Genomic DNA, 114,557 nt, shown 5'->3' on the forward strand with positions numbered 1-114,557 from the left:
ACAGAATTTGCCTGGCGGCTGTAGCGCGGTGGTCCCACCTGACCCCATGCCGAACTCAGAAGTGAAACGCCGTAGCGCCGATGGTAGTGTGGGGTCTCCCCATGCGAGAGTAGGGAACTGCCAGGCACCAAATAAAAGCGAAAGGCTCAGTCGAAAGACTGGGCCTTTTGTTTTATCTGTTGTCTGTCGGTGAGCGCTCTCCTGCCCAGGACAAATCCGCCGGGAGCGGATTTGAACGTTGCGCAGCAACGGCCCGGAGGGTGGCGGGCAGGACGCCCGCCATAAACTGCCAGGCATCAAATAAAGTGAAGAAGCCCATCCTGACGGATGGGCTTTTTTGCGTCTGTGCGGGATGAAAACCGCCGGATGCGACGTGCCGCCTTATCCGGCCTACAGGGGCCGGGCTGAATGTATTTTGTAGGCCTGATAAGCGCAGCGCATCAGGCACATCACAACACCGCACCATCGGGTGCAAAGCAATATCCTGAGCCTCCATAACACAAGCCTTCCTGCGGTATATGCGGTAAACCCCCAATCTGAATTTTCTGTATTACCTCCCGAAAATATCAGGATCGCCTGCGACAGTTACGTGTACCTTTATCTATAAGTAAGGGTCTATCCGGGGAATAAAGTGTTCGGAAAAATGGTATTAAACTACATGCCGGGGCTAAAAAATTTATTAGCGTACGATAAAAGCTGGCTAAAACATGATGTTAAAGCCGGGTTATCCGTTGCTGCTGTAGCACTACCGGTTGCGATTGCTTACGCTGAGTTGGCGGGAGTCGGGGCTATCGTCGGGTTATATTCCTGCGTTTTGCCAATGCTAGCTTATGCGCTGTTTGGTTCTTCCCGCCAATTGATTGTTGGCCCTGATGCCACGACCTGCGCGGTAATTGCAGCCGTTGTAGTTCCTCTTTCTGCCGGAAACCCAGAACTTCACTGGCAGTTGACAATTGTCATGACTGTGATGATGGGGGGATGGTGCCTGCTTGCCAGTAAATTTCGCCTGGGCGCGCTTGCTGACTTGCTTTCGCATCCCATTCTAACGGGTCTGCTTAACGGGGTTGCCGTGACGATTATTGTCGGGCAACTCGGTAAGGTATTGGGGATTACGCTTGATGAAGAGCAAGTGATTGAGAAGATCATTGCCCTGCCTGGCCGACTCTCAGAAATTCATTTATTAACCTTAGGGATCTCCATCCTAACGTTAGCGATTTTAATAGCTATCAAGACGTTTCGTAGCCAATGGCCAGCACCGTTGATTGCTATTGTGATAACAACGGCGCTGGTATGGATTACATCTGCGCAGCAGTATGGGATTGCCACTATTGGGGGATCGGGCTTTCAGTCTGGTTTGCCCGTCGTTCACTGGGGATCGTTTCAGCCTGGTCTGGCGCGTGATTTATTGATCCCTGCGCTGAACCTGGCGTTAGTCAGTTTTGTTAGCCTGATGCTCACCGCTCGCAGTTTTGCCGCAAAAAACGGATACGAAATAAATGCTGATGCTGAGTTCAGGGCTTTGGGTGTCGCGAATCTAATGTCTGGTTTATCTCAGGGGTTTGCGATTAGCGGAGCCGATTCCCGGACTGCGGTAAATGATTCCTCTGGAGGGAAAAGCCAGCTTGTTTCCGTTGTTGCTGCCTTAATCATCGGAATCGTCGTGGTATTTTTCACGCAGCCATTACAATTTATTCCGGTATCTGCATTAGGCATTGTTCTAATTTATGCATCGTGGTCATTAATTGATTTACGCGGGCTCTGGAACCTGAGGCGAAGAAATAAACCCGCATTTCGCCTGGCGTTCTTCACCTTTGGCTGTGTTCTGATTATTGGTGTTATTCAGGGGATTGGCCTTGCGGTATTGTTGGGTCTGTTGCAGTTCCTGCGCACAGTTTTCCGTCCTACTGAACACTTATTGGGAATTGACGAAAATGGGATGATTCACTCATTAGGTAATTCAACTGATGTGAAAATGATCCCTGGCGTGTTGATGTACCGATTTAACTCACCGCTGACCTATTTTAATGTGGCCTATTTTAAGCGCCGCGTTTTGAATTTAGTCGATGGTGCAGTACTACAACCTAAATGGGTGGTCATTGACGCCGTTTCTTGCTTTACCTATTCAGATATCAGCGTTCTGGCAACCATTAATGAGTTAAAACGGGACCTGAAGGGGCGGCAGATTAAGTTAATTCTTGCGGGCCGGAAAACGGAGTTAACACGCTGGTTTAAGGAGAGTCGACCGACAATGAAAGATGACGACATGATTCTGGCACCAGACCTTTATTTGGCGCTCCGGTTCATTCAAAGCAAAGAAAGCATGAGTGAGGGTGAATCTGGCGTTGTTGAATAAAGCAGATTTAGGTAAATGATCAGGCTGGATGGAAGGTCTGGGGGCGGATTTTTCGTCCAGCAGGACCTGACATTGACCGGAATCCACAAAGTAAGGAAATCAGCCCGTAAACTGATTTTGCCGAATCAACATAACGCCGGGCCCGAGGTGCCTGTGGCGATGAACATGCCCTGGCACCCATTTTGCTAAAGGGGGATCAGCATCCGCGCGGGGATGGTGAGATCCCCGGCAGAGCATTGATAACGACATGCTACCTGAAATATAAGCAGTGTGACTGTTGTTAACCTTACGCTATGAATGCGACAGATCGCTTAAATGCTTTCCTTCCCATTGCTGGCTTCGAGCTCCCGAATCAGGCGCTTGTTGATCTTACCGACGCTGGTTTTGGGAATATCCGGGACTATCCTTATCTGTCGTGGGATCGCCCATTTAGTGATGTGGCCGCGGTCGACGAATCCTTGCAGATGTGCCGCTATGGCCTGCGGCTCCAGGTCTTCTCCTTCCTTGCAAACCACCAGAGCCAGGGGGCGTTCGCCCCACTGTTCATCAGGTATCCCGACGACGGCTACCGACCTGACTGCCGCGTGTGAGCTGATGAGGCTCTCCAGCTCCAGCGTGCTTATCCACTCACCGCCCGTCTTGATTACGTCTTTGATGCGATCCTTTATTTCCACTATCCCATGGGGATCGATAGAGGCAATGTCGCCGGTATGCAGCCAACTGCCATTCCATAGCTCAGCTCCTTTCTCGGGTTCCTTCAGGTAGCCCTGAGTCAGCCAAGGGGCTCGCACCACTATTTCACCCAGGGCTTCGCCGTCGTGCACTACCTCCCGACCTTCGCCATCGACGATACGCAGATCCACCAACGGAACAGGCAGGCCGGTCCGAATCCGCAGGGGTAACTGCTCATCCATGGGAAGGGCCAGCTCGGCATCGCTTAAGTGGGTCATACAGAGCAGGGGACAGGTTTCAGACATACCATAGCCAGCGTGAATGCGTATGCCCTTATGGTGGGCCTGTGTCGCCAGTCCAAGGGACAGTGAACTGCCACCCAGCAACATCTTCCATCCCGACAGATCGGTCCGTGTGGCTTCGTCGCACTCGAGGATCATTTGCAAGATGGTTGGCACACAGTGCGAGAAGGATACACCCTCATCGTGATAGAACCGCACCAGCTTGTTGGGTTCGTAACGACCGGGGTAGACCTGCTTCACACCCAGCATTGTTGCGACATAGGGAGCGCCCCAGGCGTGCACGTGAAACATAGGAGTGATCGGCATGTAGACATCGTTCGATCGTAGCAGCGACTGTCCCTCGTGGGCTGCCAGGAGGCCCAGCTCATTGAGCGTGTGCAGGACCAGCTGACGATGGCTGAAGTAGACCCCCTTGGGATTGCCCGTGGTTCCAGTGGTGTAGAACAAGGTCGCTACCGAGTTTTCATCGAAGTCGGGGAAGTCAAAGCGATCTCTCGCTGCGGCCAGAAGGGTCTCATATTCCCCCAGCACCGGCAGGCTGGTTGCCTTCGATTCTTCGTCGCTAAGCTGGATGTATCCCCGGACAGTGGTCAGTGTCTCTGCCAGTGACTCGACAACCGGCAAGAAGTCGTCGTGCACCAGTACCAGGTTGTCCTCGGCATGATTCATGGTGTAAGCGATTTGGTCCGCCGAGAAGCGGACGTTCACCGTGTGTAGCACGGCACCAATCATAGGCACCGCGAAGAAGCACTCGAGGGCGCGATGGCTGTCCCAATCTAGCAGGGCTACGGTGTCTCCAGGCATGACACCGGCCGCTGTCAGCATGTTTGCCAGGCGATGGATGCGCTGTTTGAGGGTGCGATAGTCGTAACGCAGCTTGTCGGCGTAGACGATTTCTCGCTCGGGATGAGAACGCCCACCCGACAGCAGCAAGCTCTTGATCAGCAGCGGATAGGCATGGGCTCCCTGCGCTGACTGTATGACTCTTGTTTTCACCATCCAGATTCCTCGTTGACTCATTATTTGCTCGGTATGATGGCAATTGTAGATGAAGGTTGGTATTTACTCCCTGGCGTTTGCTTCAGATGTCGAGGCGGCGCACCAGCTCCAGTCCCTGGGGATGAATGTGCGTACCCTACAACGCCATCTGGAAGAGGGGGGCGACCTTCAGCGAGCTTATCAATGAAATGCGGCGCGACCTGGCGCTCCCGCAACAGTATTGTGCCCAAGGTTGTTCAGATAAATTACTCAAATTTAGCCTACGGTTAAGCACGCCAGACAAAGAGGTGTGCCTGATACCGCTATATTTTTTGCAGTACCATCGTGGTTCCAGTGAAAGGTTTAAGTGTCGTGATGAGGTGGGGTGGGAGTCGCTGTGGGCAGAACGATAAGAAATCTTGCGGAGCCCTGAAAGCAAAAAACCCGCCATAGGCGGGTTCTTCTAAATAGTGGTGCCCGGACTCGGAATCGAACCAAGGACACGGGGATTTTCAATCCCCTGCTCTACCGACTGAGCTATCCGGGCAACGGGGCGCATTAAACCGTATTCACGTCTGTCAGTCAATCAAATTTCTGGAAACATTGTTCAACCGCTTAATATTGCGGCAATCTGCATGGTTATGCCTGAAGTTTGCACAAATCTATCCGGCAGAGACGACGAAAACAGATAATGCTCGCTTAGGTCAGCGCACCGCCCATTCGGCACTGGGCAAAGCGCAGGATATCTTCAGCCAGGCGGTGTGCCGTTTCGACATCAGCATGGCTACGATTAACCAGCATGCGGCTCAGGCAGCCTTCCAGCACCAGTTCCATCTGTTTGGCGACCATTGCCGGGTCGTCAACTTCCAGCGTCGTCAGCAGCTCATGGGTGAAGTCATGTGCCGCCTTTTTTTGCTGATCGGCTAACTGATGGATCGGATGCCCGGGATCGGGGTAAAACGTACAGGCGGCGATGAACAAACAGCCGGGATAGCGATTATTGCTCACGCATTCGGACAGCGCAGTGTAGCGCGCCAGTAATTTCTGCTCAGCGCTCAGCGTGTCATCCAGTAAAAGCTGACGCCGCCAGATATCCACCCGCTGGCTGAGGTAACGCAGCGCATCGTACAGAATGGCCTCTTTATCGGGCCAAAAGCGCTGCAGTTCATCCAGAGGATAATCGATGCGTTCGGCCACCATTTCCAGCGTGGTATTGGCTATCCCTTGCACCTCAAGTAATTTCAGGGCTTCTCCCAGGACATCTTCACGTTGCACGGTATTCTCCTCCGTATTTCCTGTTGCAAGTGTCGCTCACGGTTGGCGATCGCGCAAATGTGCGCTGAAGGTCGCGGCATCCATAAAGCCCGTAACCCGAGCTTCCGGGTGCTCTTTCCCCTCGGCATCAAAGAACAAGATAGTCGGCAAACCTAAAACCTGTAGATGTTTCAGGAGTGCGACATCCTGTGCATTGTTTGCTGTCACATCCGCCTGCAATAGCACTGTGTTGCCTAGCGCTTGCTGAACCTGCGGATTACTGAACGTGTATTTTTCAAATTCCTTACAGGCTACACACCAGTCGGCATACAGATCCAGCATGACTGGCCTGCCTTTAGCTTGCGCCAGTGCTTGATTTAACGCATCTATCGATGCCACCGGCGTGAAGTTAAGATGTGCCTGGGTTTGAGCATATGGCGCGCCGAACGCCCAGTCTTGCAATGGACGCACGCTTACCAGTGCTGCGGCTAACAGGACAATCTGCACGATACGCATCCAGGCGTGCTTTGCCTGTAGGCTGGTGATGAACGCCCAGCCAAAGAACGCGACGCCTAGCAGTGACCATAAGCGAACGCTCCACTCGTCGCCAACGATACGTTCGAGCAAGAAGACGGGAAGCGCCAGAATGACAAAGCCAAAAGCGGTTTTGACATGTTCCATCCATGGGCCACTTTTAGGCAGCAAGCGGTTGCCAAATACGGTAATCAGCATCAGGGGTAATCCCATCCCCAACGCATACAGATACAGTGTGCCACCTCCCAGCCACATGTTCCCGCTCTGAGCGATATACAGCAAAATCGCGCTTAGCGGGGCCGTTGTGCAAGGAGAACAGATGAGGCCAGCAATCGCCCCCATCGCAAAGACGCTGCCGGGAGATCCGCCTTGCTGGCGGTTACTCATTAGCGTGAGACGCGTTTGCAGTGATGAAGGCAATTGCAGCGTGAACAAGCCAAACATCGACAGAGCCAGCAGCGTAAAGATGACGGCAAGGCCAATCAGGACGTAGGGATGCTGAAGCGCAGCCTGGAACTGCAAACCTGCGGCTGCAACAACCAAACCCAGCGCGGTATAGGTGAGCGCCATCCCTTGAACGTAGATAAACGTCAGCAACAGTGCCCGTCCGGTTGATAAGCGCTGCTTGCCACCCAGTACGATACCGGAAATCAACGGATACATCGGCAGTACGCAAGGCGTAAACGCGATACCAATTCCGATCAGCAATGCCCACAACGCGGAGAAGGGGAGTTGGGCCGCGGGCTGCGGTTTCTCTTGCGGATCTGCAGTGGTTGGGGCTGGCGCAGAGGCGGCCGCGGAACCAGCAGACACTTCACTTAATGGCACCGTTTTTGTTTCTGGTGGATAGCAAAATCCAGCGTCGGCGCAGCCCTGGTATGTGATCGTTAATGTTGCGCCAGACTTAGCCTGATTGACCGTGATCGGGACAGTCAGCTGTTTACGGTAAATCTCACTTTTGCCGTAAAACTCATCTTCATGCCAGACGCCTGGCGGCAGTTTTACCTCAGCAATATTGGCCTGAGATGGCGTAATGCTTATCTGTTTGCGATACAGATAGTAGCCATCTTTAACCTGCCATGTGAGGTTCAGATCGTGTTGGTTTTGCTGAAAATCAAAAACAAACGCCCGATCGGCAGGAACAAACTGCGAGCGGCCAGGCGCGTCAAATAATCCGGCAAAGGTAGATGTGCTGCACAGCAGCAGGATCAGCGTAAGGATGCGTTGAGCCATGAGCGGTAATCAAAGTCTCCGTGAGTGACGGGTAAAACCAGAAGTTCAGGTGTTTGATATGGATGATGTGACTTCAGGCAATCGAGAAGGGCTTGCTGGTGTGTGACGGTGGTTTTTAAAATCATCTGGACTTCATATTCCTGTTCCAGTTTGCCTTCCCAATAGTAGAGGGAGGTCGCACCGGGTAGCAGGGTCACGCAAGCAGCCAGCTTTTCCGCCAGCACTTTGGCGGCGAGATCCTGGGCGGTTGCTTCATCCGGGGCGGTACAGAGCACCACAACGGTATCGGGGATGGAAATATCCTGACTCTTTACATCAAGCATAAACACCTCGAAAGAACAGAGTAACCAGCAAAAGAATGGTCACTATACAACGGACGAGGGAAGGATGTTAGTTAAAGCGGGGTGGGGAGGAGGAACTGCAGGGCGCCCAGGCACCCTGCAGGAAAAACTTACAGCATGAAACTGCCCAGCAAGAAGCCGAAGCAGACAGCCAGAACCACACCCAGAGTACCCGGGATGAAGAACGGATGGTTAAAGACGAATTTACCAATGCGAGTTGTACCGGTGTCATCCATCTGAACTGCCGCAACCAGAGTTGGGTAGGTTGGCAGAATGAATAGGCCAGAAACCGCGGCGAAAGACGCAACAGCAGTCAGTGGGGAAACGTTCAGAGCCAGAGCCATCGGCATCAGTGCTTTAGCGGTTGCAGCCTGAGAGTACAGCAGTGCAGAAGCAAAGAAGAAGATGACAGCCAGCAGCCACGGATGACCCTGAATTACGCTACCTGCAGTATCTTTGATCCAGTCAATGTTGTGAGATACGAAGGTATCACCCAGCCATGCAACACCCAGGATACAAATACAGGCGCTCATACCGGCTTTGAAAGTGCTGGAGTTCAGGATGGAGTCAGTTTCAACGCGGCAGATGATCGTGGTCAGCGTCGCGATGCTCAGCATGATGATCAGGATTGCGTTGGTGGTGTTCATCAGCGGCTTAGCGACCAGACCGAGGCTTGGGCTGTTGACGATCGCATATACGACGACACAAACCACGCCCAGCAGGAACAACCAAACAGAAGTTTTTGCGCCCGCTTTGATTTCAACTTGTCTTTCACCACGCAGTTCAACCAGGCCTTCTTCCAGACGCTTACGATAAATCGGATCGTCAGACAGTTTGGAGTTGAACAGCGCAGTTACCAGGAAGGACATGACCAGTACAGCCAGCAGGGTGGACGGAATGACCACGGACAGCAGGTGAATGTAGCTGATGCCATGACCTTCCATTACGGAAGACATGTAAACCACGGCTGCGGAGATTGGAGAAGCCGTAATCGCAATCTGTGCAGAAACCACTGCAGTAGAGAGCGGACGGCAAGGTTTGATCCCTTGTTCTTTCGCAACTTCAGCGATAACTGGCAGCGTTGCCAGAGAGATGTTGCCGGTACCTGCGAAGATAGTCAGGAAATAGGTCACGATAGGTGCAAGGATCGTGATGTATTTCGGGTTTTTACGCAGCAGTTTTTCAGTTTGATGAACCAGATAGTCCAGACCACCTGCAATCTGCATAGCTGAAATGGCAGCGATAACCGCCATGATGATGGAAATAACATCGAACGGGATATTACCGGGTTTTACGCCGATAGCGGCGAGAACCAGAACACCCAGCCCACCTGCAAATCCAATACCGATACCCCCAAGTCTGGCACCTAAAAAGATTGCCAGCAAAACGATGATAAGTTCTAAAACTATCATATTAGCCTTCCTTGTTGTTTAACAAGTTGATATTAAATTGTTGTTTTTAAGTAACTTCGAGTAAGAAAAAAGGCACGTCATCATGACGTGCCTTCTCCGGTACTACCCTACACGATTACTGTTCGCTTTCATCAGTATAACGTTTTGCTTTATAAGCAGGGTGCATCAGGTTCTGTGCAGAGAAGATATCGTCCAGTTCAGACTCGGTCAACAGACCGCGCTCCAGGACAACTTCACGTACGCTCTTACCAGTTTCGGCACAAATTTTACCGACGATGTCGCCGTTGTGGTGACCAATGAACGGGTTGAGGTAAGTAACGATGCCGATGGAGTTGAATACAAACGCTTCACAGACTTCTTTGTTAGCAGTGATACCACTAACGCATTTTTCCAGCAGGTTGTAGCAAGCATTGCTCAGAATGTGAATGGATTCAAACATTGCCTGACCAATGACCGGCTCCATTACGTTCAGCTGCAGCTGACCAGCTTCAGATGCCATGGTTACAGTGATGTCGTTACCGATGACTTTGAAGCACACCTGGTTTACGACTTCCGGAACAACCGGGTTCACTTTAGCTGGCATGATAGAAGAACCAGCCTGCAGTTCCGGCAGGTTGATCTCGTTCAGACCCGCACGCGGACCAGAGGAGAGCAAACGCAGGTCGTTACAGATTTTGGACATCTTCACAGCCAGACGTTTCAGTGCGCCGTGCACCATAACGTATGCGCCACAGTCAGAAGTTGCTTCAATCAGATCTTCTGCCGGAACACAGGCGAAGCCGGTGACTTCAGCCAGTTTCTGTACTGCCAGCGGAGAGTACTCTTTCGGTGTGTTCAGACCAGTACCGATTGCTGTCGCGCCGAGGTTAACTTCCAGCAGCAGCTCAGCGGTACGGCTAATGTTTTTCACTTCTTCTTTCAACAGTACGCTAAAAGCATGGAATTCCTGACCGAGGGTCATCGGTACAGCATCCTGCAGCTGGGTACGACCCATTTTCAGGATGTCCTGGAATTCAACAGCTTTTTTCTCGAAGCCTTCGCGCAGCTGGTTCAGTGCATCAACCAGTTTGATGATGGATGCGTATACAGCGATACGGAAGCCAGTTGGGTATGCGTCGTTGGTAGACTGACATTTGTTAACGTGGTCGTTCGGGTTCAGGTACTGATATTCACCTTTCTGGTGACCCATCAGTTCCAGACCGATATTGGCCAGAACTTCGTTGGTGTTCATGTTGACGGAGGTACCCGCACCACCCTGGTAAACGTCTACCGGGAACTGATCCATGCATTTTCCGTTATTCAGGACTTCATCACACGCCGCGATGATGGCATTTGCCACACTCTTAGGAATGGTTTGCAGCTCTTTGTTGGCCATAGCCGCTGCCTTTTTAACCATTACCATACCGCGAACAAATTCAGGAATATCGCTGATTTTGTTGTTGCTAATGTAGAAGTTTTCAATCGCTCTCAGAGTGTGGACACCGTAGTAGGCGTCCGCTGGAACTTCCCTGGTACCCAACAAGTCTTCTTCGATACGAATGTTGTTTAACATGTGAACCTTCTTTTTCAAGCTGCCAATGATTTGACTAAACACACAGGATATATGTGATTTCGATTGTTTCTCGACCGACGATTATCCCCTGCATCGGTCTGATACCCGAGATCATATGCTGGTTCAGGATTTCTACCGTAATCTGGATCACTTAAAGCGTGGAATTTACCCCTTATTTATTATTCTGTGAAATGGATCACCCCTTTGTGATTAACCCCAAATATTAGTGTACAAGCCACTTGAAATTTTGCTAACCACCACAATATCAAATCGATGCGATTAACATAATTTTTCGAACAGAAGTTGAACAAAACGGCTGTTATTAACAGGAGATCCCTTTGCGCTGGATACCATTACTTGCCATTTTTCTCTATGTTTACATAGAGATATCTATCTTTATTCAGGTTGCCCATGTGATGGGCGTCCTGATGACGCTGATTTTGGTTATTTTTACATCGGTTATCGGTATGTCTCTGGTTCGTAACCAGGGATTTAAGAACTTTTTACTGATGCAACAGAAAATGGCGGCAGGTGAAAGTCCGGCTGCAGAAATGATCAAAAGCGTATCGCTGATTATTGCCGGTCTGCTGTTGGTGCTGCCCGGATTTTTTACCGATTTCCTCGGTCTTCTTCTTTTATTACCCCCGGTGCAAAAACATCTGACGATGAAACTGCTGCCACATTTGCGTTTTTCGCGTATGCCTGGCGGTGGTTTTAGCGCCGGAACGGGTGGCGGTGAGACTTTTGATGGTGAATTTCAGCGCAAGGATGACAAGCGCGACAGCATCGAACATAAAGACGATCGTCGGGATTAAGCATCAGTATGTAGGCCGGATAAGCGTTAGCGCCATCCGGCAAAAGTGTTTATAGGCCGGATGACGGCGTCAACGTTGCCTTATCCGGCCTGCGGGGTAAAAACAGCCAAAGTCCTGCCAGCATAATCAACGCGTATAGACTCTTCCAGCCGACCATCGCCAGTAGCAGTAGGCACAGCAGACCGCCAATGACCGCCAGTACGCGATAATGCCCTTTCAGTAATCGACAACCTGCCAGCATGCACAGCAGATAAATCATAATAAAGATGCCGTTGGCGTAGACGATTAACGCATCGAGATTGATTTGCAGCATATAGATGCACAGAGTACTGATTACGCAACAGCCCAATACGGCGTTTAGCGCATTGCGCGGAAGGTGTCGGGGGGACAGACGAGCCAGATAACTCTCCGGCTTATACTGCGCTTGCGACCAGACCAGCCGGGCGAAGCTTTGTATATAAATGTTGAGGCTGGCAAAACAGGCCAGATAACCAATGATGCAGGCGACCCACAGAGCTTGTACGCCAAACAGTTGCACGACGATCTCTGGCAGCGACGCTGCGGCCGCCATTTGCTCGCCGTAGGCACCAAAATGGAGAACGACAACGGTGCATGCCCAATAAACAGACCCTGCCAGCAGCAGGCCGATCATCAGTGCGCGTGGGAAGTCTCGCTCCGGATTTTTGAATTCAGACGCCAGGTGAGCAAACGCTTCAAGGCCGACAAAGCACCAGAACATGACCGACAACGCGGCGAACAGGCCGGGAAGCTCAATATCGGTAATCGCAGGGAAGGGGATTTCGCCAGGTGTCAGATCGCCCGCCCACCAGATAGCAACAATCAGGGCAACAATCAGTCCTGCAATGACCGTTTGTAGATTCGCGCTGGAGCTTGCGCCGCGAGAGCCGATGTACCAAACCAATGCCAGCGTACCGAGCTCAGCCAGCAAAAGCTGCTCGTCATGCCAGCCAAACATCGCCTGACCGAATCCGGCGGCGATATGCAATGCCGCAGGCAAACCGACAGGAATGACCGACAAAAATAGCCATCCGGTGACGCGCTCCAGGCGTGAACCAAAGGCCATGCCGACAAAATGCGCCACACCGCCTGCGCTGGGAAAATGACGACCCAGTACGGCGAAGACAATCGCCACAGGAAAGACCAAAACAATCAGCACCGGCCATGCCCACAGGCTGTTGTTGCCCGCAACCAGTGCGGCCAGCGCGGGGACGGCAAAAACGCCTGTACCTAACAATGATGTCGACAACAGGCCAACGCCCTGAGCCAGTCCCAGCTCTTGTTTCAGTCCGCTCATAAGTTGTTATCCGGTTATGCCCATTGACCGGGCTACAGCGCAGATTTTTGATGGTATCACAATCAGATTTGCTTATGACGACGTGACTGAAATCGTTATGAAATGTGAGGTGCGTCGGCGTTTTGACGGGATTTTCTGCTGATAAAAAATTTTTTTCGCTTGCCCCCTTGAAGGCACAAAACCCCATCCCCATCTCTCTGGTCACTAGCCGGGAAACCGTTTACGGGCCGGCGTCACCCATAACTGATAAAGACTTTCTCAAAGGAGAGCTATCAATGAGTATTCGTCCGTTACATGATCGTGTGATCGTCAAACGTAAAGAAGTTGAATCCAAATCTGCTGGCGGCATCGTACTGACCGGTTCTGCAGCAGGTAAATCAACTCGTGGCGAAATCATCGCTGTCGGTAAGGGTCGCATCCTGGACAACGGTACCGTACAGCCGCTGGACGTGAAAGTCGGCGATATCGTTATTTTCAACGATGGCTACGGAGTTAAATCTGAGAAGATCGACAATGAAGAAGTGTTGATCATGTCTGAAAGCGACATCCTGGCGATTGTTGAAGCCTAATCCGCGAACGACACTGAACATACGAATTTAAGGGAAAGAGAAAATGGCAGCTAAAGACGTAAAATTCGGTAACGACGCTCGTGTGAAAATGCTGCGCGGCGTAAACGTACTGGCAGATGCAGTGAAAGTTACCCTCGGTCCAAAAGGCCGTAACGTAGTTCTGGATAAATCTTTCGGTGCACCGACCATCACTAAAGATGGTGTTTCCGTAGCACGTGAAATCGAACTGGAAGACAAGTTCGAAAACATGGGTGCGCAGATGGTGAAAGAAGTTGCCTCTAAAGCGAACGACGCTGCAGGTGACGGTACCACCACCGCAACCGTACTGGCTCAGTCCATCATCACTGAAGGTCTGAAAGCCGTTGCTGCGGGCATGAACCCGATGGATCTGAAACGTGGTATCGACAAAGCTGTCGCTGCTGCTGTTGAAGAACTGAAAGCTCTGTCCGTACCGTGCTCCGACTCTAAAGCTATTGCTCAGGTTGGTACCATTTCCGCTAACTCCGACGAAACCGTAGGTAAACTGATCGCTGAAGCGATGGACAAAGTCGGTAAAGAAGGCGTGATCACCGTTGAAGACGGTACCGGTCTGCAGGACGAACTGGACGTGGTTGAAGGTATGCAGTTCGACCGTGGCTACCTGTCTCCTTACTTCATCAACAAGCCGGAAACTGGCGCAGTAGAACTGGAAAGCCCGTTCATCCTGCTGGCTGACAAGAAAATCTCCAACATCCGCGAAATGCTGCCGGTTCTGGAAGCTGTAGCGAAAGCAGGCAAACCGCTGCTGATCATCGCTGAAGATGTTGAAGGCGAAGCGCTGGCAACTCTGGTTGTTAACACCATGCGCGGTATCGTGAAAGTCGCTGCAGTTAAAGCACCTGGCTTCGGCGATCGTCGTAAAGCAATGCTGCAAGATATCGCTACCCTGACCGGTGGTACCGTTATCTCTGAAGAGATCGGTATGGAGCTGGAAAAAGCAACTCTGGAAGATCTGGGTCAGGCGAAACGCGTTGTTATCAACAAAGACACCACCACCATCATCGATGGCGTGGGCGACGAAGCTGCAATCCAGGGTCGCGTGACTCAGATTCGTCAGCAGATCGAAGAAGCAACTTCCGACTATGACCGTGAAAAACTGCAGGAGCGCGTAGCGAAACTGGCAGGCGGCGTTGCGGTTATCAAAGTTGGTGCTGCGACTGAAGTTGAAATGAAAGAGAAGAAAGCCCGCGTTGAAGATGCCCTGCACGCTACCCGTGCTGCTGTAGAAGAAGGCGTGGTTGCTGGTGGTGGTGTTGCGCTGATTCGCGTAGCGTCTAAAATTGCCGGCCTGAAAGGTCAGAACGAAGACCAGAACGTAGGTATCAAAGTTGCGCTGCGCGCAATGGAATCCCCACTGCGTCAAATCGTACTGAACTGCGGCGAAGAGCCGTCTGTAGTGGCTAACACCGTGAAAGCGGGTGACGGTAACTACGGTTACAACGCTGCAACTGAAGAATACGGCAACATGATCGACATGGGTATCCTGGATCCAACCAAAGTAACTCGTTCTGCTCTGCAGTACGCGGCTTCTGTTGCGGGTCTGATGATCACCACCGAGTGCATGGTTACCGACCTGCCGAAAGGCGATGCGCCTGACTTAGGTGCTGCCGGTATGGGTGGCATGGGTGGAATGGGCGGCATGATGTAATTGCCTACACCCTGCATCCTTCAGGCTGCAGATGCGTTGGCTGCGTTTGCTAACCCCAGTCACTTACTTGAGTAAGCTCCTGGGGATTAACAAACTGGCCGCCTTCCTGCAACCAGAATGATTTGGGTGTTCATCTCCCAGAATTGAGAAACCCTCGGGCAGAAATGTCTGGGGGTTTTTCTTTTGGTCATCTTTTTAGTATATGATTCAGCTACGGACATAAGGTCCAACTAATTGAATATGGGGAATGACATGCACGTGAAATATTTAGCAGGGATCGTTGGTGCCGCGCTACTGATGGCGGGTTGTAGCTCCAGCAATGAACTGAGTTCAGCCGGGCAAAGCGTACGTTTTGTTGAAGACAAGCCTGGCGCAGAGTGCCAACTGATAGGCACCGCAACCGGTAAGCAAAGCAACTGGCTTTCAGGCCAGCACGGCGAAGAGGGCGGCTCAATGCGTGGCGCAGCAAACGATCTGCGTAACCAGGCTGCGGCAATGGGCGGTAACGTGATTTATGGCGTCAGCAGCCCATCGCAGGGAATGCTGTCCAGCTTTGTTCCTACCGCCAGTGAGATGATTGGACAGGTTTATAAGTGCCCTAATTGAGAACTGCTGCTGATGCCGGATGGCGACGCTAAAGCGTCTTATCCGGCCTACGGTACGAATGATCGTAGGCCTGATAAGCGCAGCGCCATCAGGCATTCTGAGTCTTATGCGCAGACTGAACGCGTAAATGATGCAATGCGCGCAGGCACTGATCCTGATTGAGCTTTTGCGTCTTATCACCCGTCAACGTTCTGACAAACACCTGGCACGGTACACCGGTAAGTTTTTTCAGCCGCGGGCTGAAGTCGAGAAGGCGGCGAGTAATGGCTTCGGCTTCTTTGCTACCGGAAAGGGCGCGAGTTTTCACGACCGAACCACAGAACTGGGCTTTTCCTTTATCATCTGTATAGCGGTAAATAATCGCCAGATAATGATTAAACAGGTTATGTTTCCATTCGGGTTGTGTATAAGAGTCGTATTCCAGATTGTCGTTTTGCTGACAATCAACATCGTACAGCGGCAGGAAATCCAGCAGCGATGTTATTCGTAGCGCGAGTTCTCTCATGCCAGCATTATTTATTGCGTGAATAATTGCATGCGCCAACACCTGAATCTGTAATTCATTAACCAGTAATTCGCATGTTTGTCCGTCATGTAACGTCAGAGAAAATGTTAAATTCTCGCCTTTGTCATCCACTAACATCAGCGAATTTATGCGACGGTTAATATCCGCATTTTTTAGTTCATCTTCCTGAATTGACGGAATATTCTCGTGCATTTTTTTGCTGGCTTTATCACATGCCTTTTCATATTGCATACGCTCGTCTTTGTTTAGCTGAGAAATAGCGTACAGCCGACTCTCCAGCGCGATAAGCAGGTCTCTAAGTCCAAGTGGAGAGAGAAAAAAGAGTGATTCCTTGTTTCTTGGTTCTTTTATTTTTAATGCCATGGCAACAAATTCATTCTTTTGGCGAATAATGCCAGTATTAATGCCCTTAATACTTATAGCCATAAAAGGTTCTCCCTAACCATATATTTGTTAATATTCTGCATTTGAAATTATTGATAAAATTTACGAATGAATTATTTAACTGCGCTAATTAAAATAGCACAGATTAAAAGCGAGGCTCCACTTGTGGGGATTTAAATAATAAGTAATCGTGGTGAGTGTCCGGAATCGGACACTCAGTAATGGCTATTGTTGACGTAACTGCAGATCCAGCGGTGTTTTACTTGGCTCACCACCAATTTCACGCGCCAGTTTGGGGACCATATAGCCGGAAACTAGCGTCAGAAGCTCACGCATAATGCGACGCGCTTCATCGTCGCTGACCATAAAGTGTGCGGCACCCTGCACTTTATCCAGCACGTGCAGGTAATAGGGCATCACACCGGCATCAAACAGTGCGTTGCTAAGGTTAGCCAGGGTTTGTGCGTTATCGTTCACGCCACGCAGCAATACGCTTTGGTTGAGTAACGTAACGCCCACGGCACGCAGACTGCTCATCGCCTGGCGAAACGTCTGATCAATTTCATTGGCATGGTTAATGTGATTGACCAGCAGAATCTGCAAGGAGGAGTGCGCAAAACGCTCGACCAGTCCTTCTGTAATGCGCGCCGGGATCACTATTGGTAAACGGCTGTGAATACGCAGACGCTTAATGTGCGGGATAGCTTCCAGTTGCGTGAGCAACCAGTCCAGTTCGTGGTCCTTGGCCATTAACGGATCGCCACCAGAGAAGATGATTTCATCCAGCTCAGGGTGCGCGTTAATGTAGTCGAGGGCGACCTGCCAGTTGCGCTTATTGCCCTGATTTTCGGCGTATGGGAAGTGCCGGCGGAAGCAATAGCGACAATTTACCGCGCAACCGCCTTTAACCAGCAGCAGTGCCCGATTGCGATATTTATGCAGCAGACCGGGAACCACGCTGTGCTGTTCTTCCAGTGGATCGGTTGAGTAGCCTGGCGCGGCCACAAACTCTTCCTGGGCAGTCAGTACCTGACGTAAAAGCGGATCGTCCGGGTTGCCTTTCTCCATGCGGGCAATAAACGCACGCGGCACGCGCAGGGCGAAAAGCCGTCTCGCGTCGCGTCCGGCCAACAGTTTTTCATCTGCATCTATGTTCAAAATATGCAGAAGTTCATCGGGATCGGTCACAACATCGGCAAGTTGCGATAACCAATCTTCTCTGGATGGGGTATTTAGGGTTACAATATGCGCCATTTTGTGGCTTAGCTACCAGTTAACAATTTTCAGAGGGCCTTATGGCAACGTACTATAGCAACGATTTTCGTGCTGGTCTTAAAATCATGTTGGACGGCGAACCTTATGCGGTTGAAGCCAGCGAATTCGTTAAACCAGGTAAAGGCCAGGCATTTGCGCGCGTTAAGCTGCGTCGCCTGCTGACCGGTACTCGCGTAGAGAAAACCTTCAAGTCTACTGACTCCGCTGAAGGCGCAGACGTAGCCGACATGAACCTGACCTTCCTGTATAGCGACGGTGAGTTCTGGCACTTTATGAATAACACCACTTTCGAACAGCTGGCTGCAGACGAGAAAGCGGTAGGCGATAACGCCAAATGGCTGCTGGACCAGGCTGAATGCATCGTGACCCTGTGGAACGGTCAGCCGATCTCCGTAACTCCGCCGAACTTCGTTGAGCTGGAAGTTGTTGAAACCGACCCAGGTCTGAAAGGCGATACCGCTGGTACTGGCGGCAAACCGGCTACCCTGTCTACCGGCGCAGTTGTTAAAGTTCCGCTGTTCGTACAGATCGGCGAAGTGATCAAAGTGGATACCCGCTCCGGCGAATACGTTTCTCGCGTAAAATAAGTTTTCCATTTGATCTTATGGCGCAGGTTGCTGCGCCATACTTTTTCCAGGGCAGGAATGATGAAACGTCTTCTCGGTCTTGTAATGCTACTCCTTTTCACCAGCACCCTCATGACGGGATGCAATACCGCGCGCGGCTTCGGTGAAGACATCAAACATCTTGGCAATTCAATTTCTCACGCCGCCAGCTAATCCTTTCATATAGTCTTAAAAACGGGTGTTTATCCATCACACTCCCGGATCTTGTCTATTATTAAGTAGCTATACACAAACAATATTGGCTAGAAAAGGAAGACGTTATGGTTAAGAAGACAATTGCTGCGATCTTTTCTGTGTTGGTACTTTCTTCCGTTCTAACCGCGTGTAATACCACACGAGGCGTAGGACAGGATATCTCTGAAGGCGGTAGCGCAATCTCTGGTGCAGCGACAAAAGCTCAGCAATAATGAAGAACGGTACGACGTAAGTGTCGTACCGTTAATCTCCCTTCCCTGGGAGTGAAAGGAACGGCGAGAAGCGGTTCCCCAGGTGCAGTTTCATACGGATATTCCGCTTATAGGTGTAGACCGTTTTGCCATGAATGCTGAGCGCGGCGGCAATGGCATTGTTACTCACACCATCCATCCACATTGATAATACTTTCTCCTCCTGCGGCGTAAGCAAAGGCGTGGCGTTTTTGGCTATTTCTAATGCGGGGCGAACCTGAAGCGCTTCCTGAATTGTGTTGGAGAGTGTGTTCAGCGTGGTGTGCTTGGTCAAGACCGAATGGGCTACGGATTGAGAGGGCACGATGGGGGCATGCTGTCTGTCTGCTGATTGCAGTAAAATCAGTGGGATGACGCCACAACTCATAAAAAAAGGTTTAATTGGCGGACTGGAGTGCGTCTCGCTAATAAAACTGTATAAATCCGCGATCACCAGATGCGGTTTCCATTGCAAAATATGCTCTTTTGCTAACAGGAGATTATTGATTCCTGATACCAGAAATGAGGAGCTGAACCTGCCAGAATGATTAAGCAAGGCCTCTATCCCTGTGCGGGTAAAGTGGCACCGGTCAATCACTAAAATTTTAAGCATAAACGTTTCGCATTCAGAAGAGGGGCAATCGACTTTCTGGTTTCAGAAAGCCCTTCATCATAGAGAACTCCGATGAGTGCAAATGCGGGAACTACGCCGCTAATTATGCTTAATTCTTGCTTTTAGCAGGCGGTGAATAAAAAGGTTGAAATTCATTTTCTTCCGGGCAAAAATGCCATTTCACACATCAGCTTTGCAGGACGACCTGCAAACGCTTCATTCACCGGGGACGGCCCCATAGTTCTGGAGCCTGATATGTCCTGGATCGTTTTATTAATTGCAGGTTTGCTCGAAGTCGTATGGGCGATTGGCCTGAAATACACCCACGGTTTTACGCGTCTTACGCCAAGCATTATCACTATTGCGGCGATGATCGTCAGCATCGCCATGCTCTCCTGGGCAATGCGCACGTTGCCTGTTGGAACAGCTTATGCGGTCTGGACCGGTATTGGCGCTGTTGGGGCGGCCATTACAGGGATTTTGCTGCTGGGTGAGTCTGCCAGCCCGGCACGTTTGCTGAGCCTTGGGCTGATCGTTGCTGGTATTATTGGTCTGAAGCTGAGCACTCACTAAGCGCCAGGCTGTTTCACCCAAATCAGTTTATTCACTTCAAACCCTTCCCGGGTCGCGATGGCTAACATTTGCTGTTTCATTTCATCTGAAATAGTAGGGGTCCGTGAAAGGATCCACAGGTAGTCGCGATCCGGACCACAAACCAGCGCGTGACGATATTCCCGGTCGAGTGCAATTACGTTATACCCGCCATAGAAGGGGCCGAAAAAAGAAACTTTAAGCGCGGCTCTGCTTGGGTCGCCGGTGAAATAGGCTTTCCCTTCCGTTTTCTGCCACATCTCCCTGTCAGGGTTATAGCCCTTGTTAATAACGTTGATCCCGCCGTCGTCGCGCAAGCTGTATGTTGCGGTCACTTTATCCAACCCGCGCTCGAAACGATGGTCGAAGCGTGCAATTTCATACCAGGTTCCCAGATAGCGTTTGGCATCAAAGTTATTTACCACGGTAACGCCTTTCGGCGGTGTCGGGGAGCTACACGCGACAACCAGGAATGCAGCCGTAACTGCAGCAACGACGGGCAAAATGCGCATGGGATTTTCCTTGCTGTATTTTTGTTAAGTGTAGATGACAACAGGAAAAAAAGAGAAAGAAAGGAGGCCCAATATCCTGGGCCTCATCGTTAGTTATTGCAGCTTTTCAAGAATGCGCCAGGCCGCCTCGACACGGACAGGGTTAGGATAGCTTTTGTTTGCCAGCATCACGATGCCAAGGTTTTTTTCTGGAATGAAGGCTACGTAGCTGCCAAATCCTCCAGTGGATCCCGTTTTATGCACCCATGAGGCTTTCACTGCCGGGGCGGGCGGGTTTACCTCAACGGTGTGAAGCGCTGCCAATGCCACTTTGCTGTCACTACCGTTGATGATCGAATCAGCTTTCAGCGGCCAGTTCAGCATCTCCCAGCCTAATCCCTGGTACATATCGCCAATACGCCAGTAGCGAGACTGCGCAAGCGCAATGCCCTGCTGGAGCGTTTTCTCCTGAACGCGGCTGGCGTCCATGTTGACCTGAATCCAACGGGCCATATCGGTAACGTTGGATTTCACGCCATAGGCTTCGGCGTCAAGTTGTCCAGGAGTAACGTGTACGGGCTTCCCTTCGCGATAGCCCCAGGCATAATCTTTTTGTTCGTTCTGCGGAACTGTAATCCAGGTATGCGCCAGTTTTAATGGTTGCAGGACGCGTCTGGTCATTGCCTCTTCGTAACTCATTCCTGAGGGTTTCACCGCCAGCGCGCCAAACAGACCAATGCTGGAGTTAGCGTAAAGACGCTTAGCGCCCGGAGTCCATTGCGGCTGCCAGTTTTGATAAAAACGCAGTAATGCGGCTTTATCTGTAACGTCATCGGGGATCTGCAGCGGTAGGCCGCCTGCCGTATAGGTGGCTAAGTGCAGCAGGCTGATACCCTGCCACTGTTTGCCTGTCAGTTCTGGCCAGTATTTCGTGACCGGATCGCTGAGCTTAATTTCGCCGCGGGCGATAGCATCGCCGCCCAACACGCCGTTAAACGTCTTACTGACCGACCCTAGCTCAAACAGCGTTTGCTGCGTGACTGGGTGGTTATTGGCGATATCGGCTTTACCCCAGGTGAAATAATAGGGTTTTCCCTGGTAGATAATGGCAACGGCCATACCCGGAATAGCCTGCTCCTGCATCAACGGGGTGATGGTGCGATTAACGATATCGGCAATCTGTTGTTCTGTTTTGGCGGCGGCAAACGTGGAGAATGAGGCTGTCAGCAGCAGAGCGCAGCATAACGATTTTTTCATCATGAAATCAGTTCCGTAATTAAAAGCAAAAGGGTGTCTGGGCCCGTCAGACGCAATCAGTGTGTTTGATTTGCACCGTGTTGACAAACGGTTAAATTTAGCAGCAGATATAAGTTTTTCTAACAGGCCGGATGATGACGCGTAGCTATATCCCTCTTAACTCGCTGCGGGCTTTTGAAGCCGCGGCCAGACATCTCAGTTTTACCCGCGCCGCGATTGAGCTTAACGTGACGCATTCTGCCATCAGTCAGCATGTAAAAGCGCTGGAGCAGCAGCTAAATTGTCAGCTTTTTGTGCGCGGTTCTCGTGGATTAATGTTGACGACTGAAGGGGAAAGTCTGTTACCTGTACTTAATGACTCTTTCGATCGTATGGCGGGGATGCTGGATCGTTTTGCCACCAAACAGACCCAGGAAAAACTTAAAATTGGCGTGGTGGGGACCTTTGCGGTTGGGTGTCTGTTTCCTCTACTGGGCGATTTTAAGCGCAGTTACCCGCATATTGATTTGCATATTTCTACCCATAATAACCGCGTGGATCCCGCTGCCGAAGGGCTGGATTATACCATTCGCTACGGAGGGGGAGCCTGGCACGATACCGACGCGCAATATTTATGTAGCGCGTTGATGTCTCCACTGTGTTCGCCAACATTGGCTTCGCAGATACAAACGCCTGCGGACATCCTGAAATTTCCGTTATTACGATCGTATCGGCGGGATGAATGGACGCTTTGGATGCAGGCCGCCGGAGAGGCGCCCCCGTCACCGACGCACAACGTGGTGGTGTTTGATTCGTCCGTCACCATGCTGGAAGCCGCGCAGGCGGGGATCGGTGTGGCAATTGCACCAGTCAGAATGTTCACGCATTTACTCAGTAGGGAACGAATCGTTCAACCGTTTTTAACGCAGATTGATTTGGGAAGTTACTGGATAACGCGTTTGCAATCGCGTCCGGAGACACCCGCGATGCGTGAATTTTCCCGTTGGTTGACAGGAATGCTGCACAAATAAAAAGGCCCGCCAATGGCGGGCCTGATAATTAACGCATGTACTTAGATGGTCAGAATACCAATAGCCGTTACAACGGTCAGGATTGCTGCCAGTCCGTAGAAGACCCATTTGCCAGCAGGCACGTGGATTTTCAGGTCATGCATCGCGTGGTGCATACGGTGTAAACCACACCACAGCGGCAGAACGATCATCAGGAACAGAAACGCACGTCCGATGAAGCTCTGAGCGAATGCCAGTACGCGTTCATAGCTGAAAGCATCAGGAACAAAGCCCAGCGGCAGCATAATGCCTACCAGCAGGATCATTACTGGCGCAATGATTGCGCTCCACATACCGCCTGCACCAAACAGGCCCCAGAATACGGGTTCGTCAGAGCGTTTTGGATTTGGATTAATCATTCCGGACTCCTTACCAGAACAGGGCAACAAACAGTATGACTACTGTCGCAACCACAGTAACTGCCCAGAGACCTTTGATGATCGGCTCTGGCCCCATTTTTTCGTCTTTAACGATGATGTTGGCTGCTTTTGGCGCCAGCTCAAACCAGGTTTTGGTATGCAGCAGCGCTGCTGCCAGGGCGATAATGTTAAGGATTACCACCACCGGGTTTTGCAAAAAGGCGACAAAGCCCATCCAGGACTCTGCACCATGCTTGAGTGCAAACAGGCCGATAATCAGTTCAATGCTGAACCAGACTGCCGGAACTGCCGTGCCTTCACGCAGCATGTAAAAACGATAAAATGGCAGCTTTTTCCACCAGGTGGACGTCATTGGCCGCACATAGGCTTTACGTTTAGTCGTCATCGTGCACTCCTTAGCGTGGTTTCAGGGTAGCGATAAGAAAGTCTTTTGAACTTTCAACTTTACCCTGCTGAATGGCCGCAGCCGGATCGACGTGTTTCGGGCAGACTTCGGAGCAGTAGCCCACGAAAGTACAGGTCCAGACGCCGTTCGGGCTGTTCAACTGAGCCATACGCTCCTTCTTACCGTGGTCGCGGCTATCTTCGTTGTAACGATGCGCCAGCGTAATCGCAGCCGGTCCAATGAACTCAGGGTTCAGGCCGAACTGCGGACACGCGGCATAGCACAGACCACAGTTGATGCAACCGGAGAACTGATGATACTTCGCCATCTGCGCCGGAGTCTGGGTGTTTGGACCCTGATCCGGTGTACGCGGGTTACCGATAATGTACGGTTTGATCGCTTCCAGGCTTTCGATAAAGTGCGTCATGTCGACGACCAGATCGCGCTCAATCGGGAAGTTGCCCAGCGCTTCAACCTTCATGCCGTTGGTGTAATCACGCAGGAAGGTTTTGCATGCCAGTTTCGGTACATTGTTGACCATCATGCCGCAGGAGCCGCAGATCGCCATACGGCAGGACCAGCGGTAGCTCAGGTCCGGTGCCAGGTTATCCTTGATGTAACCCAGCGCATCCAGCAGTGACGTGGTTTCATCATAAGGAACTTCGTAGAAAGCACTGTGCGGCGCGGTATCGGTTTCCGGGTTATAGCGCACCACCTCAACTTTCAGGTTTTTCATCTCAGCCATTCGCCTTCTCCTTCTTATCGGCTGCTTCCGCTTCGCCACCGTAAACACGTTTAGCCGGTGGCAGAGTGGTGATTTTCACGTCGCTATATTCCAGGCGAGTCGTGCCGTCAGCATCGCGGAAGGCGAGGGTGTGTTTGAGGAAGTTCACATCGTCACGCTCGGTGCAGCCTTCATCCAGACGCTGGTGCGCGCCGCGGGATTCTTTACGCGCCAGAGCAGAGTGCGCCATACATTCAGCAACGTTCAGACCGTGACCCAGTTCGATGGTATACAGCAGGTCGGTGTTGAAGACGCTGGAGGTATCAGTGATACGTACGCGCTTGAAGCGTTCCTGCAGTTCCGCCAGCTTATCAACGGTTTTCTGCATGAGTTCCGGCGTACGGTAGATACCGCAACCTTCTTCCATGGACAGGCCCATTTCGTCACGGATCTTAGACCAGTTTTCGTTACCTTCCTGGTTAACCAGATCTTTCAGACGTTTTTCAACGCCAGCAACCTGTGCATCAAGAGCGGCACTGTTTGCAGCGCCAGCCGTTGCAGCGCGTTCTGCTGCCTGCTCACCGGCCATACGACCGAAGACCACCAGTTCTGCCAGGGAGTTAGAGCCCAGACGGTTAGCGCCATGCAGACCAACAGAGGAACATTCGCCGACAGCGAACAGACCTTTAATGCGGGTTTCACAGTGCTGATCGGTTTCGATACCGCCCATGGTGTAGTGCGCGGTCGGACGTACCGGGATCGGTTCTTTAACCGGATCGACACCCACGTAAGCTTTCGCCAGTTCGCAGATGAACGGTAAACGTTCGAGCAGTTTTTTCTCGCCGAGGTGACGCAGGTCGAGGTGAACCACATCGCCACGCGGAGTGGAAATGGTGTTGCCTTTGCGCCATTCGTGCCAGAACGCCTGAGAAACTTTGTCGCGCGGACCGAGTTCCATGTATTTGTTTTTTGGCTCGCCCAGCGGGGTTTCCGGACCCATGCCGTAGTCTTGCAGATAACGGTAGCCGTTTTTGTTGACCAGAATACCGCCTTCACCACGGCAGCCTTCAGTCATCAGGATACCGGAGCCTGGCAGACCTGTTGGGTGATACTGAACGAATTCCATATCACGCAGCGGAACGCCGTGGCTCAGCGCCATGCCCATACCGTCGCCGGTTACGATGCCGCCGTTGGTGTTGTAACGGTAAACACGACCTGCGCCGCCCGTTGCCATAACAACAGCGTTAGCACGGATTTGCACCAGCGTGCCTTCCATCATGTTCATGGCAACCAGGCCGCGAGCATGACCGTCGTCAACCAGGATATCCAGAACGAAGTGTTCGTCAAAGCGCTGAATCTGCGGGAACTGCAAAGATGTTTGGAACAGCGTATGCAGCATGTGGAAGCCGGTCTTATCCGCGGCAAACCAGGTACGCTCGATTTTCATGCCGCCGAAGCGACGTACGTTGACGCTACCGTCTTCACGACGGCTCCATGGGCAGCCCCATTGTTCCAGTTGCGTCATTTCAGTTGGGCAGTGGTGGACAAAGTAATCCACGACATCCTGCTCACACAGCCAGTCTCCGCCTGCTACCGTATCGTGAAAATGGTAGTCAAAGCTGTCATGATCCTGCGCGACAGCAGCAGAGCCGCCTTCGGCAGCAACGGTATGGCTGCGCATTGGGTACACTTTTGAGATCAGTGCGATTTTAGCGTTGGGATTTGCTTGTGCGGCAGCAATTGCAGCACGTAATCCCGCGCCACCGGCGCCTATAATGGCAAGATCGGCTTGAAAGGTTTGCACGACATTCCTCCAGATTGTTGTTATTTCATCCCTGCCTGAAATCAGATGCTTCATCGGCTTCAAACAGGTTATGAACGCGTTTCCACTGCTCCTTTATAGGTACAATAGTATAGTCTTAGGGATGTGCGGGAAATTTGACGTGTTCGATTTTTTTAGCGTGTCATAGGGGGGAATTATCATTGAATTTGATTAATTTAATTACTAAACCACCCTAAGTCGCTTTTTTTATCCAATTGCCAGTGATGATTAGTGCTGCCTGAAATTTGTCTCGTTAGCGCGATACGAGTAGACTTCGTGCCCTTGTCATAAATCGGAGAAACAACCATGAGCGAAACGGCAACCTGGCAGCCGAGCGCGTCCATCCCCAATCTGTTGAAACGTGCAGCAATTATAGCGGAGATTCGCCGCTTTTTTGCCGATCGTGGCGTGCTTGAGGTTGAGACCCCTTGTATGAGTCAGGCAACGGTAACGGACATCCACCTGTTCCCGTTCGAAACGCGTTTCGTTGGCCCTGGACACTCCCAGGGAATGAATCTCTATTTAATGACCAGCCCTGAATACCATATGAAGCGCCTGCTGGTGGCAGGATGCGGCCCGGTGTATCAACTGTGCCGCAGCTTCCGTAATGAAGAGATGGGGCGCCATCATAACCCTGAATTCACCATGCTTGAGTGGTATCGTCCGCACTACGATATGTATCGCCTGATGAATGAAGTGGATGATTTGCTCCAGCAGGTGCTGGACTGCTCACCTGCGGAAAGCCTTTCTTACCAGCAGGCCTTCCAGCGCCATCTGGAGATTGACCCGCTGTCTGCGGATAAAACCCAACTGCGGGAAGTGGCGGCGAAATTGGATCTCAGCAATATCGCTGATACCGAAGAAGACCGGGATACCTTACTGCAACTGCTGTTTACGATGGGTGTTGAACCGCATATTGGTAAAGACAAGCCGACGTTTGTGTATCATTTCCCGGCCAGCCAGGCATCACTGGCGCAAATCAGTACCGAAGATCACCGCGTGGCTGAACGTTTCGAGGTTTATTACAAAGGTATTGAGCTGGCGAATGGTTTCCATGAATTGACCGACGCGCGCGAACAGCAGCAGCGGTTTGAACAGGATAACCGCAAACGTGCCGCACGAGGCTTACCACAGCAACCTATCGATACCAACCTGCTGGAAGCGCTGAAAGTCGGCATGCCGGATTGCTCAGGCGTGGCGCTGGGCGTTGACCGTCTGGTGATGCTGGCGCTGGGCGCAGAGAGCCTGGCCGAGGTAATCGCATTTACAGTCGATCGCGCATAACTTACTCTTCTGCAATACAAAGTGGTGGCTTAATCGCCACTTTGTAGCATATTTTTTCATTTCCCCTCTAATAGCCACAATTTACACCTGGATATTTGATATCGTTTAGGTATCAATTCTGTGTTGTTTTTTTTATCGCTGAACTCTGCAAAGAGAGCAGTGCCAACCGGTGAGCGGCGTTTGTTAAACGCTTGCCAGAGTAAGGGATGGTTTAATGACCCAAACAATAAAAAAGATGAGCCTGATAGGTCTCATTCTCATGATATTTACGTCAGTTTTCGGTTTTGCTAATAGCCCCTCCGCGTTCTATTTAATGGGGTATAGTGCAATACCGTGGTATATATTTTCTGCATTATTATTCTTTATTCCATTTGCTTTAATGATGGCGGAAATGGGTTCTGCCTATCGGAAAGAAGAGGGGGGAATCTATTCGTGGATGAATAATAGCGTTGGACCACGCTATGCGTTTATCGGCACGTTTATGTGGTTTTCTTCTTATGTGATATGGATGGTTAGTACTGCGGCGAAAGTCTGGGTACCTTTTTCAACCTTCTTGTTTGGCGCAGACATGACGCAGCACTGGCGTATTGCAGGGCTTGAGCCTACGCAGGTTGTCGGACTGCTCGCAGTCGGTTGGATGATCCTGGTGACCTGCGTGGCATCCCGGGGTATTAATAAGATTGCGCGTATTACGGCTGTAGGTGGAATTGCCGTAATGTGTCTTAATTTAGTTCTGTTGTTAGTGAGTGTCGCTATTTTGTTATTAACTGGTGGCCACTTTGCACAGGATATTAATTTCATCTCTTCGCCTAATCCCGGATATCAGTCTGGACTGGCAATGTTGTCATTTGTTGTGTTTGCCATTTTTGCTTACGGCGGAATTGAAGCTGTGGGGGGACTGGTTGATAAAACAGAAAAACCAGAAAAGAACTTTGCAAAAGGCATTGTCTTTGCCGCTATTGTCATTTCTGTTGGTTATTCACTGGCCATCTTTTTATGGGGCGTTAGCACTAACTGGCAGCAGGTATTAAGTAATAGCTCAGTTAACCTCGGGAATATTACCTATATCCTGATGAAAAGCCTCGGAATGACGTTGGGTAATGCGCTACATCTTTCCCCTGATGCCGCAATGGTGATGGGCGTATGGTTTGCACGTATTACCGGGCTTTCCATGTTCCTTGCCTATACCGGCGCTTTTTTCACCCTCAGCTACTCACCGCTGAAAGCGATTATTCAGGGCACGCCGAAGGCGTTGTGGCCCGCGCCGATGACCAAACTTAATGCCGTAGGGATGCCGACGACGGCAATGTGGTTACAGTGCCTGCTGGTGAGCCTGTTTATCCTGTTGGTTTCATTTGGTGGCGATACGGCTTCGGCGTTCTATAACAAACTGACGCTAATGGCGAATGTCTCGATGACGCTGCCGTATCTGTTCCTGGCGCTGGCGTTCCCGTTCTTTAAATCCCGTCCGGGTCTGGAAAGGCCGTTTGTTGTCTTTAAAACCCGAGCGGCGACGCTGCTGGCAACGGGAGTGGTCGTGCTGGTGGTGACGTTTGCTAACGTGTTCACCATCATCCAGCCGGTAATTGAAGCCGGAGACTGGAACAGCGCACTGTGGATGACCGGCGGTCCGATCTTCTTCTCACTGCTGGCGATGGCGATTTATCAGAACTACAGCCGTCGCACGACCAACGAGCCTGAGTGGGCGGTGGAATAAAGGCCATCTGGCGTTTATTGCCTGTTGCCGATCCGGACGCATATTAAGCCCGAAAATGTCTGTGGTCGGCGATGAAATGCCCGATGGCGCAAGCTTATCGGGCCTACAGGTTAATTGCAGACCCGTAGGCCGGATTAGACCCAACGGGTCGCCATCCGGCATTTCTTGCCTGCATTGTGCGTTACAAACTCCCTGCCGGGCGACTGCCTCTTCCTGCAGAACTTAATGTTCTCCCTGTTTGCTTACCGCCGAGGCTCTCCAGACGCATCTGGAACGGAGGGAACGGCATATCAATACCGTGCTCGCGGAAGCCTGCCAGAATCAGTTGATGGATTTCATGGCGCAGCGGCATGCGATGTCCCATCTCTGCGGCATAAATACGCAGTTCGAAGATTTGAATCCCCTGCTGCAGGTCAACCAGGAAGACTTCAGGTGCCGGATTATCGATAACCAGCGAACAGCGCTGCGCGGCAGTCAGCAGGATCTGCGTAACCTCCTCGCTATTCGCCTCAGACGGTGCCGGGATGGTTAACACCACACGGGTAACGGAATCGGATAACGACCAGTTGATAAACTGTTCAGTGATAAAGGCTTTGTTGGGCACGATGATCTCTTTGCGGTCCCAGTCGCTGATAGTGGTGGCGCGGGTATTAATTTTCGTCACGCTACCGGTAAGATCGCGAATCGTCACCGTGTCGCCAATGCGGATTGGTTTTTCAAACAGGATAATCAGGCCGGAAATAAAGTTGGCGAAGATCTCCTGCAAACCAAAGCCCAGACCGACACCGAGAGCCGCCACCAGCCATTGCAGTTTGGACCATTCAATACCGATCATCGAGAAACCAACCAGACCGCCAATCAGCATCAGCAAATACTTGGTAATGGTGGTGATGGCATAACCGGTGCCGGGGGTTAAATCCAGATGTTGCAGTAGTGCCAGCTCCAGCAGTGCGGGTAGGTTGCGCACTAACTGGGTGGTGATGATGAATACCAGAATCGCGATAAGCACCGCGCCCAGCGTTATCGGTTCTAAGCTTTCCACGCCCTGAACCGTGGAGGTGACATCCCACAACGAGATGTTTTCCAGGAAGCCGAAAGCGGAATGAATTTCTGACCACAGTACAATGACCGAGAGCAGGGCGATAAGCATCAGGATAGAACGTACCAGGCGCAGCGATTGCGCGCTGATAGCATCCAGATCCACTTCGCTTTCATCAACGTCAATCGCGCCTTCAAGGCTGGTGGAATGCGGTGGTTCTTCTTCGCCCCGCGCGCGCTGCGCCAGCATTTCAGCGCGTCGATGCTTGGCGCGGTCAAACGCCAGGCGGCGACGCTGAATCAGCATCCAACGGCGGATAACGTGATACACCACCAGTAATAAGAACCAAATCGCTACAGACGTTTCCAGACGTGCCAGCAGGGCTTGTGACGTGGCGAGGTAGCCTACTGCCGCGGCGAGAATGGCAATCAGCGGCGCACCCATCAGCATATTCCACAGCATGCTGTTGACCATGTTATCGCTGTTGCCCTCTTTATCGAGGTACAGCGGTATCCCGGCGCGTTTCAGGCTCAGGGTTACGACCGCCAGCGCACCGCAAATCAGAATAAAGCACAGACGTCCCAGTGAGGCGGAGAATTCCCGGTCATTGAGGTTATCAAACATAATCACCGCCATGATCAGCGGGACAATCAGCCCAATGCTCATCAGGTAATAGTGCATAGCTTTCGCGACGCGGTTCCGCGGCCAGCCAAAGTGGGCAATGAACAGACCGTTGGGGCGTGCAAAGGTGGCGCAGATCATTACCGCCCACAGCATGGGCACCGTGGCGGTAACGCCATCGCCGATCGCGACAGCCAACGGATAAGGCCAGGCTTCCTGCAATCCGTAACCGAGCGTTGCCCACAACACTGGCAATGGTGAAGCGACGAGTATTGACCAGAATACCGTGCGTATTGTCAGCCAGAAGTGGTCCTGGGTGACTTTCCCGACCCGCGCGGACGAGCGTTCAAGGAAACGGGTGAAGTGCTTGCGCGAAGAGAGGCTAAAGCCAACTAACACCAACGCCGCGAACAGCGGTAGCAGCGTTTCTTTGCTGGTCAGCATCATGATGCTGGCTTTGCCCAACTGATTAAACGTATCTAATGAGATCAGACGCCGCAGATCCTGAACGATGTCGACAGGCCAGGAGAGCGAGATAGGGCTAACGTCTGACGTCCAGAACAGGTAGCGGTGTGTCGCTTCATTGACCTCTTTTAGCGCATCTTCCAGTTGGCTGTTGGAAACTTTGAGCTTGGTCAGCTCAAGGATCAGCGTATCGCCGCCCTGTAACAATGAGTTCAGCAACTCACGCTGGGTGCGTAGCTGGGCGTTGAGGATGCTGCTCTGTTCAGCGGTCAGCGGTTGTCCATCGGCCTGATGAATTTGACGCAGCTGCGGCTGTTTGTTGAGGAGATCCTCATAGCGCATGCGGTGTACGCGAAGCTGCGCCATTTCGGTATCCAACTGCTGAGGTTTAGGCATTTCCGGCAGACGGGATACCTGCGCTCGCAGCGCTTCTCCCAGCATATTTGAAACCCCAAGCCACTGAGACTGCTCTCGCAGCGTATTCAATGCCTGACGCACCTGCAGCGTTTGGCTGGCGGCCTGACGCTGCTGCGAAGCGACCAGATCCATACGCTGTGCTTGCTGGTTTAAGGCCTGAGACAGCTCGCGGTTTACCTTGAACTGGTCGACAATACCCTCCGGCAGTCCCGCGCTGTTTTCCGCCAGCAGTTCGGTGCTTTCCAGCGCTCGCTCAGCTTCACGCTGACGTTGACTGTTAAGCTGGTTGCGCAAAGCCTGCAGGTAAGCGTCGAGTTGTTGACTCTGTTTTTCCGCCAGTTCGGAGCGCATACGCGCCAGTTCCTGACGGTTATTGGCGGAAAGCTGCGCCAGCTCCAGTTCATCGACCTGGGCTTTAAGTTTGGCGGATTCAGCCTGCATCGCCTGATTCTGTGCGGAATTACCGTTGGCGGTACCAATGCGTCGCTCAAGCTCATTGAGCTGGCGGCGGGCATCGGTTTGCTGTTGAGGAAGCTGGCTTAACGAGTCGGCGATTTCCCGGGCGCGATCCTGCTCCTGTTGGGCCTGACGACTCTTTTCCAGCAGTTGGCTGCTAACCTGGAGGATCTCCTGGTTTAACGCATCGGTAGTGAGTCCGGTTGGCACATTGCGCGGTTCATCACGCAGGTTACTAAGCTGCGCGCGTAACGTTGCGGACAGCTTGGGGAAGTTATCAATAACCTGCTGATATTGCTGGGCACGCTCGAGAGAGCCTTTACGCTCCTCAAGGGCATTCAGCGCGGACTGGAGCGCCTCAACGGTTTCTGGCTGAGCGGGTTTTGCCGCTTTTGCCTGCTCCAGTTCCTGGGTGAGTTGTTTGGCATCGGGGGCCGTCGCAGCGTACGCCCCCAGGCTGAGGCACCAGGCCATCAGAAAAGTGATAATCAGGCGCACAGCAGCGATTCCTATGTTTAACTTTCGTCTTTTTTGTCGTCAACCAGCGGGCTGGCATCGTGTTCTGCTTCGATCTCTTCTTTCGCCAGCGGGGCCGGTTCTGCCTCTGGCATCACGAAAGTCTCGGTCGAGATGGCCATTGGCTGGCCGATTTTAGTCACGGAAAGATCCTGCAACTGCTCAACCAGGTTAACTTTGCCAGGTGCGAACAGGTTGATGACGGTGGAACCGAGCTTAAAGCGGCCCATTTCCTGACCTTTCAGCAGCGCCACCGACCCTTCGCTTTCGCCTTCCGGCCAGGTCCAGCGCTTGATGACGCCTTCACGCGGTGGAGTAATGGTGCCAGCCCATGCGGTTTCAATACTGCCGACGATGGTCGCGCCGACCAGAATCTGCACCATCGGGCCAAATTCGGTATCAAACAGACAGATTACACGTTCGTTGCGGGCAAACAGGTTCGGTACGTTTTGCGCAGTCAGGATGTTTACAGAGAAGAGATCGCCCGGCACATACATCATTTCACGCAGGATACCGTTACACGGCATGTGTACACGGTGGTAATCGCGTGGAGACAAGTAAGTGGTCACAAACGTACCGTTGCGGAATTTGTCCGCCATCTGATAGTTGCCAGCCAGCAGCGCTTCAAGGGTATAGCTGTGCCCTTTAGCCTGCAGCAGTTTGTCTTCCTCGATGTTGCCTAACTGGTTAATCACACCGTCAGCGGGCATGACCAGTACGTTTGGATCGGTATTAATCGGGCGAGCATCATCGCGCAGCGGGCGAACAAAGAAGTCGTTGAAGGTGCGATAGCTGGCGGTGTCCGGCTTTTGCGCCTCTTTCATATCGACCTTGTAATATTTCACGAACAGATCGATAACCAGTTTGGTCAGCCATCCCGCTCGTTTGCTCGCACCCCAACCCGCCAGGCGAGTGAGCCATAGTTTCGGCAGAATGTATTGTAGCGAAAGCTTAAATGAGTTTAACAAGGTAGCCTCCAGGCCATAATTTGTTCCCGATCCGGCATACGGGCCGGATCCTGAAAAAAGGGGGACGATTCTAGCGATGCTTAGCTTAGTTGTCAGTTGTCTGTATCAGAAAAGTTTTTACGCGTTTTTACCTGCGCCATGCTTTCCAGGATGCGGTGATAATTTTCAAACCGGGTTTCGGCTATGGCCCCTTTTTCTACAGCCTCACGGATAGCGCAGCCTGGATCGGTATCATGCTTGCAGTCGCGGTATTTGCAATGGCCCAGGTAGTCATGAAATTCGACAAAGCCATGCGTGATTTGTTCCGGCTCCAGATGCCACAGTCCAAACTCACGTACGCCAGGGGAGTCGATAACGTCGCCGCCGTGCGGGAAGTGATACAGGCGAGAGGCCGTGGTGGTGTGCTGTCCAAGGCCGGAGTTGTCAGAGACATCATTGGTCAGGATCTCTTCCTGCAGGCCGAGGAGATTATTGAGCAGGCTGGATTTACCTACGCCCGATTGACCGGCAAAAATGCTGATGCGATCGGTTAATGCTTCTTCAAGCGGTTTCAGGCCGTCTTTTGTGCGGCTTGATACCATCAACACCCGATAGCCAATGTTGCGATAGATATCCATCTGTTCGTTAACGAAGGCCATGCCTTCATCATCCAGCAGATCGATCTTATTCAGCACGATAATCGGTTCAACGTGTAGCGTTTCGCAGGCTACCAGATACCGGTCGATAATATTGAGTGACAGCTCGGGTAAGATGGCTGAGACAATAACGATCTGGTCGATGTTGGCGGCAATAGGCTTTACCCCGTCGTAAAAGTCGGGGCGTGTCAGTACTGAAGTACGATCGTGTACCGCTTCAACGATACCTTTGACATTCACGCCTTCAGCTGCCGCTTTACCCGGGCGCCAGACTACGCGATCGCCAGTAACCAGCGAGCGAATTGTACGGCGGATGTTGCAACGGTGAATTTCACCGTCAGCAGACTCTACGTCGGCATGCATGCCAAAACGGCTGATAACGATGCCTTCAGCGGTTTCGCCAAACAGGTTGTCGTCGTAGTCGGGCTTCTCCGTGGACGTTTTAAGACGACGCTGGTGATTGGCGTTCACACGGCGCTGTTGGCCTTTGGAGAGTTTATTCTTACTCAATCGGACTGGCTCCTGGTCGCCCATGATGGGCAAAACATTTATGATACACACAATTTTAGATCAATGTAGTCACACTGAATGTGACGCTGAAGGGTGGAAAATAGCATGAGTGCCAATGAAAACAACCTGATTTGGATCGATCTGGAGATGACAGGTCTGGATCCCGAGCGCGATCGCATTATTGAGATCGCCACGCTGGTGACGGATGCCAACCTGAATATTCTGGCTGAAGGACCGACAATTGCAGTGCACCAGTCCGACGAACAGCTGGCATTAATGGATGACTGGAACGTACGTACGCATACCGGTAGCGGGCTGGTGGAGCGCGTGAAGGCGAGCACCATGGGCGATCGTGAAGCTGAACTGGCCACGCTGGCTTTTTTGAAAGAGTGGGTTCCGGAAGGGAAATCACCTATCTGCGGCAACAGCATCGGGCAGGATCGTCGTTTCCTGTTTAAATATATGCCGGAGCTGGAGGCGTATTTCCATTATCGCTATCTGGACGTCAGTACGCTCAAAGAACTGGCGCGTCGTTGGAAGCCGGAAATCCTTGCGGGCTTCACCAAGCAGGGAACACATCAGGCGATGGACGACATTCGTGAATCTGTTGCTGAGCTTGCTTACTATCGCGAACATTTTATTAATCTTTGATTTTGTTCTCCGGTGGCTTGCGCCACCGGTTTTTTGACGCTAAATTGTTCAGCTTGATTGCAAATTAATCACTTGAACGAATTTTCAAAAAAAACGCTTTCAGGGGGGTTGCAGCTAAACGGATTTCTCGTATAATGCGCCTCCCGTAACGACGCAGAAATGCGAATTACGACAGCAACAAAAGCAGTACAGATTTGCGGGAATAGCTCAGTTGGTAGAGCACGACCTTGCCAAGGTCGGGGTCGCGAGTTCGAGTCTCGTTTCCCGCTCCAAAATTTGAAAATGCTTGTAAAGCACAGACCACCAATCGCAGGATTTCGAATTGCGACAAGGCGACAACTGAATGAGTCCTTAGGAGCTTACTAAAGTAAGTGACTCAGGCGAATGAAGGCAGCCAACGCAGTAACGGTTCGAAAGACGAAGATTATGCGGGAATAGCTCAGTTGGTAGAGCACGACCTTGCCAAGGTCGGGGTCGCGAGTTCGAGTCTCGTTTCCCGCTCCAAAATTTGAAAGTGCTTGTTAAGCACAGACCACCAAATCGCAGGATTTCGAATTGCGACAAGGCGGCAACTGAATGAGTCCTTAGGAGCTTACTGAAGTAAGTGACTCAGGCGAATGAAGGCAGCCAACGCAGTAGTGGTTCGAAAGACGAAGATTAAGCGGGAATAGCTCAGTTGGTAGAGCACGACCTTGCCAAGGTCGGGGTCGCGAGTTCGAGTCTCGTTTCCCGCTCCAAATTCTTACCCCAATAAAAATATCCACAACGAATAATCGCGTTGGGGACGTTTTGTTTCGTCATTGACATACTCTTGTAAACAGACTTATCCACAGGTTCGGGTATTATTCCTGGAATGCAAAAAACTTCGCCGGGTGAATAGTATCATTTTAACTATCTGAAATTATTAATTTAATTATCATTTCAAATTGTTAATACGATCACTTGACGATTTTTTCCCTCTTGAATATCAATGTGTTTTTATTTTTATACACAAGCTGTGGATGACTTAAGCGTCGCGCGGCAGACCCTTCTCAATGACCCTGACCAAACGTTGTTTCTGCGGTAGCTGCACCTCAACTACGCAGGCATTTCTCTTCTCGATTTGCTGAGCAACCGCCCACTCTATGTGTTCGTCGAGAAGTGGGTGCTCACCTCTGCGACTTTCCAGTGCGTGAAGAACGGCTTCATTCCAGGGAGCATTACCCAACGCAACGGCGATATTTCGCAGCCAGCGCAGGTGGCCAATACGACGAATGGCAGACCCTTCCGTGACTTTTAAAAACCACGCTTCGCTCCAGCTAAACAGCTCTATTAACTCCGGAGCATGAAGCTGCTTGCGCGGGTTGAAGTCATCCTCTGCCGTCAACTGTGAATAGCGGTTCCACGGGCAAATAAGCTGGCAATCATCGCAGCCATAAATTCGATTCCCCATCAAGGGACGAAATTCTTCCGGGATCGCGCCTTCCAGTTCGATAGTGAGATAAGAGATACAGCGGCGCGCATCCACCGTATAGGGTTCAACAATGGCCCCGGTGGGACAGATGGTCATGCAGGCGACGCATTTCCCGCATCCTTCTTCTACTGGTTGGTCGATCGGCAAGGGTAAATCGATCAGTAATTCCCCGAGGAAGAAAAATGAACCTGCTTCGCGATTGAGGATAAGTGAGTGCTTACCTGTCCAGCCAAGCCCAGCTTTTTCCGCTAACGGACGCTCAAGAATGGGCGCAGAATCGACAAAAGGTCTAAAATTCAGCGAAACGCAGTGCTGTTGAATCATCTCTCCCAGCTTTTTTAAGCGGTTACGTAGCAGCTTATGATAGTCGCGCCCCAGCGCGTAACGGCTGACGTAACCCAGAGAAGGATTCTTCAATGTGCTGGCGAAGGCCGCATTGGCTGGAAGATAGTTCATACGTACGCTGATGACACGTAGCGTACCGGGCAATAATTCGTGAGGTCGGGCGCGCATCATGCCGTGACGGGCCATCCAGTCCATCTCGCCGTGGTATTGTTTATCCAGCCAGGCCTGCAGTTTGGGTTCCGCTTCGCTGAGGTCGGTATCGGCAATCCCGACCTGCTGAAAGCCAAGCTCCAGCCCCCACTGCTTAATATTTTGCGCTAACTGATTGAGATCGAGGGGCTCTGACATGACGGACCATACAATGAAGAAAAACCCCGCAAGTATACCACACTCCATCTGGCACGCCGATGACATCAGGCGGATGGAGCGAGAGGCGGCAGACAGTTCAGGGCTGACGCTTTACGAACTCATGCAACGGGCGGGAGAGGCGGCGTTTCAGGTCACTCGTGAGGCTTATCCGAACGCCCGGCACTGGCTGGTGCTATGTGGTCATGGCAACAACGGCGGCGATGGTTACGTAGTGGCAAGACTTGCCAAAGCGCTGGGTCTTGAAGTTACGTTGCTGGCGCAGGAAAGTGACAAACCGCTCCCCGAGGAGGCGAAGCAGGCACGTGATGCCTGGCTTAACGCTGGTGGCGTCATTCACGCGGCGGATATCAATTGGCCAAATAACGTGGACGTCATTATTGATGCGCTGTCAGGCACTGGCTTAAAACATGCGCCGCGTGAGTCTCTCTCGGTATTGATTGAACGTGCCAATTCTCACCCAGCCCCCACCGTGGCGATAGATATTCCCTCTGGCCTGCTGGCGCAGACGGGAGCGACGCCGGGCGCGGTCATCAACGCAGCGCATACCATTACCTTTATTGCACTCAAGCCGGGCCTGCTCACCGGTAAAGCGCGCGATGTCACCGGGCGTCTGCATGTTAACGCACTTGGGCTGGGCGACTGGCTGGCGGGGCAGAATGCGCCAATACAACGTTTTGATGCTCAACAGCTTGCGCACTGGCTAACGCCGCGTCGACCCACCTCGCACAAAGGCTCCCACGGGCGGCTGGTGATTATCGGCGGTGACCACGGTACGGCTGGCGCAATACGCATGGCCGGGGAAGCCGCGCTGCGAGCAGGTGCCGGGCTGGTCAAAGTGCTGACGCGCAGTGAAAACATTGCGCCTATTTTGACAGCCAGACCGGAACTGATGGTCGATGCGCTGACGCCGCAGACGCTGGAAGAGAGCCTGGCGTGGGCGGATGTAGTGGTGATAGGCCCCGGGCTTGGTCAGCAGGAGTGGGGCAAAAAAGCGCTGCAAAAAGTGGAGAATTTTCGCAAACCGATGCTCTGGGATGCGGATGCGCTGAACCTGCTGGCAATCAACCCCGATAAACGTCACAATCGCGTGATCACGCCGCATCCAGGTGAAGCCGCGCGACTGCTGGGTTGTTCCATTGCAGAAATTGAAGACGATCGCTTACTTTGTGCACAACGTCTGGTAAAACGGTACGGAGGCGTGGTGGTGCTGAAAGGCGCGGGTACGGTTGTTGCTGCTGAACAGGCGGAGTTGGGTATTATTGATACCGGCAATGCCGGGATGGCCAGCGGCGGAATGGGGGATGTGCTTTCCGGTATTATTGGCGCATTGCTCGGACAGAAGCTTACCCCGTATGATGCAGCATGTGCGGGATGTGTTGCGCACGGAGCGACGGCGGATGTGCTAGCGGCGCGTTTTGGTACGCGTGGCATGCTGGCGACGGATCTCTTTACCACGCTACAGCGTATTGTTAACCCTGATGTGATTGACGTTTATCATGATGAATCGAGTAATTCCACTACCTGATGAGCAGGCGACTTTAGACCTGGGACTGCGGGTAGCCAAAGCCTGTGACGGCGCGACGGTTATATATTTGTACGGCGACCTGGGGGCGGGTAAAACCACCTTCAGCCGGGGATTTCTGCAGGCGTTAGGTCATAAAGGTAATGTAAAAAGCCCCACCTACACGCTGGTTGAACCCTATTCACTCGATAACTTGATGGTATATCACTTCGATTTATACCGACTTGCGGACCCAGAGGAGCTGGAATTTATGGGGATCCGCGATTATTTTGCCAATGATGCCATCTGCCTGGTGGAATGGCCGCAACAAGGTAAAGGTGTACTGCCAGACCCGGACGTCGAAATACACATTGAATACCAGGCGCAAGGTCGAGAGGCGCGTGTAAGCGCAGTCTCCTCATCAGGTGATTTATTGCTGGCGCGTTTAGCCGATTAACCTTAAGGGTGGCGGGATGATTTATCGCATCAGAAACTGGCTGATGGCAACCCTGGTCCTGCTGTGCGCGCAGGCAGGGGCCGCCAGCCTCTCCGATCTTCAGGTGTCCAATGGCGATCAACAGGCGCGGATTACGCTGAGCTTTATTGGCGATCCTGAATATGCCGTTTCGCAGGACGGGAAACGAACCGTCACGCTGGATATTAAACAAACCGGTGTGATTCAGGGATTACCGCTGCTGTTTAGCGGCAATAATCTGGTGAAATCTATCCGTTCCGGCACGCCAAAAGATGCGCAGTCTCTGCGCCTGGTGGTGGATTTAACCGAGAACGGTAAAGCCGAAGCAGTAAAACGCCAGAACGGCGGCAATTATACCGTCGTGTTTACCATCAACGCTGATACGCCACCGCCGCCGCCTCCCGTGGTTGCAAAGCGTGTTGAAGCGCCGATTGTTGCCCCACGTCCTGTCGAGCCAGCGCGAAATCCGTTTAAAGCAGAAAACGATCGCACTACGGCTGTGACTAACAGCAATACCTCCACGCGCCCTGCGGCGCGCGCCAGTTCCAGCAACGGCGATAAAGTGGTGATTGCCATTGATGCCGGACACGGTGGACAGGATCCTGGCGCTATTGGTCCTGGCGGCACGCGTGAGAAAAACGTCACGATTGCTGTTGCGCGCAAGCTGCGCAGTTTGCTCAATGATGATCCGATGTTTAAAGGCGTACTCACCCGTGATGGTGATTACTTTATCTCGGTGATGGGGCGTTCAGACGTCGCGCGTAAACAAAACGCCAATTTCCTGGTTTCTATTCACGCGGATGCCGCGCCAAATCGTGATGCCACAGGTGCTTCCGTTTGGGTGCTGTCAAACCGTCGGGCGAACAGTGAGATGGCCGGCTGGCTGGAACAGCACGAGAAGCAATCGGAGCTGTTGGGCGGCGCGGGCGATGTGCTGGCAAACAGCCAGTCCGATCCTTACCTCAGCCAGGCCGTACTGGATCTGCAGTTCGGTCATTCGCAGCGCGTCGGGTATGATGTGGCGACCAGCATGATCGGCCAGTTAGAACGTATTGGTTCGATGCATAAGCGTCGTCCAGAACACGCCAGTCTTGGCGTACTGCGTTCGCCTGATATCCCGTCAGTGTTGGTTGAAACTGGCTTTATCAGTAACAACAGCGAAGAACGTCTGTTGGCGAGCGATGATTACCAGCAGCAACTGGCTGAGGCGATTTACAAAGGATTGCGTAACTATTTCCAGGCGCACCCGATGCAAACCGGGCCGCAGGGCGCACCGGCGCAAACCGCCAGCGCCATATCGCCGGGTAACACGTTAACAAATTAAGGATTAGCCATGCCGATTCAGGTTCTACCGCCACAGCTGGCGAACCAGATTGCCGCAGGCGAGGTGGTAGAACGGCCTGCGTCAGTGGTGAAAGAGCTGGTGGAAAACAGCATTGATGCCGGTGCGACGCGCATTGATATCGATATTGAACGCGGCGGCGCGAAGCTTATCCGTATTCGTGACAACGGCTGCGGGATTAAAAAAGACGAGCTGGCGTTGGCGCTGGCGCGTCATGCCACCAGTAAAATAGCCTCGCTTGACGATCTTGAAGCCATCGTGAGCCTCGGATTTCGCGGCGAAGCGCTGGCCAGTATCAGCTCCGTGTCTCGCTTAACCCTTACATCGCGTACGCAAGAACAACCCGAAGCCTGGCAGGCGTATGCCGAAGGGCGTGACATGGATGTCACAGTTAAACCCGCTGCGCATCCGGTGGGAACCACGCTGGAGGTGCTAGATCTGTTCTACAACACCCCGGCGCGGCGCAAATTTATGCGCACCGAGAAAACCGAATTTAATCATATCGACGAGATTATTCGCCGCATTGCGCTGGCGCGTTTTGATGTGACGATAAATTTGTCGCACAACGGCAAAGTGGTGCGTCAGTACCGGGCAGTGGCCGCGGATGGGCAGAAAGAGCGCCGACTGGGCGCGATTTGCGGCACGCCGTTTCTGGAGCATGCGCTGGCGATCGAATGGCAGCATGGCGATTTAACATTGCGCGGCTGGGTGGCCGATCCTAACCACACAACGGCAGCACTGGCAGAAATCCAGTACTGCTATGTGAATGGTCGGATGATGCGCGACCGGCTGATCAACCATGCTATCCGCCAGGCCTGTGAAGATAAGCTGGGAGCCGATCAACAGCCCGCTTTTGTGTTGTATCTGGAAATCGATCCGCATCAAGTGGATGTCAACGTACACCCAGCTAAACATGAGGTCCGTTTCCATCAATCCCGCCTGGTGCACGATTTTATTTACCAGGGCGTGTTGAGCGTCCTGCAACAGCAGCTTGAAACGCCGCTGCCGTTGGCTGATGACGACGAACCCGCTCCAAGGCACATCCCGGAAAACCGCGTTGCTGCTGGACGCAACCATTTTGCCGAGCCGGCTCCCGCGCGTGAACATGCGACACCGCGGTACTCAGCATCCGCTGGCACTGGAAGTGGCAATAGTGGTGGCGGTGGCCGTCAGGCGGGAGTCAGTTGGCCTCATGCTCAACCCGGATACCAAAAGCAGCAGGGCGAAATTTATCAGCAACTGATGCAGAAGCCGGCTCCAACGCGTAAAACGCCGGTCTCTGAAACGCCATCGACGCCTCTGACTGGCAGCAGTCAGGGCTTTGGCCGGGTGCTAACGATAGTTGGTGCAGACTGCGCGTTACTCGAGTGCGATGGCCATATTCGGTTGTTGGCATTACCGGTGGCTGAGCGTTGGTTGCGTCAGGCGCAGTTAACGCCGGGTCAGGGAGCGGTTTGTGCTCAACCGTTACTGATCCCTTTACGTCTAAAAGTGACCGCTGATGAAAAAGCGGCACTGCAAAAAGGACAGAGCCAACTGGCTGAGTTGGGCATTGAATTTCAGCTGGATGCGCAGCATGTGACCATCCGGGCGGTGCCTTTACCCTTACGCCAACAAAATTTACAAATCTTGATTCCTGAACTGATAGGCTACCTGGCGCAGCAATCCGTATTCGAGCCGGGCAATATTGCACAGTGGATCGCACGTAACCTGATGAGCGAGCATCCACAGTGGAGCATGGCACAGGCGATTACGCTGTTAGCGGATGTTGAGCGGCTCTGCCCACAACTCGTGAAGGCACCGCCGGGTGGTCTGTTACAACCTGTTGATTTACATTCGGTAATGAATGCCCTGAAACATGAGTGATACCCGTAAGGCGAGCCTGCCAAAGGCGATTTTTTTGATGGGGCCAACGGCCTCCGGTAAAACGGCATTAGCAATTGAATTGCGTAAAGTTTTGCCCATAGAGTTGATAAGCGTTGATTCCGCCCTTATTTACAAGGGGATGGATATCGGTACAGCTAAGCCTGATGCAGCTGAATTACAGGCCGCACCGCACCGATTGCTGGATATCCGCGATCCATCGCAGGCGTACTCCGCTGCGGATTTTCGTCGCGATGCGTTAGCCGAGATGGCCGACATCACCGCCGCGGGCCGTATCCCGTTGCTGGTGGGCGGCACAATGTTATATTTCAAAGCCTTGCTTGAAGGACTGTCGCCGTTACCGTCGGCGGACCCGGAAGTCAGGGCCAGAATTGAGCAGCAGGCGGCAGAGCAGGGTTGGGACGCGTTACACCGACAGCTTCAGGATATCGATCCCGTGGCAGCGGCGCGTATTCATCCAAATGATCCGCAAAGACTTTCCCGGGCACTGGAAGTTTTTTTCATTTCGGGTAAAACTTTAACGGAGCTGACGCAAACGTCAGGAGATGCTTTGCCGTATCAGGTGCATCAGTTTGCAATCGCCCCGGCGAGCCGTGAACTGCTCCATCAGCGAATTGAGCAGCGTTTTCATCAGATGTTAGCTTCAGGTTTTGAAGCAGAAGTCCGGGCGCTTTTTGCCCGTGGAGATTTGCATACGGATTTGCCTTCCATTCGTTGTGTAGGGTATCGCCAGATGTGGTCATACATTGAAGGTGAAATTTCATACGATGAAATGGTTTATAGAGGTGTTTGCGCCACGAGGCAGTTGGCGAAGCGACAGGTAACCTGGTTGCGTGGTTGGGAAGGGGTGCACTGGCTTGACAGTGAAAAGCCTGACCAGGCGCGAAACGAAGTATTACAGGTTGTTGGTGCTATCGCGAACTGAATGTGTACAATTGAAACGTATCGTGCGTAATTTTTCAGAATCGAAAGGTTCAAAGTACAAATAAGCATATAAGGAAAAGAGAGAATGGCTAAGGGGCAATCTTTACAAGATCCGTTCCTGAACGCACTGCGTCGGGAACGTGTTCCAGTTTCTATTTATTTGGTGAATGGTATTAAGCTGCAAGGTCAAATCGAGTCTTTTGATCAGTTCGTGATCCTGTTGAAAAACACGGTCAGCCAGATGGTTTATAAGCACGCGATTTCTACTGTTGTCCCGTCTCGTCCGGTTTCTCATCACAGCAATAATGCCACCGGCGGCACAGGCAGCAACTACCATCACGGTAGCAACGCGCAAGGTTCATCTGCGCAACAGGACAGCGAAGAAACCGAATAAGGTTATTAGCTGTTTTACATACGGGGAGCCAGCGATCCTGTGTTCCCCGTTGATTTATATTAAGGGGTTGACGCTTGTTTGACCGTTATGATGCCGGTGAGCAGGCGGTACTGGTACACATCTATTTTTCGCAAGACAAAGATATGGAAGACCTCCAGGAGTTTGAATCTCTGGTTTCTTCCGCCGGTGTCGAAGCAATGCAGGTGATTACCGGGAGCCGTAAAGCACCGCACCCGAAGTATTTTGTTGGTGAAGGTAAGGCAATCGAAATTGCCGAAGCCGTAAAAGCGACTGGCGCTGCGGTGGTGATTTTTGATCATGCTCTAAGCCCTGCCCAGGAACGTAACCTGGAACAGTTGTGCCAGTGTCTTGTTATCGACAGGACTGGTCTCATTTTAGATATTTTTGCCCAGCGTGCGCGAACCCATGAGGGTAAGTTGCAGGTTGAGCTGGCGCAGTTGCGCCATATGGCTACGCGTCTGGTCCGTGGCTGGACTCACCTTGAACGGCAAAAGGGCGGGATTGGTTTGCGCGGTCCGGGTGAAACCCAGCTCGAAACCGACCGTCGTTTGCTGCGTAATCGCATTTTGCAGATACAGTCGCGCCTGGAAAAAGTTGAAAAGCAACGTGAGCAGGGGCGACAGTCGCGCAAGAAAGCGGATGTCCCAACCGTATCACTGGTGGGATATACCAACGCCGGAAAATCCACCCTGTTCAACCAGATCACCGAAGCCCAGGTCTACGCAGCGGATCAGCTGTTTGCGACCCTGGACCCGACGCTACGCAGAATAGACGTGGCGGACGTGGGTGAGACCGTGCTGGCGGATACCGTTGGGTTTATCCGTCATTTGCCGCACGACCTGGTGGCGGCGTTTAAGGCCACCTTGCAGGAAACACGTCAGGCGACATTGCTGCTGCACGTTATTGATGCAGCAGATTTTCGTGTGCAGGAAAACATTGAGGCCGTCGATACGGTGCTCGAAGAGATCGATGCGCATGAGATCCCGACCCTGCTGGTGATGAATAAAATCGATATGTTGGATGACTTTGAGCCGCGTATCGACAGAGATGAAGAGAATAAACCCATTCGCGTTTGGGTATCAGCGCAAACGGGGATTGGTATACCACAACTTTTTCAGGCTTTGACTGAGCGACTTTCCGGTGAGGTGGCGCAGCATACGTTGCGTTTGCCGCCGCAGGAAGGGCGTTTGAGAAGCCGGTTTTATCAACTTCAGGCAATAGAAAAAGAGTGGATGGAGGAGGACGGCAGCGTAGGTCTGCAGGTTCGTATGCCGATCGTAGACTGGCGTCGCCTCTGTAAACAAGAACCGGCACTGGAAGACTATGTTGTCTGATCTGACGGATATGGCCTGAAGATTTTTTCGCCTCTATACCTTGTGGATTTTGTGCGGCAGGAAGGCGGCAAGTCCTGAAATCTCCAGGAGCATAGTCAACTATGTGACTGGCGTTGAGGGACGCAGCCAACGCAACGGCAGCGCAAAAGACGCAGGTATAGCATCGCATAACAAATATGGAGCACAAAAATGGCGTGGAATCAGCCCGGTAATAACGGACAAGACCGCGACCCCTGGGGAAGCAGCAAACCTGGCGGCAACCCTGAGGGAAATGGAAACAAAGGTGGTCGCGAGCAGGGACCTCCCGATCTGGACGATATCTTCCGCAAACTGAGTAAAAAGCTTGGTGGTCTGGGTGGCGGTAAAGGTACTGGCTCTGGCGGCGGTAGTTCATCGCAAGGCCCGCGTCCGCAACTGGGCGGTCGAGTCTTTACTATCGCAGCGGCCGCTATCGTCATTATCTGGGCGGCCAGCGGTTTCTATACCATTAAAGAAGCGGAACGCGGCGTGGTGACACGCTTCGGTAAATTCAGCCATTTGGTTGAACCGGGTCTGAACTGGAAACCGACCTTTGTCGACGAAGTGACACCGGTCAACGTTGAAGCCGTGCGTGAACTTGCCGCATCCGGCGTCATGCTGACCTCTGACGAAAACGTCGTGCGCGTCGAAATGAACGTACAGTACCGCGTGACCGATCCGCAGCGTTACCTGTTTAGCGTAACCAGCGCGGATGACAGTCTGCGTCAGGCTACCGACAGTGCTCTGCGTGGGGTTATCGGTAAATACACCATGGACCGTATCCTGACCGAAGGGCGTACCGTTATTCGTAGCGATACCCAACGTGAACTGGAAGAAACGATCCGTCCGTACAACATGGGTATCACCCTGCTGGACGTCAACTTCCAGGCTGCACGTCCGCCGGAAGAAGTAAAAGCCGCGTTTGACGATGCTATCGCAGCACGTGAAAACGAACAGCAGTACATCCGTGAAGCGGAAGCGTACACCAACGAAGTTCAGCCGCGTGCAAACGGCCAGGCGCAGCGTATTCTGGAAGAAGCGCGTGCGTATAAGACTCAGACAATCCTGGAAGCACAGGGTGAAGTGGCTCGCTTCGCAAAAATTCTGCCGGAATATAAAGCCGCACCGCAAATTACCCGCGAGCGTCTGTATATCGAAACCATGGAAAAAGTGCTGAGCAATACCCGCAAAGTCCTGGTTAACGATAAAGGCAGCAATTTGATGGTTCTGCCGCTGGATCAAATGCTGAAAGGTGGTAGTGCGCCAGCAGCAAAGACTGACAGCAGTTCAAACCTGCTGCGTCTGCCGCCAGCAACGACTTCCAGCACTGGAGCAAGCAACACATCGTCCACCAGTCAGGGCGATATTATGGACCAACGCCGCGCGAATGCGCAGCGTAACGACTACCAGCGTCAGGGGGAATAACGATGCGTAAGTCAGTTATTGCGATTATCATCATCGTTCTGGTAGTTCTGTTCATGTCTGTCTTTGTGGTCAAAGAAGGCGAGCGCGGTATTACTCTGCGCTTTGGTAAAGTTCTGCGTGACGATGAAAACAAGCCGCTGGTCGTAGCACCTGGCCTGCACTTCAAGATTCCGTTTATTGAATCTGTGAAGATGCTGGATGCGCGTATTCAGACCATGGACAACCAGGCCGATCGCTTTGTTACCAAAGAGAAGAAAGACCTGATCGTTGACTCCTACATCAAGTGGCGCATCAGTGACTTTAGCCGTTACTACCTGGCAACGGGCGGTGGCGATGTTTCTCAGGCGGAAGTCCTGCTGAAACGTAAGTTCTCTGACCGTCTGCGTTCTGAAATTGGTCGTCTGGACGTGAAGGACATCGTTACCGATTCCCGCGGTCGTCTGACCCTGGAAGTTCGTGACGCGCTGAACTCCGGTTCTGCTGGCACGGAAGACGAAGTGGCGACTCCGGCAGCAGATAGCGCGATTGCCGAAGCGGCTGAACGTGTTCAGGCTGAAACGAACGGTAAAGTACCGGTCATCAACCCGAACAGTATGGCGGCATTGGGCATCGAAGTTGTTGACGTGCGTATTAAGCAAATCAACCTGCCTGCTGAAGTGTCCGAGGCTATCTACAACCGTATGCGCGCTGAGCGTGAAGCGGTAGCGCGTCGCCATCGTTCACAAGGCCAGGAAGAGGCGGAAAAACTGCGTGCAACGGCTGACTATGAAGTCACTAAAACGCTGGCAGAATCTGAGCGTCAGGGCCGTATTATGCGCGGTGAAGGCGATGCAGAAGCCGCTAAGCTGTTTGCCGATGCGTTCAGTCAGGATCCGGACTTCTACGCCTTCATCCGTAGCCTGCGTGCTTACGAGAAGAGCTTTGAAGGGAATCAGGACGTAATGGTCATGAGCCCAGACAGCGATTTCTTCCGCTACATGAAGACACCAAATACCGCGACACGCTAATCGCGTTCCAGCGGTTTTAAAGCAGCAAAACCACCGGCATCTCCAGGGATGCGGTGGTTTTCTTTTTATATAAGGGCGATGGATGAATTCAACAATTTTGCTGGCGCTCGCGCTGGTTTTGGTGCTGGAAGGGCTGGGTCCGATGCTTTATCCCAGCGCATGGAAGAAAATGATCTCTGCAATGGCGCAACTTCCCGAAAATATTTTGCGTCGTTTTGGTGGAGGTCTTGTGGTTGCGGGCGTTGTGGTCTACTACATGTTGAGGAAAACGATTGGCTGATCAATAAGTAGACTAATTTGCGGATTTTCGCATGCAAAAAGTGCTGTATATCTGAAAAAGCGGTGGTAGAATCCATTTTTAAGCAAACGGTGATTTTGAAAAATGGGTAACAACGTCGTCGTACTGGGCACCCAATGGGGTGACGAAGGTAAAGGGAAGATCGTCGATCTTCTGACTGAACGGGCTAAATATGTTGTGCGCTACCAGGGTGGTCACAACGCAGGCCATACTCTCGTAATCAACGGTGAAAAAACCGTCCTCCATCTTATTCCATCAGGCATTCTTCGCGAAAACGTAATCAGCATCATCGGTAACGGTGTTGTTCTGTCTCCGTCCGCGCTGATGAAAGAAATGAAAGGACTGGAAGATCGTGGTATCCCGGTTCGCGAGCGCCTGCTGCTGTCTGAAGCTTGTCCGCTGATCCTTGATTATCACGTTGCGTTGGATAACGCTCGTGAGAAAGCGCGTGGCGAGAAAGCGATCGGTACTACCGGTCGTGGTATCGGTCCGGCTTATGAAGACAAAGTAGCTCGTCGCGGTCTGCGTGTTGGCGATCTGTTTGATAAAGCAACTTTCGCTGAAAAACTGAAAGAAGTGATGGAATATCACAACTTCCAGCTGGTGAATTTCTATAAAGTTGAAGCAGTTGACTACCAGAAAGTGCTGGATGATGTGATGGCTATCGCCGACATCCTGACCTCAATGGTTGTTGATGTTTCCGATCTGCTGGACCAGGCGCGTAAGCGTGGCGATTTCGTCATGTTTGAAGGTGCGCAGGGTACGCTGCTGGATATCGACCACGGTACCTATCCGTACGTAACGTCCTCCAACACCACCGCAGGTGGCGTGGCAACCGGCTCCGGCCTGGGCCCACGTTATGTGGACTACGTTCTGGGTATCATCAAAGCTTACTCTACTCGTGTAGGTGCGGGTCCGTTCCCGACTGAGCTGTTTGATGACGTTGGCGAGTTCCTGTGCAAACAAGGTAACGAGTATGGCGCGACCACCGGTCGTCGTCGTCGTACCGGTTGGCTGGATTCCGTTGCTGTACGCCGTGCAGTACAGATTAACTCCCTGTCTGGCTTCTGCCTGACCAAACTGGACGTACTGGACGGTTTGAAAGAGGTGAAAATCTGTGTTGCTTACCGTATGCCGGATGGCCGCGAAGTAACGACTACTCCGCTGGCAGCTGACGACTGGAAAGGTATCGAGCCGATTTACGAAACCATGCCGGGTTGGTCTGAATCCACCTTCGGCGTGAAGGAACGTAGCGGTCTGCCGCAGGCAGCGCTGAACTACATCAAGCGTATTGAAGAACTGACCGGTGTGCCGATTGATATTATCTCAACTGGCCCAGACCGTACTGAAACCATGATCCTGCGCGACCCGTTCGACGCATAATTCTGGTTATAGCGTAGCGTCAAACGGCGCTGCGCTTGCACTAATTTAGGCCGGATAAGGTGCTTTGCATCAGAATCCGGCTTAAAATCACGTAAGTTCCTCGCTTTTTTCCTTCCCGAACTGAAATAAATTAGCGACCTGGCTGGTGGCTGGTTTATCATCAATGTAATTAATACTACCAGGTTTATCCGTTTTATCCCTTTTCCTGAGGTTGATGTGCAGTTAACAAGTTTCACCGATTACGGATTACGTGCGCTAATCTACATGGCGTCACTTCCCGAAGGACGTATGACCAGTATTTCTGAGGTGACAGAAGTCTACGGCGTGTCCCGTAATCATATGGTCAAAATAATCAATCAACTTAGCCGGGCGGGCTTTGTTACTGCTATTCGAGGAAAAAATGGCGGTATCCGCCTGGGTAAACCCGCTAAGGATATTGGTATTGGTGATGTAGTTCGCGAGCTGGAACCCTTATCGTTGGTCAACTGTAGCAGCGAGTTTTGCCACATTACCCCGGCCTGTCGACTCAAACAGGCGCTTTCTAAAGCAGTGCAAAGTTTTCTCACGGAACTGGACAACTACACACTTGCTGATTTGGTTGAAAAGAATCAACCGCTTTATAAATTATTGCTGGTGGAGTAACGACTCCCGCCAGCAGCGATGATGACGGAGGAACCGACATGTCACAAGATCCTTTCCAGGAACGCGAAGCAGAAAAATACGCGAATCCTATCCCGAGCCGGGAATTTATCCTCGAACATTTAACTAAACGTGAAAAGCCGGCCAACCGCGATGAGCTGGCCGCTGAACTCAATATTGAAGGTGAAGAGCAGCAAGAAGCGCTGCGTCGTCGCCTGCGCGCGATGGAGCGTGACGGACAACTGGTCTTCACCCGTCGTCAATGCTATGCGCTGCCGGAGCGTCTCGACCTGCTGAAAGGTACCGTTATTGGCCACCGTGATGGCTACGGCTTTCTGCGCGTTGAAGGCCGCAAAGATGACCTGTATCTGTCCAGCGAGCAAATGAAAACCTGCATTCATGGCGATCAGGTGCTGGCGCAGCCGTTGGGCGCGGACCGTAAAGGTCGCCGCGAAGCGCGTATTGTGCGCGTACTGGTGCCGAAAACCAGCCAGATTGTCGGCCGCTACTTCACCGACGCTGGTGTTGGATTTGTCGTCCCAGACGACAGCCGCCTGAGCTTCGATATTCTGATCCCGCCGGAAGAGGTAATGGGCGCTCGTATGGGCTTTGTGGTTGTCGTTGAACTGACCCAGCGTCCAACTCGCCGCACTAAAGCGGTGGGTAAAATTGTTGAAGTGCTGGGTGACAACATGGGAACCAGCATGGCCGTTGATATGGCCCTGCGTACTCATGAAATCCCATATATCTGGCCTCAGGCGGTTGAGAAACAGGTCGCCGGACTGAAAGAAGAAGTGCCGGAAGAGGCGAAAGTAGGACGTGTCGATCTGCGCTCCCTGCCGCTGGTGACTATCGATGGCGAAGATGCGCGCGACTTCGACGATGCGGTTTATTGCGAGAAGAAACGCGGCGGTGGTTGGCGTTTATGGGTGGCGATTGCTGACGTAAGCTATTACGTTCGCCCGCCGACTCCGCTGGACCAGGAAGCGCGTAGCCGTGGCACATCCGTTTACTTCCCGTCGCAGGTTGTTCCGATGCTGCCGGAAGTGCTGTCCAACGGATTGTGTTCACTCAACCCGCAGGTGGACAGGTTGTGTATGGTCTGTGAAATGACCATTTCGTCGAAAGGCCGTTTAACCGGCTTTAAATTCTACGAAGCGGTCATGAGTTCCCACGCACGTCTGACCTACACCAAGGTCTGGCACATGCTGCAGGGCGACCAGGAGCTGCGTGAGCAGTACGCACCGCTGGTTAAACACATTGAAGAGCTGCATAACCTCTACAAAGTGCTGGATAAAGCCCGTGAAGAGCGTGGCGGTATCTCGTTTGAAAGTGAAGAGGCGAAGTTTATCTTCAATGCTGAACGCCGTATTGAGCGTATTGAGCAGACGCAGCGTAACGACGCGCACAAGCTGATTGAAGAGTGCATGATCATGGCGAACATCTCAGCGGCGCGATTCGTTGAGAAAGCCAAAGAGCCAGCGCTGTTCCGTATTCACGATAAGCCGACGACCGAAGCGATTAACTCGTTCCGTTCCGTCCTGTCAGAGCTGGGGCTGGAGCTGCCAGGTGGCAACAAACCTGAGCCGCGTGATTACGCTGAACTGCTGGAGTCGATTGCTGACCGTCCTGACGCAGAAATGCTGCAAACCATGCTGCTGCGTTCGATGAAGCAGGCGATTTACGATCCGGAAAACCGTGGTCACTTTGGCCTGGCGCTGCAATCTTATGCACACTTTACTTCACCGATCCGTCGTTACCCGGATCTCTCCTTGCACCGGGCGATTAAGTATCTGCTGGCGCAGGAGCAGGGCCATAAGGGCAACACCACGGAAACCGGTGGCTACCATTATTCGATGGAAGAGATGCTGCAACTGGGTCAGCACTGTTCGATGGCCGAGCGCCGTGCTGATGAAGCCACGCGTGATGTCTCTGACTGGCTGAAGTGCGACTTCATGCTGGACCAGGTGGGTAATGTCTTCAAAGGCGTGATTGCCAGCGTGACCGGATTTGGTTTCTTTGTCCGTCTTGATGAACTGTTTATCGACGGTCTGGTGCATGTCTCCTCTCTGGATAACGACTACTATCGTTTCGACCAGGTTGGGCAGCGCCTGACGGGGGAATCCAGCGGCCAGATGTATCGCCTGGGCGATCGCGTGGAAGTTCGCGTGGAAGCAGTCAACATGGACGAGCGTAAGATCGACTTCAGCTTGATCTCCAGCGAACGTGCGCCGCGTAATGAAGGTAAAACCGCGCGCGAAAAAGCCAAAAAAGGCGATGCGGGTAAAAATACCGGTAAACGTCGTCAGATGGGCAAAAAGGTGAATTTCGAGCCGGACAGCGCTTTCCGCGGCGAGAAGAAAGGCAGAGCCAAACCTCAGGCGGATAAGAATGCGGCTGAGAAGAAAGGTGATAAAAAAGCGAAAAAGCCTTCGGCAAAAACGCTTAAAATTGCTGCCGCCACTAAAGCCAAACGTGCGGCGAAAAAGAAAGTCGCACAATAACAGCCATAGACTGTAAGTCGGGCAACCTTCGCGTTGCCCGGCGTTACGCATAAACTATTAACGAGTACATTCATGAGTGAAATGATTTACGGCATCCATGCGGTGCAGGCCCTGCTGGAACGTGCGCCTGAGCGCTTCCAGGACGTCTTTATTCTCAAAGGTCGTGAAGATAAACGCCTGCTGCCGCTGATCCACGCACTGGAAGCACAGGGTGTTGTCATTCAACTGGCTAACCGTCAGTTTCTGGATGAGAAAAGCGAGGGTGCGGTACATCAGGGGATTATTGCTCGCGTGAAGCCGGGCCGTCAGTATCAGGAAAACGATCTGCCGGATCTGATTGCTACGCTCGATCAGCCGTTCTTTTTGATTCTCGATGGCGTCACCGATCCGCATAACCTGGGTGCATGCCTGCGTAGCGCTGATGCTGCTGGCGTACATGCTGTAATCGTACCGAAGGATCGTTCCGCACAGTTGAATGCGACGGCGAAAAAAGTGGCCTGTGGTGCGGCAGAAAGCGTACCGCTGATCCGCGTGACCAACCTGGCGCGCACCATGCGTATGCTGCAGGAAGAGAATATCTGGATCGTCGGAACCGCAGGTGAAGCCGACCATACTCTCTATCAGAGCAAAATGACCGGTCGTCTGGCGCTGGTGATGGGCGCAGAGGGTGAAGGTATGCGCCGTCTGACCCGCGAACACTGTGACGAACTGATCAGCATCCCGATGGCAGGGAGCGTTTCGTCATTGAACGTTTCAGTTGCGACGGGCATCTGCCTGTTTGAAGCCGTCCGCCAGCGCGGCTAATTCATTCTCTATGTCTCTTAAGCCATCCCTCGGGATGGCTTTTTTGTGACCTGAATCCCAGGCACTCTCTTGTCTGGCTGACCATACTTAAAGCGACGGCCATTGACGGAGGGAGACACAATGCACTGGCAAACGCATACCGTTTTTAACCAACCTGTACCGCTCAATAACAGTAACTTATATTTGTCCGATGGCGCGCTGTGTGAAGCGGTTATCCGCGAAGGCGCTGGCTGGGACAGCGATCTTCTCGCCAGTATTGGTCAGCAGCTAGGGACTGCCGAGTCGCTCGAACTGGGCCGTCTGGCCAATGCTTTTCCACCTGAACTGTTGCGCTACGACCCGCAGGGGCAGCGGCTGGATGATGTGCGTTTTCATCCTGCCTGGCATTTGCTGATGCAGGGATTATGCGCCAACCGCGTACATAATCTGGCCTGGGAAGAAGATGCGAGGCAGGGAACATTTGTTGCCCGGGCGGCCCGTTTCATGCTGCATGCGCAGGTTGAAGCTGGCACGTTGTGTCCGGTGACCATGACTTTTGCCGCCACGCCGCTGTTACTTCAAATGTTACCCGCCCCCTTTCACGACTGGCTTACGCCGCTGCTAAGCGACCGTTATGACTCGCATTTGCTGCCCGGTGGGCAAAAGCGTGGGCTGCTTATCGGTATGGGCATGACCGAGAAGCAGGGTGGTTCAGATGTGCTGAGCAATACCACTCAGGCAGAACGTCTTGCTGACGGCTCGTATCTGCTGGTGGGACATAAGTGGTTTTTCTCCGTGCCGCAAAGCGATGCCCATTTAGTGCTGGCCCAGGCTAAGGGGGGATTATCCTGCTTTTTTGTGCCGCGATTTTTACCTGACGGGCAGCGTAATGCTATCCGTCTTGAGAGATTGAAAGATAAGTTAGGCAACCGCTCCAACGCCAGCTGCGAGGTTGAATTCCACGATGCGATTGGCTGGCTATTGGGTGAAGAAGGGGAAGGTATACGCCATATCCTGAAAATGGGGGGGATGACGCGTTTTGACTGTGCGCTCGGTAGTCACGGTATGATGCGGCGTGCTTTTTCCGTCGCGATTTACCATGCGCACCAGCGGCAGGTCTTTGGCAAGCCATTGATTGAACAGCCGATGATGCGTCAAGTGTTAGGTCGGATGGCGCTCCAACTGGAAGGTCAAACGGCGTTACTGTTTCGACTGGCGCGGGCCTGGGACCGCCGTGCTGATGCTAAAGAAGCGCTGTGGGCTAGGTTGTTCACGCCAGCAGCGAAATTCTCCGTTTGCAAAAGCGGTATGCCACTTGTGGCAGAGGCGATGGAAGTGCTGGGTGGGATTGGCTATTGCGAGGAGAGCGAGCTGCCGCGTTTGTATCGTGAAATGCCGGTAAACAGTATCTGGGAAGGCTCTGGCAACATTATGTGCCTTGATGTATTGCGGGTACTGACCAAACAACCCGGCATATACGAGATGCTCAGTGAAGCCTTTGCGGAAGTCAAAGGGCAAGACCGACATTACGATCGAATGGTACGTCAGCTCCAGCAGCGTTTACGTAAACCCAGCGAGGCATTGGGGCGGGAGATTACGCAGCAGCTTTTCCAGCTTGGTTGCGGAGCGCAGATGTTGCGCTATGCCTCTCCTCCAGTGGCGCAGGCCTGGTGCCAAATGATGCTTGATACGCGGGGGGGACTACGATTGTCTGAGCAGGTGCTGAATGATTTGCTTCTGCGGGCAACGGGGGGATTACGGTAATAATATGCCTGATGGCGACGCTTTCGCGTCTTATCATGTCTACAGTTCACTGTAGCTCAGATAAGTTTACGCCATCCGGCAATGTGTTAAGCATAGAGTATGGCCTGTACGCGCCAGTTGTCGGGCTGCTGATCTTCGTACATTTGAATGATCCGATACCATGAGGCACCTTGTTCATCCGCTTTTAACGCGACAACACGTTCTACATCCTGCGGATTTCCTGCAATGTTACTGACAGATATCTGGCCAATTTCGTTCAGGCCAGTAACACAGTCAGCACTGGCGAATTCGGCAGACTGCGCCGTAGTACCTACCAGTCCGGCAGAAAGCAGCAGTGAGGATAAGGCAAGTGATTGTTTCATCGTCAGCTCCATTATTCGTACCCCTACACACGGCAGGGCATTCCATCGCGATAATAAACCTCAAGCTTCCTGCTGTTGGTTTATTGTGCACAGGTAAACGCATAGGGGCGCAAAGCAATGTAAAGCTGACTAAATTTCAACCCAATGTTATTTACGATACAAAATAGCCTGTGAATACCATTGGCCTGTCACGATAGTTTCATCCACTAATAAAACCACGTAGTAATCAGCTTTAGCCGCGGCGGCTTTGGCACGGATCTCTGCCAGCGCATCATCCGGAGAGCCTCTTACCAGCGCGCTAACCGTCCCTAATCGCTGTAACCCATTACTCTGGTCACGGCGGATCTCCTGCGGGTGGTCGGCAACTGGCGGTGCGGGTTGTGGCGTTCCCTGTAGCACACTACAGGCGCTTAAAAACATAACCAACAACAAAGAGGCAAACCGGCACATAACTCTATCTCGTTTCCTGATAGCCATAGTGTAGTGCCTTATTAATTTCCCTTTAGGGGAATGTTCCCGAATTGTTATCTCTCACGCGATTTTCGAATGAAAATGTTGCGAAAGCGTAACCCAGTTCTCAACATTATGAATCATTGCCGAACACATTCGCTTGCGTTAAGTATTGCTGCATGGCATACCAGAAAGAAAGAGGCGACAAATGATCGAAATTGAAACACGACAGTTGGCGGGTATCCCTGTCCTGCACGCCGTTCCGGCTGGCAAACGCGAATGTTCACTCCCTTGTATTATCTTCTATCACGGGTTTACCTCTTCAAGCCTGGTTTACAGCTATTTTGCCGTTGCGCTGGCTCAGGCCGGGTTCCGCGTCGTCATGCCAGATGCGCCCGACCATGGCGCTCGCTTCAAAAGCGATGCCCAGGTGCGAATGCACCGCTTCTGGCATATTTTGCAGCAAAATATGCAGGAGTTTACGACGTTACGTGCGGCGCTGGTGGCGGAAAATTGGCTTTCAGATGAGCGGCTTGCCGTCGGTGGGGCGTCGATGGGGGGAATGACAGCATTGGGCATAATGGCGCGCCATCCTGAGGTTAAATGTGTAGCCAGCCTGATGGGTTCAGGCTATTTTACCCGGCTTGCGCAGACGCTTTTTCCCCCTTTACTGGTTCAGACCCCAGAGCAGCAGGCGGAATTTGATGCCGTTATCGCCCCGCTTGCCGAATGGGATGTTACGCATCAGTTACCACGCCTCGCTGACAGGCCGTTGCTGCTGTGGCATGGACAGGATGATGATGTTGTACCGGCTGTTGAAACTTTCCGCTTACAGCAAGCGCTGATTCAGGCAGGTTTGGACAACAATCTGACCTGCCTGTGGGAAGCGGGCGTACGACATCGCATCACGCCAGAAGCGCTGGCTGCGACGGTGACGTTTTTCCGCCAGCACCTTTAAACGCGCATAATGCTCACGCCCTGAGCTTCGAGCTGTTGCAGGATCTCAGGGTTCGCATTTTTGCCGGTAATCAGCATATCGATTTGATCGGCGCGGCTGAACAGCATCCCCGCGCGTTCACCGACCTTACTGCTATCGACCAACACCACCAGTTTGCCCACCACGTTAAGCATCTTCTGCTCCGCCATCGCGGTGAGCATATCGGTTTTATACAGTCCATCTGCGGTCAACCCTTTGCCACTGGTGAACATCCAGTGCCCGGCATACAGGCTATTTTCACTGCCTTGCGGGCTAAGCGTGATGGATTGGCTTTTGTTATATTGCCCTCCCATGATGATCACGCTGTCATGCTCCTGGTCGATCAGATAGTTTGCCAGCGGCAGATAATTAGTGATGATCTGCACCGGCTTGCCGCACATTTCGCGACCCAGCAGAAAGGCGGTCGATCCGCAGTTGATCACCACGCTTTCACCCGCATTCACAAGCTGGGATGCCGCCTTGGCAATGCGAACTTTTTCATCGTGGTTCTGTGCCTGGTGCAGATTCATTGGCGTCCAGCGCGGTCGCTGCTGGGTAATAGCTTCTGCGCCGTTGCGGACTTTCTTGAGTTTGCCGCTTTCATCGAGTTTGTTGATATCCCGGCGTGCTGTGGCGGGTGAAATCCCCAGACGCTCAATCACGTTCTCAACGGTAACAAAGCCCAACTGCGCCAGCATATCCAGCAATATTTGATGTCTTTGTGCTTCAGTCATGAGCTATTCCGATACAAATTGATTTGAAAAGATGATATTTGAAATAGCCTGGAAATACTAAAGTAAATGGGAAAAAATGCCGGGATGGCCCGGCATTTTGTGTGGATCACAAGAACGATTTAAACGGTAAATCTGGTTCAATCGTGAAGCAGTCGTCAAAGCCGCGCGGATAGTGATATTCAAAGTTATCTTTGTCCAGCGGCCAGGTGAACTTGCCACCCACCTGCCAGATAAAAGGCTTAAAGCCATACTTCAGCCGATCTTTTTTCATCTCCCACAGTACGCGGATCTCCTGAGGATCGGCCTGGAAGTTTGACCAGATATCGTGATGGAAAGGGATCACCACTTTTGTATTCAGGGCCTCCGCCATACGCAGCATGTCGGAACTGGTCATTTTGTCCGTAATTCCCCGTGGATTCTCGCCGTAGGATCCGAGCGCGACGTCGATCTGGTGCTCATTGCCATGCTTTGCATAGTAGTTGGAGTAGTGTGAATCACCGCTGTGATAAAGCGTACCGCCCGGCGTTTTGAACAGATAGTTTACGGCGCGGGCATCCATACCATCCGGCAGCACGCCTGCCGCTTTTTGATCGGCAGGAAGCGTGATCAATGCCGTACGATCAAACGCATCAAGCGCATGAATTTCAATATCTTTCACTTTCACCACATCGCCAGGTTTTACCACGATGCAGCGCTCTTTTGGTACACCCCAACCGATCCACAGATCCACACAAGTCTGCGGTCCAATAAACGGCACGTCGTCGGCACAGTTCTGCATGACGGCTGCTGCAACATTTACGTCGATGTGATCGTTATGATCGTGCGTGGCCAGCACCGCATCGATCTGACGAATGGCAAACGGATCAAGAACAAACGGCGTGGTGCGCAGGTTTGGCTGCAGCTTCTTCACGCCCGCCATGCGTTGCATCTGGTGACCGGTTTTCATCAGCGGGTTACCGTGACTCTGTTTACCCGTACCGCACCAGAAATCGACGCAGACGTTAGTTCCGCCTTCAGACTTTAGCCAAATTCCGGTGCAGCCAAGCCACCACATAGCGAAAGTGCCAGGTGCGACCTGTTCCTGCTCGATCTCTTCATTGAGCCAGCTTCCCCACTCCGGGAATGTGCTCAGAATCCATGATTCACGCGTGATGCTTTTTACTTTACTCATCGCAATTACCTTCATGTTTGTTCAAGTTGAATCAAATGATGATTTGTTTTGATTGATACTGACATCATTTTCTCAAGAAGGCAATGCGCTGATTTTTGGTGTTGAATGGGAAAATGTGAACAAATAACAACGTGACAAGATGGTTTATATGAAATGTATTTTTGTATTTTATTGTTTTAAATGAATTTATTTTGGTGTGTATGAATTTGAAGTAAATCCACTCTGCAAGTAAGAGAATTATTTGCGTACTTCATCACATTTAATCAAATTCAATCTTGTTGTGATTACTTTTGAAAATTAGAGTGAGGGCACAACATCCTGGGCATCTGTAATGAATGTTCAGCAACTTCGTCTACTGGAGATCGTTATGGAGATCCTCTACAACATCTTTACCGTCTTTTTTAATCAGGTCATGACCAATGCACCGTTGCTGTTGGGTATTGTGACCTGCCTCGGCTACATCCTGTTGCGTAAAAGTGTCAGCGTCATTATCAAAGGCACGATCAAAACGATTATCGGTTTTATGTTATTGCAGGCAGGGTCGGGCATTCTGACCAGCACGTTTAAACCGGTGGTGGCGAAGATGTCTGAGGTTTACGGTATCAATGGCGCGATCTCCGATACCTATGCCTCCATGATGGCAACCATCGAACGAATGGGTGATGCCTACAGTTGGGTAGGGTACGCCGTACTGTTAGCGCTGGCGCTGAACATTTGTTACGTACTGCTACGGCGTATTACCGGCATTCGAACCATCATGCTGACTGGGCACATCATGTTCCAGCAGGCGGGGCTGATTGCTGTCTCTTTCTACATCTTTGGTTACCCGATGTGGACCACCATCATCTGTACCGCGGTGCTGGTGTCGCTCTACTGGGCATTACCTCCAATATGATGTACAAACCGACGCAGGAAGTAACTGACGGCTGTGGTTTTTCCATCGGTCACCAGCAGCAGTTCGCCTCCTGGATTGCTTACAAAGTCGCGCCGTATCTGGGTAAGAAAGAGGAGAGCGTAGAAGATCTCAAGCTGCCAGGCTGGCTGAATATCTTCCATGACAACATCGTTTCCACCGCGATTGTGATGACCATCTTTTTCGGGGCGATCCTGCTCTCTTTCGGCATAGATGTGGTTCAGGCGATGGCGGGTAAAACCCACTGGACGGTCTATATCCTGCAAACCGGTTTTTCGTTTGCTGTCGCTATCTTCATCATCACCCAGGGCGTACGTATGTTCGTTGCTGAACTTTCAGAAGCGTTCAACGGTATCTCTCAACGTCTGATCCCCGGCGCGGTGTTGGCTATCGACTGCGCAGCGATTTACAGCTTTGCCCCCAACGCGGTGGTCTGGGGCTTTATGTGGGGTACCATCGGCCAACTGATCGCGGTAGGTATTCTGGTTGCCTGCGGCTCTTCCATCCTGATTATCCCAGGCTTTATCCCGATGTTCTTCTCGAACGCCACTATCGGCGTATTTGCTAACCACTTTGGCGGCTGGCGCGCGGCGCTCAAGATTTGCCTGGTGATGGGGATGATCGAAATCTTCGGCTGCGTCTGGGCGGTTAAGCTCACCGGTATGAGCGCCTGGATGGGCATGGCGGACTGGTCAATTCTGGCACCGCCGATGATGCAAGGCTTTGCCTCCATCGGCATCGTGTTTATGGCCGTCATTATTCTGATTGCACTGGCTTATATGTTTTTCGCAGGGCGCACGTTGCGTGCTGAGGAAGACGCAGAAAAACAACTGGCAGAACACTCTGCTTAATAAGGAGTTCCGATTATGACCGTACGTATTCTGGCTGTGTGTGGCAATGGGCAGGGCAGTTCCATGATCATGAAAATGAAGGTGGACCAGTTTTTAACCCAGTCAAATATTGACCATACGGTAAACAGCTGCGCCGTGGGCGAATACAAAAGTGAACTGAGCGGCGCGGATATCATCATCGCCTCTACGCATATCGCCGGTGAGATTACCGTTTCTGGCAATAAATATGTCGTTGGCGTACGCAACATGCTGTCTCCTGCCGATTTTGGACCAAAACTGCTGGAAGTGATCAAAGCGCATTTCCCGCAGGACGTGAAGTAAGGGGCGGCATATGAAATTACGTGACTCGCTGGCAGACAATAATTCCATCCTTTTGCAAGCCGAGGCCAGTACCTGGCAGGAAGCGGTAAAGCTTGGTGTGGATCTGCTGGTTAAGGCCGATGTGGTTGAACCACGCTACTACCAGGCCATCCTTGATGGCGTTGAGCAGTTTGGCCCGTACTTTGTGATTGCACCAGGCTTGGCAATGCCGCACGGCCGTCCGGAGGAAGGGGTCAAGAAAACCGGTTTTGCGCTGGTGACGCTGAAAACGCCGCTGGTGTTTAACCACGAAGATAACGACCCGGTCGATATTCTGATAACGATGGCGGCAGTTGATGCCAACACGCATCAGGAGGTGGGCATCATGCAGATCGTGAATCTCTTTGATGACGAAGCCAATTTCGACCGTTTACGCGCCTGTCGCACCGCGCAGGAAGTGTTGGATTTAATTGATAACGCCACTGCGGCGGCTGTTTAAAAGGATACCAAAATGTCATTACCTATGTTGCAGGTTGCGCTGGATAACCAATCAATGTCTTCCGCGTATGAAACGACGCGTCTGATTGCCGAAGAGGTCGATATCATTGAGGTGGGCACTATTCTTTGCGTGGCAGAGGGCGTGCGCGCCGTACGCGATCTGAAGGCGCTTTACCCGCATAAAATTGTGCTGGCGGACGCCAAAATTGCCGATGCGGGAAAAATCCTCTCCCGAATGTGTTTCGAAGCCAACGCTGACTGGGTCACCGTCATCTGCTGTGCGGATATCAACACCACCAGGGGGGCACTGGAGGTGGCGAAAGAATTTAACGGTGATGTACAGATTGAACTGACGGGTTACTGGACCTGGGAGCAGGCGCAAGAGTGGCGTGACGCGGGCATTGGGCAAGTTGTGTATCACCGCAGCCGTGATGCGCAGGCAGCGGGTGTGGCGTGGGGAGAGGCGGATATCAGCGCGATCAAACGCCTGTCCGAGATGGGCTTTAAAGTCACCGTCACCGGCGGTCTGGCGTTGGAAGATCTGCCGCTGTTCCAGGGAATTCCGATTCACGTATTTATTGCCGGTCGCAGCATTCGCGATGCCGCCTCTCCGGTGGAAGCGGCCCGTCAGTTCAAACGTTCTATCGCCCAGCTGTGGGGATAAGGAGCGACTATGTTGTCGAAACAGGTCCCGCTCGGTATTTATGAAAAGGCACTCCCCGGCGGGGAGTGCTGGCTGGAACGTTTGCAGCTGGCGAAGGAACTGGGCTTTGACTTTGTCGAAATGTCGGTTGATGAAACCGACGCTCGCCTGGCGCGTCTTGACTGGAACCGCGAGCAGCGACTGGCGCTGGTGGCCGCTATCGCCGAGACAGGGATACGGGTACCGTCCATGTGCCTGAGCGCTCATCGACGTTTCCCGCTGGGCAGTGAAGATGATGCGGTACGCGAACAGGGGCTGGAGATCATGCGTAAAGCCATTCAGTTTGCGCAGGATATCGGTATTCGCGTTATTCAACTGGCGGGTTACGACGTTTATTACCAGCAGGCCAATAACGAAACGCGTCGTCGGTTTCGCGATGGGCTGAAAGAAAGCGTAGAGATGGCGAGCCGTGCACAGGTGACGCTGGCGATGGAAATCATGGATTATCCACTGATGAATTCGATCAGTAAGGCGCTGGGATACGCTCACTATCTCAACAATCCGTGGTTCCAGTTGTATCCCGATATCGGCAATTTGTCGGCGTGGGACAACGATGTGCAGATGGAGCTGCAGGCGGGAATGGGCCATATCGTTGCCGTACACGTGAAAGATACCAAACCCGGCGTATTCAAAAATGTGCCGTTTGGTGAAGGGGTTGTCGATTTCGAACGTTGTTTTGCGACGCTCAAACAGAGTGGGTATTGCGGGCCATACCTGATTGAGATGTGGAGTGAAACGTCGGACGACCCGGCACGTGAAGTGGCGAAGGCGCGCGACTGGGTGAAAGCGCGTATGGCCAGCGCCGGTCTGGTGGAGGCGGTGTAATGCAAAAACTCAAACAGCAGGTTTTTGAGGCTAATATGGATCTGCCGCGCTACGGGCTGGTGTCGTTTACCTGGGGTAATGTCAGCGCCATCGACCGCGAACGCGGGATGGTGGTGATTAAGCCCAGCGGCGTCGACTACCAGACAATGACAGTGGACGACATGGTAGTTGTGGATCTGCACGGCAACGTGGTGGAAGGACGCTATCGTCCTTCTTCCGATACCGCCACCCATCTGGCGCTGTATCGTCGCTATTCCTCTCTTGGCGGCGTGGTGCATACCCACTCAACCCACGCGACGGCATGGGCGCAGGCAGGTCTGGCAATTCCTGCGCTAGGCACGACGCATGCGGACTACTTCTTTGGCGATATCCCCTGCACCCGGGCGTTAACTGAAGCGGAAGTTCAGGATGAGTATGAGCTGAATACCGGCAGGGTGATTGTTGAAACGCTGGGGGAGGTGGAACCTTTGCATACGCCAGGCGTAGTGGTGTACCAACATGGCCCGTTTGCCTGGGGTAAAGACGCTCATGACGCGGTACATAACGCGGTGGTGATGGAAGAGGTGGCAAAAATGGCATGGATTGCGCGTGGCATTAATCCGGCACTCAGCGCTATCGACAGTTATCTGATGAATAAGCACTTCATGCGTAAGCACGGCCCAAATGCCTATTACGGGCAGAAGTAGGAAAAAACGTTCCGGAGCCAACTCTTCATGGGGATGAGATCGGTCTGGCTTCGGGATTGTTTTGCAAAAAAAGCCCCCAGTGAAGGGGGCAAGTCAAACTGTGGCAATGTTCTCGTTGGTTATTTCTGGTGTTAACGATAAATATCTGCACTGGCGTGCATATTTCCGTTACTACCGGGTTCCCTGGTGAGGATCACGTGGTAGTAGGTTGCGCCTTGCGCATCGGTCTCTTCATTCAGGGCCTGAGTGGCTTCACTTTCAGTGGCGAAGTTATGATTTATGTAAATGACGCCTAAGCTCTGCACATCATCCATGTTCCTGGCCTGATGGTTATCAATTTTGATGGCTGCCGTTGCATTTGCACTGAGCAAAAGCACAGCCAGAAGGGTCAAAACACGGGCTCGCATATGTACCTCCTCGACTGCGGTCTCTGGTTGCCTCTCTCCTGTGAGTGATTAACTTCTGATGTAATTTTAACCGCTACCAGCGCAGTCGATAGCGACCATTTCTGATGCAGTTGTTCAAAAAATTACCGCATAACCATCTTTTCTTTAATTAACAGTCTGCTGGTGGATACCGCTGCGGTGAAAAAATACCTGCCTTTCGCGCATAAGCTCTTACCAAATAGTCAATTTAATCGGGTGAGTACGCCGTTTATAGTGAGCCGGATAATTAATATAACTTTATGATAATAAGGCAAAAACTTATGGATACTTCATTCATGGATTTCAGCTATTTCGTGGTTATGTTTATGGTCGCGCTGGTGGCTGGCTTTATTAACGTGGTGTCGGGTGGTGGTGGATTTCTCTCTATTGGCGCACTCTTAATTTCTGGTTTACCCCCGGCTAATGCGCTGGCAACCAATAAAATTCAGGCTCTGGGTAGCTCGCTGACCTCCGGAATTTACTTTTTACGCCGAGGACATATCAACGTGCAGGAGCACAAGTATGTGTTTTTATCTGCCTTTATCGGTTCTGCGCTGGGAACGACGCTTATCCAGTTCATTGAACCGGAACTGCTGAAGAAACTGCTCCCAATCCTGATTATCGCAGTCGCCATTTACTTTATTTTTGCGCCAAACCTTAGCGAACCGAAAAGAAAGCAGCAGGTATCCCTGTTTCTCTTCTCGTTGATCGGTGGGGGATGTATTGGTTTTTATGATGGCTTTCTCGGTGCTGGGGCAGGTTCCTTTTATACCCTCAGCTATATTCTGCTGTGGGGATACAGTATTGATAAAGCGCAAATCCACTCGAATTTTATTAACCTGGCGTCGAACATCGCCTCGATTTTGTTCTTCATTTTCGGCGGTAAAATGATCTGGTCGCTGGGTTTGGTGATGTTTGCAGGGCAATCCCTTGGCGCACGTCTTGGTGCGACAGTCGTACTGACGCGCGGTAAGAAAGTCATCCGACCCATGATTGTCATTGTCTCCATTTGTATCAGCATCAAAATGCTGCTGGATATGTATTAATGGCGACATGATAAATAATCGTACAAGCACCTTGAGTTTACCTGCTGACCCCAGTATTATGACGCGTCATTTTTCAGCCGACCTTTAACACGTTCCTTGCCTCCATGGGCCTCGGCTGACCCAGACAGGAGGCTGAATAATCCGTAAGGAGCAATTCGATGCGTCATTACGAAATCGTTTTTATGGTCCATCCTGACCAGAGCGAACAGGTTCCGGGTATGATCGAACGCTACACTGCTGCCATCACTGGTGCAGAAGGCACGATCCACCGTCTGGAAGACTGGGGCCGCCGTCAGCTGGCTTACCCGATCAACAAACTGCACAAAGCTCACTACGTTCTGATGAACGTTGAAGCGCCGCAGGAAGTGATCGATGAGCTGGAAACTACCTTCCGCTTCAACGATGCCGTTATCCGCAGCATGGTTATGCGTACTAAACACGCTGTTACCGAAGCATCTCCGATGGTTAAAGCGAAAGACGAGCGTCGTGAACGTCGCGATGATTTCGCTAACGAAACCGCAGATGATGCTGAAGCTGGGGATTCTGAAGAGTAATTTCTGATGACCAACCGTCTGGCGTTGTCCGGCACCGTGTGCAGGGCTCCCCTTCGAAAGGTCAGTCCATCAGGAATTCCTCATTGCCAGTTCGTGCTTGAGCATCGTTCTGTGCAGGAGGAAGCCGGGTTTCACCGGCAGGCGTGGTGCCAAATGCCCGTTATTATTAGCGGACACGAAAACCAAGCCATTACTCACAGTATAACGGTCGGTAGCGCAGTGACCGTTCAGGGGTTCATCTCTTGCCACAAGGCAAAGAACGGCCTGAGCAAAATGGTTCTGCATGCCGAGCAGATTGAATTGATAGATTCTGGAGACTAGCCATATGGCACGTTATTTCCGTCGTCGCAAGTTCTGCCGTTTCACCGCGGAAGGCGTTCAAGAGATCGACTATAAAGATATCGCTACGCTGAAAAACTACATCACCGAAAGCGGTAAGATTGTCCCAAGCCGTATCACCGGTACCCGTGCAAAATACCAGCGTCAGCTGGCTCGCGCTATCAAACGCGCTCGCTACCTGTCCCTGCTGCCGTACACTGATCGTCATCAGTAATCGGTCACGGTCCATTAATACGACTTTGAGAGGATAAGGTAATGCAAGTTATTCTGCTTGATAAAGTAGCAAACCTGGGTAGCCTGGGTGATCAGGTTAACGTTAAAGCGGGCTATGCTCGTAACTTCCTGGTACCACAGGGTAAAGCTGTTCCTGCTACCAAGAAAAACGTTGAATTTTTCGAAGCGCGTCGCGCTGAGCTGGAAGCTAAACTGGCTGACGTTCTGTCCGCTGCTGAAGCTCGTGCAGAGAAAATCAACGCACTGGAAACCGTAACCATCGCGTCTAAAGCTGGCGACGAAGGTAAACTGTTCGGTTCCATCGGTACTCGCGACATCGCTGACGCTGTAACTGCAGCTGGCGTTGAAGTAGCTAAGAGCGAAGTTCGTCTGCCGAACGGCGTTCTGCGTACCACTGGCGAGCACGAAGTGAGCTTCCAGGTTCACAGCGAAGTGTTTGCTAAGCTGACTGTAAACGTAGTTGCAGAATAAGTTTTTATTCTGATGACCGCGTAAAAGCGCCGGCCCTGTGCCGGCGTTTTGCTTTTCTGTTCCCCCGCTTTTCTCTCTGGCTATTCTTTATCCTTTTCGGGATAATCACAAAAATAAAACATTATTTCAAAGTGGTGATGGAATGGAACCAACGCACCAACCTCTGTTTGCGCGTAAAAATGTTGTCTACCTGAGCGCAGCGTTCTGCTGTCTGTTGTGGGGGAGCGCCTATCCGGCGATCAAAAGCGGATATGAGATCTTCCAGATTGCCACGGATGACATTCCCTCAAAGATTGTCTTTGCCGGATATCGCTTTCTGTTTGCGGGATTATTGCTGCTACTGCTGGCGGTAGCGCAGCGTAAACCGATTGGCCGGTTAAGCCCGCGTCAGTACGGCCAACTCACGCTGTTGGGGCTAACGCAAACCTCGCTGCAATACATCTTCTTCTACATTGGCCTGGCGTTCACGACGGGAGTGAAAGGGTCCATCATGAATGCGACCGGGACCTTCTTCAGCGTGCTGCTGGCCCATTTTATCTACCATAACGACAAACTGAGCTACAACAAAGCGCTGGGCTGTATTCTGGGCTTTACCGGTGTAATGGTGGTGAACTTTAGCAGCGGACTGGATTTTAGCTTCAGCCTGTTAGGAGACGGCTCAGTAGTGATGGCGGCCTTTATTCTCTCTGCTGCCACGCTATATGGAAAACGTATTTCTCAGACGGTGGACCCGACGGTAATGACAGGGTACCAGTTGGGCGGTGGCGGTCTGGCGTTGGTTATCGGCGGCTACGCTTTTGGCGGCACGCTAACCGTAAACGGTGCGTCTTCGGTGGCGATTCTCGGCTACCTGACGTTACTCTCTTCGGTCGCTTTCGCCTTGTGGAGTATTCTGCTCAAGCATAATCGCGTGGGGATGATTGCGCCGTTTAACTTCCTGATCCCGGTTTCGGGTGCAGTGCTGTCGGCAATATTCCTCGGTGAAAACATTCTCGAATGGAAATATGCGGTAGCGCTGGTGCTGGTGTGTTCGGGGATCTGGTGGGTGAACAAGGTGAAACGCTGACGTTTCACCTTGATACCTGATGGCGCTATCGCTTATCAGGCTTACAATCGCGGGGTCACAGCGCTTAACGGGCGCGGATAAAACTGCCGTTAGGCTGGCGGGTAAACAGGACCTGCTGACCATTCCCGGTATCAATGGTTAATCCCGTCACCACGCCATTGGCATTCTGCCTGATCTGTATCATCTGACCGTCTTTCAGATTGCTCAGTGGTTTTCCGGCGCCTTCAACCTGTGCCATCGCATACACATCGGTTGGCGGGAGGTTATGGTCACGGAATACCTGCGCCAGCGTTTTACCTGAGTCTACGCGATAGGAGCGCCACTGCTGGTCAATTCCGCTATCCTGTTGGAAAGGTTGTGTCTGCGGCTGAGATTGCTGGACCTGAGGCTGCGCGTCAGGTTCGCCTTCCTGGATTGGCTCTGGCGCAACCGGAGCGACCTGGCCGGGATCGTTTTGCGGCGGGACAAGCTGTGCCTGCAGCTGAGCCTCGGTCGGTGGCTGCGACTGTGACTGTAAATCCAGCTGGGCAGTACGCGTCACCACAGGGGTATCGCTGGTGTCACTGGAAGGGAGCAGGAAACCTATCACCAACACAATAGCAGCAATAATAATGCCGCGGCGGTGCATAGGCGGTAGCGGGTCCATAATGCGAAAATTGTCCGGTGCATGCCAGATTTTCGCCAGGGTTGGTTTTAATTCAAAGCGCCCGGGCATGGCTTTCCTCCTGCTCCGCGTCTCGTTCCTCGATCATAGAGTATAGATGGCTAACGCTATGATGTTCGTCATATTACCCGCTTTCGTGACGTCAACGCGGGATATTCCTATTGTTTATGTTTCCTCGCGATTTGTCATCTGTTCCCGAGACAAAGTTTTACCGGATGCGGCATGGCTGATATGCTGCCCGCTACTTTACATCCGATGAAAGGAAATATGATGGCTAACCCGACTTTTGACACTATCGAAGCGCAAGCAAGCTACGGCATTGGTTTGCAGGTAGGACAACAGCTGAGCGAATCCGGACTGGAAGGACTGTTGCCTGAAGCGCTGGTAGCGGGTATCGCTGACGCGCTGGAAGGTAAGCACCCGGCAGTGCCGGTTGATGTTGTGCATCGCGCACTGCGTGAAATCCACGAACGTGCTGATGCAGTTCGTCGCGAGCGTTTCCAGGCTATGGCGGCTGATGGCGTCAAATATCTGGAAGAAAACCGTGAGAAAGACGGTGTGAACAGCACTGAATCCGGTTTGCAGTTCCGTGTTCTGACCCAGGGTGAAGGTGCTATTCCGGCACGTACTGACCGCGTTCGCGTGCACTACACCGGTAAGCTGATCGACGGTACCGTATTTGACAGCTCTGTCGCACGTGGCGAACCGGCTGAATTCCCGGTTAACGGCGTAATCCCAGGCTGGATTGAAGCGCTGACCCTGATGCCGGTAGGTTCCAAATGGGAACTGACTATTCCTCAGGAACTGGCTTACGGCGAGCGTGGCGCTGGCGCGTCCATTCCTCCGTTCAGCACGCTGGTATTCGAAGTTGAGCTGCTTGAGATCCTGTAAGCAGTGACTTCTGTTCCCCCCGAGGCCGGGGGGAGCAAAAAAATAGCGTGAAAAGCTATAGTTACGTCGTTGTCGATATTTTATCTTGCAAATGCCCCATCAGCGTGTATTTTTGTGAGCTGATTCGCGCTATCAGAGTGATATGACACTCACTTTAAACATTAAATTAACATTATATCTAAATCTTAGTATTCATCCCGCCAATTCTTACCTAATATCGATGAGTCCTGATAACAGGATCGTCGTATCATAGACACACTAAAGGCCGTAGAGCCTGAACAACACAGACAGGTACAGGAAGAAAAAACATGGTAGATCAGGTAAAAGTCGACACCGCTGAAGAGGCGTCGTCTGAACAGTCGCTACGGCGCAATCTCACAAACCGTCATATTCAACTTATTGCTATTGGTGGCGCTATCGGTACTGGCCTGTTTATGGGCTCCGGTAAAACCATCAGTCTCGCCGGACCGTCGATCATCTTTGTGTATATGATCATCGGTTTTATGCTGTTTTTCGTGATGCGTGCAATGGGTGAATTGCTGCTCTCGAATCTGGAGTACAAATCGTTTAGTGATTTTGCCTCTGACCTGCTCGGGCCATGGGCCGGGTATTTTACCGGTTGGACCTACTGGTTTTGCTGGGTCGTTACCGGGATGGCAGACGTTGTCGCCATTACCGCGTATGCGCAATTCTGGTTCCCCGAACTCTCAGACTGGGTCGCCTCGCTGGCGGTGATCGTGCTACTGCTGAGCCTTAACCTCGCCACCGTAAAAATGTTCGGTGAGATGGAGTTTTGGTTCGCGATGATCAAAATCGTTGCCATTATCGGCCTGATTGTCGTCGGTCTGGTGATGGTGCTGACGCACTTCCAGTCGCCAACCGGCGTTCAGGCATCGTTCACGCACTTGTGGAATGACGGTGGCTGGTTTCCGAAAGGTCTGAGTGGCTTCTTTGCCGGCTTCCAGATAGCGGTGTTCGCATTTGTGGGTATTGAGCTGGTGGGTACGACCGCAGCAGAAACCAAGGATCCGGAGAAATCTCTGCCGCGCGCCATTAACTCGATTCCAATCCGTATCATCATGTTCTACGTGTTCGCGCTGATCGTGATTATGTCCGTTACGCCGTGGAGCTCGGTAGTGCCAACCAAGAGCCCATTCGTTGAACTGTTTGTGCTGGTTGGTCTGCCTGCTGCGGCGAGCCTGATCAACTTTGTGGTGCTGACTTCAGCTGCCTCTTCTGCAAACAGCGGCGTGTTCTCTACCAGCCGTATGCTGTTCGGTCTGGCGCAGGAAGGCGTGGCACCTAAAGCGTTTGCCAAGCTGTCTAAACGCGCAGTTCCGGCGAAGGGTTTAACCTTCTCCTGTATCTGTCTGCTGGGCGGCGTGGTGATGCTGTACGTGAACCCGAGCGTGATTGGCGCCTTCACCATGATCACCACCGTATCGGCGATTCTGTTCATGTTCGTCTGGACCATCATTCTTTGCTCGTACCTGGTGTACCGCAAGCAACGTCCTCACCTGCATGAAAAATCAATCTACAAGATGCCGTTAGGCAAGCTGATGTGCTGGGTATGTATGGCGTTTTTCGTCTTCGTACTGGTACTGCTGACGCTGGAAGAAGATACCCGCCAGGCGCTGATCGTCACGCCGTTGTGGTTCATCGCGCTGGGTCTGGGCTGGTTGTTTATCGGTAAGAAACGTATGGCAGGCGTGCGTTAATCGCTAAGACGTGAGATGTAGGCCGGATAAGGCGTTTACGCCGCATCCGGCACTATGCTGGCGGGGTTGCCTGATGCGGCTTCGCCTTATCAGGCCTACGTTCGAGGTCGTTGTAGGCCCGGTAAGCGCTAGCGCTACCGGGCTTTTTTATTCACCTGCGAGGGCACGCGGGAACAACACATTGTTTTCCAGGCTGATGTGTTCCATCAGGTCGTCGATCATCTCGTTAATGCCGTTATACATGGCTTTCCAGGTGGTGCAGGCCTCTGGTGGCGGCGTAACGTTATGGGTGATGTGTTTGATCACTTCTACTAGTTCACCCGCATCGTCATGTTCGCTTTCCATCACGCTGATTGGCCCCATCGCCTGGCTACCCATGCCCTGTTTAATCATCGGGAACAGGATCTGCTCTTCCTTCATCATGTGGCTGGACAGCTCTTCATGCAGCATGGTCAGGTTTTTTGCCAGACCGCGCGGTACGTTCGGTTTGTCTGCGTGAACGCGTTCAACTTTAGTGGCCTGCAGGATCAGCTCCGGCAGCTGTTCGCGGTGTCTGTCGTGATAACGCACGATGATATGGTCGATGATTTCAGCCAGAGCCACGGTACGCCAGTCTTTCTCCAGCGGCTGTTCAGCCAGCTGCGCGAGCTGCGCCTCAATAACGTCTAAATCCAGCTCTTTACGCGCGGCAGCGCGTGCCAGCGTTTGCTTACCGCCGCAGCAGTAATCCATATCGTATTTACGAAACAGGGCCGAAGCGCGAGGAATAGAGAGCGCCAGTTCACCTAAAGGTTGATCGCGATAAGACATTGCCGTTACCTCATTCTCAATAATATAAGGTGCATTTTAAATGCAACTTATGGCGAAGGATATAACCCTTTCGGGGTGGGGTGTTTTGTGAAGGGCGTCACGAAAATTTCTTATCTCGTTAAGATGCTGAATCTTATTGGAAAGGAAAGGTACGGCGAAAAAAGCCGCACGACAGGATTAAATAAGCGCACGCCGCTGCCGATAGTTAGACCTCAGACAATACCTGCATAATAAAAGGCTACAGATGTTCAAACGAATCAAAGTGATAACCTTACTTATCACCGTGTTACTCGCGCTGGGCGCAATGCAGCTCATCTCCGCGGGCGTCTTTATTGGCGCACTCAATAACGATAAGCAGAACTTTAACGTGTCTCAACTTTCCAGCCAGAACGTGGCCGAGTTTACCGATGCGTGGATTAGCCTGAACCAGGCTCGCGTCACGCTCAACCGGGGCATGCTGCGTTTACAGGGAACGATGGCCAGCGATATTAACGGCGGTCAATTGAAGGAGCTGGTGAACACGGCAAATCGCCTGTTGGCCGAATCGAAAGAGCATTACGATAAATACTACGCTCTGCCGGAAACGCCGGGGCTGGATGAGCATCTGGCCGATCGACTGGAAGAGCAGTACGGCATCTATTCTGCGACGCTGGCAAAAATGAACGCGCTGCTGGCTGAAGGAAAGCTGGAAGAGATGTTTAAGCAGAATGCCGAGCAAAAGCAAACGGCCATGCAGGACGTTTATCGGGAATGGCGTAGCGCGCAAACGGCGCTGGCCGCTGCCGGGGTGCAGGACAATGAGAGTGATTACCAGAAGATAATCTGGCTGCTGTCCGCGGTGATGCTGATTGTCGTCACCGTGATTATCGCCAGTTGGCTGGCGATGCAGCGAGTGCTGCTCAAGCCGCTCAACGAGGTGATGGGACATATTCGCCACATCGCTGCCGGTGACCTGACACACAGCATCAACGCCGATGGCAGCAATGAAATGGCGCTGCTGGCAAGTAACGTCCGTGACATGCAGCAGGCGCTGGCGAATACGGTCAGCGTGGTGCGTGACGGGGCCGATACCATCTATACCGGCGCGGGTGAAATCGCCGCAGGCAGTAACGATCTCTCTTCACGTACCGAGCAGCAGGCCGCCTCTCTGGAAGAGACCGCAGCCAGCATGGAACAACTTACCGCAACCGTGAGACAGAACGCAGATAACGCGCGTCAGGCGACCAGTCTGGCAAAAAATGCTTCACAGACGGCGCAAAAAGGCGGAACCGTGGTTGATGGTGTGGTGCGTACGATGGATGAAATCGCCACCAGTTCCAGCAAAATCGCGCAAATTACCAATGTTATCGACGGCATTGCCTTCCAGACCAATATTCTGGCACTGAACGCGGCGGTGGAAGCGGCGCGTGCGGGCGAGCAGGGGCGCGGATTTGCCGTGGTCGCAGGCGAGGTTCGGACGCTGGCGCAGCGTAGCGCTCAGGCGGCGAAGGAGATCAAAGCGCTGATAGATGACTCAGGGAATCGGGTCAATGCCGGTACGGCGCTGGTGCATGAAGCGGGTGAAACGATGGCGGAAATAGTTAGCGCCGTGACCCGCGTGACCGACATCATGGGGGAGATTGCCTCAGCTTCTGATGAACAAAGTCGGGGTATCGATCAGGTAGGCCAGGCGGTTGCCGAAATGGATCGCGTCACGCAGCAAAACGCCTCGCTGGTAGAAGAGTCCGCTTCCGCCGCTGCCGCGCTTGAAGAGCAGGCCGCGCGGTTGAACCAGACGGTAGCGGTGTTTAAAGTGTCGCGCCGGATGGCGGCGTAAACGCCTTATCCGGCCTACATGAGATCGTACAGTCCTTGTAGGCCGGATAAGCAGCGCCATCCGGCATATTATGATTGTGAAACCACCACGACGCTCGGTTTCTGCGGCTTGGCTCTGACGGCTATCACCACCCCAACCATCAGCAGTGCTATTCCGCTTACCGTCAGCAGAGGTGGAAATTCCTCGCGCAGAATAAAGGTGTACAACAGGCCAGCCAGCGTTTCGAAGACAATCAGCGGGCCGAGGATCACCGTCGGTAATTTTTGGCTGGCGACGTTCCAGCACAGTGCGCCAACCCACGAACACAATACCGCAATGGCTATCATCAGGCCGATAAACACACCCGGACGCGGACCGAAGGGCAGAGCGAAGTCCGGCGTTTGCCCGTTCAGCCACAGGCAGGCGGCAATATAACCGAGCAGAGAAACGGGCAACGTTACCAAAGCCTGGGCCGTCGCCCACATCATCGGGTGCTTATCCGGATTCTCGCGCAGCCAGCGGGCATTACGCAGCGCATACCATGCCCAACACACCACCGAGACAAGCGCCAGCGCGATGCCGGAACCATAACGCCAGCCACTAAAGTCTGGTAACCCCTGATTCAGCTCCGAGATATTCACGCACAGCAGTCCTATACCAATCAATACCAGCGCAGGCGACAGACGCCACCATGATAATTTGCCGTCACGCTGGCTGTAGAGTAGGTTAGCGAAGACTGGGATCACCACCGGTAATGTACCAATAATCATTGTGGAGACCGGTGCGCCGGTGCGCTGGATGGCGCTTGCCAGGCAAACGTAATAAATCAGATTCCCCATCATTGTTAGCGTCAGCGCAGTTACCCAGTCTTTCCGCACGAGTTGACGCAGGCGCGCACGTCCCAGCCAGGCAATCGGCAATGCGATCAGCCCCAGCGCCAGATAACGCCCCATCGACTGCAATACCGCCGGGTATTCCGGTACGATCAGCGGTCCAACAAAAATTAATCCCCACATCAGCCCGGCCAACAGGGCATACAACACACCGCTAATCATTTTGGACATCCACATCGTTTAACAATACGTCGAGTGTAGGCAGGAAAAATGCTGCCGTATTGTATGAGATTGCTGATCAACGCCGGACGACTTGTTTCTGATAACGCACCGGCGTAATGCCGTAGCGATGGGTAAACGCGCGGGTGAGATGCGACTGGTCGGTGAGGCCGGTTGCGGCGGCGACCTCTGCGGCGGGCATACCGTAAGTGAGAAAACCTTTGGCTCGCCACAACCGGATCGCCATCAGCATCTGGTGCGGCGTGACGTGGAAATGAGACTTAAACTGGCGCTGAAAATGCCAGGGACTCAGCGATGCAACCCGCGCCAGCTCGTCGAGCGTGACCGGATGCATATAATTATCGTGCAGATACTCGCGTACCCGTTCAAAGCGATGCGCCCCCTCCGTTAATACTGGCGCATGGCGGGCCAGCGGCTGGAACGTGTCGATCAGATCGAGTAGAAGGCCTTTTTGCGCCAGCGGATCTTCAGTGTTCCACAGGCCATGGATCAGCGAGCAGATCTGGCGCGAGCGCAGCGGATCGTGACGCGTTACGTCATGAAACCACCAGTGGCGGATCCCGGTGACCTCTTCCAGAAGGTCGGGTTCAAGATAAATCATCCGATAGCGCCAGCCGTCGGCGGTTTCGGCTTCGCCGGTATGCAGCTCATCGGGATTCATGGTGACGACGGAATGGGCGGGGGCAACATACTGCGTGCCGCGATAGCGAAAACGTTCGGCTCCGGCTTCTATCGCGCCAATGCCAAACGCTTCATGGGTGTGCGGCTCGAAAGCGTAACGCGAGATGTGTGCATGATACAGCTCAACGCCCGGCACCTGCGCCAGATGGTGAAAGCGGGCGCTGTCTTTCTCATCAATAAACTGCTCAGGTACACCTTGCACGTTTTCTCTCCCCACGCATCATCCTGTCATTATCAGAGAGGATGCGCGGGGATGCCACCACAATTAACTAATTTTTAACACTTACACGATGCCTTTGACGCTGTCAGCCAACGAGGTGGTCGGGCGACCAATCAGTTTGCTCAGCGTATGGCTGTCGTCGAACAGACCACCTTTGGAGGCGCCAGTGTCTGAGTCAGCCAGCATGTCCGCCAGCCCGGCAGGCAGGCCTACACCTTTTAGCGCGGCGGCAAAATCTGCTTCGCTCAGGTTCTGATACACCACTTTTTTACCACTCTGTTTTGCCAGCTCGGCAGCCAACTGGCTCAGGGTCCAGCCTGCGTCGCCCGCCAGTTCATAAGTTTTACCGGCGTGACCGTCTTCACTGATGACGCGCGCGGCGGCAGCGGCATAGTCGGCGCGGGTCGCTGAGGCAATTTTGCCTTCACCTGCAGCCCCGATAAACACGCCGTGTTCCAGTGCAGCCGGTGCGCTGGCGAGATAGTTTTCGGTGTACCAGCCGTTACGCAGCAGCGCGTAGGCGATACCGGATTCAGCCAGCATCTTCTCGGTTGCCACATGCTCATCAGCCAGCCCCAGCGGGGAGGTGTCGGCGTGCAGCAGGCTGGTGTAGGCGATGAATTTCACGTGCGCGGCTTTCGCTGCGTTAATCACGTTGCGATGCTGCGGGGCGCGTTGTCCCACTTCGCTGGAGGAGATTAGCAGTAGCTTGTCGATACCCTGTAAGGCAGTCGTAAAGGCGGCTTCATCGCTGTAATCCGCCTGACGAACGGTAATGCCCTGCTGGCTAAGCGCCGTCGCTTTAGCGGGATTACGCACAATTGCCACAATCTGGCTGGCAGGAACGGTTTTCAGCAGAGATTCAATAACGTGTTGGCCCAGTTGGCCGGTGGCGCCGGTAATTGCGATCATGGAGTGACTCCTTGGTATTGGTCTTGTGTTTAATCACGCTAACACCTAAACTTACTTTTAGTAAGTACGAACAAAAAGGTTAGTATGAAAATGACAGCATCGACGCTCTCCCAGCAGTTACGCGATGGCAACTTGTTTGCCGAACAGTGTCCCTCCCGTGAGGTGTTAAAACACGTCACCAGCCGCTGGGGCGTGTTGATTCTGGTGGCGCTGCGCGACGGTACGCACCGTTTCAGCGATTTGCGCCGTAAGATGGGCGGGGTCAGTGAAAAGATGCTGGCGCAATCCCTGCAAGCGTTAGAGCATGATGGGTTTATCAATCGGGTGTCGTATCCGGTGGTGCCGCCGCACGTGGAGTATAGTCTGACGCCGTTGGGTGAGCAGGTGAGCGATAAAGTCGCCGCGCTGGCGGACTGGATAGAACTGAATTTGCCGCAGGTTTTAGCGCAGCGGGACGAACGGGCTGCGTAGTTTTGTAGGCCGGATAAGACGCTATTGCGCCGCATCCGGCACGAAAATTACTTACTTAAATCCAGCTGATAAATAGCGAAACCGATGTCATCGGTCGCGACTTTCTTCAGCGGATACTGGCCTTTCTCTTTAATAAATGCCGCGGCTTTATCAGACGGTGATGTTTCAAAGCGAATATCCAGTGGTGTATCGCTATGAATTGGCGCCAGACGCCAGTTGTTATCTGCCGCCGGGTGAATTTCACCGGCACGCTTCGTCTCAGCACCAACCCAGGCCGCCAGCACCGAGCGGTTTTCATCCGGAGAAGCAAACGCGATGTGGCTGTCGCCGGTTCCGGCAAACTTACCGCCGTAGGCGCGGTAGTTGTTGGTCGCGACGAGGAAGGTGGCATTCGGATCGATTGGTTTGCCGTTAAAGGTCAGATTTTTAATACGTTCCGCTTTCGGGTTAATGGTCTGACATTCACCGTCGTAGCGAGCAGGTTGTGAAACATCAATCTGATAATTCACGCCGTCAATCACGTCGAAGTTATAGGTACGGAAGCCATCCCAGTTAATCAACGACTGTGGTTTGCTGCTGTGGATATCAATCTGATTGAACTGCCCGGCGGAACATTCCAGCCACTCTTTCACCTCTTTGCCACTGGCTTTCACTACCACCAGGGTGTTGGGATAAAGATACAAATCAGCGGCGTTACGGAAGGTTAACTGGCCTTTTTCGACTTCTACGAAGCTTGCCGGATCGTTCTTGCGTCCACCGACCTTAAACGGCGCGGCGGCGGAAAGTACCGGCAGTTTTGCCAGATCCGGATCGCCCTGAATAAAGTGTTCCACATAGGCTTTCTGCGCGTTGTTCACCACCTGTACGGTCGGGTCATCCTGTACCAGCGCCAGATAGCTGTACATGTTGTCGGCGGATTTACCGATCGGTTTGCTGACAAACTCACGCGTGGCGTCGTGATCGGCTTTCAGGATCTCAACGATTTTTTTGTCTTCTGCTGCCAGTGATTTTTTGGCTGCGGCGTCATAGATCGGGCGCGCCTCGGCTTTCGCCTGAGTGACCTGCCATTTACCGCTGTCGTTATTCAACACTAAATCCACCACGCCCAGGTGATCGCCCCACATACCCGGCATCACCGCAGGAACCCCATTCAGCGTACCTTTTGTGATATCTGCGCCTTTAATATTGGCAAAGTCTTTACCCGGGAAGACGGCGTGAGCGTGACCAAACATAATGGCATCCACGCCCGGTACTTCGCTGAGGTAATAAACGGAGTTTTCCGCCATTGTTTGATATGGGTCGGCAGAAAGCCCGGAGTGAGCAACCACCACCACAACATCGGCGCCTTTTTCTCTCATTTCCGGAACGTATTTGCGTGCAGTTTCCGTAATGTCGTTCACCGTGACTTTGCCGCTGAGGTTGGCTTTATCCCAGGTCATAATCTGCGGTGGAACAAAGCCGATATAGCCAATCTTCAGCGTCTGCTTGTTCCCTTCCTTGTCGACCACTTCAGTGTCTTTGATCAAGTAAGGCGTAAACAGCGGCTTTTTGGTCTTCACGTCGATGATATTGGCGTTAACGTAAGGGAACTTCGCTCCGGCCAGCGCGTTGTGCAGATACTCCAGACCGTAGTTGAATTCATGGTTGCCGAGGTTACCCACCGCGTAATCCAGGGTATTCAGCGCCTTATATACCGGGTGAGTATCGCCCGCTTTCAGCCCCTTGGCCGCCATGTAATCCCCGAGCGGGCTACCCTGAATCAGATCGCCATTATCAACCAGCACGCTGTTTTTGACTTCACCACGCGCAGCGTTGATCAAACTTGCCGTACGTACCAGACCGAATTTTTCAGTCGGTGTATCTTTGTAATAATCGAAATCCATCATATTGCTATGCAAATCAGTGGTTTCCATTATACGCAGATCGACGGTCGCGGCATTGACGCTGGCTGCAATCAGCGTTGCCAGAAGCGTTGCACTAAACTTAATCATCAGGGGGCATCCTTTTAAGATCTAAGCCACAAAAGAAAATGTATATAAATCTTCTTGCTTACAGAACTGTGAATCATGACATGAATATAGCGTTTAAAACCGCAGACGCTATCACAGTTGGCGGATCCCCTGACGATCGGGTATAAGTAAAACAACGAGTTAACACCACTGACAGAAACGAGGTGGAGAATGCTAGAACATGTATGCCAGCTTGCACGGAACGCGGGCGATGCCATTATGCAGGTCTACGATGGAATCAAACCGATGGAGATTACCAGCAAGCAGGATGATTCTCCGGTCACGGCGGCAGATATCGCCGCACATACGGTGATCCTCGAAGGATTACTGGCGCTGACGCCGGATATTCCGGTTCTGTCTGAAGAGGCGCCTCCTGGCTGGGATGTTCGCCAGCATTGGCAGCGCTACTGGCTGGTGGACCCGCTGGACGGGACCAAAGAGTTCATTAAGCGTAACGGTGAATTTACCGTCAATATTGCGCTGATCGAGAAAGGAAAGCCGGTTCTGGGCGTGGTTTACGCGCCGGTAATGAAAGTGATGTACAGCGCAGCAGAAGGTAAAGCGTGGAAAGAAGAGTGCGGCGTACGCAAACAAATTCAGGTTCGTGACGCGCGTCCGCCGCTGGTGGTCATTAGCCGCTCGCATGCCGACAATGAGTTAAAAGAATATCTGCAACAGTTGGGTGAGCACCAGACCACGTCGATTGGCTCATCGCTGAAGTTCTGCCTGGTGGCGGAAGGGCACGCACAGCTGTATCCGCGTTTTGGGCCAACCAACGTGTGGGACACCGCCGCTGGCCATGCCGTTGCAGCCGCAGCCGGAGCGCACGTTCACGACTGGCAGGGGAAACCTCTGGATTACACCCCACGTGAATCGTTCCTCAACCCCGGCTTCCGCGTCTCTATTTACTGAGTAATTTGTGCAGCAGGGCAATTACCTGCTGCACCTCTTCCTGCGTTAATGCGCCATCTTTTGCCCACTGCACGCGTCCGTCCTTGTCGAGTACGACGATAGCGGAACTCTCTTCATCCAGTTGCCAGGCTTTACGCGCAATGCCATTGCTGTCGACAATGAATTGCGACCACGGGTAGAGCTTCTTATTGCTCTCCAGACTGCTGCGCACAAACATACCGGAGCCGGGAATGGCGTCATCCGTGTTGACAATAGTAGTGGTCTGGTATTTGTCGTGCGGCAGGTTGGCGGCTTTGATTGCCTCGATCAGCGTCGCATTTTTCTCTTTGGCGGAGGTGCGTCCGGCAATGTGTTGCACAATTCGCACTTTGCCTGGCAACTGCGCGCTATTCCAGCTTTTGTAGCTAAACTTATCGTTATCGAGAATCAGTTCGCCGCGATCGGCGATCCCCACCGGCGGTACGCGCTGGTCAGTCTCAAACTTATGTGCGGAGGCAATCATCGGCAGTAGCAGGCACGACAGCGCCAGCAGATTTCGTAAGGTCATAGGTTTTCCTTCTTTCTTTTATTTTGCAGGTGATCCGACCACTTGGGTCTGGAATTTAATCATATGTGCGAATGATGCTTTTTCCCGCAAGCGCGATGCCAGTTTGCGGACGGGCGCACAAATCCTGCGAAAAATGAAGGCTTATACTAAAGACAGCGAAGCGTTGAAAAGATAATTCTGAATAATTGTAACTTGAAGGTAAATAAACTTATACACGCTGGAAACATCAACGAGATAGTCTATAGTCATAGGGCATTAAAATTTGCGCCTGAGGATTGTCGGACCGATTGTGGTACCGCAAAGGCGTAATGCTCAGCAGGAGACAACAATGAAAATTTTCCAACGATACAACCCGCTGCAGGTGGCGAAGTACGTGAAGATCCTGTTTCGTGGACGGTTATATATCAAGGATGTAGGCGCTTTTGAATTTGATAAGGGTAAGATTCTTATCCCAAAAGTGAAGGACAAACTGCATTTTTCCGTGATGTCCGAAGTTAACCGTCAGGTCTTGCGTCTGCAAACTGAGATGGCTTGATCAAAGTGCTATGCAGTAGTTAAAAAAACGGCTCCTGATGGGAGCCGTTGATGTTTCTGTAAGGCGTTAAGACGCCTTTGCCTCTTCTTTTGCATCTGGCAGTTTTGGTACCAGAACGGTAGGTTTACTGTCCAGACGCGTCACCAGCAGCTGATCGATCTTGTAGTTATCGATATCCACCACTTCAAATTTGTAACCTGAATACTTCACCGAGTCGGTGCGTTTCGGGATTTTACGCAGCATAAACATCATAAAGCCGCCGATGGTTTCATAGTTGCCGGACTGCGGGAACTCGTCGATATCCAGCACGCGCATTACGTCATCAATCGGTGTACCGCCGTCGACTAACCATGAGTTTTCATCACGTGCCACAATCTGCTCTTCCAGACCCTGACCTACCAGATCGCCCATCAGCGTCGTCATAACGTCGTTGAGGGTGATAATCCCCACCACCAGCGCGTACTCGTTCATGATGACGGCAAAGTCTTCGCCTGCGGTTTTGAAGCTTTCCAGCGCTTCAGAGAGCGTCAGCGTGTCCGGGACGATCAGCGTATTGCGGATCTGTACGCCGCTGTTCAGCGCCATGCTTTGGTTTGCCAGTACGCGGTTGAGGAGATCCTTTGAATCAACATAACCAATGATGTGGTCGATATCTTCGTTACACACCAGGAATTTGGAGTGCGGATGTTCCGCCACCTTGTTCTTCAGGCTTTGCTCATCTTCATGGAGATCGAACCAGATAATATTCTCGCGCGAGGTCATTGAAGACGGGACGGTACGGGATTCCAGTTCGAATACATTTTCAATCAGCTCATGCTCCTGCTTGCGCAGAACACCCGCCAGCGCACCCGCTTCGACCACGGCGTAAATGTCGTCCGAGGTGATGTCGTCTTTACGCACCATTGGGATCTTAAACAGACGGAAAATGTTGTTTGCCAGACCGTTAAAGAACCACACCAGCGGGCGGAAGACCAGCAGGCAGAAGCGCATCGGGTTGATGATACGCAAAGCCACAGCTTCTGGCGCAATCATACCGATGCGTTTCGGGGTTAAATCCGCGAACAGGATGAACAGGCCAGTAACCAGCGAGAACGACAGAATAAAGCTTAACTGTTCGGACAGCTCTGGAGTGAAGTACTTCGAGAAAAGGCTGTAAAACGCCGGGGAGAATGCTGCATCACCGACGATACCGCCGAGAATGGCGACCGCGTTAAGGCCAATTTGCACGACGGTAAAAAACATGCCGGGGTTTTCCTGCATCTTCAAAACACGTTGTGCGTTTACGTTGCCTTCATCGGCAAGCAGTTTAAGTTTTATTTTGCGTGATGCAGCAAGCGAGATCTCAGATATCGAGAAAAACGCACTCACGGCGATCAGGCAGAGAATGACTAAAATACTGTTTAACATATCTTATCCGACCGTTCGGGTCAGATCCTCGGAAGGGAGAAGTTGATACTCGTCGTCTTTCAAGCTGCAGGTGCGTTAGCTGCACTCATTCACCCCAGTCACATAGTTCTCTATGCTCCTGGGGATTCACGAGTTTGCCGCCTGCCTGCAACTCGAAATCCTTAGAGTATAAATCCAATGGAATATTCATTGAAAACCGGCTCGTGGAAGTGAGCCGGTAAATTCAGAAGCTAGTATAGCGTAAGGCACTGTAAAGTCGCCAGAGGGGGAAATTATCCTTGTGGCGGCAGGCAAACACCAATACCACCAATGCCACAATAACCGTAAGGATTTTTGTGCAGATACTGCTGGTGATCGTCCTCGGCATAATAGAACGGGGTTGCCGTAGTGATTTCCGTGGTAATGGTGCGCTCGTCGCCTGCGGCGGTCATTGCTGCCTGAAAACGTTCAAGGCTGGCCTGTGCGGCGGCGGTTTGTTCCGGCGTTAACGGGTAAATGGCGGAGCGATACTGCGTGCCCTGGTCGTTCCCCTGACGCATGCCTTGAGCCGGGTCGTGATTTTCCCAGAACACCTGCAGCAGTTGTTCGTAGCTGATAACATGCGGGTCATAGACGATGCGTACCGCTTCGGCATGCCCGGTATCGCCAGAACACACTTCACGATAGGTTGGGTTTGGGGTGTAGCCGCCGGTGTACCCGGCCGCCGTGCTGTAGACCCCTGGCAATGACCAAAATAAACGCTCAACGCCCCAGAAGCATCCCATGGCGAAATAAGCTATCTCCATACCGTCGGGCACGTTGGTCATCGAATGTTGGTTAACCGCATGCAGCGTTGCCACTGGCATCGGGGTGTTGCGTCCAGGTAGCGCATCTGCTTGAGTAACAAGATGCTTTCTATCAAATAAACTCATGGCCGTTCTCCCGAAATCAGTCATTTGGGTTAAGGTTGTAACGAGACGCGTCTTTGCCCACAATAAACGGCGTGAATACGTCTAGAGTTAAACATAAGAAATATTTGGGTTGTCGTCTGTTTTTCAACTCTTATTGTTGATTTTTTGTTAAGCCGAGGAACGGCATAGTATTTTTTTCCAGGGGTGGGAAAAAAGGATATTCAGGAGAAAATGTGCCACATATCCGTCAGTTATGTTGGGTGGGATTACTGTGCTTAAGTGGCTCCGCCGCCGCCGCGAATGTTCGCTTACAGGTCGAAGGATTATCAGGACCGCTGGAGAAAAACGTCCGTGCGCAGCTGTCCACGATTCAAAGTGATGAAGTCACTCCAGACCGACGCTTTCGTGCGCGCGTTGATGATGCCATCCGCGAAGGGCTAAAAGCGCTGGGCTACTTTGAGCCGACCATTGATTTTGAACTGCGTCCACCGCCGGCAAAAGGCCGCCAGGTGCTGATTGCCAAAGTGACCCCCGGCGAGCCGGTGCTGATTGGTGGCACTGAGGTGATTTTGCGCGGTGGCGCGCGTACGGATAAAGATTATCTGGATCTGCTGAAAACGCGCCCGGCAATCGGCACCGTGCTGAATCAGGGGGACTATGACAACTTCAAAAAGTCACTCACCAGCGTGGCGCTGCGTAAAGGTTATTTCGACAGTGAATTTAATAAAAGCCAGCTTGGAATAGCGCTTGAGCGTCGCCAGGCGTTCTGGGATATCGATTACAACAGCGGCGAACGCTATCGCTTTGGGCATGTCACTTTTGAAGGCTCGCAAATTCGCGATGAGTATCTGCAAAATCTGGTGCCCTTTAAAGAAGGTGAAGAGTACGAGTCGAAAGATCTGGGCGAACTGAACCGTCGTCTGTCGGCGACCGGATGGTTTAATTCCGTGGTCGTCGCACCGGAGTTTGATAAAGCCCGCAAAACCAAGGTGCTACCCCTGAAAGGCGTGGTCTCACCGCGAACCGAAAACACCATCGAAACCGGGGTCGGTTATTCAACTGACGTCGGGCCACGGGTGAAGACCTCGTGGAAAAAGCCGTGGATGAACTCCTACGGTCACAGCTTGACGACCAGCGCCAGTATCTCGGCGCCAGAGCAGGTGCTTGATTTCAGCTATAAAATGCCGCTGTTAAAGAACCCGCTGGAGCAGTATTACCTGGTACAGGGCGGCTTTAAGCGTACCGATTTAAACGACACCGAGCAGGATTCCACAACGCTTGCGGTTTCCCGTTACTGGGACCTCTCCAGCGGCTGGCAGCGCGCGATTAACCTGCGCTGGAGCCTCGACCACTTTACCCAGGGTAACGTCACCAACACCACTATGCTGCTCTATCCGGGCGTGATGATCAGCCGGACGCGTTCACGCGGCGGCCTGATGCCTGTCTGGGGCGACTCTCAGCGTTACTCTATTGATTACTCGAACACCGCCTGGGGTTCAGATGTTGATTTCTCCGTCTTCCAGGCGCAAAACGTCTGGATCCGCACGCTGTACGACAGGCATCGCTTTGTGATGCGCGGTAATCTCGGCTGGATTGAAACCGGAGACTTCGACAAAGTGCCGCCGGACCTGCGTTTCTTTGCCGGGGGCGATCGCAGTATTCGCGGCTATAAATACAAATCTATTTCGCCGGAAGGCAGCGACGGCAAGCTGAAAGGGGCCTCCAAGCTGGCAACCGGCTCGCTGGAATACCAGTACAACGTGACCGGTAAATGGTGGGGGGCGATGTTTGTCGATAGCGGTGAAGCGGTCAGCGACATTCGCCGAAGCGATTTCAAAACCGGTGCCGGGGTCGGCGTACGCTGGCAATCGCCGGTTGGACCTATCAAGCTCGACTTTGCCGTCCCGGTCGGCGACAAAGATGAACATGGTTTACAGTTTTACATCGGTCTGGGGCCTGAATTATGAGTTTATGGAAGAAGATAAGCCTCGGCGTGCTGGTATTTATCCTGCTGTTGTTAGGCACGGTGGCGTTCCTCGTCGGTACCACCTCGGGCCTGCATCTGATCTTCAAAGCCGCTAATCGTTGGGTTCCGGGTCTGGAAATTGGTCAGGTCACCGGCGGCTGGCGGGATCTATCACTGAAAAATATTCGCTACGACCAGCCTGGCGTGGCGGTGAATGCTGGTGAAGTGCATTTGGCCGTGGGGCTTAACTGTCTGTGGGACAGCAGCCTGTGCGTCAACGATCTGGCGCTGAAAAACATCAACGTGGCGATCGACAGCAAAAAGATGCCGCCATCCGCGCCGGTTGAGGAAGAAGAGAGCGGTCCGCTTAATCTTTCCACGCCTTACCCCATCACGCTTTCGCGCGTGGCGCTGAACAACATCAATATCAAAATCGATGACACCACGGTTTCAGTGCTGGATTTTACCTCTGGCCTGAACTGGCAGGAAAAAACGCTGACGTTGAAGCCAACGTCATTACAGGGGCTGCTGATTGCTCTGCCTAAAGTGGCGGAAGTGGCACAGGAAGAGGTTGTCGAACCGAAGATTCAAAACCCGCAGCCGGATGAAAAGCCGCTCGGGGAAACGCTAAAAGATCTGTTCTCAAAGCCGGTACTGCCGGAAATGACCGATGTCCATCTGCCGCTCAATCTCAATATTGAAGAGTTTCGCGGCGAGCAGTTGCGCGTGACCGGGGATACGGATTTAACAGTACATAGTATGCTGCTGAAAGTGAGCAGCATAGACGGCAACATGAAGCTCGACGCGCTGGATATCGACTCGAATCAGGGAACGGTAAAAGCCAGCGGCACGGCGCAACTGACCGACACGTGGCCGGTTGATATTACGTTAAACAGCACGCTAAACATCGACCCGTTAAAAGGCGAAAAGGTGAAGCTGAAGGTCGGCGGTGCGCTGCGCGAACAGCTGGAAGTCGGCGTCAATCTGTCTGGTCCGGTAGATATGGACCTGCGTGCACAGACGCGCCTGGCAGAAGCCGGATTGCCGCTCAACATTGAGGTGGTAAGTAAGCAGGTTTACTGGCCGTTTACCGGTGAGAAACAGTTCCAGGCCGATGACATCAAGCTCAAACTGACCGGCAAGATGACCGACTATACGCTGTCGATGCGTACCGCCGTGAAAGGTCAGGATATTCCTCCGGCTACTATCACGCTGGACGCCAAAGGCAACGAGCAGCAGATCAATCTCGACAAACTCAGCGTTGCGGCGCTGGAAGGGAAAACCGAGCTGAAAGCGCTGGTGGACTGGCAGCAGGCGATCAGCTGGCGCGGGGAGCTAACGCTGGATGGTATCAATACCGCGAAAGCGATCCCGGACTGGCCGTCAAAACTGAATGGCCTGGTGAAAACGCGCGGCAGTCTGTACGGCGGAAGCTGGCAGATGGAGGTTCCGGAGCTGAAGCTGACCGGCAACGTGAAGCAGAACAAGGTCAATGTGAACGGTTCGCTGAAGGGGAACAGCTACCTGCAGTGGACGATTCCGGGCCTTCATCTGGAGCTGGGACGCAACAGTGCGGACGTAAAAGGCGAACTGGGGGTTAAAGACCTCAACCTCGACGCGACGATTGATGCCCCAAGCCTGGATAACGCGCTGCCGGGGCTGGGCGGTACGGCGAAAGGGCTGGTAAAAGTTCGCGGTACGGTTGAAGCACCACAGCTGCTGGCGGATATTACCGCCCGTGGTCTGCGCTGGCAGGAACTTTCCGTTGCTCAGGTGCGCGTCGAAGGCGATGTGAAATCGGCCGAGCAAATCGCCGGTAATCTCAACGTTCGTGTAGAGCGAATTGTACAACCTGACGTGAATATTGGTCTGGTAACGCTCAACGCCAAAGGCAGTGAAAAGCAGCATGAGCTGCAGTTACGCATTCAGGGTGAGCCGGTTTCCGGGCAACTGGATCTTGCCGGGAGCTTTGATCGCAAAGAACAGCGCTGGAAAGGGGAGTTAAGCAATACCCGCTTCCAGACGCCGGTCGGTCCGTGGTCGCTCAACCGGGCTATCGCGCTGGATTATCGTAATCAAGAACAGAAAATTAGTATCGGGCCGCACTGCTGGAACAACCCGAATGCGGAGCTGTGCGTACCACAAACCATTGATGCCGGTGCAGAAGGTCGCGCGGTGGTGAATCTTAACCGCTTCGACCTGGCGATGCTAAAACCGTTTATGCCGGAGACAACCCAGGCCAGCGGTGTGTTCACTGGCAAAGCTGATGTGAGCTGGGATACCACCAAAGAGGGGCTGCCACAGGGGCAGGTCACCCTGAGCGGACGTAACGTGAAGGTCACGCAAAGCGTGAATGATGCCCCGCTCCCCGTGGCGTTTGAAACGCTGAATCTGACTGCCGACCTGCACAATAACCGTGCCGAGTTGGGCTGGCTAATTCGTCTGACCAACAACGGGCAGTTTGACGGACAGGTGCAGGTAACGGACCCGCAAGGGCGTCGTAATCTGGGCGGTAACGTCAATATTCGCAACTTCAATCTGGCGATGGTGAACCCCATCTTCTCGCGCGGTGAAAAAGCGGCAGGGATGATCAACGCCAACCTGCGGCTGGGCGGCGATGTGCAAAGCCCGCAGTTGCTCGGACAGCTGCAACTGAGTGGTCTGGATATTGACGGTAACTTCATGCCGTTTGACATGCAGCCAAGCCAGTTAGCCGTTAACTTCAATGGAACACGCTCAACGCTGGCGGGCGTGGTGCGTACGCAGCAGGGAGAAATTAACCTGAGCGGCGATGCCGACTGGAGTCAGATAGACAACTGGCGGGCGCGTGTTGCGGCTAAAGGCAGCAGGGTACGTATTACCGTACCGCCGATGGTCCGCCTCGACGTATCGCCGGACGTGGTCTTAGAAGCCACACCAAGCCTGTTTACTCTCGATGGCAACGTGGATGTGCCGTGGGCGCGTATCGTGGTACATGACCTGCCGGAAAGCGCGGTTGGGGTTTCCAGCGATATGGTCATGCTTAACAACAATCTGCAGCCGGAGAAACCGCAGACCGCCGGTATTCCGATCAACAGCAACCTGAACATCCACGTCGGTAACAACGTGCGTCTTGACGCCTTTGGTCTGAAAGCGCGTCTGACGGGCGATCTGAAAGTGGTGCAGGATAAGCAAGGTCTGGGGCTTAACGGGCAAATTAATATCCCGAGCGGTCGCTTCCACGCCTATGGTCAGGATCTGATTGTGCGTAAGGGCGAGCTGTTGTTCTCCGGTCCGCCGGATCAGCCGTTGCTCAACATCGAAGCGATTCGTAACCCAGATGCCACCGAAGACGACGTGATCGCTGGCGTTCGCGTCACCGGTACCGCCGATGAACCGAAGGCGGAGATCTTCTCCGACCCGGCAATGTCGCAGCAAATGGCGCTTTCCTACCTGCTACGTGGACAAGGGCTGGATAGCGAACAGAGCGATAGCGCAGCGATGACTTCAATGCTTATTGGTCTGGGGGTTGCACAAAGTGGTCAGGTTGTGGGTAAAATCGGGGAGACATTTGGCGTAAGCAATCTGGCACTGGACACGCAAGGGGTGGGCGACTCATCTCAGGTGGTTGTCAGCGGATACGTACTGCCAGGTCTGCAGGTGAAATATGGTGTGGGTATATTTGACTCCTTAGCGACACTCACGCTACGTTATCGTCTGATGCCTAAGCTATATCTGGAAGCAGTGTCTGGCGTAGATCAGGCACTTGATTTGCTCTATCAGTTCGAGTTTTAGCAATGCGAATATTTGTCTACGGCAGTTTACGAACCAAACAAGGCAACAGCCACTGGATGACCAATGCCCTGTTGCTGGGAAATTTCAGTATCGATAACTACCAGTTGTACAGCCTGGGCCACTATCCAGGCGCGGTTCCGGGAAATGGAACAGTACACGGGGAAGTTTATCGTATTGATAACGCCACGCTGGCAGAGCTTGACGCTCTGCGTACCCGCGGCGGTGAATACGCACGCCAGTTAATTCAAACGCCGTACGGAAGTGCATGGATGTACGTGTACCAACGTCCGGTTGATGGCTTAACGCTGATTGAAAGCGGTAACTGGTTAGACAGAGACCAGTACTGATATATCGTCTACCAGAATAAACAACGCCGCCTTCGGGTGGCGTTGTTTATTAAAGGCTTAAAACTCCACGCGCGCGCCGAGGTTATAGCGGCGTCCTTCCACCTGCGCGGATTCATTCCATGCAGTCGTCAGTTTCGGATCTTCATCCAGCACGTTGTAGATCCCTGCCATCAGCTGCGTGTGCTTATTGAGCTTATAACGTACGCCTACGTCGACCATCGTGTAGTCATCGTACTTATAGTTATTGCCGCTGTTGCGGTTACTGCTGCGGTAATTCACCGTACTCCATACGTCCAGACTCTGCGTTGCCGCCCAGCTCAGCGACAGGTTCGCCATATGGCGCGGATAATCGTTGAGCGCGTAGCCTTTGTTTACGCCGCTTTTCTGTTCGCTATGGTTCCAGGTGTAGTTAGCGTTGGCTTTTACATCGGCGCTAATCTGCCAGTCGGCATTCAGTTCTATGCCGTACACGTCCGCCTTGCTGACGTTGAAGTATTTACTGACGGAGTCCGCCTTGTAGCCATTCACGGAGCACTGATTCGTCGATGTAGTTTCGCAAATGGTTTGTTCAGCAATTTTGTCTTTGAACTGCGTATAGAAGACGGTGCTATCCAGTGACAGCGCATTCCCCGTCCAGTAGAGGCCCAGCTCAGAGTTAACGCTTTGTTCTGGTTTCAGATCGTCGTTACCGACGGTCAGGAAGGGATAAGGTACGGTCGAGCCGTATGGGGTGACAAAGTCGCTGGATGTCGCACGCAGCTCAGGTTTTTTATAACCTGCGGAAACGCCGCCCTTCAGCGCCCAGTCATTGCTGAAGGCCCAGTTACCGTACATTTTCGGCGTAATATGTGTGCCAAAGTTATCATCCTGGTCCATACGCGCTGATGTGGTCAGGATGAAGTCGTCAATGCTCCAGCCGTCTTCAGCAAACAATGCCCAACCGTTACGGCTGATTTTTGTCACTGGCTCAGATCCGGGCAGCGTTTTGTTGGCCACATCAAAGCGGTCATTCAACTCTTCGCGGGTGAAATTCGCCCCAACGGTCAGTTTATGGTTGTCGAGCGTGAAGGTGGTTTGCGAATTAGCGACGTAGTTCTCCATCTGTACATACTGCGGCGACTGGCCGTCATAAACGTACTTCGAACGGCCTTTTTCATAGTTTATGTAGTTGGTCGTTGCAATGGTGTCGTCGGCATACCAGCCGGTATGCGTTAAGGTGGCGGCGTTACGATCGAACAGCCATGACCACGGCGCGCCGCGCTTCTGGGTACGGTTTTTCTCCTGCTCACCGGTGACCACATTGAGGTCGAACAGGTTATTTTCGCTAGCGGCCAGGCCCAGCGTCATATCAACGGATTTACGGTTGTGTTTGCCGAAATAGTTATTGCGATCGTCATCGCGACGGTCGAGCCAGTCGGCCGCTACGCTAAGGCCGAGAACATCGGGCACAATCGGCCCCATGGTAAACAGATTCATCTGGCTGGTATTACCCAAATACTGGTGTTCCTGAAGCCAGGTATTGGCGGCAATTGCCGTCGTCCACTCTTTTGCGCCATACGGTTTTTTGGTAATCACGTTGACCACACCGCCGATGGCATCTGAGCCGTACAGCGAGGACATGGGCCCGCGGATAACTTCGATACGCTCAATGGCCTCCATCGGCGGTAAGAAGTTGGCTTCAGTACCGATGTCATGTCCGTAAGGGCGAGATTCACCGGTATTTTGTTTGACGCTGTTGACCATAAACGCGGTATAGGACGGGTCCATGCCGCGAATCATAATGCTGCCAGCGTTCATACCGCTGCTGTTGGTGACCGAGACGCCAGGAAGGTTTTTAATCGCTTCACCAATGCTACGGTCCGGCTGAATATCCAGCGTTTTACGATCGATAACGGAAATGGTGGCCGGCGCTTCGCGCTTTTGCTGCGAGAACCCGGATGCGGTGATCACCATTTCATCTTCGCTATTGCGTGAGGTTTCGGTGAGTTCTTCTGCCTGAGTGGGGAAAATAACACCGCCTGAGAATGCAACGATCCCTGTCAGCGTAATAAGTTGACGCGTTTTCATAATATAGACACCTGAAAAGTAAAAAATAAAAGCATCACCTTGCAGCCCAGAAAAGCTGCAAGGTGTCAGAAGCGTTTTTAATTATTAATATTTGGAGAGGTCGATTTTCAGCACATAGTCGGGCTTCACACCGGTCATTTTTTCCGGCTGTTTGACGCTGACATACAGGGTGTTGGCATCAGACGAGAGCGCCAGGCTGTTAGGTAACGCATTGGTTTCAATGCTTTGTTTTACCTGATAAGTCTTGCTGTCCACAATGCTGATGCGCTTTGCATTACGGTGGGTGATATACACTTCCTGGCGCTTTTCGTTATATATCACTGCCAGCGAGTTGATAACCTTAATGGGGGCAATAACCTTACCGGTATTAATATCAACAACCAGTACATCCGCTAAATCAGGATCGGTCAGGAATGCGCGATTATTTTTTGCATCCAAAGCAATATTCAGGAAAAAATGTTTTTTGCCTAGCTCAATACTAAAGCGGTTAATAATTTGATGGTTAGTGGTATCCAGCGTAATAAGTTCGTTGCGGCCATTTACGACATACAGGCGGTTCTTATTGGCATCTACGGCCATGCCGGTCGGATACTGGCCCATGTTTTCAAGGGTGGCGATTTTCTCGCGCTTTTGCGTATCCACCACCCAGACAATACCCTTTTCAGCCACGCCGGAAACGTACAGGCGGTGATGCTGTTTATCGAGCACCATTTCGCGGGTATGGACAATTTCTTTCGGGTTTTTGGCTTCGCTCAGTTGCAGTATCGCCAGCTCTTTACCGCTGCGGGTATCAATGAGCGTGACCGAACCCTCCAGCGTGTTGCCGACATAGAGCACCTGGTTTCCTGCATCCAGGGCAGTGGCAAAGGCACGACGGCTGGTTTCGATAACTTCAGTCGTGGTGAGCTTCTCCAGATCGAGTTTATAGATAAGCCCGCTGGTTTTATCTTTATCAAACGACGGCGACGAGGCAGCAAAAAGCGCATTCTGCTGGCTATCAACCGCCAGTTCATACACGCCGTTGCCAACGTCGCGGGTCAGAAAATCTTGCTCAGGTAGCGTCTGCGCCACGCTGGACAGGCTGGTAAATAACAGTGCTGTGGCGAGAGCCACGCAGGAATAGCGTTTCAGGGACTTCACATTGTGGAGGTTCATTGACTTTTATTCACATTTATTTACATGCTGAGAATGATAATGAGATCTAATCTCATTCGCAATTAAGATAAATGAAATGTGACTACCCAATCTGGTAGGTGTTTATAGGAATGTTTTATGTGTGGGTATTTACAGCAAAAATCACGATAGCTCAGTTGACGTTACTGCAATGAGGTTATGTTAATCAATATATCTAATTATTCCTGAAATAATATTCTCCGTATTTATAGTTATAAAAAATTATTTAATTTGATCTGCCTGGCATAAATAATTTAACGCCATAGGCAATATTACTCAGGGTATAAATTTACTAACATGGAGGATAGTAATGGATGAGCAATATTGTTTATCTTAAACTTATTGGTGAACAACAAGCCGATATTTCTGATGGATGTGGCACAACTGATTCAGTCGGTAATTGTTGGCAACAGAATCATGTGAATGAAATATTTGTTTTTTCTCTGGTTGCAGGAGTAGCGAGTACAGGTAACGGTACGAATCTACAGAACTTAACATTCAGTAAGCAAATAGATAAAAGCTCACCACTATTAATGAATGCGATTAATAACAATGAAAACCTGTTTCTAGAGTTTTGGTTTTATCGCATAAATAGATATGGTCAATGGGAGAGATATTATTATATTCAGCTCAGAGGTGCATCGATATCAAGCATTCAGATGAGAGTTATAAAAGACGAGATACATACAGAAACAATATCTGTTGATTATGATTATATTCTCAGTAAACATCTGATAAGTAATACTGAGTTTAGCTATCTTGCTCTGCCTGCAGAATACAATAAGTTGTTTGTTCCTGTGCCGAAACCCCAGACTCAAACCCTTAACAGCGCTGGTATAGGTCGACTGCTGGCGGCAGGGGGGATTTATAACGGCAACATCGAGGGGTTCAGGGACACTGCAGAAAAATTGGGGGGTGATGCACCTATCGGTTTTAATCAGATAATTAATGACCAGACCAAGGGATTGCTGATTGCGGGGGCTTCAATAACTGCAGGGTTAGGGATTGGTAAGTTGAGTACGGCCAGTGCGCTGGCTGAGATATCGAATTATAGTAAGATTCCATCCCTTGAATCCCCTTATTTAAAAGGGTTCACATCAGAGGCTGGAACATTACTCAATGCCAAACATGCAGTTATCGATCCGAAAAAAATGGCATCTTATGCTTTAAATCCAGAGCATCCTGTTGGGGGGAATAAAGCGAGAGTTTTCGAATCAGCTTTGGGTTTTAACCCATCTAATGCAGGGATCTTAGTTTCCAGAGTTCAGCAGGGAATCATATCTAGCTCTGCTGAGTTAGGGGCCTATGATAAATTTGGTCAAAGAATGTCCGTCGATATACCGATTATTGGGGTGAACGGAGAAACCGCGATAGTTCGTACAGGTTGGATGTATGAGACTGACTCGCTAGTGCCTCGTATGACGACCATCTATGTAAAATAGTAAGGCTAAATAATGAAATTATCACCTTTAGACGTTGTGTTTCTGAATGTTGATTTGCCAGGCGATGGTTTAACGAAGGGTCAGGTCGGTGCAGTTATTGATGTGTATTACTCACCGTCATTAGCTTACGAAGTTGAGTTTTGTGACAAAGAAGGAAAGACTATTGCATCTTTGGCTCTATCATCGGAGCAACTGACCAAAGATTTTACTTATATTCCGTGACCATATGACTGCGGAGAATATGGGGCTATGGTTTTATTATGAAAGAAAATGAGTTAAAAATCTTCTTGAGAAAGAAAAGGTATCAAAACCTCTCTATTCACTAAACGGAGGATTGCCTAATGAGTAGTTATACCTTGATTTTGAAATTGATAAATGGATAGTTTAAAAGTGGTAAGAACGAGAGTTGTCGAATTTATTATGGAAGATGATGCCTGTGATTATATGTATAAAGAGATTCAATCAATAAATGAAGTCAATTACATATCATGACTGGATGAATCACATACCAAGGGATAACAGTTTATTCGCATCTACTGATTGTTTAGTTTTTGGTTCTAAAGGTCTTTCTTATCAATACTTTGGGTTCGTAGATAGTTATGTTGGCTGGAGGCTCATTTGGTGTGAATCGTGTAGTCACGGAGTGAGAATCTCAAGAACACAAATACCGTTAGGAGAAAATGTATTAATTAATGAAAAGGAGCAGGATCTTTTTTTTGAAACTAAACCCTATCTGAAGTTAATGGCGTAATGTTATAAATGATTGCGAATATTGAATTTAACGTACTGAAAGTTATGGCTGAGAAAGACAAAGACTGGAATTGTTATCTTCTTGATCGGGTACTTTCTGTAAGAGATATTCCAGGTTTTGGTAATGTAGTCAGAAATGTTAATAGCTTGGCTGATCAGGGCCTTGTAGAAATCATTGATATCGAAAATGCTACTCAACCTGACTATCGAGTTACTGATGAAGGGCATGAGTATGTAAAAAACCATCATTCAGGAGATTAATAGCAGAATGACCAATGCCAGTCAGTGGTTAATCGATTCCTTTCTTTCCGGTGTGCTATCCGCTTCAGAGTTTGATAAGCAATATAGTGTTGCCTGGCGAAATTATAGGGACTCTGATGATATAAATGAAATTGATGAAAATACAAAATTGTATGTAGATAGCGTATTTACAGCTTTAGATCTTTATTGTTCTGATCCTAAACTCAGAGATGACAATGTTCTGGATGATTGTGCTTTGCTAAGTGAAGTCGCTTCTTTGAATAAGTGGTGGCGAGGGATCGATTGATCCGTATATGCATCACCATTCAGGGCGAGTCACTGCATCAAAAAAAGCCCCTCATAAAACGAGGGGCTTCAATCAGTTATGCTGACTTAGAAAGCGAACTTACTTCTTCGCGCGCTCGAAGGAAGCAACGATTTCAGCTTTAGCAGCTTCAGCGTTGTCCCAACCGTCAACTTTCACCCATTTGCCCGCTTCGAGATCTTTGTAGTGTTCGAAGAAGTGGGTGATCTGCGCTTTCAGCAGTTCCGGCAGGTCGGTCACATCTTTGATGTGATCGTATTCTTTGCTCAGCTTGGTGTGCGGTACCGCAACCAGTTTCGCATCTTCACCGGATTCGTCGGTCATTTTCAGTACGCCAACCGGACGGCAGCGGATCACTGAACCTGGCTCCAGCGGGTACGGAGTCGGGACCAGAACGTCTACCGGGTCACCGTCCAGAGACAGGGTGTGGTTGATGTAACCGTAGTTGCACGGATAGAACATCGCGGTGGACATGAAGCGGTCAACGAACAGGGCGCCGCTCTCTTTGTCAACTTCGTATTTGATCGGATCTGCGTTCGCAGGGATCTCGATAACAACGTAGATATCTTCCGGCAGGTCTTTACCGGCAGGGACGTTGAGTAAGCTCATGTCTGTTTCCTTTAAATAAGCTATGGCAAACAAGTGGCGGGTATTATAGCCAACTCGCGCGGAATGTCTCCGCTTGTTTTCGCTTTCTCTGCGTGCATTTTCTTCTTTTTACCTCTCTCTCGTGACAGAAAAATCCATATCTTCAGCCGCATTTTTCATAGTGAGATGAAAGCGATTACAAAGTTGTGATTAACGTTTTATTTACTTTTTTGAAGTGTGATGTAACGCAATCCGTTACATGCTCAATTGTCTATAGTTTTTTCGCAACGGTTAATTAACCAACAATAATCACCCTACGAGGACGCACTTATGTGGAAGCGCTTACTTTTAGTCACAGCAGTTTCGGCAGCCATGTCGTCTATGGCAATGGCAGCCCCTTTAACCGTAGGATTTTCGCAGGTTGGCTCTGAATCCGGCTGGCGCGCCGCAGAAACCAACGTCGCGAAAAGCGAGGCCGAAAAGCGGGGAATTACGCTGAAAATCGCTGATGGCCAGCAAAAGCAGGAAAACCAGATTAAAGCAGTTCGCTCATTTGTTGCGCAGGGCGTCGACGCCATCTTTATTGCGCCGGTCGTGGCAACGGGTTGGGAGCCGGTTTTAAAAGAAGCTAAAGATGCCGACATTCCGGTCTTTTTGCTCGATCGTTCCATCGATGTAAAAGACAAATCTCTCTATATGACCACCGTCACCGCCGACAACGTGCTGGAAGGTAAATTGATCGGCGACTGGCTGATTAAACAAGTGGACGGCAAGCCGTGTAACGTCGTTGAGCTGCAAGGGACCGTTGGGGCCAGCGTGGCGATCGATCGTAAGAAAGGCTTTGCTGAAGCTATTGCCAGTGCGCCAAACATCAAAATTATTCGCTCTCAGTCCGGTGACTTCACCCGCAGTAAAGGGAAAGAAGTGATGGAGAGCTTTATCAAAGCGGAAAACAACGGCAAGAACATCTGCATGGTTTACGCCCACAATGATGACATGGTGATCGGTGCGATTCAGGCGATCAAAGAAGCGGGCCTGAAACCTGGCAAAGATATTCTCACCGGTTCTATCGATGGCGTACCGGATATCTACAAAGCGATGATTGACGGCGAAGCCAACGCCAGCGTCGAACTGACGCCGAATATGGCCGGCCCGGCATTCGACGCGCTGGAGAAATTCAAAAAAGACGGCACGATGCCTGAGAAGCTGACCATTACCAAGTCGATCCTCTATCTGCCGGATACGGCAAAAGAAGAGTTAGAGAAGAAGAAAAACATGGGCTACTAAGCCTTCATGAAAATGCCGGGGGCGCTGCGCTTGCCCGGCCTACATTACGCTCTTTTGTAGGCCGGATAAGCGTAGCGCCATCCGGCGTGATGCAGGGGGAACCATGACCACCGACCAACATCAGGAAATCCTCCGCACTGAAGGATTAAGCAAATTCTTTCCCGGCGTCAAAGCGTTGGATAACGTGGATTTCAGCTTGCGTCGTGGCGAGATTATGGCGCTGCTGGGAGAAAACGGAGCCGGCAAATCGACGCTCATCAAAGCGCTGACCGGCGTTTACCATGCCGATCGCGGCACTATCTGGCTCGAAGGCCAACCGATTTCCCCCAAAAACACCGCCCATGCCCAGCAACTGGGGATTGGCACCGTGTACCAGGAAGTGAACCTGCTGCCCAATATGTCGGTTGCCGATAACTTATTTATTGGCCGTGAGCCGCGGCGTTTTGGCCTGCTTCAGCGCAAGCAGATGGAAAAACGCGCGACGGAGCTGATGGCGTCATACGGTTTTTCCCTCGACGTGCGCGAGCCGCTGAACCGCTTTTCCGTGGCGATGCAACAAATCGTCGCCATCTGTCGGGCGATCGATCTCTCTGCGAAAGTGCTGATCCTCGATGAGCCGACCGCCAGCCTTGATACTCAGGAAGTTGAAATGCTGTTTGGCCTGATGCGACATCTGCGCGATCGGGGCGTCAGCCTGATCTTCGTCACCCACTTTCTTGATCAGGTTTATCAGGTCAGCGATCGCATTACCGTTCTGCGTAACGGCGGCTTCGTTGGCTGCCGTGAAACCCGAGAACTGCCTCAGATCGAACTGGTCAAAATGATGCTGGGCCGTGAACTGGATACCCATGCGCTACAGCGTGCGGGCCGCACGTTGCTGAGTGATAAACCGGTGGCGGCATTCAGCGGCTTTGGCAAAAAAGGCACCATCGCGCCATTTGATCTACAGGTGCGTCCCGGTGAGATCGTCGGTCTCGCCGGACTACTGGGATCCGGGCGAACGGAAACGGCGGAGGTGATCTTCGGTATTAAACCCGCCGACAGCGGAAGTGCGCTGATCAAAGGCAAACCGCAGACCTTGCGATCGCCACATCAGGCTTCGTGTCTGGGGATCGGTTTCTGTCCGGAGGATCGCAAAACGGATGGCATTATTGCCGCCGCTTCGGTGCGGGAAAACATCATTCTGGCATTGCAGGCACAGCGCGGCTGGCTGCGGCCTATCCCACGGAAAGAACAAAACGAGATTGCCGAGCGGTTTATCCGCCAGCTTGGTATTCGTACTCCGAACGCTGAGCAGCCGATCGAATTTCTCTCCGGCGGCAATCAGCAAAAAGTATTGCTCTCGCGTTGGTTACTGACCAAACCGCAGTTCCTGATCCTCGATGAACCCACGCGTGGGATCGACGTTGGCGCGCATGCGGAGATCATCCGTCTGATCGAAACGCTGTGCGCGGATGGTCTGGCGCTGCTGGTCATTTCATCCGAACTGGAAGAGTTAGTGGGCTATGCCGATCGGGTCATTATTATGCGCGATCGCAAACAGGTGGCCGAGATCCCCCTGGCTGAACTGTCCGTACCGGCGATCATGAACGCCATTGCGGCCTAAGGAGACTATGGTGATGCCTCAATCTCTCCCTCAATCCAATCCGTCTAAACGGCGGTTCCGTTGGCCAAAGGGGATGCCACAGCTGGTGGCGTTACTGCTGGTGCTGCTGGTGGATAGCCTGGTCGCTCCGCATTTCTACCAGGTGATTTTGCAGGATGGTCGGCTGTTCGGTAGCCCGATTGATATTCTCAACCGTGCCGCGCCCGTGGCGCTGTTGGCGATTGGTATGACGCTGGTGATTGCTACCGGCGGCATCGACCTTTCCGTGGGGGCCGTCATGGCTATTGCTGGCGCCACTACCGCGGCGATGACGGTAGCCGGGCACAGTCTGCCGGTAGTGCTGCTTGCCGCCTTAGGCTCCGGCATTCTGGCTGGGCTGTGGAATGGGATTCTGGTGGCCATCCTCAAGATCCAACCGTTTGTCGCCACGCTAATCCTGATGGTGGCCGGGCGCGGGGTGGCGCAGCTTATCACCTCCGGGCAGATCGTCACCTTTAACTCGCCCGAACTGTCATGGTTTGGCAGCGGCTCGCTCTTACTATTCCCCACGCCGGTAATTATTGCACTGCTCACGCTGGTGGTGTTCTGGCTGCTGACGCGGAAAACGGCGCTGGGTATGTTTATCGAAGCGGTGGGTATCAACATTCGTGCGGCAAAAAACGCCGGGGTGAACACCCGCATTATCGTGATGCTCACCTATGTGCTGAGCGGCCTGTGCGCGGCTATCGCTGGCATTATCGTCACGGCGGACATTCGCGGGGCAGATGCCAATAACGCCGGATTATGGCTGGAGCTGGATGCCATCCTGGCGGTGGTTATCGGCGGCGGGTCGCTGATGGGCGGGCGCTTTAACCTGCTGCTGTCGGTGGTAGGCGCATTGATTATTCAGGGCATGAACACCGGGATTTTGCTATCGGGCTTCCAGCCGGAACTGAATCAGGTGGTCAAAGCCGTGGTGGTGTTGTGTGTGCTGGTCGTGCAGTCGCAACGCTTTATCAGCCTGATAAAAGGAGTGCGTGGTCATGATAAAACGTAATTTACCGCTGATGATCACCCTCGGCGTGTTTGTGCTGGGTTATCTCTACTGCCTGACGCAGTTTCCCGCTTTTGCTTCCACCAGGGTCATTTGCAATATCCTGACCGATAACGCCTTTCTGGGCATCATTGCCGTAGGCATGACCTTCGTGATCCTTTCTGGCGGGATCGACCTTTCCGTTGGCTCGGTGATCGCCTTTACCGGCGTATTTCTGGCGAAGGCCATTGGCTATTGGGGTATTTCCCCGCTGCTGGCGTTCCCTTTGGTTTTGCTGATGGGCTGCGCGTTTGGTGCGTTTATGGGGTTACTGATTGATGCGCTGAAGATCCCGGCATTTATTATCACTCTGGCGGGAATGTTCTTCCTGCGCGGCGTCAGCTATCTGGTCTCAGAAGAATCCATCCCAATTAACCATCCGGTTTATGACATGCTCTCAAGCCTGGCATGGAAAATTCCCGGCGGTGGTCGCCTGAGCGCGATGGGATTGCTGATGCTGGCGGTTGTTGTCATCGGCATATTCCTGGCGCACCGTACGCGCTTTGGTAATCAGGTTTACGCGATTGGCGGCAACGCCACTTCTGCCAACCTGATGGGCATCTCAACCCGCAGCACCACCATCCGCATTTATATGCTGTCTACCGGGCTTGCGACGCTTGCCGGCATTGTCTTTTCCATTTACACCCAGGCGGGCTATGCGCTGGCGGGCGTTGGCGTCGAACTGGATGCGATAGCCTCAGTTGTGATTGGCGGAACGCTGCTCAGCGGTGGGGTCGGTACAGTGTTAGGGACGTTGTTTGGTGTCGCCATTCAGGGGCTGATCCAGACCTACATTAATTTTGACGGCACATTAAGTTCCTGGTGGACGAAGATCGCGATTGGCATTTTATTGTTTATTTTTATAGCGTTACAACGCGGTCTGACGGTGCTTTGGGAAAATCGTCAAAGCTCGCCGGTTACCCGAGTGGGTACGGCGGCAACACCAAAGTAACATCCTGATTTTGCACAAAACATTTAAATACCTAAACTTTTTCCGGTTGTAGTCGATAGGTTCTGTACAGGTCTGTTTTAACCCTACAACCGGAAATATAACGATGCCAAAATCCCTTTCAATTCGATCAAGTTTGTTGGTGTTATTGTCTCTGCTGACGTTCCTTCTGTTACTGACCGGTGGCATGGGGCTATATGCGTCTACCCGTGTCATTACCTCGTTGATTTATCACGGTATTATGAGCGCTACAATGTTGGCTGCTATCGCATTGCTGGCGGTCATTTGGTTTATGCTGCGAAATAAGTTTCTCAAACCGTTGGATAACATGGTTGAGCAACTGGAACGTCTGGCAACGGGGGATTTGTCGCCGGTTACCGCGTTGTCGGCCAGCGCCGAATTCAACCGCCTGAACGCGGCAATGGATGACATGCGCCATGCGCTGGGCGACTCGGTACAGCGCGTACGCGATGCCAGCTCGCAAATTGATATTGGCAGTCGTGAACTGACGGCCGGGAACCAGCATCTGGCGCAACGCACTGAATCGACAGCCACTTCGCTGGAGCAGACCGCCGCCAGCATGGAAGAACTCACGGCGACGGTGAAACAGAATGCGCAGAACGCGGAACAGGCGCACCAGCTGGCAAAATCGGTGTCGGATACTGCCGATCGCGGTAGCGAAATGGTGTGCTATGTGATCGAGAAAATGCGCGATATTTCCGGCAGTTCCAGCCGAATCGCCGATATCCTCAGCGTGATTGACGGCATTGCTTTCCAGACCAATATTCTGGCGCTCAATGCTTCCGTTGAAGCGGCGCGGGCTGGTGAGCAGGGGCGGGGCTTTGCGGTTGTGGCAGGTGAAGTGCGTAATCTGGCCAGCCGCAGCGCCGAGGCGGCCAAAGAGATCCGTACGCTAATCAGCGATTCGCACACCCATGTGGGGGAAGGCAGTGAACTGGCGCAGCAGGCGGGCGAAACCATGGATGAAATCGCGACCGAGGTTATGCGTATGACCAAACTGATGCGTGAAATTGCCAGTGCGTCCCAGGAACAGAGTCGCGGCATAGAGCAGGTGAATATTGCGGTAATTCAGATGGATGAAACGGCGCAGCAAAACGCGGCGCTGGTGCAGCAGTCTTCAGCGGCTACCCGCTCGCTGGAAGAGCAGTCTTCAGCGCTAATCGAAGCAATGGCCGTATTTAAGCTACAGAAAGCGTAAGCAGACGATGGATTTTGTAGGCCGGATGGCAACGCTACGCGTTTTATCCGGCCTACGTCCGTGCGATGAATGATACTTACGCGTCCGGGAACTCGCGGATAAAGCGTTCTACATCTTCAACCATATGGTCGTTACCCACGAAGAAGGAGCGGCGCTGGTGCAGGCTTTCTGGGGTGATATCCAGAATGCGTTCTTTACCATCGCTGGCTTTGCCGCCCGCCTGCTCGGCCAGGAAGGCCATCGGGTTGCATTCATACAGCAGACGCAGTTTCCCTTGCGGGTGGCTGGCGGTGCTTGGGTACAAGTAGATCCCGCCTTTCAGCAGATTGCGATGGAAATCCGCAACCAGAGAGCCAATGTAGCGCGAGGTATACGGGCGCTGGGTTGGCTTATCTTCTTCCTGGCAGAATTTAATGTACTTCTTCACGCCGTTCGGGAATTTGATGTAGTTGCCTTCGTTAATGGAGTACGTGCTGCCTTTCGCCGGGAAGCGCATACGTTCCTGGCTGAGGCAGAATACGCCCAGAGAAGGATCGTAGGTGAAGGCATGTACGCCACAGCCGGTGGTATACACCAGCATGGTGGAAGAACCATAAACAACGTAACCTGCAGCAACCTGCTTGTTGCCCGGCTGCAGGAAATCCTCTTCCGTGACCGGTGTGCCGACTGGGGTTACGCGGCGGTAAATAGAGAAAATCGTACCGACAGAGACGTTAACATCGATGTTGGATGAGCCATCCAGCGGATCCATTAGCACAACGTATTTAGCGTGTTCACAGCCTTCAAAGACGACGATTTCATCTTCTTCTTCTGAGGCAATGCCCGCCACAATGTCGCGCGCCTTCAGTGCAGCTTTCAGTTTTTCGTTCGCGAACAGATCGAGTTTTTGTTGAACCTCTCCCTGCACGTTCTCAGCACCGCTGGCACCCAGGATATCGACCAGACCGGCCTTATTGATATCGCGGTGGATGATCTTGGCGCCCAGCTTTATTGCCGACAACAAAGCAGTGAGTTCACCGGTAGCATGAGAAAACTCGTGCTGCTTTTCGACAATAAATTCACCTAACGTTTTCATAACACTTTCCCTGCAATTTATGTGGAGTAAAGCGACCGCAACAATATTAACAAATATTTCCATTGCTGCGCTTAGGTGAATCGCGCCAGCAAACTGCGGAATATCCTGAAATGCGTTTCTCACTTGCCGGACATGTGCGTAAAATGGCCCCCAGATTAAAAAAGGATAGTGACGTATGCGCATTCATATTTTGGGAATTTGTGGCACTTTCATGGGCGGTCTGGCGATGCTGGCGCGCTCGCTCGGTCATGAAGTAACCGGTTCGGACGCCAATGTGTATCCGCCGATGAGTACCTTACTTGAGAAGCAAGGCATTGATCTGATTCAGGGTTACGATGCCAGCCAGCTCGACCCACAGCCGGACCTGGTGATCATCGGCAATGCCATGACCCGTGGTAATCCGTGCGTGGAAGCGGTGCTGGAAAAGAACATTCCGTACATGTCTGGCCCGCAGTGGCTGCATGACTTTGTCTTGCGCGATCGCTGGGTACTGGCGGTTGCGGGTACGCACGGCAAAACCACTACCGCCGGAATGGCGACCTGGATCCTCGAAGCCTGCGGCTATAAACCTGGCTTTGTGATCGGCGGCGTTCCGGGCAACTTTGAGGTTTCCGCGCGCCTCGGCGAGAGCGACTTCTTCGTGATTGAAGCGGATGAGTACGACTGTGCGTTCTTCGACAAGCGTTCTAAATTCGTGCATTACTGCCCGCGCACGCTGATCCTCAATAACCTTGAGTTCGATCACGCGGATATCTTTGACGATCTGAAAGCTATTCAGAAACAGTTCCATCACCTGGTGCGTATCGTGCCGGGCCAGGGACGCATCATCTACCCGGAAAACGACATCAATCTGAAACAGACGATGGCGATGGGCTGCTGGAGCGAACAAGAGCTGGTGGGCGAACAAGGTCACTGGCAGGCGAAAAAACTGACCACCGATGCCTCCGAGTGGGAAGTGTGGCTGGACGGTGAAAAAGTCGGCGAAGTGAAGTGGGGCCTGGTGGGCGAGCACAACATGCACAACGGCCTGATGGCGATTGCAGCCGCGCGTCATGTTGGCGTCGTGCCTGCGGATGCGGCCAATGCATTGGGCTCGTTCATCAACGCCCGTCGCCGTCTTGAGCTGCGCGGTGAAGCCAATGGCGTGATGGTGTATGACGATTTTGCCCATCACCCGACGGCCATTCTGGCAACGCTTGCGGCACTGCGCGGTAAAGTGGGCGGCACGGCGCGCATCATCGCGGTGCTGGAACCTCGCTCGAACACCATGAAAATGGGCCTGTGCAAAGATGACCTGGCGCCGTCGTTAGGGCGTGCAGACGAAGTGTTCCTGCTGCAACCCCCGCACATTCCGTGGCAGGTAGCAGAAGTCGCTGAAGCCTGCGTTCAGCCGGCACACTGGAGCGGCGATGTGGATGCACTGGCAGATATGGTGGTGAAAACCGCACAGCCAGGCGATCACATTCTGGTAATGAGCAACGGCGGGTTTGGCGGTATTCATCAAAAACTGCTGGATGGTCTGGCGAAGAAAGCTCAGGCAGAAGAAGAGTAAAAAAATGCCCGGTGGCGCTACGCTTACCGGGCCTACAACGGATCGTAGGCCGGATAAGGTATTTGCACCGCCATCCGGCACTTTCGGCGGACGAAGAGGTTAGGCCTCGTTTTCCGCCAGTTCACGCAGATACTGGAAGATCTGGCGGGAAGATTTTGGCGGCTTGTTGCCCGCTTTTTCTTTCCTGGCGTTACGCACCAGCGAACGCAGTTGCTGACGGTCGGCGTCAGGCCACAGGTTCATCACTTCTTCGATAGCTTCATCGCTACCGTCAACCATACGGTCACGCAGTTGCTCCAGCTTATGGAAGACAACGACCTGTTGGTTGTGACGGTTTTTCAGCTTGTCCAGCGCCTGACGGATAGGATCAACATCGCGCTGGCGCAACATTTTGCCAATCAGCTGCAGCTGACGACGGCGACCTTCCATCTTAATACGCTGGGCCAGCTCAATCGCGGCACGTAAATCCGCATCGAGCGGGATTTTATCCAGCGCGTTTTTCCCCAGTTTTACCAGTTCCACACCCAGGTGTTTTAACTCCTCGGCGTCACGTTTTATTTCACTTTTACTGACCCAGATAATTTCATCGTCTTCGTCTTCGATGTCATCACCGGGAACGTCGTCGAGCCAGTCTTCGGGCTGCTTAGTCATGTCAGGCTCCTTAAAAAAAGAGGCTAATGTTACCAGTTAAGATGCGCACTGAAAAACGGTTCTCTGTTAGACTTCAGAGAAACTCTCTCTACATTATGGCATTTGCGATGAAAGTAATCTCACAAGTTGAAGCGCAGCGTAAGATTCTGGAAGAAGCAGTCTCGACGGCACTGGAATTAGCGTCAGGTAAGTCGGATGGCGCGGAAGTCGCTGTAAGCAAGACCACGGGTATTAGCGTCAGCACCCGTTATGGTGAAGTGGAGAACGTCGAATTCAATAGCGATGGTGCACTGGGGATTACGGTTTACCACCAGAACCGTAAGGGCAGCGCATCGTCCACCGATTTAAGCCCGCAGGCGATTGCACGCACCGTGCAGGCCGCGCTGGACATTGCACGTTACACTTCGCCGGACCCGTGCGCGGGCGTGGCAGATAAAGAACTGCTGGCCTTTGATGCGCCCGATCTGGACCTGTTCCACCCGGCGGAAGTTTCCCCTGACGAAGCTATCGAACTGGCTGCCCGCGCTGAACAGGCGGCGTTGCAGGCCGACAAACGCATCACCAACACCGAAGGCGGCAGCTTTAACAGCCACTATGGTATCAAAGTGTTTGGCAACAGCCACGGTATGCTGCAGGGCTACTGCTCCACGCGCCATTCCCTTTCCAGCTGCGTAATCGCAGAAGAAAATGGTGATATGGAGCGTGATTACGCTTACACCATTGGCCGGGCGATGGGCGATCTGCAAACGCCGGAGTGGGTGGGGGCAGACTGCGCTCGCCGTACCTTATCTCGCCTGTCTCCGCGAAAGCTTTCCACCATGAAAGCGCCGGTGATTTTCGCCAATGAAGTGGCGACCGGACTGTTCGGACACCTGGTTGGCGCCATTGCGGGCGGCTCGGTGTACCGCAAATCCACCTTCCTGCTCGACTCGCTGGGCAAGCAAATTCTGCCGGAATGGCTGACCATTGAAGAACATCCGCACCTGCTGAAAGGGCTGGCGTCTTCACCGTTCGACAGCGAAGGCGTACGGACCGAACGCCGCGACATTATTAAAGACGGTGTGCTGACTCAGTGGCTGCTGACCAATTATTCTGCACGTAAGCTGGGGCTTAAGAGCACCGGACATGCAGGCGGGATCCACAACTGGCGAATTCCGGGACAGGGTCTAAGCTTCGAGCAGTTGCTCAAAGAGATGGGCACAGGTCTTGTGGTTACCGAGCTGATGGGACAGGGCGTAAGCGGCATTACCGGCGATTACTCGCGCGGCGCGGCGGGCTTCTGGGTCGAAAACGGCGAAATTCAGTACCCGGTGAGTGAAATTACCATCGCCGGTAACTTAAAAGAGATGTGGCGTAATATCGTCACCGTCGGCAACGATATTGAAACGCGCAGTAATATTCAGTGTGGTTCGGTCCTGTTGCCGGAGATGAAGATCGCCGGGCAATAATACCCGTCATACTTCAAGCTGTGGCGTGAATTATTGAGGGTATCTGGCGTTTGTTTATTTTTGAATAATAAAAAAGGAAGTGAGCAATGCGTAAACACCTGTTAGCGATCGTCGCAGCTTCAACGCTGGTTCTTGGTTCTTCTGCGTTTGCAGCCGATCTTGAAGACGATATGGGGATCCTCAACGACAACCTGAAAATCGTCGAAAAAACGGATAATGCGACTGAACTGAAAGATGCGTTAACCAAAATGCGTGCAGCTGCGCTGGACGCGCAAAAGGGAACGCCGCCGAAGCTGGAAAACAAATCCCCGGACAGCCCGGAGATGAAGGATTTCCGCCACGGCTTTGACACGCTGATCGGTCAGATCGACGGTGCGTTGAAGCTGGCGAACGAAGGTAAAGTTAAAGAGGCGAAAGCCGTTGCGGAAGAGCTGAAAACCACGCGCAACGAAAACCACAAGAAGTTCCGCTAATCTGCGCTATCCGGCCTGCATACCCGTAGGTCGGATACAACACCCCGCTACTGCACGTCCCATAAGTAAACGCTATCCCCATCACATTTTTTCATTTTTATCGCCCATTCATTGTTCGCACTTCCTTCCATTTTTCTGCTCGCTCTTGCGATCTCAATCACATTCTTCCAGTGATAAATCGTGGTTCCAGCTCTTTTTGCGGCACAGATCACTATCGCTGCACACCTTTCCACTTCGAAGTGGAAAACAACTTGCTACAAACTCATAACCTCCGTCGCTAATTTATCCTCAGAGACATTAACGGGGTAAGACGAGTGAATAACGGAGCTGTAATGAATGACATGGGGGAATCGGTGGAACTGGCCGACCGCATGCTGGCGCAGGTGTATGCCTTGCTGCGTGAACGCAACATTATTCCCAACGCCGTACAGGAACAGATGCTGACGTCGCATGTTCGCGCCATGGCGCACCGCTCGGTAACGGGTGAACCCTTACCAGAGGTCGATGCCAGCTTGTTTGATGAAATATCTGCCGAATCAATGGCGCTTGCCCGCGACGTGGTCGCCGAGTTTGGCAATCTTCCTGAGGAAGAGGCCTGGCTGCTGTCGGTGCACTTCGAAGTCGCGAAAGACAACCTTTAAGGAGCAAAAGATGGAACAGATTACCGTAGTGATTGGCGATCGTCTGGGTAAAGGCCAGAAAGTGGCGGCAGGCGTAGAGAAAGCGGGTGGCCGTGCCGTTGTGGTGCCGGGCGTTGCAGCAGATATGAAGCTGGGTGACGTGATGAAAGCGGAAAACGCCACCTTTGGTATCTCGTTTTGCGGCAGCGGTGGTGCGGGTGCGATTACCGCGCAGACCAAATACGGCTACAAGGCGAAATACGGCATGCGCTCGGTCGATGAAGGGGTAACCGCCATCAACGAAGGGTGCAACGTACTGGGATTCGGCTTTATGGACAAAGAAGAGCTCGGCGAGCGCCTGGTGCAGGCGTGGCAAAAGAAACACGGCGCTTAAGCATGAAAGAGCAATTCACCACCACGGTGAGAGTCACGGGTAAGGGCGAGACCAAAGCTCGTGCCTTTGCCGATTGCCTGAACCACGTTCAGGCTGCGGTGATGAAAGCGTCGCCGCATATCTTACTGCGTATTGAGCCACAGGATGTGCAGGTTGTTCAAGCGCGTGAATCGGTGCGTAAAGAGGCGTTTTTATTCCTCTTTTTGCGCCGGGAAAGACGCACTTTCAGCGTGGAGCTGGACGTGACCGTCAACGTGACTGCCATCAATCTCGAGAAGGTGGATTTCGTTACGCAACGCTGATTTTTCTATTAAAAGGCATAATTATGTTCCTGATAATATTAATAAAATCGCTCATCATCGGCGCGTTGGTTGGCGTTGGTGTCGGCGCTGGGGCTGCACGCATGTTTCATGCGCCTACCACTCAAGGGATGGGCGCGTTTCGTACTCTGGGAGAACTGAATTCCTGCGAAGGGGATCCGGCTTCTCACTTCTCGTTCGGCCTGGGTTTCTTCTTTAACGCTTGGGCTTCCTCTGTTGCGGCGGGGGCGTTCACGCAGGACGTCGACCATCGCATCATCCCCAACTGGGGCGCCGCCGCGCTGATGATTAAAAATCGCAACGTCGGTGAAACGCTGCACGACCCCAAACGCATGGCAATTGCCTGCGGCGTTATCGGGATGATCGTGGTGACCTTCCTGAACCTCACCGCATCATCCGTACCGGAAGCGTTGCAGGTTACCGCCGTCAAGGTACTGGTGCCCGCGGCTAACCTGCTGGTTAACACCGTGATGCCAGTAATCTTCTGGCTGGCGGCGATCGACGCCGGTAAGAAATCTGGCTTCTGGGCCACCGTTTTTGGCGGCGCGGCGCAGCTGATCATGGGTAACGCCGTTCCGGGTCTGGTTCTCGGCATTCTGATCGGCAAAGGTGTTGAAGAGAGCGGCTGGAACCACGTCACTAAAGTGATGATGGTGGCTATCGTCGCGCTGTTTGTCCTGAGTGGCTTCTTCCGTGGCTTCGATATGAAGATGATCGAATCCTTCCATCTGACCGTGCCTAACTGGCTCGAACTTATCCACAACTCGCTCAGCGGCAAATAACGGAGGTCATCATGGAACAGAATAAAGGTTTTTGGTTCGCTGACTGGTCGTTCCCGATCTTCGTGGGCCTGCTCTCCTCTGGCGTGTTTGCCGGAACACACATGTACTACCTGTACGGTATTGGCGCATTTAACGAAGTGGCTTTTGTGGCGATGCTGAAGGCGGGAATGGATACCGGATCCTACGGAGCAGTGGCGGCATTTGGCGCAAGCTTCCTGTTTGCCCGCATCATTGAAGGTTCGCTGGTGGGGATTTTGGATATCGGCGGGGCGATTCAGACCGGGGTTGGGTTAGGTGTTCCGGCGCTGCTGCTGGGTGCGGGCATTATCTTCCCGGTCGCCAACTTCGCCGCCTCGCTGGTCACCGGTCTGGTGATTGGTCTGGCGATTGGCTACATCATCATTCTGGCGCGTAAGTTCACCATCAACCAGAGCGACTCGACCTACGGTGCGGACGTCATGATGGGGGCCGGTAACGCCTCCGGACGCTTCCTCGGGCCGTTGATTATCCTCAGCGCGATGACGGCTTCGATTCCTATCGGAATCGGTTCTCTGGCAGGCGCGCTGCTGTTTTACCTGTGGCAAAAACCGATTACCGGCGGGGCGATCCTCGGCGCGATGATCCTCGGGTCCATCTTCCCGATTGCCATTAGTTGATGGTGTGTCGTTGTAGGCCGGATAAGGCGCAGCCGCCATCCGGCAATGACGCCTGATGGCGCTGCGCTTATCAGGCCTACACGACCGCCCCCATTTCAACAGGAGAGAGAGACATGTTTGATTTACTCCTGCGCCGTGCGCGCCTCGTTGACGATACGGTGAGCGATATTGCGCTCAAAGACGGCAAGATCGCGGCGTTGGGTGACGTTAATGGCACGGCGCTGAAAACCATCGAGCTGGGCGGTGAGTGCTACGTCAGCGCAGGCTGGATTGACTCCCACGTTCATTGCTACCCGAAATCCCCGATTTATCACGACCAGCCGGATAGCGTTGGTATTGCGACCGGCGTCACTACCGTAGTGGATGCGGGCAGCACCGGGGCGGATGACATCGACGATTTTTACACCCTGACCCGGGAAGCTGCCACCGAAGTGTACGCGTTGCTGAATATCTCCCGCGTTGGGCTTATTGCCCAGAACGAGCTGGCCAACATGGCCAATATTGACGCTGATGCGGTGCGAGAGGCGGTGAAACGCCACCCTGATTTTATCGTCGGTCTGAAGGCACGTATGAGCAGCAGCGTAGTCGGTGAAAATGGCATCACGCCGCTGGATCGCGCCAAAGCGATGCAAGCGCAGAACGGTGATCTGCCGCTGATGGTGCACATCGGCAACAACCCGCCGGACCTGGATGAGATCGCCGAGCGCCTGAGCGCGGGTGACATCATTACCCACTGTTACAACGGTAAGCCGAATCGCATTCTGACACCGCAAGGTGAGCTACGGGCGTCAGTGACGCGGGCGATTTCACGCGGCGTGCGTCTGGACGTTGGGCATGGCACCGCCAGCCTGAGCTTTGCGGTGGCAAAACGCGCTATCGAACTGGGTATTTTGCCGCACACCATTAGCTCCGATATTTACTGTCGTAACCGTATCAGCGGCCCGGTGCATTCCCTGGCGAATGTAATGTCGAAATTCCTCGCCATTGGGATGTCGCTTCCGCAGGTCATTGAATGTGTTACCGCCAATGCCGCCGATGGTCTGCGCCTGAAACAGAAGGGGCGGCTGCAGGTCGGTCTGGATGCCGATTTAACCCTCTTTACGCTTAAGCGCCAGCCAACCGTGCTGGTAGATGCAGAAAACGACAGCCTGCAGGCTGAACAACTGCTGGTGCCGCTTGCCGCAATACGTGCGGGCAAGGGCTATATGACCGAACAAGGGAGCGCGGAACATGCCTTCGATTTTTGAGAAATACGATTTAAAACAGGTGATTAATACCTCCGGCCGCATGACGGCGCTCGGCGTTTCCACGCCGCGACCAGAAGTGGTTGAAGCCGCGATGGCGGGGATGAACCAATATTTCGAGATGAAAGACCTGGTCAATAAAACCGGCGACTACATCGCGAAATTACTGGAAGTGGAAGGGGCAACGGTTGTCTCTTGCGCCTCGGCCGGGATCGCCCTGTCGGTGGCTGGCGTATTGGTTAAAGACAGCGACTGGCTGCTGGAGAACCTGCACGTCACGCCCATCGAGAACAACGAAATCGTGCTGCCCAGAGGTCACAACGTCAACTTTGGCGCACCGGTGGGCACCATGGTAGCGCTTGGCGGCGGCAAGTTAGTGGAAGCCGGTTATGCCAACGAATGTTCCGCGGCACAGCTGGCGGCGGCCATTACACCGCGTACGGCGGCCATTCTGTATATCAAATCTCACCACTGCGTCCAGAAAAGTATGCTCAGCGTGGAGCAGGCTGCGGTGGTGGCTCGTACGCATAATCTGCCGCTGATCGTGGACGCGGCGGCGGAAGAGGATTTGCAGTGCTACTACCGGGTTGGTGCAGATCTGGTGATTTATAGCGGCGCCAAGGCGATAGAAGGACCAACCAGCGGTCTGGTGATTGGTAAAACCCAATATGTTGAGTGGGTGAAGCGCCAGACGGCGGGGATTGGCCGGGCGATGAAGGTGGGCAAAGAGGGAATTCTTGGCCTGACCTGCGCCATCGAACTGTATCTGAACGCGCAGAAAGAGAGCGGCGCGGAGATGGTCGAGAAAATGACGCCGTTCATTAATGCGTTGAACCAGCTTAACGGCGTGAGCGCCCGCGTGGTGTGGGATAGTGCAGGACGCGACATCGCACGCACGGAAATTAAGTTTGATGAAGCGGTAACCGGGATCGCCACGGGGGAACTGGTCAACGCGCTGAAACAGGGGGAGTACGCGATTTACTTCCGTGGTTACAAAGCCAATGAAGGCATTATCGAAGCCGATGTGCGTAGCGTCGATCGCGCGCAGCTGGAGATTGTGGCCCGTCGAATTGGTGAAGTGATTTCGCAGGAGAAAAACGCATGAAACTGACCCCTAACTTTTATCGCGACCGCGTCTGCCTGAACGTGCTGGCAGGCTCCAAAGAAAATGCCCGGGATATTTATGCGGCGGCGGAAGGACACGTGCTGGTTGGCGTGTTGTCAAAAAATTACCCGGATGTCGCAAGCGCGGTAGCGGATATGCGTGAATACGCGGCCCTTATCGACAATGCGCTCTCCGTGGGGCTGGGGGCGGGCGATCCTAACCAGTCGGCGATGGTCAGTGAAATCTCTCGTCAGGTGCAGCCACAGCATGTCAATCAGGTCTTTACCGGCGTGGCTACCAGTCGCGCGCTGCTGGGCCAGCAGGAGACAGTGGTCAACGGTCTGGTCTCGCCAACCGGCACGCCGGGCAGGGTGAAAATCTCCACTGGTCCGCTAAGCAGCCAGTCGCCGGACGGTATTGTACCGATAGAAACCGCGATTGCGCTGCTCAAAGACATGGGCGGTAGCTCAATTAAATACTTCCCGATGGGCGGCCTGAAATGCCGTGACGAGTACATTGCGGTCGCGCAGGCCTGCGCCCGTCATGACTTCTGGCTTGAGCCAACCGGCGGTATCGATCTGGATAATTTCACTGAAATCCTGCAAATTGCCCTCGATGCCGGAGTGAGTAAAATCATTCCTCACATCTATAGTTCGATTATTGATAAGGTGAGTGGTAACACTCGTCCGGACGACGTACGCCAGCTGATGGCGATGACCCGGGCCTGCGTAGGCTAACTGACTGATGAGGAAACTGACGTGCGATTCCCCAACCAACGTTTAGCACAGCTGTTTGACATGTTGCAAAACGAAGCGCTTCCACAGGACGAGCTGGCGCAGCGGTTGTCGGTTTCCACACGCACCGTACGGGCGGATATCACCGCGCTAAACGCGCTGCTCACCCAGCACGGCGCACAGTTTGTCCTCAGCCGGGGTAATGGTTATCAGCTCAAAATTGACGACCCGGCAAGCTTTCACACCCTGCAAACGCAGCAGCCCAATACGTTGCTGCGTATCCCACGGACCAGCCAGGAACGGATACACTGGCTGGTGGTGCGTTTTCTGACGTCGGCTTTCTCGCTGAAGCTGGAAGATTTGGCTGATGAATGGTTTATCAGCCGCGCGACGCTGCAAAACGATATGGCTGAGGTGCGCGAGCATCTGCAACGTTATCATCTGACGCTGGAAACGCGTCCCCGTCACGGCATGAAGCTGTTCGGCAGCGAAATGGCGATCCGCGCCTGTTTGACCGATCTGATGTGGACGCTGGCGCAGCAGGATCCGCAGCATCTGTTAGTGACGCAAGAAGCGCTGAATGCGGGGCTTCCTGAACAGTTGCAACCCGTTTTGCAGGACATTTTTGCCCGTTTCCATATTCGTCTGACCGATGAGGGCGAGCTGTTTTTACGCTTGTACTGCGCGGTGGCGGTACGGCGGATTAGCGAAGGATATCCACTCCCGGATTTTGCCGCAGAAGAGGCCGATCAATCGGTGTGCCTGGCCACGCGGGAAATCGCGGCGGTACTGCACCGCCTGGCAGACAAACCGCTTTCCGTTTCCGAAGAAAACTGGCTACAGGTGCATATTGCTGCCCGCCAGGTTCAGGAGATCGCGCCCAGTGCTATCAATGCGGATGATGACGAAGCGTTGGTCAATTACATCCTGCGTTTTATCAACACCCAGTACAACTACAACCTGTTGAATGATAAACAGTTGCATGCTGACCTGCTGACGCATATTAAGACGATGATCACCCGGGTGCGTTACCAGATAATGATCCCCAATCCGCTGTTGGAAAATATTAAACAGCATTACCCCATGGCGTGGGACATGACGCTGGCCGCCATCTCGGGATGGGGAAAATATACGCCGTACACCATCAGTGAAAATGAGATTGGTTTCCTCGTGCTGCATATTGGCGTCGGGCTGGAGCGTAGTTACAACATCGGTTACCAGAGACAGCCGAAGGTTCTGCTGGTAT

The 114,557-nt window shown here is 52.5% G+C and carries 109 protein-coding genes, 4 tRNA genes, 1 rRNA gene and 1 pseudogene (1 of these 115 running past the window's edge); 75 read left to right on the forward strand and 40 right to left on the reverse strand.

Annotated features, from left to right (window positions below; translation table 11 throughout):
* Window positions 1–10: 10 nt before the first annotated feature.
* Together rrf and ACHHZ7_RS15260 are read left to right on the forward strand one after the other, a co-directional pair.
* Window positions 11–126: ribosomal RNA gene (rrf, locus tag ACHHZ7_RS15255) — 5S ribosomal RNA — on the forward strand.
* A 505-nt stretch (window positions 127–631) separates the two neighbouring features.
* Complete coding sequence (locus ACHHZ7_RS15260; RefSeq protein WP_081003608.1) at window positions 632–2,353, forward strand: SulP family inorganic anion transporter; 1,722 nt, start codon at window positions 632–634, stop codon at window positions 2,351–2,353.
* A gap of 311 nt (window positions 2,354–2,664) precedes the next feature.
* On the opposite strand, the gene ACHHZ7_RS15265 is transcribed toward ACHHZ7_RS15260, so the two are convergent.
* From ACHHZ7_RS15265 to aspA, 7 genes are all read right to left on the reverse strand, one after another.
* Window positions 2,665–4,326, reverse strand: coding sequence for a fatty acid--CoA ligase (locus ACHHZ7_RS15265; protein ID WP_060682858.1), 1,662 nt, complete (start codon window positions 4,324–4,326; stop codon window positions 2,665–2,667).
* A 450-nt stretch (window positions 4,327–4,776) separates the two neighbouring features.
* Window positions 4,777–4,852, reverse strand: a tRNA-Phe gene (locus ACHHZ7_RS15270).
* 152 nt (window positions 4,853–5,004) lie between these two features.
* Entirely contained in the window at window positions 5,005–5,580 is a 576-nt protein-coding gene (locus ACHHZ7_RS15275) for a transcriptional regulator (RefSeq protein ID WP_008785982.1), read from the reverse strand.
* A gap of 36 nt (window positions 5,581–5,616) precedes the next feature.
* Window positions 5,617–7,326, reverse strand: a complete 1,710-nt coding sequence (locus ACHHZ7_RS15280; protein WP_060682857.1) for a protein-disulfide reductase DsbD — start codon at window positions 7,324–7,326, stop codon at window positions 5,617–5,619.
* Window positions 7,302–7,649 carry a divalent cation tolerance protein CutA gene (gene cutA / locus ACHHZ7_RS15285; protein WP_003025447.1) on the reverse strand — a complete coding sequence of 116 codons (348 nt, stop codon included), beginning with the start codon at window positions 7,647–7,649 and terminating at the stop codon, window positions 7,302–7,304. The genes ACHHZ7_RS15280 and cutA overlap by 25 nt, the downstream gene beginning before the upstream one ends.
* Window positions 7,650–7,777: 128 nt before the next feature.
* Window positions 7,778–9,079, reverse strand: coding sequence for an anaerobic C4-dicarboxylate transporter DcuA (gene dcuA / locus ACHHZ7_RS15290; RefSeq protein WP_003830670.1), 1,302 nt, complete (start codon window positions 9,077–9,079; stop codon window positions 7,778–7,780).
* A 115-nt stretch (window positions 9,080–9,194) separates the two neighbouring features.
* The gene (aspA, locus tag ACHHZ7_RS15295) at window positions 9,195–10,631 is read right to left on the reverse strand and encodes an aspartate ammonia-lyase (RefSeq protein ID WP_003830668.1); all 1,437 of its coding nucleotides are present in this window, start codon (window positions 10,629–10,631) and stop codon (window positions 9,195–9,197) included.
* 338 nt (window positions 10,632–10,969) lie between these two features.
* Between aspA and ACHHZ7_RS15300 the strand changes: the two genes are divergently transcribed.
* Complete coding sequence (locus tag ACHHZ7_RS15300) at window positions 10,970–11,446, forward strand: FxsA family protein (protein ID WP_003025457.1); 477 nt, start codon at window positions 10,970–10,972, stop codon at window positions 11,444–11,446.
* Window positions 11,447–11,495: 49 nt separating this feature from the next.
* Here ACHHZ7_RS15300 and yjeH read toward each other — a convergent pair whose 3' ends face one another.
* Window positions 11,496–12,761, reverse strand: coding sequence for an L-methionine/branched-chain amino acid transporter (gene yjeH, locus ACHHZ7_RS15305; protein ID WP_008785985.1), 1,266 nt, complete (start codon window positions 12,759–12,761; stop codon window positions 11,496–11,498).
* Between the two features lie 275 nt (window positions 12,762–13,036).
* Between yjeH and ACHHZ7_RS15310 the strand changes: the two genes are divergently transcribed.
* The 3 genes from ACHHZ7_RS15310 to ACHHZ7_RS15320 all read left to right on the forward strand — a co-directional run bounded on the left by ACHHZ7_RS15310 (window position 13,037) and on the right by ACHHZ7_RS15320 (window position 15,623).
* Entirely contained in the window at window positions 13,037–13,330 is a 294-nt protein-coding gene (locus tag ACHHZ7_RS15310; protein ID WP_000027827.1) for a co-chaperone GroES, read from the forward strand.
* A gap of 43 nt (window positions 13,331–13,373) precedes the next feature.
* Entirely contained in the window at window positions 13,374–15,017 is a 1,644-nt protein-coding gene (gene groL / locus ACHHZ7_RS15315; RefSeq protein ID WP_003830576.1) for a chaperonin GroEL, read from the forward strand.
* 252 nt (window positions 15,018–15,269) lie between these two features.
* A complete protein-coding gene (locus tag ACHHZ7_RS15320) occupies window positions 15,270–15,623 on the forward strand; it encodes a DUF4156 domain-containing protein (RefSeq protein ID WP_003025468.1) in 354 nt (117 codons plus the stop codon).
* 88 nt (window positions 15,624–15,711) lie between these two features.
* Here the strand turns inward: ACHHZ7_RS15320 and yjeJ are convergent, their stop codons facing one another.
* Window positions 15,712–16,575 carry a YjeJ family protein gene (gene yjeJ, locus ACHHZ7_RS15325; RefSeq protein WP_060682856.1) on the reverse strand — a complete coding sequence of 288 codons (864 nt, stop codon included), beginning with the start codon at window positions 16,573–16,575 and terminating at the stop codon, window positions 15,712–15,714.
* A 183-nt stretch (window positions 16,576–16,758) separates the two neighbouring features.
* Window positions 16,759–17,787: an EF-P beta-lysylation protein EpmB gene (gene epmB / locus ACHHZ7_RS15330; protein ID WP_060682855.1), complete on the reverse strand. Its 1,029-nt coding sequence runs from the start codon at window positions 17,785–17,787 to the stop codon at window positions 16,759–16,761.
* A gap of 41 nt (window positions 17,788–17,828) precedes the next feature.
* On the opposite strand from epmB, the gene efp reads away from it, so the two are divergent.
* The 3 genes from efp (at window position 17,829) to ecnB (ending at window position 18,841) form a co-directional block, all read left to right on the forward strand.
* Window positions 17,829–18,395 carry an elongation factor P gene (efp, locus tag ACHHZ7_RS15335; RefSeq protein ID WP_003025478.1) on the forward strand — a complete coding sequence of 189 codons (567 nt, stop codon included), beginning with the start codon at window positions 17,829–17,831 and terminating at the stop codon, window positions 18,393–18,395.
* A gap of 57 nt (window positions 18,396–18,452) precedes the next feature.
* The gene (gene ecnA, locus ACHHZ7_RS15340; protein WP_048236299.1) at window positions 18,453–18,587 is read left to right on the forward strand and encodes a lipoprotein antitoxin entericidin A; all 135 of its coding nucleotides are present in this window, start codon (window positions 18,453–18,455) and stop codon (window positions 18,585–18,587) included.
* A gap of 107 nt (window positions 18,588–18,694) precedes the next feature.
* Complete coding sequence (ecnB, locus tag ACHHZ7_RS15345) at window positions 18,695–18,841, forward strand: lipoprotein toxin entericidin B (RefSeq protein WP_003025482.1); 147 nt, start codon at window positions 18,695–18,697, stop codon at window positions 18,839–18,841.
* Window positions 18,842–18,872: 31 nt separating this feature from the next.
* Here the strand turns inward: ecnB and ACHHZ7_RS15350 are convergent, their stop codons facing one another.
* Window positions 18,873–19,472, reverse strand: coding sequence for a helix-turn-helix transcriptional regulator (locus ACHHZ7_RS15350; protein ID WP_032942159.1), 600 nt, complete (start codon window positions 19,470–19,472; stop codon window positions 18,873–18,875).
* 255 nt (window positions 19,473–19,727) lie between these two features.
* Between ACHHZ7_RS15350 and sugE the strand changes: the two genes are divergently transcribed.
* Window positions 19,728–20,045, forward strand: a complete 318-nt coding sequence (sugE, locus tag ACHHZ7_RS15355) for a quaternary ammonium compound efflux SMR transporter SugE (RefSeq protein ID WP_000118520.1) — start codon at window positions 19,728–19,730, stop codon at window positions 20,043–20,045.
* Here sugE and ACHHZ7_RS15360 read toward each other — a convergent pair.
* Window positions 20,042–20,575 (reverse strand): lipocalin family protein, encoded by a 534-nt coding sequence (locus ACHHZ7_RS15360; RefSeq protein WP_001221666.1) that lies wholly within the window; start codon window positions 20,573–20,575, stop codon window positions 20,042–20,044. The two genes, sugE and ACHHZ7_RS15360, sit on opposite strands and share 4 nt — an antisense overlap.
* Window positions 20,576–20,668: 93 nt before the next feature.
* The gene (locus ACHHZ7_RS15365) at window positions 20,669–21,814 is read right to left on the reverse strand and encodes a class C beta-lactamase CMY-49 (protein WP_060682854.1); all 1,146 of its coding nucleotides are present in this window, start codon (window positions 21,812–21,814) and stop codon (window positions 20,669–20,671) included.
* A gap of 131 nt (window positions 21,815–21,945) precedes the next feature.
* Here ACHHZ7_RS15365 and ampR point away from each other — a divergent pair, with 131 nt between their 5' ends.
* On the forward strand, window positions 21,946–22,821 hold the full coding sequence (gene ampR, locus ACHHZ7_RS15370) for a LysR family transcriptional regulator AmpR (RefSeq protein ID WP_020996269.1): 876 nt from the start codon (window positions 21,946–21,948) through the stop codon (window positions 22,819–22,821).
* Between the two features lie 41 nt (window positions 22,822–22,862).
* Here the strand turns inward: ampR and frdD are convergent, their stop codons facing one another.
* The 4 genes from frdD to frdA are packed head-to-tail and all read right to left on the reverse strand — an operon-like array spanning window position 22,863 to window position 26,153.
* Window positions 22,863–23,219 carry a fumarate reductase subunit FrdD gene (gene frdD / locus ACHHZ7_RS15375; protein ID WP_003025535.1) on the reverse strand — a complete coding sequence of 119 codons (357 nt, stop codon included), beginning with the start codon at window positions 23,217–23,219 and terminating at the stop codon, window positions 22,863–22,865.
* A 10-nt stretch (window positions 23,220–23,229) separates the two neighbouring features.
* Window positions 23,230–23,625 (reverse strand): fumarate reductase subunit FrdC, encoded by a 396-nt coding sequence (gene frdC / locus ACHHZ7_RS15380; RefSeq protein WP_003025537.1) that lies wholly within the window; start codon window positions 23,623–23,625, stop codon window positions 23,230–23,232.
* 10 nt (window positions 23,626–23,635) lie between these two features.
* Window positions 23,636–24,370, reverse strand: coding sequence for a fumarate reductase iron-sulfur protein (gene frdB, locus ACHHZ7_RS15385; protein ID WP_003025540.1), 735 nt, complete (start codon window positions 24,368–24,370; stop codon window positions 23,636–23,638).
* Window positions 24,363–26,153, reverse strand: coding sequence for a fumarate reductase (quinol) flavoprotein subunit (frdA, locus tag ACHHZ7_RS15390; RefSeq protein WP_003830519.1), 1,791 nt, complete (start codon window positions 26,151–26,153; stop codon window positions 24,363–24,365). Before frdA ends, frdB begins: the two co-directional genes overlap by 8 nt.
* Before the next feature lie 324 nt (window positions 26,154–26,477).
* Between frdA and epmA the strand changes: the two genes are divergently transcribed.
* Window positions 26,478–27,455, forward strand: a complete 978-nt coding sequence (gene epmA, locus ACHHZ7_RS15395; RefSeq protein ID WP_003830517.1) for an elongation factor P--(R)-beta-lysine ligase — start codon at window positions 26,478–26,480, stop codon at window positions 27,453–27,455.
* 214 nt (window positions 27,456–27,669) lie between these two features.
* A complete protein-coding gene (yjeM, locus tag ACHHZ7_RS15400) occupies window positions 27,670–29,172 on the forward strand; it encodes a glutamate/gamma-aminobutyrate family transporter YjeM (RefSeq protein ID WP_008785995.1) in 1,503 nt (500 codons plus the stop codon).
* Window positions 29,173–29,353: 181 nt separating this feature from the next.
* Here yjeM and mscM read toward each other — a convergent pair whose 3' ends face one another.
* From mscM to rsgA, 3 genes are all read right to left on the reverse strand, one after another.
* A complete protein-coding gene (gene mscM, locus ACHHZ7_RS15405; RefSeq protein WP_008785996.1) occupies window positions 29,354–32,668 on the reverse strand; it encodes a miniconductance mechanosensitive channel MscM in 3,315 nt (1,104 codons plus the stop codon).
* 17 nt (window positions 32,669–32,685) lie between these two features.
* Window positions 32,686–33,654 carry an archaetidylserine decarboxylase gene (asd, locus tag ACHHZ7_RS15410; protein ID WP_060682853.1) on the reverse strand — a complete coding sequence of 323 codons (969 nt, stop codon included), beginning with the start codon at window positions 33,652–33,654 and terminating at the stop codon, window positions 32,686–32,688.
* A gap of 92 nt (window positions 33,655–33,746) precedes the next feature.
* Window positions 33,747–34,799: a small ribosomal subunit biogenesis GTPase RsgA gene (rsgA, locus tag ACHHZ7_RS15415; RefSeq protein WP_170974257.1), complete on the reverse strand. Its 1,053-nt coding sequence runs from the start codon at window positions 34,797–34,799 to the stop codon at window positions 33,747–33,749.
* A gap of 105 nt (window positions 34,800–34,904) precedes the next feature.
* Here rsgA and orn point away from each other — a divergent pair, with 105 nt between their 5' ends.
* The 4 genes from orn to ACHHZ7_RS15435 all read left to right on the forward strand — a co-directional run bounded on the left by orn (window position 34,905) and on the right by ACHHZ7_RS15435 (window position 36,187).
* Entirely contained in the window at window positions 34,905–35,450 is a 546-nt protein-coding gene (orn, locus tag ACHHZ7_RS15420) for an oligoribonuclease (RefSeq protein ID WP_020996267.1), read from the forward strand.
* A 196-nt stretch (window positions 35,451–35,646) separates the two neighbouring features.
* A tRNA-Gly gene (locus tag ACHHZ7_RS15425) sits at window positions 35,647–35,722 on the forward strand.
* Window positions 35,723–35,878: 156 nt separating this feature from the next.
* Window positions 35,879–35,954: transfer RNA gene (locus ACHHZ7_RS15430), tRNA-Gly, on the forward strand.
* Window positions 35,955–36,111: 157 nt separating this feature from the next.
* A tRNA-Gly gene (locus ACHHZ7_RS15435) sits at window positions 36,112–36,187 on the forward strand.
* A gap of 269 nt (window positions 36,188–36,456) precedes the next feature.
* On the opposite strand, the gene queG is transcribed toward ACHHZ7_RS15435, so the two are convergent.
* Window positions 36,457–37,596 (reverse strand): tRNA epoxyqueuosine(34) reductase QueG, encoded by a 1,140-nt coding sequence (gene queG, locus ACHHZ7_RS15440; protein ID WP_060682852.1) that lies wholly within the window; start codon window positions 37,594–37,596, stop codon window positions 36,457–36,459.
* On the opposite strand from queG, the gene nnr reads away from it, so the two are divergent.
* From nnr to ACHHZ7_RS15515, 15 genes are all read left to right on the forward strand, one after another.
* Entirely contained in the window at window positions 37,595–39,142 is a 1,548-nt protein-coding gene (gene nnr, locus ACHHZ7_RS15445; protein WP_060682851.1) for a bifunctional ADP-dependent NAD(P)H-hydrate dehydratase/NAD(P)H-hydrate epimerase, read from the forward strand. The genes queG and nnr overlap by 2 nt on opposite strands.
* Window positions 39,114–39,575 (forward strand): tRNA (adenosine(37)-N6)-threonylcarbamoyltransferase complex ATPase subunit type 1 TsaE, encoded by a 462-nt coding sequence (tsaE, locus tag ACHHZ7_RS15450; protein WP_008786002.1) that lies wholly within the window; start codon window positions 39,114–39,116, stop codon window positions 39,573–39,575. The genes nnr and tsaE overlap by 29 nt, the downstream gene beginning before the upstream one ends.
* A 16-nt stretch (window positions 39,576–39,591) precedes the next feature.
* Window positions 39,592–40,917 carry an N-acetylmuramoyl-L-alanine amidase AmiB gene (gene amiB, locus ACHHZ7_RS15455; protein WP_060682850.1) on the forward strand — a complete coding sequence of 442 codons (1,326 nt, stop codon included), beginning with the start codon at window positions 39,592–39,594 and terminating at the stop codon, window positions 40,915–40,917.
* A gap of 9 nt (window positions 40,918–40,926) precedes the next feature.
* On the forward strand, window positions 40,927–42,801 hold the full coding sequence (gene mutL, locus ACHHZ7_RS15460; RefSeq protein WP_060682849.1) for a DNA mismatch repair endonuclease MutL: 1,875 nt from the start codon (window positions 40,927–40,929) through the stop codon (window positions 42,799–42,801).
* On the forward strand, window positions 42,794–43,744 hold the full coding sequence (gene miaA / locus ACHHZ7_RS15465; protein WP_008786004.1) for a tRNA (adenosine(37)-N6)-dimethylallyltransferase MiaA: 951 nt from the start codon (window positions 42,794–42,796) through the stop codon (window positions 43,742–43,744). The genes mutL and miaA overlap by 8 nt, the downstream gene beginning before the upstream one ends.
* Window positions 43,745–43,828: 84 nt before the next feature.
* A complete protein-coding gene (gene hfq, locus ACHHZ7_RS15470) occupies window positions 43,829–44,137 on the forward strand; it encodes an RNA chaperone Hfq (protein WP_003025584.1) in 309 nt (102 codons plus the stop codon).
* Window positions 44,138–44,211: 74 nt separating this feature from the next.
* Window positions 44,212–45,492, forward strand: a complete 1,281-nt coding sequence (gene hflX, locus ACHHZ7_RS15475) for a ribosome rescue GTPase HflX (protein ID WP_003830495.1) — start codon at window positions 44,212–44,214, stop codon at window positions 45,490–45,492.
* A 189-nt stretch (window positions 45,493–45,681) separates the two neighbouring features.
* Window positions 45,682–46,935, forward strand: a complete 1,254-nt coding sequence (gene hflK / locus ACHHZ7_RS15480; protein WP_008786005.1) for an FtsH protease activity modulator HflK — start codon at window positions 45,682–45,684, stop codon at window positions 46,933–46,935.
* A 2-nt stretch (window positions 46,936–46,937) separates the two neighbouring features.
* A complete protein-coding gene (hflC, locus tag ACHHZ7_RS15485; RefSeq protein ID WP_003830491.1) occupies window positions 46,938–47,942 on the forward strand; it encodes a protease modulator HflC in 1,005 nt (334 codons plus the stop codon).
* A gap of 82 nt (window positions 47,943–48,024) precedes the next feature.
* On the forward strand, window positions 48,025–48,222 hold the full coding sequence (locus ACHHZ7_RS15490) for a DUF2065 family protein (protein ID WP_003025602.1): 198 nt from the start codon (window positions 48,025–48,027) through the stop codon (window positions 48,220–48,222).
* Between the two features lie 102 nt (window positions 48,223–48,324).
* Window positions 48,325–49,623 (forward strand): adenylosuccinate synthase, encoded by a 1,299-nt coding sequence (purA, locus tag ACHHZ7_RS15495; RefSeq protein ID WP_003025606.1) that lies wholly within the window; start codon window positions 48,325–48,327, stop codon window positions 49,621–49,623.
* Between the two features lie 216 nt (window positions 49,624–49,839).
* Window positions 49,840–50,265, forward strand: a complete 426-nt coding sequence (gene nsrR / locus ACHHZ7_RS15500; protein ID WP_003830485.1) for a nitric oxide-sensing transcriptional repressor NsrR — start codon at window positions 49,840–49,842, stop codon at window positions 50,263–50,265.
* Between the two features lie 38 nt (window positions 50,266–50,303).
* The gene (gene rnr, locus ACHHZ7_RS15505; protein ID WP_008786007.1) at window positions 50,304–52,766 is read left to right on the forward strand and encodes a ribonuclease R; all 2,463 of its coding nucleotides are present in this window, start codon (window positions 50,304–50,306) and stop codon (window positions 52,764–52,766) included.
* A gap of 72 nt (window positions 52,767–52,838) precedes the next feature.
* Entirely contained in the window at window positions 52,839–53,570 is a 732-nt protein-coding gene (gene rlmB / locus ACHHZ7_RS15510; protein WP_003830482.1) for a 23S rRNA (guanosine(2251)-2'-O)-methyltransferase RlmB, read from the forward strand.
* A 120-nt stretch (window positions 53,571–53,690) separates the two neighbouring features.
* On the forward strand, window positions 53,691–55,313 hold the full coding sequence (locus ACHHZ7_RS15515) for an isovaleryl-CoA dehydrogenase (RefSeq protein WP_060682848.1): 1,623 nt from the start codon (window positions 53,691–53,693) through the stop codon (window positions 55,311–55,313).
* Between the two features lie 86 nt (window positions 55,314–55,399).
* Here the strand turns inward: ACHHZ7_RS15515 and yjfN are convergent, their stop codons facing one another.
* Together yjfN and bsmA are read right to left on the reverse strand one after the other, a co-directional pair.
* Window positions 55,400–55,675, reverse strand: a complete 276-nt coding sequence (gene yjfN, locus ACHHZ7_RS15520) for a DUF1471 family protease activator YjfN (RefSeq protein WP_003830465.1) — start codon at window positions 55,673–55,675, stop codon at window positions 55,400–55,402.
* A gap of 147 nt (window positions 55,676–55,822) precedes the next feature.
* A complete protein-coding gene (gene bsmA / locus ACHHZ7_RS15525) occupies window positions 55,823–56,152 on the reverse strand; it encodes a biofilm peroxide resistance protein BsmA (RefSeq protein ID WP_060682847.1) in 330 nt (109 codons plus the stop codon).
* Between the two features lie 181 nt (window positions 56,153–56,333).
* Between bsmA and yjfP the strand changes: the two genes are divergently transcribed.
* The gene (yjfP, locus tag ACHHZ7_RS15530) at window positions 56,334–57,083 is read left to right on the forward strand and encodes an esterase (RefSeq protein WP_048227203.1); all 750 of its coding nucleotides are present in this window, start codon (window positions 56,334–56,336) and stop codon (window positions 57,081–57,083) included.
* On the opposite strand, the gene ulaR is transcribed toward yjfP, so the two are convergent.
* Window positions 57,080–57,835: an HTH-type transcriptional regulator UlaR gene (gene ulaR, locus ACHHZ7_RS15535; RefSeq protein WP_003025646.1), complete on the reverse strand. Its 756-nt coding sequence runs from the start codon at window positions 57,833–57,835 to the stop codon at window positions 57,080–57,082. The two genes, yjfP and ulaR, sit on opposite strands and share 4 nt — an antisense overlap.
* Window positions 57,836–57,941: 106 nt before the next feature.
* Complete coding sequence (gene ulaG, locus ACHHZ7_RS15540; RefSeq protein ID WP_003025649.1) at window positions 57,942–59,006, reverse strand: L-ascorbate 6-phosphate lactonase; 1,065 nt, start codon at window positions 59,004–59,006, stop codon at window positions 57,942–57,944.
* Window positions 59,007–59,373: 367 nt separating this feature from the next.
* Between ulaG and ulaA the strand changes: the two are divergent.
* The 6 genes and pseudogenes from ulaA (at window position 59,374) to ACHHZ7_RS15570 (ending at window position 63,782) form a co-directional block, all read left to right on the forward strand.
* Window positions 59,374–60,770: pseudogene (gene ulaA / locus ACHHZ7_RS15545) on the forward strand (PTS ascorbate transporter subunit IIC).
* A gap of 15 nt (window positions 60,771–60,785) precedes the next feature.
* Window positions 60,786–61,091 carry a PTS ascorbate transporter subunit IIB gene (gene ulaB / locus ACHHZ7_RS15550; protein ID WP_003025655.1) on the forward strand — a complete coding sequence of 102 codons (306 nt, stop codon included), beginning with the start codon at window positions 60,786–60,788 and terminating at the stop codon, window positions 61,089–61,091.
* A 10-nt stretch (window positions 61,092–61,101) separates the two neighbouring features.
* A complete protein-coding gene (gene ulaC / locus ACHHZ7_RS15555) occupies window positions 61,102–61,569 on the forward strand; it encodes a PTS ascorbate transporter subunit IIA (protein ID WP_006686330.1) in 468 nt (155 codons plus the stop codon).
* 12 nt (window positions 61,570–61,581) lie between these two features.
* A complete protein-coding gene (gene ulaD / locus ACHHZ7_RS15560) occupies window positions 61,582–62,232 on the forward strand; it encodes a 3-keto-L-gulonate-6-phosphate decarboxylase UlaD (RefSeq protein WP_060682846.1) in 651 nt (216 codons plus the stop codon).
* Between the two features lie 9 nt (window positions 62,233–62,241).
* Window positions 62,242–63,096, forward strand: a complete 855-nt coding sequence (locus tag ACHHZ7_RS15565) for an L-ribulose-5-phosphate 3-epimerase (protein WP_008786014.1) — start codon at window positions 62,242–62,244, stop codon at window positions 63,094–63,096.
* The gene (locus ACHHZ7_RS15570; RefSeq protein ID WP_060682845.1) at window positions 63,096–63,782 is read left to right on the forward strand and encodes an L-ribulose-5-phosphate 4-epimerase; all 687 of its coding nucleotides are present in this window, start codon (window positions 63,096–63,098) and stop codon (window positions 63,780–63,782) included. The genes ACHHZ7_RS15565 and ACHHZ7_RS15570 overlap by 1 nt, the downstream gene beginning before the upstream one ends.
* Before the next feature lie 131 nt (window positions 63,783–63,913).
* Here the strand turns inward: ACHHZ7_RS15570 and yjfY are convergent, their stop codons facing one another.
* A complete protein-coding gene (gene yjfY, locus ACHHZ7_RS15575; protein WP_003025668.1) occupies window positions 63,914–64,189 on the reverse strand; it encodes a DUF1471 family protein YjfY in 276 nt (91 codons plus the stop codon).
* A 299-nt stretch (window positions 64,190–64,488) separates the two neighbouring features.
* On the opposite strand from yjfY, the gene ACHHZ7_RS15580 reads away from it, so the two are divergent.
* The 6 genes from ACHHZ7_RS15580 to ACHHZ7_RS15605 all read left to right on the forward strand — a co-directional run bounded on the left by ACHHZ7_RS15580 (window position 64,489) and on the right by ACHHZ7_RS15605 (window position 67,917).
* A complete protein-coding gene (locus ACHHZ7_RS15580) occupies window positions 64,489–65,253 on the forward strand; it encodes a TSUP family transporter (protein WP_003830447.1) in 765 nt (254 codons plus the stop codon).
* A 158-nt stretch (window positions 65,254–65,411) separates the two neighbouring features.
* Complete coding sequence (gene rpsF / locus ACHHZ7_RS15585; protein WP_003025672.1) at window positions 65,412–65,807, forward strand: 30S ribosomal protein S6; 396 nt, start codon at window positions 65,412–65,414, stop codon at window positions 65,805–65,807.
* A gap of 6 nt (window positions 65,808–65,813) precedes the next feature.
* Window positions 65,814–66,128, forward strand: coding sequence for a primosomal replication protein N (gene priB / locus ACHHZ7_RS15590; RefSeq protein WP_003025674.1), 315 nt, complete (start codon window positions 65,814–65,816; stop codon window positions 66,126–66,128).
* A 4-nt stretch (window positions 66,129–66,132) separates the two neighbouring features.
* A complete protein-coding gene (gene rpsR / locus ACHHZ7_RS15595; protein ID WP_000135199.1) occupies window positions 66,133–66,360 on the forward strand; it encodes a 30S ribosomal protein S18 in 228 nt (75 codons plus the stop codon).
* Between the two features lie 41 nt (window positions 66,361–66,401).
* Window positions 66,402–66,851 (forward strand): 50S ribosomal protein L9, encoded by a 450-nt coding sequence (rplI, locus tag ACHHZ7_RS15600; RefSeq protein WP_003025676.1) that lies wholly within the window; start codon window positions 66,402–66,404, stop codon window positions 66,849–66,851.
* 142 nt (window positions 66,852–66,993) lie between these two features.
* Window positions 66,994–67,917: a DMT family transporter gene (locus ACHHZ7_RS15605; RefSeq protein WP_060682844.1), complete on the forward strand. Its 924-nt coding sequence runs from the start codon at window positions 66,994–66,996 to the stop codon at window positions 67,915–67,917.
* 64 nt (window positions 67,918–67,981) lie between these two features.
* On the opposite strand, the gene ACHHZ7_RS15610 is transcribed toward ACHHZ7_RS15605, so the two are convergent.
* Window positions 67,982–68,632 carry a LysM-like peptidoglycan-binding domain-containing protein gene (locus ACHHZ7_RS15610; protein ID WP_032942177.1) on the reverse strand — a complete coding sequence of 217 codons (651 nt, stop codon included), beginning with the start codon at window positions 68,630–68,632 and terminating at the stop codon, window positions 67,982–67,984.
* A 219-nt stretch (window positions 68,633–68,851) separates the two neighbouring features.
* Here ACHHZ7_RS15610 and fklB point away from each other — a divergent pair, with 219 nt between their 5' ends.
* Both fklB and cycA read left to right on the forward strand, forming a co-directional pair.
* Complete coding sequence (gene fklB / locus ACHHZ7_RS15615) at window positions 68,852–69,472, forward strand: FKBP-type peptidyl-prolyl cis-trans isomerase (protein ID WP_032934269.1); 621 nt, start codon at window positions 68,852–68,854, stop codon at window positions 69,470–69,472.
* 308 nt (window positions 69,473–69,780) lie between these two features.
* A complete protein-coding gene (gene cycA, locus ACHHZ7_RS15620; protein ID WP_048227199.1) occupies window positions 69,781–71,190 on the forward strand; it encodes a D-serine/D-alanine/glycine transporter in 1,410 nt (469 codons plus the stop codon).
* A gap of 147 nt (window positions 71,191–71,337) precedes the next feature.
* Here the strand turns inward: cycA and ytfE are convergent, their stop codons facing one another.
* On the reverse strand, window positions 71,338–72,000 hold the full coding sequence (ytfE, locus tag ACHHZ7_RS15625; protein ID WP_003025690.1) for an iron-sulfur cluster repair protein YtfE: 663 nt from the start codon (window positions 71,998–72,000) through the stop codon (window positions 71,338–71,340).
* 244 nt (window positions 72,001–72,244) lie between these two features.
* Here ytfE and ACHHZ7_RS15630 point away from each other — a divergent pair, with 244 nt between their 5' ends.
* Entirely contained in the window at window positions 72,245–73,816 is a 1,572-nt protein-coding gene (locus ACHHZ7_RS15630; protein ID WP_060682843.1) for a methyl-accepting chemotaxis protein, read from the forward strand.
* 68 nt (window positions 73,817–73,884) lie between these two features.
* On the opposite strand, the gene ACHHZ7_RS15635 is transcribed toward ACHHZ7_RS15630, so the two are convergent.
* The 3 genes from ACHHZ7_RS15635 to ACHHZ7_RS15645 all read right to left on the reverse strand — a co-directional run bounded on the left by ACHHZ7_RS15635 (window position 73,885) and on the right by ACHHZ7_RS15645 (window position 76,681).
* Window positions 73,885–74,850 carry a DMT family transporter gene (locus tag ACHHZ7_RS15635; protein ID WP_003830433.1) on the reverse strand — a complete coding sequence of 322 codons (966 nt, stop codon included), beginning with the start codon at window positions 74,848–74,850 and terminating at the stop codon, window positions 73,885–73,887.
* 76 nt (window positions 74,851–74,926) lie between these two features.
* Entirely contained in the window at window positions 74,927–75,751 is an 825-nt protein-coding gene (locus ACHHZ7_RS15640; RefSeq protein WP_048236498.1) for an AraC family transcriptional regulator, read from the reverse strand.
* A gap of 81 nt (window positions 75,752–75,832) precedes the next feature.
* Complete coding sequence (locus tag ACHHZ7_RS15645) at window positions 75,833–76,681, reverse strand: SDR family oxidoreductase (protein WP_060682842.1); 849 nt, start codon at window positions 76,679–76,681, stop codon at window positions 75,833–75,835.
* 90 nt (window positions 76,682–76,771) lie between these two features.
* Between ACHHZ7_RS15645 and ACHHZ7_RS15650 the strand changes: the two genes are divergently transcribed.
* Window positions 76,772–77,152, forward strand: a complete 381-nt coding sequence (locus ACHHZ7_RS15650) for a helix-turn-helix domain-containing protein (RefSeq protein ID WP_032934267.1) — start codon at window positions 76,772–76,774, stop codon at window positions 77,150–77,152.
* A gap of 47 nt (window positions 77,153–77,199) precedes the next feature.
* Here ACHHZ7_RS15650 and cpdB read toward each other — a convergent pair whose 3' ends face one another.
* The gene (cpdB, locus tag ACHHZ7_RS15655; protein ID WP_192463998.1) at window positions 77,200–79,143 is read right to left on the reverse strand and encodes a 2',3'-cyclic-nucleotide 2'-phosphodiesterase; all 1,944 of its coding nucleotides are present in this window, start codon (window positions 79,141–79,143) and stop codon (window positions 77,200–77,202) included.
* Between the two features lie 189 nt (window positions 79,144–79,332).
* Between cpdB and cysQ the strand changes: the two genes are divergently transcribed.
* Window positions 79,333–80,073, forward strand: coding sequence for a 3'(2'),5'-bisphosphate nucleotidase CysQ (gene cysQ / locus ACHHZ7_RS15660; protein ID WP_008786026.1), 741 nt, complete (start codon window positions 79,333–79,335; stop codon window positions 80,071–80,073).
* Here cysQ and ACHHZ7_RS15665 read toward each other — a convergent pair.
* Window positions 80,063–80,620, reverse strand: a complete 558-nt coding sequence (locus ACHHZ7_RS15665) for a YtfJ family protein (protein ID WP_008786027.1) — start codon at window positions 80,618–80,620, stop codon at window positions 80,063–80,065. The two genes, cysQ and ACHHZ7_RS15665, sit on opposite strands and share 11 nt — an antisense overlap.
* Before the next feature lie 328 nt (window positions 80,621–80,948).
* Here ACHHZ7_RS15665 and ACHHZ7_RS15670 point away from each other — a divergent pair, with 328 nt between their 5' ends.
* The gene (locus ACHHZ7_RS15670; RefSeq protein WP_003025710.1) at window positions 80,949–81,155 is read left to right on the forward strand and encodes a DUF1107 domain-containing protein; all 207 of its coding nucleotides are present in this window, start codon (window positions 80,949–80,951) and stop codon (window positions 81,153–81,155) included.
* Between the two features lie 66 nt (window positions 81,156–81,221).
* On the opposite strand, the gene ACHHZ7_RS15675 is transcribed toward ACHHZ7_RS15670, so the two are convergent.
* Both ACHHZ7_RS15675 and msrA read right to left on the reverse strand, forming a co-directional pair.
* Complete coding sequence (locus ACHHZ7_RS15675; protein ID WP_003830418.1) at window positions 81,222–82,562, reverse strand: hemolysin family protein; 1,341 nt, start codon at window positions 82,560–82,562, stop codon at window positions 81,222–81,224.
* A 272-nt stretch (window positions 82,563–82,834) separates the two neighbouring features.
* Window positions 82,835–83,473 (reverse strand): peptide-methionine (S)-S-oxide reductase MsrA, encoded by a 639-nt coding sequence (gene msrA / locus ACHHZ7_RS15680; protein ID WP_003830412.1) that lies wholly within the window; start codon window positions 83,471–83,473, stop codon window positions 82,835–82,837.
* Window positions 83,474–83,685: 212 nt separating this feature from the next.
* Between msrA and tamA the strand changes: the two genes are divergently transcribed.
* From tamA to ACHHZ7_RS15695, 3 genes are read left to right on the forward strand one after another with little or no spacing between them, the layout of a single operon-like run.
* Window positions 83,686–85,419, forward strand: coding sequence for an autotransporter assembly complex protein TamA (gene tamA / locus ACHHZ7_RS15685; RefSeq protein WP_003025718.1), 1,734 nt, complete (start codon window positions 83,686–83,688; stop codon window positions 85,417–85,419).
* The gene (gene tamB / locus ACHHZ7_RS15690; protein WP_192463997.1) at window positions 85,416–89,192 is read left to right on the forward strand and encodes an autotransporter assembly complex protein TamB; all 3,777 of its coding nucleotides are present in this window, start codon (window positions 85,416–85,418) and stop codon (window positions 89,190–89,192) included. Before tamA ends, tamB begins: the two co-directional genes overlap by 4 nt.
* Before the next feature lie 2 nt (window positions 89,193–89,194).
* Window positions 89,195–89,539, forward strand: a complete 345-nt coding sequence (locus tag ACHHZ7_RS15695; RefSeq protein ID WP_003025723.1) for a gamma-glutamylcyclotransferase — start codon at window positions 89,195–89,197, stop codon at window positions 89,537–89,539.
* 57 nt (window positions 89,540–89,596) lie between these two features.
* On the opposite strand, the gene ACHHZ7_RS15700 is transcribed toward ACHHZ7_RS15695, so the two are convergent.
* Window positions 89,597–91,606, reverse strand: a complete 2,010-nt coding sequence (locus ACHHZ7_RS15700) for a TonB-dependent receptor domain-containing protein (protein ID WP_060682839.1) — start codon at window positions 91,604–91,606, stop codon at window positions 89,597–89,599.
* Window positions 91,607–91,690: 84 nt separating this feature from the next.
* Entirely contained in the window at window positions 91,691–92,761 is a 1,071-nt protein-coding gene (locus tag ACHHZ7_RS15705; RefSeq protein ID WP_060682838.1) for a YncE family protein, read from the reverse strand.
* 332 nt (window positions 92,762–93,093) lie between these two features.
* Here ACHHZ7_RS15705 and tssD point away from each other — a divergent pair, with 332 nt between their 5' ends.
* From tssD to ACHHZ7_RS15725, 4 genes are all read left to right on the forward strand, one after another.
* Window positions 93,094–94,221, forward strand: a complete 1,128-nt coding sequence (tssD, locus tag ACHHZ7_RS15710; RefSeq protein WP_060682837.1) for a type VI secretion system tube protein TssD — start codon at window positions 93,094–93,096, stop codon at window positions 94,219–94,221.
* 12 nt (window positions 94,222–94,233) lie between these two features.
* Entirely contained in the window at window positions 94,234–94,443 is a 210-nt protein-coding gene (locus tag ACHHZ7_RS15715) for a DUF4926 domain-containing protein (RefSeq protein WP_060682836.1), read from the forward strand.
* A 537-nt stretch (window positions 94,444–94,980) separates the two neighbouring features.
* Window positions 94,981–95,232, forward strand: coding sequence for a MarR family transcriptional regulator (locus ACHHZ7_RS15720; protein ID WP_071845223.1), 252 nt, complete (start codon window positions 94,981–94,983; stop codon window positions 95,230–95,232).
* A 7-nt stretch (window positions 95,233–95,239) separates the two neighbouring features.
* Window positions 95,240–95,518, forward strand: coding sequence for a colicin immunity domain-containing protein (locus ACHHZ7_RS15725; protein ID WP_060682834.1), 279 nt, complete (start codon window positions 95,240–95,242; stop codon window positions 95,516–95,518).
* A gap of 99 nt (window positions 95,519–95,617) precedes the next feature.
* Here the strand turns inward: ACHHZ7_RS15725 and ppa are convergent, their stop codons facing one another.
* On the reverse strand, window positions 95,618–96,145 hold the full coding sequence (ppa, locus tag ACHHZ7_RS15730) for an inorganic diphosphatase (RefSeq protein WP_003025726.1): 528 nt from the start codon (window positions 96,143–96,145) through the stop codon (window positions 95,618–95,620).
* A gap of 309 nt (window positions 96,146–96,454) precedes the next feature.
* On the opposite strand from ppa, the gene ytfQ reads away from it, so the two are divergent.
* From ytfQ to ACHHZ7_RS15755, 5 genes are all read left to right on the forward strand, one after another.
* Window positions 96,455–97,411 carry a galactofuranose ABC transporter substrate-binding protein YtfQ gene (gene ytfQ, locus ACHHZ7_RS15735; RefSeq protein WP_003025728.1) on the forward strand — a complete coding sequence of 319 codons (957 nt, stop codon included), beginning with the start codon at window positions 96,455–96,457 and terminating at the stop codon, window positions 97,409–97,411.
* A 103-nt stretch (window positions 97,412–97,514) separates the two neighbouring features.
* Window positions 97,515–99,017: a galactofuranose ABC transporter, ATP-binding protein YtfR gene (ytfR, locus tag ACHHZ7_RS15740; protein ID WP_048212855.1), complete on the forward strand. Its 1,503-nt coding sequence runs from the start codon at window positions 97,515–97,517 to the stop codon at window positions 99,015–99,017.
* A gap of 13 nt (window positions 99,018–99,030) precedes the next feature.
* Window positions 99,031–100,053, forward strand: a complete 1,023-nt coding sequence (gene ytfT / locus ACHHZ7_RS15745; RefSeq protein ID WP_003830397.1) for a galactofuranose ABC transporter, ATP-binding protein YtfT — start codon at window positions 99,031–99,033, stop codon at window positions 100,051–100,053.
* Window positions 100,040–101,041, forward strand: coding sequence for a galactofuranose ABC transporter, permease protein YjfF (gene yjfF, locus ACHHZ7_RS15750; RefSeq protein WP_048215066.1), 1,002 nt, complete (start codon window positions 100,040–100,042; stop codon window positions 101,039–101,041). Before ytfT ends, yjfF begins: the two co-directional genes overlap by 14 nt.
* Before the next feature lie 103 nt (window positions 101,042–101,144).
* On the forward strand, window positions 101,145–102,257 hold the full coding sequence (locus ACHHZ7_RS15755) for a methyl-accepting chemotaxis protein (RefSeq protein WP_081003607.1): 1,113 nt from the start codon (window positions 101,145–101,147) through the stop codon (window positions 102,255–102,257).
* A gap of 76 nt (window positions 102,258–102,333) precedes the next feature.
* Here the strand turns inward: ACHHZ7_RS15755 and fbp are convergent, their stop codons facing one another.
* Window positions 102,334–103,332 (reverse strand): class 1 fructose-bisphosphatase, encoded by a 999-nt coding sequence (gene fbp / locus ACHHZ7_RS15760; protein WP_003830390.1) that lies wholly within the window; start codon window positions 103,330–103,332, stop codon window positions 102,334–102,336.
* A 175-nt stretch (window positions 103,333–103,507) separates the two neighbouring features.
* Between fbp and mpl the strand changes: the two genes are divergently transcribed.
* Window positions 103,508–104,884 (forward strand): UDP-N-acetylmuramate:L-alanyl-gamma-D-glutamyl-meso-diaminopimelate ligase, encoded by a 1,377-nt coding sequence (gene mpl, locus ACHHZ7_RS15765; RefSeq protein WP_060682833.1) that lies wholly within the window; start codon window positions 103,508–103,510, stop codon window positions 104,882–104,884.
* 99 nt (window positions 104,885–104,983) lie between these two features.
* Here the strand turns inward: mpl and yjgA are convergent, their stop codons facing one another.
* Window positions 104,984–105,535, reverse strand: coding sequence for a ribosome biogenesis factor YjgA (gene yjgA / locus ACHHZ7_RS15770; protein ID WP_008786039.1), 552 nt, complete (start codon window positions 105,533–105,535; stop codon window positions 104,984–104,986).
* Between the two features lie 95 nt (window positions 105,536–105,630).
* Between yjgA and pmbA the strand changes: the two genes are divergently transcribed.
* From pmbA to ACHHZ7_RS15825, 11 genes are all read left to right on the forward strand, one after another.
* Window positions 105,631–106,983: a metalloprotease PmbA gene (pmbA, locus tag ACHHZ7_RS15775; protein ID WP_003830385.1), complete on the forward strand. Its 1,353-nt coding sequence runs from the start codon at window positions 105,631–105,633 to the stop codon at window positions 106,981–106,983.
* 86 nt (window positions 106,984–107,069) lie between these two features.
* On the forward strand, window positions 107,070–107,456 hold the full coding sequence (cybC, locus tag ACHHZ7_RS15780) for a cytochrome b562 (RefSeq protein WP_003025756.1): 387 nt from the start codon (window positions 107,070–107,072) through the stop codon (window positions 107,454–107,456).
* A 332-nt stretch (window positions 107,457–107,788) separates the two neighbouring features.
* Window positions 107,789–108,097 (forward strand): glycine dehydrogenase, encoded by a 309-nt coding sequence (locus ACHHZ7_RS15785; RefSeq protein ID WP_003025758.1) that lies wholly within the window; start codon window positions 107,789–107,791, stop codon window positions 108,095–108,097.
* Between the two features lie 10 nt (window positions 108,098–108,107).
* Window positions 108,108–108,470: an SFCGS family glycine-rich protein gene (locus ACHHZ7_RS15790; protein WP_003830384.1), complete on the forward strand. Its 363-nt coding sequence runs from the start codon at window positions 108,108–108,110 to the stop codon at window positions 108,468–108,470.
* 2 nt (window positions 108,471–108,472) lie between these two features.
* A complete protein-coding gene (locus ACHHZ7_RS15795) occupies window positions 108,473–108,772 on the forward strand; it encodes a DUF4312 family protein (protein ID WP_060682832.1) in 300 nt (99 codons plus the stop codon).
* 23 nt (window positions 108,773–108,795) lie between these two features.
* Window positions 108,796–109,572, forward strand: a complete 777-nt coding sequence (locus ACHHZ7_RS15800) for a DUF4311 domain-containing protein (RefSeq protein ID WP_003025764.1) — start codon at window positions 108,796–108,798, stop codon at window positions 109,570–109,572.
* 11 nt (window positions 109,573–109,583) lie between these two features.
* On the forward strand, window positions 109,584–110,228 hold the full coding sequence (locus tag ACHHZ7_RS15805; RefSeq protein WP_003830379.1) for a DUF4310 family protein: 645 nt from the start codon (window positions 109,584–109,586) through the stop codon (window positions 110,226–110,228).
* Between the two features lie 113 nt (window positions 110,229–110,341).
* Window positions 110,342–111,475, forward strand: a complete 1,134-nt coding sequence (locus ACHHZ7_RS15810; RefSeq protein ID WP_060682831.1) for an amidohydrolase/deacetylase family metallohydrolase — start codon at window positions 110,342–110,344, stop codon at window positions 111,473–111,475.
* Window positions 111,459–112,577 carry a DgaE family pyridoxal phosphate-dependent ammonia lyase gene (locus tag ACHHZ7_RS15815; protein WP_060682830.1) on the forward strand — a complete coding sequence of 373 codons (1,119 nt, stop codon included), beginning with the start codon at window positions 111,459–111,461 and terminating at the stop codon, window positions 112,575–112,577. Before ACHHZ7_RS15810 ends, ACHHZ7_RS15815 begins: the two co-directional genes overlap by 17 nt.
* Complete coding sequence (locus ACHHZ7_RS15820) at window positions 112,574–113,314, forward strand: KDGP aldolase family protein (protein ID WP_060682829.1); 741 nt, start codon at window positions 112,574–112,576, stop codon at window positions 113,312–113,314. The genes ACHHZ7_RS15815 and ACHHZ7_RS15820 overlap by 4 nt, the downstream gene beginning before the upstream one ends.
* Window positions 113,315–113,335: 21 nt before the next feature.
* A protein-coding gene (locus ACHHZ7_RS15825; protein WP_060682828.1) for a BglG family transcription antiterminator crosses the window boundary here: on the forward strand, window positions 113,336–114,557 show its 5' portion. 692 nt of this gene lie beyond the right edge of the window; only the first 1,222 of its 1,914 coding nucleotides appear in the window; its start codon is at window positions 113,336–113,338; its stop codon lies beyond the right edge, outside the window.

It is taken from the genome of Citrobacter freundii complex sp. 2024EL-00216, from assembly GCF_043945515.1.
Taxonomy (GTDB): domain Bacteria; phylum Pseudomonadota; class Gammaproteobacteria; order Enterobacterales; family Enterobacteriaceae; genus Citrobacter; species Citrobacter portucalensis.

Coding starts and splice junctions, on each gene's coding strand:
- ACHHZ7_RS15265 (WP_060682858.1), bottom strand. CDS start 4,326: ATGGTGAAAACAAGAGTCATACAGTCAGCGCAGGGAGCCCATGCCTAT.
- ACHHZ7_RS15280 (WP_060682857.1), bottom strand. CDS start 7,326: ATGGCTCAACGCATCCTTACGCTGATCCTGCTGCTGTGCAGCACATCT.
- cutA (WP_003025447.1), bottom strand. CDS start 7,649: ATGCTTGATGTAAAGAGTCAGGATATTTCCATCCCCGATACCGTTGTG.
- dcuA (WP_003830670.1), bottom strand. CDS start 9,079: ATGATAGTTTTAGAACTTATCATCGTTTTGCTGGCAATCTTTTTAGGT.
- aspA (WP_003830668.1), bottom strand. CDS start 10,631: ATGTTAAACAACATTCGTATCGAAGAAGACTTGTTGGGTACCAGGGAA.
- yjeH (WP_008785985.1), bottom strand. CDS start 12,761: ATGAGCGGACTGAAACAAGAGCTGGGACTGGCTCAGGGCGTTGGCCTG.
- ACHHZ7_RS15310 (WP_000027827.1), top strand. CDS start 13,037: ATGAGTATTCGTCCGTTACATGATCGTGTGATCGTCAAACGTAAAGAA.
- groL (WP_003830576.1), top strand. CDS start 13,374: ATGGCAGCTAAAGACGTAAAATTCGGTAACGACGCTCGTGTGAAAATG.
- ACHHZ7_RS15320 (WP_003025468.1), top strand. CDS start 15,270: ATGCACGTGAAATATTTAGCAGGGATCGTTGGTGCCGCGCTACTGATG.
- yjeJ (WP_060682856.1), bottom strand. CDS start 16,575: ATGGCTATAAGTATTAAGGGCATTAATACTGGCATTATTCGCCAAAAG.
- epmB (WP_060682855.1), bottom strand. CDS start 17,787: ATGGCGCATATTGTAACCCTAAATACCCCATCCAGAGAAGATTGGTTA.
- efp (WP_003025478.1), top strand. CDS start 17,829: ATGGCAACGTACTATAGCAACGATTTTCGTGCTGGTCTTAAAATCATG.
- ecnA (WP_048236299.1), top strand. CDS start 18,453: ATGATGAAACGTCTTCTCGGTCTTGTAATGCTACTCCTTTTCACCAGC.
- ecnB (WP_003025482.1), top strand. CDS start 18,695: ATGGTTAAGAAGACAATTGCTGCGATCTTTTCTGTGTTGGTACTTTCT.
- ACHHZ7_RS15350 (WP_032942159.1), bottom strand. CDS start 19,472: ATGCTTAAAATTTTAGTGATTGACCGGTGCCACTTTACCCGCACAGGG.
- sugE (WP_000118520.1), top strand. CDS start 19,728: ATGTCCTGGATCGTTTTATTAATTGCAGGTTTGCTCGAAGTCGTATGG.
- ACHHZ7_RS15360 (WP_001221666.1), bottom strand. CDS start 20,575: ATGCGCATTTTGCCCGTCGTTGCTGCAGTTACGGCTGCATTCCTGGTT.
- ACHHZ7_RS15365 (WP_060682854.1), bottom strand. CDS start 21,814: ATGATGAAAAAATCGTTATGCTGCGCTCTGCTGCTGACAGCCTCATTC.
- ampR (WP_020996269.1), top strand. CDS start 21,946: ATGACGCGTAGCTATATCCCTCTTAACTCGCTGCGGGCTTTTGAAGCC.
- frdD (WP_003025535.1), bottom strand. CDS start 23,219: ATGATTAATCCAAATCCAAAACGCTCTGACGAACCCGTATTCTGGGGC.
- frdC (WP_003025537.1), bottom strand. CDS start 23,625: ATGACGACTAAACGTAAAGCCTATGTGCGGCCAATGACGTCCACCTGG.
- frdB (WP_003025540.1), bottom strand. CDS start 24,370: ATGGCTGAGATGAAAAACCTGAAAGTTGAGGTGGTGCGCTATAACCCG.
- epmA (WP_003830517.1), top strand. CDS start 26,478: ATGAGCGAAACGGCAACCTGGCAGCCGAGCGCGTCCATCCCCAATCTG.
- yjeM (WP_008785995.1), top strand. CDS start 27,670: ATGACCCAAACAATAAAAAAGATGAGCCTGATAGGTCTCATTCTCATG.
- orn (WP_020996267.1), top strand. CDS start 34,905: ATGAGTGCCAATGAAAACAACCTGATTTGGATCGATCTGGAGATGACA.
- nnr (WP_060682851.1), top strand. CDS start 37,595: ATGACGGACCATACAATGAAGAAAAACCCCGCAAGTATACCACACTCC.
- queG (WP_060682852.1), bottom strand. CDS start 37,596: ATGTCAGAGCCCCTCGATCTCAATCAGTTAGCGCAAAATATTAAGCAG.
- tsaE (WP_008786002.1), top strand. CDS start 39,114: ATGATGAATCGAGTAATTCCACTACCTGATGAGCAGGCGACTTTAGAC.
- amiB (WP_060682850.1), top strand. CDS start 39,592: ATGATTTATCGCATCAGAAACTGGCTGATGGCAACCCTGGTCCTGCTG.
- mutL (WP_060682849.1), top strand. CDS start 40,927: ATGCCGATTCAGGTTCTACCGCCACAGCTGGCGAACCAGATTGCCGCA.
- miaA (WP_008786004.1), top strand. CDS start 42,794: ATGAGTGATACCCGTAAGGCGAGCCTGCCAAAGGCGATTTTTTTGATG.
- hfq (WP_003025584.1), top strand. CDS start 43,829: ATGGCTAAGGGGCAATCTTTACAAGATCCGTTCCTGAACGCACTGCGT.
- hflK (WP_008786005.1), top strand. CDS start 45,682: ATGGCGTGGAATCAGCCCGGTAATAACGGACAAGACCGCGACCCCTGG.
- hflC (WP_003830491.1), top strand. CDS start 46,938: ATGCGTAAGTCAGTTATTGCGATTATCATCATCGTTCTGGTAGTTCTG.
- ACHHZ7_RS15490 (WP_003025602.1), top strand. CDS start 48,025: ATGAATTCAACAATTTTGCTGGCGCTCGCGCTGGTTTTGGTGCTGGAA.
- purA (WP_003025606.1), top strand. CDS start 48,325: ATGGGTAACAACGTCGTCGTACTGGGCACCCAATGGGGTGACGAAGGT.
- rnr (WP_008786007.1), top strand. CDS start 50,304: ATGTCACAAGATCCTTTCCAGGAACGCGAAGCAGAAAAATACGCGAAT.
- rlmB (WP_003830482.1), top strand. CDS start 52,839: ATGAGTGAAATGATTTACGGCATCCATGCGGTGCAGGCCCTGCTGGAA.
- ACHHZ7_RS15515 (WP_060682848.1), top strand. CDS start 53,691: ATGCACTGGCAAACGCATACCGTTTTTAACCAACCTGTACCGCTCAAT.
- yjfN (WP_003830465.1), bottom strand. CDS start 55,675: ATGAAACAATCACTTGCCTTATCCTCACTGCTGCTTTCTGCCGGACTG.
- bsmA (WP_060682847.1), bottom strand. CDS start 56,152: ATGGCTATCAGGAAACGAGATAGAGTTATGTGCCGGTTTGCCTCTTTG.
- yjfP (WP_048227203.1), top strand. CDS start 56,334: ATGATCGAAATTGAAACACGACAGTTGGCGGGTATCCCTGTCCTGCAC.
- ulaR (WP_003025646.1), bottom strand. CDS start 57,835: ATGACTGAAGCACAAAGACATCAAATATTGCTGGATATGCTGGCGCAG.
- ulaG (WP_003025649.1), bottom strand. CDS start 59,006: ATGAGTAAAGTAAAAAGCATCACGCGTGAATCATGGATTCTGAGCACA.
- ulaB (WP_003025655.1), top strand. CDS start 60,786: ATGACCGTACGTATTCTGGCTGTGTGTGGCAATGGGCAGGGCAGTTCC.
- ulaC (WP_006686330.1), top strand. CDS start 61,102: ATGAAATTACGTGACTCGCTGGCAGACAATAATTCCATCCTTTTGCAA.
- ulaD (WP_060682846.1), top strand. CDS start 61,582: ATGTCATTACCTATGTTGCAGGTTGCGCTGGATAACCAATCAATGTCT.
- ACHHZ7_RS15565 (WP_008786014.1), top strand. CDS start 62,242: ATGTTGTCGAAACAGGTCCCGCTCGGTATTTATGAAAAGGCACTCCCC.
- ACHHZ7_RS15570 (WP_060682845.1), top strand. CDS start 63,096: ATGCAAAAACTCAAACAGCAGGTTTTTGAGGCTAATATGGATCTGCCG.
- yjfY (WP_003025668.1), bottom strand. CDS start 64,189: ATGCGAGCCCGTGTTTTGACCCTTCTGGCTGTGCTTTTGCTCAGTGCA.
- ACHHZ7_RS15580 (WP_003830447.1), top strand. CDS start 64,489: ATGGATACTTCATTCATGGATTTCAGCTATTTCGTGGTTATGTTTATG.
- rpsF (WP_003025672.1), top strand. CDS start 65,412: ATGCGTCATTACGAAATCGTTTTTATGGTCCATCCTGACCAGAGCGAA.
- priB (WP_003025674.1), top strand. CDS start 65,814: ATGACCAACCGTCTGGCGTTGTCCGGCACCGTGTGCAGGGCTCCCCTT.
- rpsR (WP_000135199.1), top strand. CDS start 66,133: ATGGCACGTTATTTCCGTCGTCGCAAGTTCTGCCGTTTCACCGCGGAA.
- rplI (WP_003025676.1), top strand. CDS start 66,402: ATGCAAGTTATTCTGCTTGATAAAGTAGCAAACCTGGGTAGCCTGGGT.
- ACHHZ7_RS15605 (WP_060682844.1), top strand. CDS start 66,994: ATGGAACCAACGCACCAACCTCTGTTTGCGCGTAAAAATGTTGTCTAC.
- ACHHZ7_RS15610 (WP_032942177.1), bottom strand. CDS start 68,632: ATGCCCGGGCGCTTTGAATTAAAACCAACCCTGGCGAAAATCTGGCAT.
- fklB (WP_032934269.1), top strand. CDS start 68,852: ATGGCTAACCCGACTTTTGACACTATCGAAGCGCAAGCAAGCTACGGC.
- cycA (WP_048227199.1), top strand. CDS start 69,781: ATGGTAGATCAGGTAAAAGTCGACACCGCTGAAGAGGCGTCGTCTGAA.
- ytfE (WP_003025690.1), bottom strand. CDS start 72,000: ATGTCTTATCGCGATCAACCTTTAGGTGAACTGGCGCTCTCTATTCCT.
- ACHHZ7_RS15630 (WP_060682843.1), top strand. CDS start 72,245: ATGTTCAAACGAATCAAAGTGATAACCTTACTTATCACCGTGTTACTC.
- ACHHZ7_RS15635 (WP_003830433.1), bottom strand. CDS start 74,850: ATGATTAGCGGTGTGTTGTATGCCCTGTTGGCCGGGCTGATGTGGGGA.
- ACHHZ7_RS15645 (WP_060682842.1), bottom strand. CDS start 76,681: ATGATCGCAATTACCGGCGCCACCGGCCAACTGGGCCAACACGTTATT.
- ACHHZ7_RS15650 (WP_032934267.1), top strand. CDS start 76,772: ATGACAGCATCGACGCTCTCCCAGCAGTTACGCGATGGCAACTTGTTT.
- cpdB (WP_192463998.1), bottom strand. CDS start 79,143: ATGATTAAGTTTAGTGCAACGCTTCTGGCAACGCTGATTGCAGCCAGC.
- cysQ (WP_008786026.1), top strand. CDS start 79,333: ATGCTAGAACATGTATGCCAGCTTGCACGGAACGCGGGCGATGCCATT.
- ACHHZ7_RS15665 (WP_008786027.1), bottom strand. CDS start 80,620: ATGACCTTACGAAATCTGCTGGCGCTGTCGTGCCTGCTACTGCCGATG.
- ACHHZ7_RS15670 (WP_003025710.1), top strand. CDS start 80,949: ATGAAAATTTTCCAACGATACAACCCGCTGCAGGTGGCGAAGTACGTG.
- ACHHZ7_RS15675 (WP_003830418.1), bottom strand. CDS start 82,562: ATGTTAAACAGTATTTTAGTCATTCTCTGCCTGATCGCCGTGAGTGCG.
- msrA (WP_003830412.1), bottom strand. CDS start 83,473: ATGAGTTTATTTGATAGAAAGCATCTTGTTACTCAAGCAGATGCGCTA.
- tamB (WP_192463997.1), top strand. CDS start 85,416: ATGAGTTTATGGAAGAAGATAAGCCTCGGCGTGCTGGTATTTATCCTG.
- ACHHZ7_RS15695 (WP_003025723.1), top strand. CDS start 89,195: ATGCGAATATTTGTCTACGGCAGTTTACGAACCAAACAAGGCAACAGC.
- ACHHZ7_RS15700 (WP_060682839.1), bottom strand. CDS start 91,606: ATGAAAACGCGTCAACTTATTACGCTGACAGGGATCGTTGCATTCTCA.
- ACHHZ7_RS15705 (WP_060682838.1), bottom strand. CDS start 92,761: ATGAACCTCCACAATGTGAAGTCCCTGAAACGCTATTCCTGCGTGGCT.
- tssD (WP_060682837.1), top strand. CDS start 93,094: ATGAGCAATATTGTTTATCTTAAACTTATTGGTGAACAACAAGCCGAT.
- ACHHZ7_RS15715 (WP_060682836.1), top strand. CDS start 94,234: ATGAAATTATCACCTTTAGACGTTGTGTTTCTGAATGTTGATTTGCCA.
- ACHHZ7_RS15720 (WP_071845223.1), top strand. CDS start 94,981: ATGATTGCGAATATTGAATTTAACGTACTGAAAGTTATGGCTGAGAAA.
- ACHHZ7_RS15725 (WP_060682834.1), top strand. CDS start 95,240: ATGACCAATGCCAGTCAGTGGTTAATCGATTCCTTTCTTTCCGGTGTG.
- ppa (WP_003025726.1), bottom strand. CDS start 96,145: ATGAGCTTACTCAACGTCCCTGCCGGTAAAGACCTGCCGGAAGATATC.
- ytfQ (WP_003025728.1), top strand. CDS start 96,455: ATGTGGAAGCGCTTACTTTTAGTCACAGCAGTTTCGGCAGCCATGTCG.
- ytfR (WP_048212855.1), top strand. CDS start 97,515: ATGACCACCGACCAACATCAGGAAATCCTCCGCACTGAAGGATTAAGC.
- ytfT (WP_003830397.1), top strand. CDS start 99,031: ATGCCTCAATCTCTCCCTCAATCCAATCCGTCTAAACGGCGGTTCCGT.
- yjfF (WP_048215066.1), top strand. CDS start 100,040: ATGATAAAACGTAATTTACCGCTGATGATCACCCTCGGCGTGTTTGTG.
- ACHHZ7_RS15755 (WP_081003607.1), top strand. CDS start 101,145: ATGCCAAAATCCCTTTCAATTCGATCAAGTTTGTTGGTGTTATTGTCT.
- fbp (WP_003830390.1), bottom strand. CDS start 103,332: ATGAAAACGTTAGGTGAATTTATTGTCGAAAAGCAGCACGAGTTTTCT.
- mpl (WP_060682833.1), top strand. CDS start 103,508: ATGCGCATTCATATTTTGGGAATTTGTGGCACTTTCATGGGCGGTCTG.
- yjgA (WP_008786039.1), bottom strand. CDS start 105,535: ATGACTAAGCAGCCCGAAGACTGGCTCGACGACGTTCCCGGTGATGAC.
- pmbA (WP_003830385.1), top strand. CDS start 105,631: ATGGCATTTGCGATGAAAGTAATCTCACAAGTTGAAGCGCAGCGTAAG.
- cybC (WP_003025756.1), top strand. CDS start 107,070: ATGCGTAAACACCTGTTAGCGATCGTCGCAGCTTCAACGCTGGTTCTT.
- ACHHZ7_RS15785 (WP_003025758.1), top strand. CDS start 107,789: ATGAATGACATGGGGGAATCGGTGGAACTGGCCGACCGCATGCTGGCG.
- ACHHZ7_RS15790 (WP_003830384.1), top strand. CDS start 108,108: ATGGAACAGATTACCGTAGTGATTGGCGATCGTCTGGGTAAAGGCCAG.
- ACHHZ7_RS15795 (WP_060682832.1), top strand. CDS start 108,473: ATGAAAGAGCAATTCACCACCACGGTGAGAGTCACGGGTAAGGGCGAG.
- ACHHZ7_RS15800 (WP_003025764.1), top strand. CDS start 108,796: ATGTTCCTGATAATATTAATAAAATCGCTCATCATCGGCGCGTTGGTT.
- ACHHZ7_RS15805 (WP_003830379.1), top strand. CDS start 109,584: ATGGAACAGAATAAAGGTTTTTGGTTCGCTGACTGGTCGTTCCCGATC.
- ACHHZ7_RS15810 (WP_060682831.1), top strand. CDS start 110,342: ATGTTTGATTTACTCCTGCGCCGTGCGCGCCTCGTTGACGATACGGTG.
- ACHHZ7_RS15815 (WP_060682830.1), top strand. CDS start 111,459: ATGCCTTCGATTTTTGAGAAATACGATTTAAAACAGGTGATTAATACC.
- ACHHZ7_RS15820 (WP_060682829.1), top strand. CDS start 112,574: ATGAAACTGACCCCTAACTTTTATCGCGACCGCGTCTGCCTGAACGTG.